This is a genomic window from Streptomyces sp. DSM 15324, from assembly GCF_001514285.1.
Taxonomy (GTDB): Bacteria; Actinomycetota; Actinomycetes; order Streptomycetales; family Streptomycetaceae; genus Streptomyces.
On the sequence record NZ_KQ949034.1, the window covers coordinates 1 to 107,844 of the forward strand.

The window sequence follows — 107,844 nt, forward strand, 5'->3', positions numbered from 1 at the left end:
ACGGTTCCGACTCTATCAGATCCTTTCGGCGTCTGATTCCCAGTCAGAGGGGCTTGTCCTCCCGGCCCTTCGGCCGTTCCGACGAGTGAGACTTTAGCGGATTCCCGGCTCCCGAAGCCAATCGGGGGCCGTGTCCTTTCGAACGCGGATTCCTCATTTCGCGAATACACATGCCAATGACACGACGGCAGACAGAACGACTGCTCGTCGAGGAGTGGTTGGTACTTGCGGAATGGCTGTCCGGGGACCGACCGGAGTCGGCGCTCACGTCGGACAACTCGGAGAACACTACGTACCGGGCCGGGGCGTGTCAACCCACGTCCCCGGGCACCCTCGGGGCGTAGTGTGGACGACATGACCACGCGTACGTACACCCAGCTCTGGTGGGCCGCCTGACGGCGGCCGCGCTCACGTACGTGTTCAACGGCCGCCGCCTCGGCGGCCGTTTCTCGTATCCCCCTCCGGGACCAGCGAGGGTCGGGCCGACCGGGACGGCGGCCTCGACCGGAGAAGTCCAGCAGGAGGAGTGGAGATGACGAGGGTCTTCAGCGGGATCAAGCCGACCGGGCATCTGACCCTGGGGAACTACCTGGGCGCCATGCGGCAATGGGTCCGGGCCGACCAGCACCGCTCGGACGCGTTGTTCTGTGTGGTCGATCTGCACGCGCTGACCGTGGACCACGATCCGGCACGGGTGCGACGGCTGAGCCGGCAGGCCGCGACGCTGTTGCTGGCGGCGGGGCTGGATCCCGCGCTGTGCACCCTCTTCGTACAGAGCCATGTCGACGAGCACGCGCGGTTGTCGTATCTGCTGGAGTGCGTGGCCACCGACGGCGAGATGCGGCGGATGATCCAGTACAAGGTGAAGGCCGCGCAGGAGCGGGAGCGCGGGGGGAGCGTGCGGCTGTCGCTGCTGACGTACCCGGTGCTGATGGCGGCGGACATCCTGGCGTACGGGACCGACGAGGTGCCGGTGGGGGACGACCAGGCGCAGCACGTGGAGCTGGCGCGGGATCTGGCGGTGCGGTTCAACCAGCGGTACGGGCACTCGTTCGTGGTGCCGCGGGCGACGCTGCCGGCGGTGGCGGCCCGGGTGATGAACCTCCAGGACCCGGGGTCGAAGATGGGGAAGAGCGATGACTCCGGGCCGGGGATCGTCTATCTGCTCGACGAGCCGGATGTAGTGCGGAAGAAGATCATGCGGGCGGTCACGGACAGCGGGCGTGAGGTCGTGTACGACCGGGAGGGGCGGCCGGGGGTCGCCAATCTGTTGGAGATTCTGGCCGCCTGCACGGACGGGAACCCGGCGGAGCTGGCGTCCGTTCATCGGTCGTACGGCGCTGTGAAGGCGGCCGTGGCGGAGGCCGTGGTCGAGGTGCTGAGACCGGTGCGGGCCCGGCACCAGGAGTTGTGTGCGGATCCCGGTTATGTGGAGGGGGTGCTCCGGGATGGGGCGGACAAGGCGCGGGAGATGGCGCGTCCGGTAGTGGACGGCGCTTATCGCGCGATCGGGTTGCTGCCGCCGGTGGCTGCGGCGGAGCCCGTGTCGGGCGGGGTGCTGAACGCGGCTCGGTAGGCGCGCGGGCTGGTGGCGAGGCGCGAGGCGAAGTGCTGGCGCATCGTGACCTCGCTGCCGAAGCCGGCGCGGCGGGCGACCTCGGGCATGGGGAGGTCGGTGCGTTCGAGGAGTTTCTGGGCTGCCGCGATGCGCTGGTCGAGGAGCCAGCTGAGGGGGGTGGTGCCGGTGGCGGCGGTGAAGTGGCGGGCGAAGCTGCGCGGTGACATACCCGCGTGAGCCGCCAGATCGGCGACGGTGAGGGGTTCGTGCAGTTGGCGCAGGGCGTGTTCGCGTACGGCGGCGAGCGTGTCGGCGTCGCGGTCGGCGGGCGTGGTGGGGTGCTCGATGAACTGTGCCTGGGAGCCGGTGCGGAAGGGGGCGGTGACCATGGAGCGGGCGATGGTGGCGGCCGCTTCCGCGCCGTGTGAGCGGCGGACCAGATGGAGGCAGAGGTCGATGCCGGCTGCCGTGCCCGCGGCGGTCCAGATGTTGTCGTCCTCGATGAAGAGGGCGTCGGGGACGACGCTGACCTGCGGGTGATGGGTGCGGAGGAGGTCGATGAGGTTCCAGTGGGTGATCGCGCGGCGGCCGTCGAGGAGGCCGGCCTGGGCGAGGGTGAAGGCTCCGCCGCAGAGTGCGGCGAGGGTGGTGCCGCGGGCATGGGCGCGGCGGAGTGCGTCGAGGACGGGGGTGGGTGCGGGGGTGAGGTGGTCGTCGAGGCCGGGGACGAGGATCAGGTCCGCGCGGGTGAGCCAGGTGAGGGTGCGGTCGGGGTGCAGGGCGAGTCCGCCGCGCATCGGGACGGGGGTGGTGTCGGTGGCGACGCGGCGCAGGTCGAAGGCGGGGGCGCCGCGGTCGGTGCCCCAGACCTCGGTGATGACGGAGACGTCGAAGGCGCGGATGCCGGGGAAGGCGACGAGGGCGACGCGGTGGGTGGGGGTGGGGGCGGCCATGGCTGGCAGTAAACCATCGATCGCTGGCTTTTGTACCTCTGGGGTGGGTCGGGTGCCGGCGGCAGGATCGTGGGCATGGACATCGCGGAGAACGCAGCACTGGTGGTCGTGGACGTGCAGAAGGGCTTCGAGGAGGCCGGCTTCTGGGGGCCGCGGAACAATCCGGCGGCCGATGAGAACATCGCCGCGCTGATCGACGTATGGCAGGCGTCGGGCAGGCCGGTGGTGTTCGTGCGGCACGACTCGGTGAAGCCGGGGTCGCCGCTGCGGCTCGGGTACGAGGGGAACGAGCTGAAGTCGTATGTGGAGGAGAGGAGGGGCAAGGGTGCCGGTGCCGAGCTGTTCGTCACGAAGACCGTGAACTCGGCTTTCCTCGGGACGCCGGATCTGGGGGCCTGGCTGGGGGCCTCGGGGATCTCGCAGATCGTGCTGGCCGGGATCCAGACCAACATGTGTGTGGAGACGACGGCCCGGATGGGCGGGAATCTCGGGTACGACGTGGTGGTGGCGTTCGACGCGACGTACACGTTCGACCTGGAGGGGCCGTTCGGCTGGCGGCGCAGTGCGCAGGAGTTGGCGCAGGCGTCGGCGGTGTCGCTGCACGGGGGCGGGTTCGCGCGGGTGGTGACCACCCGGGAGGTGGTGGACGCGGCGCGGTGACCGCCCCCGGCACGCAAGGGGCAGTCGGGAGGGTCAGTCCTTCTTGCCGGAGGCCAGTTGGCGGCTGCGGTCGCGGGCGGCCTCCAGGGCGGCGATGAGGGCGGCCCGAACGCCGTGGTTCTCCAGTTCGCGGATGGCGTTGATGGTGGTGCCGGCCGGGGAGGTGACGTTCTCGCGGAGCTTGACGGGGTGTTCGCCGCTGTCGCGGAGCATGGTCGCGGCGCCGATCGCGGACTGGACGATGAGGTCGTGGGCCTTGTCGCGGGGCAGGCCGAGGAGGATGCCGGCGTCGGTCATGGCTTCGACCAGGTAGAAGAAGTAGGCGGGGCCCGAGCCGGAGAGGGCGGTGCAGGCGTCCTGCTGGTTCTCGGGGACGCGGAGCGTCTTGCCGACGGAGCCGAAGATCTCCTCGGCGTGGGCAAGGTGGTCGGCGGTGGCGTGGCTGCCGCCGGAGATGACGGACATGGCCTCGTCGACGAGGGCGGGGGTGTTCGTCATGACGCGGACGACGGGGGTGCCGGGGGCGAGGCGCTCCTCGAAGAAGGAGGTGGGGATGCCGGCGGCGCCGCTGATGACCAGGCGGTCGGCGGGGACCTGACCGGCGAGTTCGTCGAGGAGGGCGCCCATGTCCTGCGGCTTGACCGTGAGGATGAGGGTGTCGGCGGTCTTGGCGGCTTCCGCGTTGGTGACCGGGGTGACGCCGTAGCGGCTGCGGAGTTCCTCGGCGCGTTCGGGGCGGCGGGCGGTGACGAGGAGGTCGGCCGGGGGCCAGCCGCCTCGGATCATTCCGCTGAGCAGGGCTTCGCCGATTTTTCCGGTGCCGAGGACTGCGACTTTCTGCGTCATGGTGCGGGTGCCCTCCGGGGGTGCGTCGTCCGGGGTCCATCCTCGCACCGGTGGGGGGTGGCGTGGGTCGGTGTCCGGGTGGCGGGACGTCGGCCCGCGGGGGTCATGCGGTGCGCCGTCGTAGGGTCGCCGCGCCCAGGACCAGGACGAGGAGGGCGCAGCCGCCGACGATCAGGGCGTCGCGGACGAAGGTCGCCGTCATGTCGGTGTGGGTGAGGACCTCGTTCATGCCGTCGACCGCGTAGGACATGGGGAGGACGTCGGAGAGGGCTTCCAGGGCGGGGTGCATGGTGTCGCGGGGTGCGAAGAGGCCGCAGAGGAGGAGCTGGGGGAAGATCACCGCCGGCATGAACTGGACGGCCTGGAATTCGGAGGCGGCGAAGGCGGAGACGAAGAGGCCGAGGGCGGTGCCGAGGAGGGCGTCCAGGAGGGCCACGAGGAGCAGGAGCCAGGGGGAGCCGGTGACGTCGAGGTCGAGGAACCAGACGGCGAGGGCGGTGGCGAGGGCGGACTGGATGATCGCGAGGATGCCGAAGGCGAGGGCGTAGCCGGCGATGAGGTCGCCTTTGCCGAGGGGCATGGCGAGGAGGCGTTCGAGGGTGCCCGAGGTGCGTTCCCGCAGGGTGGCGATGGAGGTGACCAGGAACATCGTGATGAGCGGGAAGATGCCGAGGAGGGAGGCGCCGATGCTGTCGAAGGTGCGTGGGCTGCCGTCGAAGACGTAGCGCAGCAGGAGCAGCATCAGGCAGGGGATGAGGAGCAAGAGCGCGATCGTGCGGGGGTCGTGGCGCAGCTGGCGCAGGACGCGGGCGGCGGTGGCGGTGGCGCGTGAGGCGTTGATGCCCCGGGTGGGGGCGGGTGCGGTGGTCATCGGGTGGTCTCCTTCGCGCGGGCGGCGTCGGCCGCCTGGTCGACCAGGTGCAGGAAGGCGGCTTCGACGGTGTCGGCGCCGGTGCGGGTGCGCAGGGAGTCGGGGGTGCCGTCGGCGAGGATCTCGCCGGCGCGCATGAGCAGCAGGCGGTGGCAGCGCTCGGCCTCGTCCATGACGTGGGAGGAGATGAGGAGGGTGGTGCCGCGGGTGTCGGCGAGGTGGTGGAAGAGGGTCCACAGGTCGCGGCGGAGGACGGGGTCGAGTCCGACGGTGGGTTCGTCGAGGACGAGGAGTTCGGGGGTGCCGAGGAGGGCGACGGCGAGGGAGACCCGGCCGCGCTGGCCGCCGGAGAGGTTGCCGGCGAGGGCGTCGGCGTGGGTGGTGAGGTCGACGTCGGCGATGGCCCGGGTGACGTGCTCGTGGCGGCGGTCGGCGGCGGCCCGGCCGGGGTCGAGGATCGCGGCGAAGTAGTCGAGGTTCTGGCGGACGGTGAGGTCGTCGTAGACGGAGGGCGCCTGGGTGACGTAGCCGATGCGGGTGCGCAGGGCGGGGTGGCCGGCGGGGCGGCCGAGGACGTCGAGGGTGCCGGTGACCTTGGCCTGGGTGCCGACGACGGCGCGCATCAGGGTGGACTTGCCGCAGCCGGAGGGGCCGAGGAGGCCGGTGATCCGCCCGCGCGGGACGGTGAAGTCGAGGGAGCGCAGGACGGTGCGGGGGCCGCGGGCGACGGTGAGGTCGTGGGCGGTGACGGCGGTTGCGGCGGGGACGTCGGATACGGCAGATGCGGCGGTTGCGGCGGTGCCGGTGTCCGGGGGGCCGGGTGGCTCGGGTACGGAATTCATCATGTGATGAATAATGCGCGCGGGGCCGAGGGCCGTCAAGCGGCCGGGGCGAGCGGGTGCATACGGCGGCGCAGGCGCGTGGGGGTGGCATTGGAAGAGGACGGTCCGCTTCCTGTGCCTCCGTCCGCACGCGTCCCGGGCGCGAACCCCTGTCCCAGACGATCTCGTCAACCGACAATGGAATTCATGACGCCGTGCCCTCCCCCGGTGCGGCGCGCCCACGCATCTCCCGTTCCCTGCCGGAGGTGCCGCCCGTGCTGTCCCGTCGTCTGTCCCGTCGTCTGTCCGGTCGTTCGTCCAGTCGTCTGCGCGAGGTCGGTCAGGCCGATCTGTGCGCTTCTCTTGTCGTCTTCCTCGTCGCCCTGCCGCTGTGCGTCGGGGTGGCCATGGCCTCGGGTGTGCCCCCGGAGCTGGGGCTGGTCACCGGAATCGTGGGCGGGCTGGTCGCGGGGGTGCTGCCCGGCAGCAGCCTCCAGGTGAGCGGGCCGGCGGCCGGGCTCACCGTGCTGGTCTTCGAGGCCGTCCGCGCGTACGGGCTGGAGGCCCTCGGAGCGATCGTGCTCGCCTCGGGTCTGGTGCAGCTCGCGCTCGGGGCGCTGCGCCTCGGGCGGTGGTTCCGGGCCGTGTCGGTGGCCGTCGTGCAGGGGATGCTCGCCGGGATCGGTCTGGTGCTGGTCGCCGGGCAGGTGTACGCCCTCGGCGACGCGGCCGCTCCGCCGGGCGGCCCCGGCAAGCTCGCCGGGCTGGTGGCACTGCCGGGGCGGGCTGATCCGGTGGCGTTGTCAGTGGGGGCTGTCACCCTGGTCGTAGTGCTGCTGTGGGGGCGGTGGCGGCGTGGGGCGCGGCTGGTTCCGGCGCCGTTGGTGGCGGTCGCGGTGGCGTCGGCGGTGACCTGGGGATGCGGCCTGGAGGTGCGCCGCGTCCGGGTGCAGGGACTGTGGGAGGTCGTACGGGTGCCGCAGGCGGCGGATCTCGGGCGGCTGACGGAGCCGGGGGTGATCGGGACCGTCGTGGCGTTCGCGCTGATCGCGTCGGCGGAGTCGCTGTTCGGCGCGGCCGCGGTGGACCGGCTGCACGACGGGAGGCGGACGGAGTACGACCGGGAGCTGATGGCTCAGGGTGCGGGCAACGCGGTGTGCGGGGTGCTGGGGGCGCTGCCGATGACCGCGGTGATCGTGCGCAGCGCGGCGAACGTCCAGGCCGGGGCGCGGACCAAGGCGTCGCGGGTGCTGCACGGGGTGTGGCTGCTGCTGTTCACCGCCGTGGTGCCCGGGGTACTGGGGGTGATCCCGGTGGCGGCGCTGGCCGCGCTGCTGGTGTACGCCGGGTGCAAGCTCGTGCCGGTGCGCGAGGTGCGCGCGCTGTGGGGCGGGCATCGGGGGGAGCTGCTCGTGCTCGGGGTGACGGCGGTGGCGATCGTCGTGGGGAACCTCTTCGAGGGGGTGCTGGTCGGGCTGGCGCTCGCCGTCGCGAAGACGGCGTGGGAGATCAGCCATGTGCAGGTGGAGACCGAGGACCGAGGGGCGGCCGGGATCGTGGTGCGGGTGCTGGGGCACGCGACGTTCCTGCGGCTGCCCAAGCTGCTGGACGCGCTGGACGCGCTGCCGGCCGACCGGGAGGTGCGGCTGGACCTGGGCGGGCTGCGGCATGTGGACCACGCCTGCGCGGCGGCCCTGGAGAGCTGGGCCGCCGCGCGGGAACGGCGGGCGACGGCGCGCCGGGACGAGGTGGCGGCGGGGAGCCCCGCGTCCTGAGCGGGTTCAGGCCTCGCCGGGTGTGGTGGCGAGGAGGAGCTCGACGTCGTACGTCTCCTCGATCGTCCCGTCGGGGAACGCGGCGAGGAGGTGGCGCCGTTCCTCGGCGAAGAAGGCGGCGGTGCTCTCCTCGGCGTGGACCAGGAACGCCGAATGGCTGCCGATGTTGGCCAGGTGGAGCGCGAGGGGGACGCGACGGCTCCAGCGGACCGTGCGGTGCGTGAAGTCGAGGCCGCCGGTGGGGTCGGCGAGGGCGGCGCGGCTGCCGTCGCCGTTCCTCTGGACGACGTGGTCGACGCCGAGAAAACGCTCCATGCGGAGGGCCTGGGCCTCGATCCACGGCACGTCCACGGCGCTGGTGTTCCACCACAGGGCCAGCGCGCCGCCCGGCCGCAGCACGCGCAGCGCCTCCGGCACCGCGAGGGCCGGGTCGGTCCAGTGCCAGGACTGGGCGTAGGTGAGCAGGTCCAGGGAGGCCGTGGCGAGGGGGAGGTGGTTGCCGTCGCCGCGGACGAGCGGGACGTCGGGGAGGCCGCGGCGGAACTCCGCCGCCATGCCCTCCCCCGGTTCGACGGCGACGACCCGTGCGCCCCGGGCGTGCAGCAGGGCGGTGGCTATGCCGGTGCCCGCGCCGACGTCCGCGGCCCGGGCGTCGGCGAGGGGGCGGCCGGTGAGCGTCTCGATCGTGTCGAGGAGGGCGGACGGGTAGGAGGGGCGGTTGGCGGCGTACTGCGCCGCGGCGGCGTTGAAGGAGTGGGCGCGAACGTGGGTCCGGCGTGCGGGTGAGGCCGTCATCCGTCCAGGGTGCAGCCCTTCAGCGGCGGCGGCGCTTCTTCGAGGGGTTGCCGGTGCGGCGCTCGGAGCGCTTCGCGTGCTGCTTGAGCGCGCTCTCGTACTCCTCGCGGTGGAGCTTCTCTCCCGGGGCCTCGATGAGGGCGCGGAAGAACCAGGCGGCGAGGGAGCCGACGAAGCCGATGGCCAGCAGGCCCCGCAGGGAGGCCTGGCGGTCGGGGTCGGGGCGCTTGGCGAAGCCGTCCCAGGTGGTACGGAAGGCGAGCGCACTGCAGACCGTGAACATGACCACGACGAGCAGGGTGACGAAGCTGCCGGTCTCGGCGATCGCCAGGCCCTCGTAGGCGAAGCGCAGGACGAGGCAGGAGGCGGCGGTGGCGGCGAGGGCGCCCGCGGCCACGGCGAGACGGCGGGCGGTGTAGCCGCGGTCGTGCTCCACCCAGGTCGTGCCGAAGAAGCGCAGGGCTTCGGGGCGGGGGCCGCCGGGGTCGGCCGACGCGGTGGCCGGCCGGCCGGCGGGCGGGGTGGCCGGCCGGTCGGCTGGCGTGGGCTGTGTGCCGTGGGCGTCCCGGGTGTCCCGGGAGCCCGCCGGGGTGTCCGGGGTGCCGTTCTCGTCGCTCACGGGACGATTATGGCTCCGCTCGGCGGCGGGGCTCCCGGGTGGGTCGCCCCCGGATCAGGAGCAGCGCGAGGCGACGTAGCCGTCGCTGCCGGTGTGGACGTAGGAGTCGGAGACGTACTCGCCGCCGCCGATGTTGTCCCAGATGTTCGAGGTGCCGTACGGGCCGGTGACCGTCGTGCCGGGCGTCTGGCAGTAGATCGGCACCTTGGCCCCCTCGGCCAGGACCCGCACGACGCTGTAGCCCGTGCCGGGGCCGCTGCGGACGTTCAGCCGGACGCCCGGCGCGACCGGGTAGTAGGTGACGGCCACCGTGGCCGCCGTCACGACGGCCTCCGACGCACCGACGTTCTCGGCCTCTTCCACATGGTCGACAGACATGCGAAACCTCCCCCGTTGTACCCCCATGACTGCCATGGGGTGACCTTCATTCCCCTGGAATCCGACATGAAACACATGTGCACGATTCGTACGCGGAGGCTAGCAAGCCGCCTCTGTCCCGTTGAAGTCATCGACTAGGCTCCGTGGGTCGCGCGCAGAGAACAGCACGGGGGTGGTCCATGTCGCCACAGCGCAACACCGGGCAGGGCGCGGAAGCGGAACTTCCGGAGTACGCCGGTCACTACCGGCTGGAGTCACGGCTGGGTTCCGGCGGCATGGGCGTGGTCCATCTGGCCCGGAGCACCTCCGGGATGAAGGTCGCGGTGAAGGTCGTACACGCCGACTACGCGCGCGATCCCGAGTTCAGGGGGCGTTTCCGGCAGGAGGTCGCGGCCGCGCGGCGGGTCAGCGGCGCCTTCACCGCCCCGGTGGTGGACGCCGACCCGGACGCCGAACGGCCGTGGATGGCGACCCTGTTCATCCCCGGCTCGACCCTCGCCGAACAGGTGAAGCGGAACGGGCCCATGACCGCCGGTGAGTTGCGGCGGCTGATGGCCGGGCTCGCGGAGGCGCTGCGCGACATCCACCGTGTGGGGGTCGTGCACCGCGACCTCAAGCCGAGCAACGTCCTGCTCGCCGAGGACGGTCCCAAGGTCATCGACTTCGGGATCTCCCGGCCGAAGGACAGCGAACTGCGGACCGAGACCGGCAAGTTGATCGGTACTCCGCCCTTCATGGCACCGGAGCAGTTCCGGCGGCCGCGTGAGGTCGGTCCGGCGGCGGACATCTTCGCGCTGGGGTCGGTGATGGTGCACGCGGCGACCGGGCGCGGACCGTTCGACTCCGACAGCCCCTATGTCGTGGCCTACCAGGTCGTGCACGACGAGCCGGACCTGACGGGCGTACCGGAGAACCTCGCGCCGCTGGTGGTGCGTTGCCTCGCCAAGGAGCCCGGGGACCGGCCGACGCCGGACGAGCTGATGCGGGAACTGCGGTCGGTGGCGGCGTCGTACGACACGCAGGCGTTCATACCGGAGCAGCGGGCGGAGGGGGCCGAGAAGCCCGAACGGGCTGAGCGGGCTGAGCGGGCTGAACCGGCTGAACCGGCTGAACGGGTTTATCCAGCTGATCCAGCGGATCCGGCAGATCCAGCGGATCCGGTTGTTACGGCTGCTCCCGCTGATCCGGTTGCGCCGGTTGAACCGGCCGAGCCGGTCGCGCGGGCCGGGCGGCCGTCCGACGCCCCCCGTCGGAGGGTGCGGCGGGCGGCAGTCTTGGCCGGTGTTCTCGGTCTGCTCCTCGGTGGCGGGTTCGCCTCGGTGCGGCTGCTCGGCGACACACCGGCGCCCGGCGAGTCGAACCCCCGGACCACGACGGCCGCGTTCGACGCGTGGGACGCCGGGTCGGTGTCGAAGACGCAGAGCACGCCCCAGTGTTCGTACGGGGCCGGCGAACTGCTGTGCGGGCAGACCGGTGTGGTGTACGCCCTCGACCCGGCCGACGGCTCCCTGCTGTGGAAGCACTCCGTCGCCGGTGCCCTGCGCAGTGGCCCGCCGCTGCTGGCCGGGGAGTTGGTCCTGCCGCTGACGGACCCGGACCCGCGGCTGGAGGCGCTCGCTCCGACGACGGGGAAGGTGAGCTGGCGGCGGCACATGCCCGAGCACACCGGGTTGCGGGCGGTGGGCGGCACGCTCCTGTTCAGCGGGGCCGACGGGACGGTCACCGCGGTGGACGCGGCCACGGGCCGGACGAAGTGGCGGCACGCGGTCACCGAGCGGGGGGTGCCGTACTTCTCCTCCTTCCCCGGCGACCCGCTGGCCTACGCGGTGAACGTCACCGACACGGGGACGACCGAGGTCACCGCGGTGGACCCGGACTCGGGACGGGTGCGGTGGAGCGCGCGGCTGGAGGGCTCGCTGACGGGGGTCGGCAGCCACGACGGGAAGGTCTTCTTCCTCTCCGACGACCGGACGGGCGAGGCCACCGGGGCCCTGGTGCGCTACGACCCGGAGACCCGCAGGACGCGCCGGGTGGCGCTGCCGGTGCCGCGGCAGGACCCGCGGGCCACCGTGCACGGCGACATCGTCTATCTGATGTCCACCGCCGGGGCGCTGGAGGCCGTCGACACGGCGGCGGGCAAGCGGCTGTGGAGCCTGGAGACGGGCCTGTTCCGCGGGTCGCGGCCGGCCGTGGGGGACGGGCATGTGTACGTCACCGGCGCGGACGGACGGCTCCTCGGCGTGGACGCCCGCAGCGGAAAGCTGCTCGGGCAGACGCGGGCGCGCCTCGGCAGGCACTCCGACCGGGTGGCCGCCTCGCTGCCGGCGCCGCTGCCGGTCGACGGCCGGGTCTACGCCGGGGCGCCCGACGGGAGTGTGTTCGCGGTGGACGGACGGGATCCGGCGAGCTGGTAGGACGCGGACCCGTCGGCGGGACGTGACGGGACGGCTCCGAGGCGGCGGGACCTGAGAAGGCGTCCGGAGAAGGCGGGGCGGGAAGAGACGCCCCCCGCGAAGGCAGGGCCTGAAGAGGCGCCTCCGCGAAGGCAGGACGTGAAGGGGCCGCCCCCGAGGAGGCGGCCCCTTCGTCGGTCTCGTGCGTCCACAGGCTGTGGGCCGGCGGTCAGCCCAGCTTGGACACGTCCCGCACGGCGCCCTTGTCGGCGCTGGTGGCCATCGCGGCGTAGGCGCGCAGCGCGGCGGAGACCTTGCGGTCCCGGCCCGACGGGGCGTACACCCCGTTCAACGCCTGCTCACGGCGGGCGAGTTCCGCGTCGTCGACGAGCAACTCGATCGAGCGACCCGGGATGTCGATGCGGATGCGGTCGCCGTCCTGGACCAGGGCGATGGTGCCGCCGGAGGCCGCCTCGGGGGACGCGTGGCCGATGGACAGTCCGGAGGTGCCGCCGGAGAAGCGGCCGTCGGTGATCAGTGCGCAGGTCTTGCCGAGGCCGCGGCCCTTGAGGAAGGACGTCGGGTAGAGCATCTCCTGCATGCCGGGGCCGCCCTTGGGGCCCTCGTAGCGGATGACGACGACGTCGCCGTCGGTGACCTGCTTGTTGAGGATCTTCTCGACGGCCTCCTCCTGCGACTCGCAGACGACCGCCGGACCCTCGAAGGTCCAGATCGACTCGTCGACGCCGGCCGTCTTGACGACGCAGCCGTCGGCGGCGAGGTTGCCGCGCAGGACCGCGAGGCCGCCGTCCTTGGAGTAGGCGTGCTCGGCGGAGCGGATGCAGCCGCCCTCGGCGTCGTCGTCGAGGGCTTCCCAGCGCTCGGACTGGGAGAAGGCCTCGGCGGAGCGGACGCAGCCGGGGGCCGCGTGCCACAGCTCGACGGCCTCGGCGGACGGGGAGCCGCCGCGCACGTCCCAGGTCTTCAGCCAGTCGGCGAGGGAGGGGCTGTGGACGGCGTGCACGTCCTCGTTGAGCAGGCCCGCGCGGTGCAGTTCGCCGAGGAGGGCGGGGATGCCGCCGGCGCGGTGCACGTCCTCCATGTAGTACGTGCGGTTCTTGGCGACGTTGGGCGCGACCTTCGCCAGGCACGGCACCCGGCGCGAGACGGCGTCGATCTCCTCCAGGCCGAAGGGGACGCCCGCCTCCTGGGCGGCGGCCAGCAGGTGCAGGATCGTGTTGGTGGAGCCGCCCATCGCGATGTCCAGCGCCATGGCGTTCTCGAATGCGGCGAAGGTCGCGACGTTGCGGGGCAGGACCGTCTCGTCGTCCTGCTCGTAGTAGCGGCGGGTGATGTCGATGGCCGTGCGCGCGGCGTCGACGTAGAGCTGCTTGCGCGCGGTGTGGGTGGCGAGGACCGAGCCGTTGCCGGGGAGGGAGAGGCCGATGGCCTCGGTCAGGCAGTTCATCGAGTTGGCGGTGAACATGCCGGAACAGGAGCCGCAGGTCGGGCACGCGTTCTCCTCGATACGGCGGATGTCCTCGTCCGAGATCTTGTCGTTCACGGCGTCGGAGATCGCGTCGACCAGGTCGAGGGTGCGGACCGTGCCGTCGACGAGCGTGGCGCGGCCGGACTCCATGGGACCGCCGGAGACGAAGACCGTCGGGATGTTCAGCCGCAGGGCGGCCATGAGCATGCCGGGCGTGATCTTGTCGCAGTTGGAGATGCAGACCAGGGCGTCGGCGCAGTGGGCCTCGACCATGTACTCGACCGAGTCGGCGATCAGGTCGCGGGAGGGCAGGCTGTAGAGCATGCCGCCGTGGCCCATGGCGATGCCGTCGTCGACGGCGATGGTGTTGAACTCGCGCGGGATGCCGCCGGCCTCGGTGATGGCCTCGCTGACGATCCGGCCGACCGGCTGGAGGTGGGTGTGGCCGGGCACGAACTCGGTGAAGCTGTTGGCCACCGCGATGATCGGCTTCCGCCCGATGTCCGCACCGGGTACACCGGAGGCGCGCATAAGGGCGCGGGCGCCCGCCATGTTGCGGCCGTGGGTGACTGTGCGGGACCTCAGCTCGGGCATCGTCGCTCGCTCCTTGAGACTGCTAGGGCTGCCATCAGACGGATGGGGCTGCTCCTGAGCGTACGCCGGTCATCCAGCGTGCGGGACGAGGTGTCCGAAATGCGGGATGCGCGTCTCGGCTTCAGGGCTGCGGAGCCGGGGTCAGAGCGGTGGCGCCGACGTCAGGGCGGTGGCCCCAGCGTCAAGGCCGCGGCGCCGGCGTCAAGGCGGTGGCGCCGACCTCAGGGTGCGGTGAGGTGGCCCTGGACGACGGGCGCGACCCGCTCGATGATCAGTTCGACGTCCGCCGAGGCGAGCGGTTCCACCTTGATCACGTACCGCAGGATCGCGCATCCGACCAGCTGGGCGGCCGCCAGTTCGGCGCGCAGTTCGGCGTCCGGCAGGTCGACCTGGGCGGCGACCCGGCGCAGCACCTGGGAGGCGACCAGTCGGCGGAAGACGGCCGCCGCGGTGTCGTTGGTGACGGCCGAGCGCACGATGGCGAGGAGGGGCGCGCGCGTGGCGGGATTTTCCCAGACGCCGAACACGAACCGGGCCATCCGCTCCCCCACGCCGTCCAGGGGCCCTTCGGTGAGCGCCGCGGGAGCCTCGAACGCGGGGGCGAAGGCGACCTCGATCGCCGCCTCGAAGATCTGCTCCTTGGTGCCGAAGTAGTGGTGCACGAGCGCCGAGTCCACGCCGGCCGCCTTGGCGATCCCGCGCACGGAGGTCTTCTCGTACCCCCGCTCGGAGAACTCCTCCCGCGCGGCGGCCAGGATACGGTCGCGCGTGTCGGCCGCTTCGGTACGAGGGGGCCGACCGCGTCTGCGGGTCGTCCCGCCACTGCCGGACGCCGCCGTACGAGGGGGCCGGCCCGGCCGCCGGGAGGTGCCGTCCGGCTCGCTCACGGGCGGGGCACCTTCGCCGCCGACGCCAGGTGGAGCCGGGCGAAGGCCAGGGCCTCCGCGAGGTCGGCCTCACGTTCGGCGCCCGACATGGCACGCCGGGTGTTGACCTCGATGACCACATGGCCGTCGAAGCCGCTCAGCGCGAGCCGCTCCAGCAGCTCGGCGCAGGGCTGTCCGCCGCGGCCGGGGACCAGGTGCTCGTCCTTGGCCGAGCCGTTCCCGTCGGCGAGGTGGACGTGGCCGAGGCGGTCGCCCATGCGGTCGACCATCTGGAGGGCGTCCACGCGGGCGGTGGCGGCGTGGCTGAGGTCGATCGTGAAGTGCCGGTAGTCGTCCTTGGTGACGTCCCAGTCGGGGGCGTACGCGAGCATCTCGCGGTCGCGGTAGCGCCAGGGGTACATGTTCTCGACGGCGAAGCGCACATCCGTCTCGTGTGCCATGCGCCAGACGCCCTGGACGAAGTCCCGCGCATACTGGCGCTGCCAGCGGAAGGGCGGGTGCACGACGACGGTGGTCGCGCCGAGCTTCTCGGCTGCGGCGCGGGCCCGCTGGAGCTTCACCCAGGGGTCGGTGGACCAGACCCGCTGGGTGATGAGCAGGCAGGGGGCGTGCACGGCGAGGACGGGCACGCCGTGGTAGTCGCTGAGTCGGCGCAGCGCCTCGATGTCCTGGCTGACGGGGTCGTTCCACACCATGACCTCGACGCCGTCGTATCCGAGGCGCGCGGCGATCTCGAAGGCCGTCGCCGTCGACTCCGGGTACACGGACGCCGTCGACAGGGCGACCTTCGCGTCCGGGATCCGTGCGACTGGCTCTGCCATGGGGGACAGATTACGGGGTGCGGCCTTGTGGGAGCCGGGCGCCTGTTCGCCGTTGTGGCGTATGCCACGGGCGGGTCGGGGCGGGAGGTGGCCGCTCGCGCCGTTCCCCGCCCCCCTTACGTCGCTATGCCGAGCCCATGTGATCCAGGCGCCGCAGGATCACGCCCTCCCTGAGGGCCCAGGGGCAGATTTCCACCGTTTCCACGCCGAACAGGTCCATCGTGCCCTCGGCCACCAGGGCGCCGGCGAGGAGCTGGTTGGCCCGGCCCTCGGAGACACCGGGGAGATCCGCGCGCTGGGCGTAGGTCATGCCGGCCAGGCGCGGGACCCAGGCCTCCAGGGACTCGCGCTTGAGTTCGCGCTGGACGTAGAGGCCCTCGGTGGAGCGGGCGGCTCCGGCGATGCGGGCGAGCTGCCGGAACGTCTTGGAGGTGGCGACGACGTGGTCGGGGGCACCGAAGCGGGCGAACTCGCCGACCGTCCGGGCGATCTGCGCCCGGACGTGCTTGCGCAGGGACCTTATGTCCTCGGGGTCGGGCGGGTCGCCGGGCAGCCAGCCCGCGGTGAGGCGGCCGGCGCCGAGCGGCAGGGAGGCGGCGGCGTCGGGCTCCTCGTCGATGCCGTAGGCGATCTCCAGGGAGCCGCCGCCGATGTCCAGGACGAGCAGCTTGCCCGCCGACCAGCCGAACCAGCGGCGGGCGGCGAGGAAGGTCAGCCGGGCCTCCTCGGAGCCGGTGAGGACCTGGAGCTCGACGCCGGTCTCGGCCTGCACGCGCGCGAGGACGTCGTCGGCGTTGGTGGCCTCGCGCACGGCGGAGGTCGCGAACGGCAGGAGGTCCTCGACGCCCTTGTCCTCGGCGGCCTGCAGCGCCTCGTGGACGACCGTGATCAGTTTGTCGACGCCGTCGGGGCCGATGGCGCCGTCGCCGTCGAGCAGTTGCGCGAGGCGCAGTTCGGCCTTGTGCGAGTGCGCGGGCAGGGGGCGCGCGCCGGGGTGTGCGTCCACCACCAGCAGATGCACCGTGTTCGATCCCACGTCGAGGACACCGAGTCTCATGGAGGGAACGCTACTGCCAGTGAGGCCGTGGGCCGTCCCCGAAGCGGCCTTCGGCGACTTACCCTGGACGGGTGCCAAAGACGAAAAAGGCGAAGACCGACAAAACAACCGGCGGTTCTTCGCGGGCGAACGCGAAGCCTGCTGCGTCGGACGAGAAGGGGCTCGACTTCGCGCGCGCGTGGGTGGAGTTTCCCGATCCGGCGGACGACGAGCAGGTCTTCCGGTGTGACCTGACCTGGCTGACCTCCCGCTGGAACTGCGTCTTCGGCAGTGGCTGCCAGGGCATCCAGGCCGGCCGCGCGGACGACGGGTGCTGCACGCTGGGCGCCCACTTCTCCGACGAGGACGACGAGCAGCGGGTCGCCGGGCATGTGGCGCGGCTCACCCCGGACATCTGGCAGCACCACGCCGAGGGGGTGCTGAACGGCTGGGTGGCCGAGGACGAGGACGGGGACCGGCAGACGCGCCCCTACCAGGGCTCCTGCATCTTCCAGAACCGTCCGGGCTTCGCCGGTGGCGCGGGCTGCTCGCTGCACATCCTGGCGCTCAAGGAGGGCCGCGAGCCCCTGGAGACCAAGCCGGACGTCTGCTGGCAGCTTCCGGTGCGGCGGACGTACGACTGGATCGACCGGCCGGACGACACGCGCGTGCTCCAGGTGTCGATCGGCGAGTACGACCGCCGCGGCTGGGGTCCGGGCGGTCACGATCTGCACTGGTGGTGCACGTCGGCGACCTCGGCGCACGGCGCGGGCGAGCCGGTGTACGTGTCGTACAAGGCGGAGCTGACGGAGCTGATGGGCAAGGCCGGCTACGACCGTCTGGTCGAGCTGTGCGAGGAGCGTCTGGCCTCGCGGCTTCCGTTGCTGGCACCGCATCCGGCGGATCCCGTCGAGGGTCGCCCCTAGGTGGGGGTGTTCGCTTACGTGGTGGGGCTCGCCCAGGTGGCGGGCCTCGCCTACGTGGTGGGGCTCGTCGTGCCGTCGTCGGGCGGGGGCGGGGTCGAGGTCTCCGGGGCGGTCGGGGAGTCGCTCGCGGAAGGCTGAGGATCGGAGCTGGGCGGGGGCGTGCTCGGGGTGGGGTCCGGAGCGGGCGGAACGGAAGGATCCGGGTCCGGCCGGGAGGTCGGCGGGGCCGGGGTGCCCGGGCGGGTGCCCTCGCCGGGGCCGGGGGCCGGGCCGGACGGGGGGCCGTAGCCCTCGATGGTGACCACGGCGCCCGCCGGGGCGATCGCCACGCGCGCGTGCCAGTGTCCGGACGGTTCGCGCAGGGGGTCGACGTACGCCTTGATCGTCACCGACTCGCTGGGGTGCAGGGTGCCGGCGGCACGGCTGAGATAGATCCAGGAGGCCCCGGTGGAGGCGGACCAGCGGACGGGGCCGGCGGCGTCCCGGGCGGCGGTGAGGGTGATCAGTGTGGTGTCGGCGCTGGTGACGGCGCTCACGGTCAGCCGCTTCGCGTCACTCGCGCCGATCCCGGCGACGCTGACGACCTCCACGGAGACATCCGGCTCGGGGTCCTTGCCGAAGCCGGTGGCGGGTCTGGTCCTGGCGTTCCCCGCGTTCTCGTAGCCGCTCGTCCCCTCGCCGTCCGGGCTGCCGGGGCCGTGCGCCTCGCCGGCACTGGCCGAGCGGCCGTCGGCGTCCTCGGCGGGGGCGCTCCGGTAGGCCGCCCACAGGGCGAGCACGGGGGCCGCGACGACGGTGGCGACGACGGTGGTCGTGACGGCACGGGCGCGCAGCCGGTCGCGCCGGGCGGCGCGGTCCTTGGGGTCCATCGGGAAGCCCCGCCGGTCGAACCGGGGCGCGGCGGCTCCCCGCGCGCGGGTGAAGTGCGTCATGGCGACCCGCAGGGCGGGACGGGGCGCCTCCAGGACGGGCAGCTCGGCGGGGGTGACCCCGACGCCGGGCCAGCGGCCGGGGGCGGCGCGCTCGGCGGCCCGCCGGCAGCGGGGGCAGTCGTCGACGTGCCGGACGAGTTCGCGGCGCAGGGTGGCGCTGAGGACGAGCTGGTGCTCGCCGGTGAGGCGGGCCACTCCCGGGCAGCCGCCGGTCTCCACCACGGCGAGGGCCGCGCGGGTGCGCTCGACCTCGCAGGCGGCCGAGGCGAGCAGCTCACGGGCGGCGGCGTGGTCCATGCCGAGGACGGCGGCGACCTCGTCGGCGGCGAGGTGGTGGCGGACGGCGAGTTCGAGGGCCTCGCGCTGCTCGGGGGTGGTGCCGGCCGCCTCCGGCCAGGCGAGCAGGGCGAGTTCGCGGCGCCGCTCCTCCTGGAGGCCGTCGGGTGCGGCGGGGCTGTGCGGGTCGGGGGTGCCGGGGTGTGCGCCGGACGCGCGCTCGGCCGCGGTGCGCCCGGCCGTATGGGCGCTCTGGCGCTTCTGTCTGGCCTCGGCCAGCTTGCGCAGGCAGGCCCAGCGGGCCAGTGCGTACAGCCAGGCCCTGCGCTCCGCGGCCTCCGGGATGCGCTGCCCGCGCCGCTCGGCGAGGGCGAGGACGTCCCCGAGGGCGGCGGTGGCCGCGTCGTGGTCGCACAGCGCGGACAGACAGTAGGTGAACAGTCCGTCCAGGTAGGGCTCGTAGCGCGCGGGCGGGCGCTGCGCGAGCGTGCGCCCCGCGGCGCGGTCGCGCGCCTCCCGGTGCGCCCGGTGCGCGCCGGTCGTGCGGGTCGAGATCTCGGGGCTGCTGCTCATCACCCGTGGACCGTAGGCGGCGCGGAACGGGCTCTTCTCGCCCCTTGAGTCCTTTTAATCCGTACGGGTGAAACGATCCCTCATAAGGGGACAGGAACGGGGCATTCCGTGGCTCGTTCGTGAGGGGGCGTGGCCGGATCACAGGGGGTGTCCGGATTCTCCGCAGGTGTCCGGGCGCAGGGGCGGGCCGGTTGTCCACAGGCCGGCCCGGCTGTCGGTGGCGGCGGTTACGGTTTCCCCATGGCTGCCCGTACGAAGACCACCAAGGACCGCCCGTCCTACCGCTGCACCGAATGCGGCTGGCAGACGGCCAAGTGGCTCGGCCGCTGCCCCGAGTGCCAGGCCTGGGGCACGATCGAGGAGTACGGCACGCCCGCGGTCCGGACGACGGCACCGGGGCGGGTCACCACCTCCGCCGTGCCGATCGGCCAGGTGGACGGACGGCAGGCGACCGCCCGCCCGACCGGTGTGCCGGAGCTGGACCGCGTGCTCGGCGGCGGTCTGGTGCCCGGCGCGGTGGTGCTGCTCGCCGGCGAGCCGGGCGTCGGCAAGTCGACCCTGCTGCTGGACGTGGCGGCGAAGTCGGCGAGTGACGAACACCGCACCCTGTACGTGACGGGCGAGGAGTCCGCGAGCCAGGTGCGGCTGCGCGCCGACCGGATCAACGCCATCGACGACCATCTGTACCTGGCGGCCGAGACCGATCTGGCCGCCGTCCTCGGCCACTTGGACGCGGTCAAGCCGTCGCTGCTGATCCTCGACTCGGTGCAGACGGTCGCCTCCCCCGAGATCGACGGGGCGCCGGGCGGCATGGCCCAGGTGCGCGAGGTCGCCGGCGCCCTGATCCGCGCCTCGAAGGAACGCGGCATGTCCACGCTGCTGGTGGGCCATGTCACGAAGGACGGCGCGATCGCGGGGCCCCGCCTGCTGGAGCACCTGGTGGACGTCGTCCTGCACTTCGAGGGCGACCGGCACGCGCGCCTGCGTCTGGTACGCGGCGTGAAGAACCGGTACGGCGCGACGGACGAGGTCGGCTGCTTCGAGCTGCACGACGAGGGCATCACCGGCCTCGCCGACCCCAGTGGACTTTTCCTGACCAGACGTGATGAACCGGTCCCCGGTACCTGTCTGACCGTCACCCTGGAGGGCCGCCGCCCACTGGTCGCCGAGGTCCAGGCGCTGACCGTCGACTCCCAGATCCCCTCGCCCCGGCGCACCACCTCCGGTCTGGAGACGTCCCGGGTCTCGATGATGCTGGCCGTGCTGGAGCAGCGGGGGCGGATCAGCGCGCTCGGCAAGCGGGACATCTACTCGGCGACGGTCGGCGGGGTGAAGCTCTCCGAGCCCGCTGCGGACCTGGCGATCGCGCTGGCCCTGGCCTCCGCGGCGAGCGACACCCCCCTGCCGAAGAACCTGGTGGCGATCGGCGAGGTCGGTCTCGCGGGCGAGGTCAGACGGGTCACGGGCGTCCAGCGCAGACTGGCCGAGGCGCACCGGCTGGGCTTCACGCACGCGCTCGTACCGGGCGATCCCGGCAGGACCCCGCCCGGCATGAAGGTCCTCGAAGTCGCCGACATGGGGGACGCGCTGCGAGTGCTGCCGAGGTCGCGTCGCCGAGAGGCCCCACGGGAGACGGAGGACCGCCGGTAGACTTTGCCCTGGTCCCGCCCGTCCGTACGAACCGAGTACGCGCACGGGAGCGCCCGAAGAACCTGCGACCGGAGGAGTGCAGTGGCAGCCAACGACCGGGCGGCAGCTCCCGGAAAGTCCGGTGGGAGTTCCCGTACCGAGAGCCTCATGCGTGCCGCCCTGAGCGCGGTGGCTCCGGGCACGGCCCTGCGCGACGGGCTCGAGCGGGTGCTCCGCGGCAACACCGGCGGGCTCATCGTGCTCGGCTCCGACAAGACCGTCGAGACGATGTCCACCGGCGGGTTCGTCCTGGACGTGGAGTTCACCGCCACCCGGCTGCGGGAGCTGTGCAAGCTCGACGGCGGCATCGTGGTCTCCTCCGACCTGTCGAAGATCCTGCGGGCCGGCGTCCAGCTGGTCCCGGACCCCACGATCCCCACGGAGGAGACGGGCACCCGGCACCGCACCGCGGACCGCGTCTCCAAGCAGGTCGGCTTCCCGGTCGTCTCGGTCTCCCAGTCGATGCGGCTGATCGCCCTGTACGTGGACGGCCAGCGCCGCGTGCTGGAGGACTCGGCCGCGATCCTGTCCCGCGCCAACCAGGCCCTCGCCACCCTGGAGCGCTACAAGCTCCGGCTGGACGAGGTCGCGGGCACGCTGTCGGCGCTGGAGATCGAGGACCTGGTGACGGTCCGGGACGTCTCCGCGGTGGCCCAGCGCCTGGAGATGGTGCGCCGTATCGCCACCGAGATCGCCGAGTACGTGGTCGAACTGGGCACCGACGGCCGTCTGCTGGCGCTCCAGCTGGACGAGCTGATCGCGGGGGTGGAGCCGGAGCGCGAGCTGGTGGTCCGGGACTACGTCCCGGAGCCCACCGCCAAGCGCTCCCGCACGGTCGACGAGGCGCTGTCCGAGCTGGACGCCCTCACCCATGCCGAGCTGCTCGAACTGTCCACGGTGGCACGCGCGTTGGGCTACACCGGCTCGCCCGAGGCGCTGGACTCGGCGGTCTCCCCGCGCGGTTTCCGCCTCCTCGCCAAGGTGCCCCGGCTGCCCGGCGCCATCATCGACCGGCTGGTGGAGCACTTCGGCAGCCTGCAGAAGCTGCTCGCCGCCAGCGTCGACGACCTCCAGACGGTCGACGGCGTGGGCGAGGCCCGGGCCCGCAGCGTCCGCGAGGGCCTGTCGAGGCTGGCGGAGTCGTCGATCCTGGAGCGCTACGTCTGACGGCGTCCGCCGACCGTCGCCGGGGCCGGTTGCGCACGTGGCGCCGCCTGCCGGGCGACGCCCGGAACACACTCCGGACGCCCGCGGCCGCTCTCGCACGAGGGCCGGCGACTCCTCGAACGCGGACTAGTCGGCCGCGAGCACGAACGACGTCTGTGCCGTGGCGAACCCCGGAGCCTTCGCCTCCACCAGGTACGTCCCCGCGCCGGCCACGCCCGCCGGAGGCGTCGCGCACTCGGCGGCACTCGGCTTGCGGTCCCACTTCAGCGTGTAGGTGAAGTCCCCACCGGCCGGCACCCGGTACAGCAGGCTCCCCGGCGCCTTCGGGCAGTCGGCCGAGGACCAGTAGTCGTCCTCGCTCCCCGCCTTCGTGATCGTCAGCACCGCCGTCTTCGGTCCGAGGTCGACCTTGCAGTCGCTGGCGGAGGAGTTCTTCGCGACGAGCTGGAAGGTGGGCGTCTCATCGGGCGAGTAGGAGTTCCGGACGCTGCGCAGGGTCAACCTCACCACGCTGGCGGTGCAGTTGGGCAGGGTCGTACCGGCCGGGAGGGTCGCGCTCGAACCGCCGCCGTTGGCCCCGTCGTCCGTGCCGCCGCCGCCCGTGCCCGAGCCGTCGGACCCCGAACCGCCGGCCCCGGAGCCTCCGGCCCCGGAGCCTCCGCCGCCCGAACCGGTGTCCGAGCCCGACCCGGATCCCGGGTCCGAGCCCTCGGTGGCGCCCCCGCTCGACTCGTCGCGCCCGCCCGGCGCCTGGCTGATGGCGGGACCCGAACCGGACGGCCCCGGCGTGATCGAGGACGCGGGATTCTTTCCGCCGGATCCCTTCGCGTCGTGAGAGCCGCCACCGTCGTCGGAGGTGACGAACCAGGTGACGACCAGCGCCAACAGGGCCATCACGGACAGCAGTACGACCCTCCGGCGCCAGTAGATGGAGGAGGGAAGCGGCCCGATCGGATTGCGCAGAGATCCCACGGCGCAAACTGTACGAGAGATCGCCGCCTCAACCGGCCCCACCCGCCGCCCGGAGTACAACTTTTCCGGATCATCATCCCGGACTCCGCATCCCTGCCCCCGACTTCACCCTGGGTACCGGTGCCCGGCGCCCCGCGGAGGCGCCGCCTGTGCCGGTGGCCACGACCGGGGCGCGCGGTACAGGGCCACGCTCCCGGCCGGCCACCCGGACGAGTGGCGATACGCACGCCTGCCCCATCACCCATGGCAGGATCGGAAGGGCCATGACTGCGCCCACGAAGCCCCCGCACCGCAGCCCCGCCGACGACACCGCCGGCGCGGACCTGCACTCCCCCGTCATCGACTGGTTCCAGGACAACGCCCGCGACCTGCCCTGGCGGCACCCCGAGGCCGGCGCATGGGGCGTGATGGTCAGCGAGTTCATGCTCCAGCAGACGCCGGTCAGCCGCGTCCTGCCGGTCTACGAGCAGTGGCTCGCCCGCTGGCCGCGCCCCGCCGACCTGGCCGCGGAGGCCCCCGGCGAGGCCGTACGCGCGTGGGGGCGGCTCGGCTACCCGCGCCGCGCCCTGCGGCTGCACGGCGCGGCGGTGGCCATAACGGAACGGCACGGGGGCGACGTACCGGCGGACCACGCGCAGCTGCTCGCGCTGCCCGGTATCGGCGAGTACACGGCCGCCGCGGTCGCCTCCTTCGCGTACGGGCAGCGGCACGCCGTGCTGGACACCAACGTCCGCCGGGTCCTCGCCCGGGCCGTCACGGGCGTGCGCTACCCGCCGAACGCCACCACGGCCGCCGAGCGCAAGCTGGCCCGTGCCCTGCTGCCCGAGGACGAGCGGACCGCCGCCCGCTGGGCCGCCGCCTCGATGGAGCTGGGCGCGCTGGTGTGCACGGCGAAGAACGAGACCTGTGTGCGCTGCCCGATCGCCGCACAGTGCGCGTGGCGGCTCGCGGGCAAGCCGGAGCACGAGGGTCCGCCGCGCCGCGGCCAGACGTACGCCGGTACGGACCGGCAGGTACGCGGCAAGCTGCTCGCCGTACTGCGGGAGGCGCACGCGCCCGTGCCGCAGGCGGCGCTGGACCGGGTGTGGCGCGAGCCGGTGCAGCGCGCGCGGGCCCTGGACGGGCTCGTGGCGGACGGACTCGTGGAGCCGCTGCCGGACGGTCTGTACCGTCTGCCGCTCACCTGACACACAGTCATGTCACAGACGGCGGGCTTCGTTGCCGGCTTCGTTACGGCCCCGGCCCGTCGTCTGTCACATTCGACGGCCGTACAAATCGGCATATACACCTACTCTCCGGCCCGCTCCTCTACCCAGAACCCGGTTCCGTTACACAACCGACGGACAGCCGCGCGCTAGCCGCAGGCTGCTCCGCACAGCCCCGTGACAACAGCTCCGTAGCTTCGTTTGCGTGCCCACCGAGGGCACGACGGCGACAGACCACGCGGGTCCGGCGGACGACCGCGCGCCGCAAACGGGGTAGACGGAGGGGTTGACCATGGCGCAGGGCGAGGTGCTCGAGTTCGAGGAGTACGTCCGCACCCGGCAGGACGCGCTGCTGCGCAGCGCCCGCCGACTGGTCCCGGACCCGGTTGACGCGCAGGACCTGCTGCAGACGGCGCTGGCACGGACGTACGGCCGCTGGGAGGGCATCGCGGACAAGCGGCTCGCGGACGCCTATCTGCGCCGGGTCATGATCAACACCCGGACCGAGTGGTGGCGGGCCCGCAAGCTGGAGGAAGTCCCCACCGAGCAGCTCCCTGACGCCTGCATCGACGACTCCACCGAACAGCACGCGGACCGCGCCCTGCTGATGGACGCGATGAAGGTGCTCGCTCCGAAGCAGCGAAGCGTCGTCGTGCTGCGACACTGGGAGCAGATGTCCACGGAGGAGACGGCCGCCGCCCTCGGCATGTCCGCGGGAACGGTCAAGAGCACGCTGCACCGGGCGCTCGCCCGGCTCCGCGAGGAGCTGGAGGCCCGCGATCTGGACGCACGCGCGCTGGAGCGTGAGGAGCGGGAGCGTTGCGTGGCGGCCTGACCGGGGCCGGGCCGACACCGGCCCAGGCGGGGCTCACAGCGGCCCGAGGGACCTTCCAGGCGGCGATCACGGTGGTGACCGTGCTCGCCGCCCTCGCCCTTTTCGTCTCCGCGTGCGCCACCGGCGGCACCGGCACCCGTGACGAGGGCCCCGCGCACGCCGACGCGATGGCCGGCGCCGCGACGACGACGCCCTGGGAGGCCGCGCCCACCCACACCCCCTCCCGGGTGGACGCGGTCCAGCTCGTCAGGGCCGACCCCGAGGTCTCGGTGGAGGTCAAGGGCGCGCTGAAGCCGTGCGTCGGCGACGAGTACCCGGTCGACGTCTCCTACGGCGATCTGACCGGCGGTCCCGTCAAGGACATCGTGGTGAACGTGCTGACCTGCGGCGACGCGGTCGGGGTCGGCTCGTACGTGTACCGGGAGGAGGACGGCCGGTACGAGAACGTCTTCAAGACCGAGGAGCCCCCGGTCTACGCGGAGATAGACCGCGGCGACCTCGTGGTGACCAAGCAGGTGTACGCGAAGGGCGACTCCTTCTCCAGCCCGTCCGGCGAGAACGTGATCACCTACCGCTGGACCAGCGCGGATCACTTCGTCAAGGAGTTCACCATCCACAACGAGTACAGCAGCATGGTGGACGGGGACCCGACACCGGTGCCCGGGACCGGCTGACCTCGGGTTCCGGGCGGACCGGAAAATTCTCCGGAACCCGTGAACCGATCGGGCCGCCCGAACCGATCAATGAGTGGGCGCGCCGGGAGTGAACGCGGCGGAGGCCTCCGGCGTCCCCACAAGGGGGCACCCGGACAGCAGTGCGACGCCCGAGGACACGCATCACCGACGCATCACCGACGACGCACCACCGACGCACCACCGAACACGAGGACTGAGAGCACCGGGATGGCAGACCAGACCCACGTCCTGTTCGTCGAGGACGACGACGTCATCCGCGAGGCCACCCAGCTCGCCCTGGAGCGGGACGGCTTCGCGGTCACCGCGATGCCGGACGGCCTGTCCGGCCTGGACGCGTTCCGCGCCGACCGCCCCGACATCGCCCTGCTGGATGTCATGGTGCCCGGCCTGGACGGCGTCAGCCTGTGCCGGCGCATCCGGGACGAGTCCACCGTGCCCGTGATCATGCTGTCGGCGCGCGCCGACTCCATCGACGTCGTCCTGGGCCTGGAGGCCGGCGCCGACGACTACGTGACCAAGCCGTTCGACGGCGCCGTCCTGGTCGCCCGGATCCGCGCGGTGCTGCGCCGCTTCGGGCACGCGGGCGGCGGGGACCGGACCGAGGAGACCGCGCCTGCGGGCGGGGTGCTGACCTTCGGCGACCTGGAGGTCGACACCGAGGGCATGGAGGTGCGCAGGGCGGGCCGGCCGGTGGCCCTGACGCCGACCGAGATGCGGCTGCTGCTGGAGTTCTCCTCCGCCCCCGGCACGGTCCTGTCGCGGGACAAGCTCCTGGAGCGCGTCTGGGACTACGGCTGGGGCGGGGACACCCGCGTCGTGGACGTCCATGTGCAGCGGCTGCGGACCAAGATCGGCCAGGACCGCATCGAGACGGTCCGTGGCTTCGGCTACAAGTTGAAGGCCTGAGCGGGTGGGGGTGTGAGGGGGATGATCCGGCACCTGGTTCCGGACCGCGCACAGGGCGCGGGCATCCATACCGGTCTGCGGTGGAAGCTGAGCGCGGCGATCGCGCTGGTCGGCGCGCTGGTGGCGATCGCACTCAGCCTCGTCGTGCACAACGCGGCCCGGGTCTCGATGCTGGACAACGCGCGCGACCTCGCGGACGAGCGCATCCGGATCGCCCAGCACAACTTCGAGATGACCGGGCGGCCCAACTTCCCCCAGATCAAGATCGACGACTCCCGGCTGCCGTGGGAGGTGCGGGAGAAGGCCGCGCAGGGCCGCCGGGTGACGTACGTGTCCGACCGCCCGGGGGGCACGCCGGACATCTGGGCGGCGGTGCCGCTGAAGGACGGGCGGGTGATGTCCCTGCACACCGGTTTCACCGACCGGAGCACCGACATCCTCAAGGACCTCGACCAGGCGCTGGTGATCGGTTCGATCGCGGTCGTGTTCGGCGGCAGCGCGCTCGGGGTGCTCATCGGCGGACAGCTCTCGCGCCGGCTGCGCAAGGCGGCGGCAGCGGCCCACCAGGTCGCCAAGGGCGAGTCCGACGTCCGGGTGCGGGACGCGATCGGCGGGGTCGTCCGGGACGAGACCGACGATCTGGCGAACGCGGTGGACGCCATGGCCGACGCGCTCCAGCAGCGGCTGGAGGCCGAGCGGCGGGTCACCGCCGACATCGCGCACGAACTGCGCACCCCGGTCACCGGTCTGCTGACCGCGGCCGAGCTGCTGCCGCCGGGCCGGCCGACCGAGCTGGTCCTGGACCGGGCGAAGGCCATGCGCACGCTCGTGGAGGACGTCCTGGAGGTGGCCCGGCTGGACAGCGCCTCGGAGCGGGCGGAGTTGCAGGACCTCCTGCTGGGCGAGTTCGTCGAGCGGCGGGTGGCGGCCAAGGACCCGGAGGTCGAGGTGCGGGTCGTGCATGAGTCGATGGTCACGACCGACCCCCGCCGTCTGGAGCGGGTCCTGTTCAACCTCCTCGCCAATGCCGCCCGGCACGGCAAGCCGCCGATCCAGGTCACCGTCGAGGGCCGGGTGATCCGCGTCCGCGACCACGGCCCCGGGTTCCCCGAGGACCTGCTGGCCGAGGGCCCGAGCCGGTTCCGCACCGGCAGCGCCGACCGGGCGGGGCAGGGCCACGGCCTCGGCCTGACCATCGCGGCGGGCCAGGCCCGGGTCCTCGGCGCCCGTCTCACCTTCCGCAACGTCCGCCCGGCCGGGGCGCCGAAGCACATAGCGGCCGAGGGCGCGGTGGCGGTCCTGTGGCTCCCCGAGCACGCACCGACGAGCACGGGAAGCTACCCGATGATGCCTTAGCGGGCCACGACGGTGCCCGGTACCGGACACGAGCAGGCGGGGTCAGGTTCTGGCCGGGAGACCGGCAAGGATCCAGCCAGCAGGCCGCAGGCCGCAGGCCGCAGGCCGCAGGCCGCAGGGATCCGGCCGCAGGCCGCAGGCCGCAGGGATCCGGCCGCAGGGATCCGGCCCGGAGACCGGCAAGGATCCAAGTGGGGAGACCGGCGAGGATCCGGCCCGGAGGCCGGCAGGCCGCGGCGGTGGGGGGTATGTGGTGAAGGCCCCCGGGGCGGACACCCGGGGGCCTTCGTGGGAATGCTCTGTCAGACGGCCTCGACGACCGGCGGAGTCACGGTCGTCGGCTCCTCGTCCGCCTTCTGCGGCCCGGCCCCCTTGAGCGGGACCTCCTTGACGAACACGGCGGCGATCAGCGCGGCCACCGCGACGACCGAGCCCAGCAGGAAGGCCGAGTGGGTACCGGCGGACACCGCGTGCTGGTAGGCCTCGCGGGCCACGGCCGGCAGCTTGGCCAGGCTGGCGGCGTCCAGCTGCGCCGACTGCTCGGTGATCTTCGAGCCGAGGGCGCCGGCCCGCTCGGCCATGACGTCCTGGACGCGGTGGTTGAACAGCGCGCCCATGATCGCGACACCGAAGGAGGAGCCGAGCGTACGGAACAGGGTGGTGGAGGACGAGGCGACGCCCATGTCCTTCATCTCCACGCTGTTCTGCGCGACCAGCATGGTGATCTGCATCAGACAGCCCATGCCCAGACCGACGACGGCCATGAAGACGCCGGAGGTGAAGCGGGAGGTGCCGGTGTCCATCGTGGACAGCAGGTAGAGGCCGATGACCATCAGGACGCTGCCGACGACGGGGAAGACCTTGTACTTGCCGGTGTTGGTGGTGATGCGGCCCGCGACCATGGAGGTGACGAGCATCGCGCCGAGCATCGGCAGGAGCAGCAGCCCGGAGTTGGTGGCGGAGGCGCCCTGTACGGACTGCTGGTAGAGCGGCAGGAACAGGGTGGCGCCGAACATCACGAAGCCGGTGATGAAGCCGATGACGGACATCAGGGTGAAGTTGCGGCTGCGGAAGATGTGCAGCGGCACGATCGGCTCGGCGGCCCTGGTCTGCCAGAACACGAACCCGATGAGGGAGGCGACGCCGATCCCGATCAGTTCCATGATCCGCGCGGAGGTCCAGGCGTACTCCGTGCCGCCCCAGGTGGTGACGAGGACGATCGAGGTGATGCCCACGGTGAGCAGCACGACACCGAGATAGTCGATGCCGGCCTTGGCCCGCTTCTTCGGCAGGTGCAGGACGGCGCTGATCGCGGAGAGGGCGATCACACCGAGCGGCAGGTTGATGTAGAAGGACCAGCGCCAGCCCCAGTTGTCGGTGATGGTGCCGCCGACGAGCGGGCCGCCGATCATCGCGAGCGCCATGACGCCGGCCATCATGCCCTGGTACTTGCCGCGCTCACGGGGCGGGATCAGGTCGCCGATGATCGCCATGACGCCGACCATCAGACCGCCGGCGCCGAGGCCCTGCACGGCGCGGAAGCCGATGAGCTGGCCCATGTTCTGGGCCATGCCGCTGAGCGCGGAGCCGATCAGGAAGATCACGATCGAGGTCATGAAGGCGCCCTTGCGCCCGTACATGTCGCCGAGCTTGCCCCAGATCGGGGTGGCCGCGGCGGTCGCGAGGGTGTAGGCGGTCACGACCCAGGAGAGGTGCTCCAGGCCTCCGAGTTCGCCGACGATCGTCGGCATCGCGGTGCCGACGATCATGTTGTCCAGCATCGCCAGCATCATCGTGATCATCAGGGCGAGCAGGACGACCCGCACGCTCTTGGGTTGTTTCTCCGGTTCGGTCTCGATCGTCTGGGTGTCCGCCATTGATTCCACTCCCCTGGGCACTGCTTCGGGCCGCCCACTTACTTGCCGCCCGGCTAGTTCACTACACTGAGGAAAGTAGACCTGTCACTAGCCGGTCGTCAAGTAAGTTTCCGTGGGAGCGCGAGGAGTACGAGGATGGACGGCACCATGGACGGGACCAAGCAGCAGCGCCGCGGCAACACGCGCCAGCGCATCCAGGATGTCGCGCTCGAGCTCTTCGCCGAACAGGGGTACGAGAAGACCTCCCTCCGCGAGATCGCGGAGCGGCTGGAGGTCACGAAGGCGGCCCTGTACTACCACTTCAAGACCAAGGAAGAGATCATCGTCAGCATCTTCACGGATCTGACGAAACCGATCGAAGACCTGATCGAGTGGGGCGCGAGCCAGCCGCCCACGCTGGAGACCAAGCAGGAACTCGTCCGGCGCTACAGCCGCGCCCTCGCCGAGGCGACCCCGCTCTTCCGCTTCATGCAGGAGAACCAGGCGACGGTACGGGAGCTGCAGATCGGCGACTCGTTCAAGGACCGGATGCGCGCGCTGCGGGACATCATCATCGACCCGGACGCCCCGCTCACCGACCAGGTCCGCTGCGTGAGTGCGATCTTCACGCTGCACGCCGGGATGTTCTTCCTCCAGGACCTCGAAGGCGACCCGGAGGACAAGCGCGCAGCCGTCCTGGAGGTCGCCGTCGATCTCGTGACCCAGGCGCATCAGGGCGCCTGATCACCTGTCACCGTCAGACGGTCAGCCCGTGGGCGCGCAGGAAGGTGACCGGGTCGATCGCGGAGCCGTAGTTGGCGGTCTTGCGGATCTCGAAGTGCAGGTGGGGACCGCTGGAGTTGCCGGTGTTGCCGGACAGGGCGATGCGCTGACCGGTCTTCACTATCTGGCCGGCCTTCACGTCGATGTGCGACAGGTGCGCGTACTGCGAGTAGGTGCCGTTGCCGTGCTTGATGACGATGGCGTTGCCGTAGGCCGGGCCGTCACCGGCGCCGTTGCCGCCGGCCTTGACCACGGTGCCGCCGTGGGCGGCGACGACCTTGGTGCCGCTCGGGACGGCGAAGTCCTGGCCGCTGTGGGTGGACTGCCACATGGCGCCGGCCTGGTGGAAGGTCGCGGACTTGGTGTAGTGCGCCACCGGCTTGACCCAGGTGGTGGCGGAGACGGCCGTCTTCGCGGCGGGCACGGCGGCGGACGCCACCCCGCTCCCCAGCACGACCGTGGCACCCAGGGCGGCGGCCCCGACGGCCACGCGGGTGCGGAGCAGGGACGTACGGGAAGAACGGGACGTGACGCGCTGGAACATGAGGACCTCGTGGGTTCGGGGACAGGAAGACCACCCGGCGCGAGAACGCCTGCCGGGTGGGCCATCCCTTGGTAACCCCGAGGGCGATGCACCCCCAAATGTGTGACGTACGACGGAAGCTAGTACTTCACCCCGGAAATCCCGTCTTCTTGACAGTTGGGCCGAGACGCCCCATTTGGCGCCGATCCATGCCGGAGGCCGGGCCACCCTCAGGCGTTCTGAGCGCTATGTCCTTTTTGCCAGATTTTGCATTGCCACTATCCGCGCTAGTAGGCCGCCGATGACCTGTGCCGCTTGTCACCGACCGCCCGCCGCAAGGGACTTCGGGATGTGACCGACGCTACTCGCCTGCCCCTTGGGGGACTTGTGACCCCGGTCACGAATGATGCACGGGTCTGTGAGCGGGGTCTCACCGAGCCTTACCGTCCAGTAACCCGCAGGTTTCCCCCGGTAACCCGTTGGTTCCCCGCAGGCCATCCCCACAGCACAGCATGCCCACGACAGGCAGGCCAGGACGCGAGAGGACCCCACACATGACCACCACCACCTGGAAGCGCCGCATAGCCATGACGGTCGCGGCGACGGCAGCCGTCACCGCCATGGCCGTCCCGGCGGGCGCCCAGGCGGCTACGGCCACCAGCACCTCCACCGTCGCCTCCGCGGCCGCGGAGAACGTCGACTACGCCACCTGGCAGGCCGACTGCCAGTCGGTGATGAACGAGGCCCTGCCCTATCTGAAGCAGCGCATCGCCGCCGCCCAGACCGGCGAGAAGCAGGCGATCGTCTTCGACATCGACAACACGACGCTGGAGAGCGACTTCGGCTTCAGCTACCCGGCGCCGGCCAACAAGCCGGTCCTCGCCGTCGCCAAGTACGCCCAGGAGCACGGCGTGGCGCTGTTCTTCGTCACCGCCCGGCCGGACATCATCGGCGCGTTCACCGACTACAACCTCAAGTACGTCGGCTACAAGGTCTCCGGGCTCTACGTCCGCAATCTGATCGACCTCTTCAAGGACGTCGCCGCCTACAAGACCGCCCAGCGCGTCGACATCGAGAAGAAGGGCTACACGATCATCGCGAACATCGGCAACAGCGCCACCGACCTCTCGGGCGGCCACGCCGAGAAGACGTACAAGCTGCCGGACTACAACGGACAGCTCTCCTGACGCACGGCACGCACCACACGTGACAGTGACACACGCGACAAAGGGGCTGCCCCGGGACGCGAGTCCCGGGGCAGCCCCTTTGTGTGCGAGCCGAGCGCGGACGCCTACGCGTCCTTGCTCAGGTTCGGGCCGGCGCCGCCGGCGGCCTGCTCGATCGGCGGGACGTCGGGCAGGGCCGACTTCTCCTCGCCGCGGAAGGTGAAGGTCTTGGTGTCACCCTCGCCCTCGGTGTCCACGACCACGATGTGACCGGGACGCAGCTCGCCGAAGAGGATCTTCTCGGAGAGCGTGTCCTCGATCTCGCGCTGGATCGTGCGACGCAGCGGACGCGCGCCCAGCACCGGGTCGTAGCCCTTCTTGGACAGCAGTTCCTTGGCGGACTGGGAGAGCTCGATGCCCATGTCCCGGTCCTTCAGGCGCTCGTCCACCTTGCTGATCATCAGGTCGACGATCCGCAGGATGTCCTCCTGCGTCAGCTGCGGGAAGACGACCACGTCGTCGACGCGGTTGAGGAACTCGGGGCGGAAGTGCTGCTTGAGCTCGTCCGAGACCTTGTTCTTCATGCGCTCGTAGTTGGACTTCGTGTCACCCGAGGCCGCGAAGCCCAGGTTGAAGCCCTTGGAGATGTCCCGGGTGCCGAGGTTGGTCGTCATGATGATGACCGTGTTCTTGAAGTCCACGACCCGGCCCTGGGAGTCGGTCAGGCGACCGTCCTCCAGGATCTGCAGCAGCGAGTTGAAGATGTCCGGGTGGGCCTTCTCGACCTCGTCGAAGAGGACGACGGAGAACGGCTTGCGGCGGACCTTCTCGGTCAGCTGGCCGCCCTCTTCGTAGCCCACGTATCCGGGCGGGGAGCCGAAGAGACGCGAGACCGTGTGCTTCTCGCTGAACTCCGACATGTCGAGGGAGATCAGCGCGTCCTCGTCGCCGAAGAGGAACTCGGCGAGCGCCTTGGACAGCTCGGTCTTACCGACACCGGACGGGCCGGCGAAGATGAACGAACCACCCGGACGCTTCGGGTCCTTGAGGCCGGCGCGGGTACGGCGGATCGCCTTGGACAGCGCCTTGACGGCGTCGACCTGGCCGATGACCCGCTTGTGGAGCTCGTCCTCCATGCGCAGCAGGCGGGACGACTCCTCCTCCGTGAGCTTGAAGACCGGGATGCCGGTGGCCGTGGCGAGGACCTCGGCGATCAGCTCGCCGTCGACCTCGGCGACGACGTCCATGTCGCCGGCCTTCCACTCCTTCTCACGCTTCGCCTTGGCGGCGAGGAGCTGCTTCTCCTTGTCGCGCAGGGAGGCGGCCTTCTCGAAGTCCTGCGAGTCGATCGCGGACTCCTTGTCGCGGCGCACGCCGGCGATCTTCTCGTCGAACTCGCGCAGGTCCGGCGGAGCGGTCATCCGGCGGATACGCATCCGGGAACCGGCCTCGTCGATCAGGTCGATCGCCTTGTCCGGCAGGAAGCGGTCCGAGATGTACCGGTCGGCCAGGGTGGCGGCCTGGACCAGTGCCTCGTCGGTGATGGAGACGCGGTGGTGGGCCTCGTACCGGTCACGGAGACCCTTGAGGATCTCGATGGTGTGCGGCAGCGACGGCTCGGCGACCTGGATGGGCTGGAAGCGGCGCTCGAGGGCGGCGTCCTTCTCCAGGTGCTTGCGGTACTCGTCGAGCGTGGTGGCACCGATGGTCTGGAGCTCACCGCGGGCCAGCATCGGCTTCAGGATCGAAGCGGCGTCGATGGCGCCCTCGGCGGCACCCGCACCGACCAGCGTGTGCAGCTCGTCGATGAACAGGATGATGTCGCCGCGGGTGCGGATCTCCTTGAGCACCTTCTTCAGGCGCTCCTCGAAGTCACCGCGGTAGCGGGAGCCGGCGACCAGCGCGCCGAGGTCGAGGGTGTAGAGGTGCTTGTCCTTGAGGGTCTCGGGCACCTCGCCCTTGACGATGGCCTGGGCGAGGCCCTCGACGACGGCGGTCTTGCCGACGCCGGGCTCACCGATCAGGACCGGGTTGTTCTTGGTACGGCGGGACAGCACCTGCATGACCCGCTCGATCTCCTTCTCGCGCCCGATGACCGGGTCGAGCTTGGACTCACGAGCGGCCTGGGTGAGGTTCCGGCCGAACTGGTCGAGGACCAGGGACGTCGAGGGGGTGCCCTCGGCAGGCCCGCCGGCGGTGGCGGTCTCCTTGCCCTGGTAGCCGGAGAGCAGCTGGATGACCTGCTGCCGCACCCGGTTGAGATCAGCGCCCAGCTTGACGAGGACCTGGGCGGCGACGCCCTCGCCCTCGCGGATCAGGCCGAGCAGGATGTGCTCCGTGCCGATGTAGTTGTGGCCCAGCTGAAGGGCCTCGCGGAGCGACAGCTCCAGGACCTTCTTGGCACGGGGGGTGAAGGGGATGTGCCCGGACGGGGCCTGCTGGCCCTGGCCGATGATCTCCTCCACCTGCTGGCGGACCGCCTCGAGCGAAATCCCGAGGCTCTCAAGGGCCTTGGCGGCGACACCCTCACCCTCGTGGATCAGGCCCAGGAGGATGTGCTCGGTGCCGATGTAGTTGTGGTTGAGCATCCGGGCTTCTTCCTGAGCCAGGACGACAACCCGCCGCGCGCGGTCGGTGAACCTCTCGAACATCGTTAATCGCTCCTCAGAGCGGTCAGGCAGTGGGGGGAACTTCCCCTCCCTGTCCTACCGCAGCTTAGTCCCGCAAGCAGGGACCGCTCATTCCAACTGCCGACACCGTCGATGGCCTCCTGACCCCGAACGCCGACATCTGCTCCAACCCGATGGTGCGAGACGATGTTCCCGCAGGCCAGGCAGTTACCCTCACCATCAGTACGCCGATGGCGAACGTGAGACGCCCTTTCCTGCGTGTCGCCCCCTCCCACTAGGGAAGTCTTACCCGCAGCGACGGACAGTCCATGCCGGGCGCACCCTTTCCCTCCGCTACGGGCGAACAACCTTGCGCCTCCCGAGCCCCGTGCGCGCACCGCCGTTCGCCACTGTGCGCGACCATGAAGGCACCCAGCGTAACTCCGGGGCTCTTGGGACGGTTCTACTCGGCATGGTCCGCTCCGTCCCCCTTCCCCGCCGCCCCGACGGGCCGGTCCGCGGCTGGTACGAGAACGAACTGGGGTGGGCGACGGTGCCCGGGGAGCCGGTACGACTTTCCGTGGGCGACCGCTTCGACGTCCTGGAGGTCCCCGCGGAGGCGGGCCTCGCGGCGCTCGGGCGCCGGCCACCGGGCTTCCCGGTGGCCCTGCACCACGAGACCGGCACAACCGGGACAGGTACAAGCGGGACAGGCACAGGCGGGACAGGCACACGCGGGAGGCCGGGCGGCAGGGACCACGGACTCGGCAGAGACGACGGACTCGGCAGGGACGACGGGCCCGGCCGGGACGGCAAGCCCGGCCGGGGCTGCCGGATGCGGCTCCTGGTGGCCGCCGGGAGCGCCGAGGAGCTGCCGGGGATCCTCCAGTGGCTGGAGTGGGGCGCGTTGCCGCTGGATCTGTCGGCGCTCGGCGAGGGCTCGGTCATGCGGGCGCCGGTGCCGCCGGGGCTCGTCGCCCCGGGCCGCACCCGCCCGGCGCCGGTGCAGGGGGCCGCCGTGTGGCTGCGGCCCCCCGTGGCGGGGTGCGAGGTCGAGGCCTCGCTGCCGACGGTGTCGGCGTCGGGGGGCGCGAAGGACGCCCCCGATCTCGTGCGGTTGGTGGACACGTTGGCAGCGCACTGTCACCGTGTCCGGCTGCGACGGCTCGCCGCTCAGCCGTTGGCCTTCTCGTAAGCCTCGCGAATGGTCGCGGGAACACGGCCACGGTCGTTGACCTCGAAACCGTTCTCCTTCGCCCACGCGCGGATCTGAGCGGTGTCCTGGCTGCTGCCGGAAGCGGCACGCGCCTTTCCACGCCCGCCCGAGGCACGGCCTCCGGTACGACGGCCACCCTTCACATAGGCCTCGAGAAGCCCGCGCAGCTTGTCCGCATTGGCGGTCGTGAGGTCGATCTCGTAGGTCTTGCCGTCCAGCGCGAACGTCACGGTCTCGTCAGCCTCGCCGCCGTCGAGGTCGTCGACAAGAAGGACCTGAACCTTCTGTGCCACCGGATTTCCTTTCATCGATAACGTGAGGGACGGGGGTCCGCGGCGTCCGCCGTTTAGCCGCGCCCTGTTATATGCAGTACTGCAGTACGTCGGAAAGCAAACCGCTTTTGCCGGAAAAACACAAACCCCTGGGAGAGGCCGACAGCCCGCCCCTCGCCCGGAAACGTGCGCGTTTCGGACATAGGGCACCGGTCAAGGCCGGTCCGCCGGAATGGGGGCCACGATCACAGATGCAGAAGCATCCGGCTGTTGCCCAAGGTGTTCGGTTTCACTCGTTCGAGTCCGAGGAACTCCGCTACGCCCTCGTCATAGGAACGCATCAGCTCCGCGTAGACATCGGTGTCCACCGGCGTCTCGCCGATCTCCACGAAGCCGTGCTTGCCGAAGAAGTCCACTTCGAAGGTCAGGCAGAAAACGCGACGAACGCCGAGCCAGCGCGCGGTGTGCAGCAACTTCTCCAACAACCGGTGGCCCACACCGGAGCCCTTCAGGCCGGGCTTCACGGCGAGAGTGCGCACTTCAGCGAGGTCTTCCCACATCACGTGCAGCGCGCCGCAGCCGACGACCTCGGCGTTGTCGTCGCGTTCGGCGACCCAGAACTCCTGGATGTCCTCGTAAAGGGTCACGGTCGCTTTGTCGAGGAGGATGCCGCCGCGGACGTACGCGTCGAGGAGTCGGCGCACGGCGGGGACATCGGCGGTACGGGCCCGCCGGACGGTGATGGCTTTAGCGCTGACTTCGAGGTTCTCGGGGTTCTCGGGGTTCTCGCCGACGGGGCTCTCTGCGGACATGTGCGGACGCTATCGCCCGCCGCCCCCGGATGCCGAGGCGGGGTTCTCCCCGGCGGTGCCGGCGGATGCGGCTTCGGATGTTTCGGGACCTTGGACGATGCGTACGGCGTCGCGCAGCGCCTGTCGCTGTTCGTCGCTCATCATCCCGAAGAAGGCGACGAGGGCGGCGGCGGGGTTGTCGCTCTGCGCCCAGGCGTCGTTCATGAGGGCGGCGGCGTAGGCGGCGCGGGTGGAGACCGCCTCATATCGATAGGCCCGGCCTTCGGCCTCGCGGCGCACCCAGCCCTTCTGATGGAGATTGTCCAAAACGGTCATCACCGTGGTGTAGGCGATGGACCGTTCACGCTGAAGGTCTTCCAGGACTTCCCGAACGGTCACCGGGCGGTTCCACTTCCACACCCGCGTCATGACCGCGTCTTCGAGTTCTCCCAAGGGGCGAGGCACCCTCAGCACAATAGTGGGAGATCTCGGCAATCGCGTGCCGAACGTGCGCTTACGCTGTCGAACAGGAGCAAAAAGGGCGTACGGCTCCGGGAGGAGCCGTACGCCCAGGGGGGCCGGGGGTCAGGCGTCGGTGGCCGCGGGGGCCTGGCCGGCGCCCTGCGTGCGCGCGAGGGCGGCGTCGACGGCCGCGTCCTCCTTGGCCTTGTTGGCGCCTCCCTGGCTCTTCACGATCACCCTGATCACACCGATGAAGAACACGGCCATGACGACGGGGGGCACCAGCGCGGAGACATAGTCCATGGCTCCAGGGTAGCCACGGGCGGACGGGACGCCGGGCCGGGGTCGGACCGGCGCGTCTCAGCCGACGGCCAGGGTCCGCTGCTCCGGTTCGGCGGGCGGCGGCGCGGGGGTGGGTCTGCGGCGCGGGAAGACCTCGCCCGGGGTGGGGACGGGGCGGCGGCCCGGTTCGGGGGCGGGCCGCTTCACGGGGCCGGGAGCCGGGCCGGGAGCCGGTGCGGCGGGCCGCTCGGCGGGCTTCTTGCGGGGCTCCTCGCGCGGTGCGTCGTCGGAGCCGGTCGCCGGGGCGCCGTCGGCCTCGGCGGAGCGGCCTCCCGGAAGGGCGAGGAGGCGCGTACGGGACGCCGGGACCAGGGGGGCGGCCACAGAGGCCTGGCGGGGCGTGCGGCGCGCCAGGCGGGCCCGTACGTCCTGCTCGGCGAGCACCTGGCAGCGGGCCAGGAGGGCGGCGGCGGCCGGATCGTGCCGCAGGGTGCGCAGCGCGGCGAGGTCCTCGGGGCCGGGCCGGTGCCCGGTGGCCAGGACCTCCTCCAGGAGCGGGAGGTAGCCGGCGGCGGCGCCGGGCAGGGCGGCGCGGTACCGGCCGAGGTCGGCCACCAGGAAGGCCCGCAACCGGGCGGCCTCGCACAGGGCCTCGTCGAGGGACTCGGCTAGGCGATGGCAGTCCTGGACGTCCTCGTCGCTGGCGGGGCCGGGGTGGAGGGCGAGGGCGAGGGCGCGGCGGAGCACGCGCAGCTCCTCCGCGCCGAACGCCATGCCGCCGCGGGATCCGTATGGCGTGGGCATGTGCCGACGATACGCGCTAATCGGACAAATTCGACATAGGGGGCAGGTGTGGCGCGCGCGAATCCGCCCCCCGGCCCCTCACATGCGGGAGACGTTCCGCTCGTACACCAGCCGCAGCCCGATCAGCGTCAGCCACGGCTCGTGCTCGTCGATCACCGACGACTCGCCGAGGACCATGGGCGCGAGGCCGCCCGTCGCGATCACGGTGACGTCGTCGGGGTCCTCCGCCAGCTCCCGGGCCATCCGGGTGACCACACCGTCGACCTGGCCCGCGAAGCCGTAGACGATGCCGGACTGCATCGCCTCGACCGTGTTCTTGCCGATCACGCTGCGCGGCCGGGCCACCTCGATCTTGCGGAGCTGGGCCGCCTTGACGCCGAGGGCCTCCACGGAGATCTCGATGCCCGGGGCGATCACCCCGCCCACATACTCGCCGCGCGCGCTGACCGCGTCGAACGTCGTCGCCGTGCCGAAGTCGACGACGATCGCCGGGCCGCCGTAGAGCTCGTTCGCGGCGACCGCGTTGATGATGCGGTCGGCGCCGACCTCCTTGGGGTTGTCGAAGAGGATCGGCACCCCGGTCTTGACTCCCGGTTCGACGAGGATCGCGGGGACGTCGCCGTAGTACCGGCGGGTCACCTCGCGCAGTTCGTGCAGCACCGAGGGGACGGTCGCGCAGATCGCGATGCCGTCGATGCCGTCGCCCAGCTCCACGCCCAGCAGCGGGTGCATGCCCATCAGGCCCTGTAGGAGGACCGCGAGCTCGTCGGCCGTACGGCGGGGGTCGGTCGAGATCCGCCAGTGCTCGACGATCTCCTCACCGTCGAACAGGCCGAGCACCGTCTGGGTGTTCCCCACGTCGATCGTCAGCAGCATGACCGGTACCCGCTCCCTACTCCGCGTCCCGCAGATCCAGGCCGATGTCCAGGATCGGCGAGGAGTGGGTGAGGGCGCCGACGGCCAGGAAGTCGACGCCGGTGTCGGCGTAGGCCTTGGCGTTCTCCAGGGTCAGCCGGCCCGAGGCCTCCAGCAGGGCCCGTCCGCCGACGATGCCCACCGCCTCGGCGCACTCGCCGGGGGTGAAGTTGTCCAGCAGGATCAGGTCGGCGCCCGCGTCCACGACCTCGCGGAGCTGGTGCAGGGTGTCGACCTCCACCTCGATCGGCACGTCGGGGAAGGCCTCCCGCACGGCCGTGAAGGCCTGGGCGACGCCGCCCGCCGCGACGACGTGGTTGTCCTTGACGAGGGCCGCGTCCGACAGCGACATGCGGTGGTTGACGCCACCGCCCGCGCGGACCGCGAACTTCTCCAGGGAGCGCAGGCCCGGCGTGGTCTTGCGGGTGTCCCGCACGCGTGCCTTCGTGCCCTGAAGGGTGTCCGCCCACGCGCGCGTGGCCGTCGCGATCCCCGACAGCCGGCACAGCAGGTTCAGGGCGCTGCGCTCGGCGGTCAGCAGGTCGCGTGTGCGGGTCGTCACCGACAGCAGCTTCTGGCCCGCCTCCACCCGGTCGCCGTCCTCCACGTGCCGCTCGACCTCGAACTCGTCGGTGCACACCACCGAGACGACCGCCTCGGCGACCCGCAGGCCGGCGACCACGCCCGCCTCACGCGCGGTGAAGTCGGCGGTGGCCACCGCCTCCTCGGCGATGGTCGCGACCGTCGTCACGTCCACGCCGTGCGCCAGGTCCTCCTGGATGGCGACGTTGGCGATGTCCTCGACCTCGACCGGGTCGAGCCCGGCCTCGGCCAGGAGCTGGGCGAGCGCGGGGTCGAGACCGCACTCGAGGTATTCCTCGTCGCCGAGGTCGCCCTCTGCGCCGCAGGCGCAGCCGTCGCCGCAGCCGCCGGTCGGGGCGAGGGGGAGGTCGTCGGTGCTCACGTGTGTCACTGCTCCTGCTGGTGCTGCCGGGTCGGGGGGAAGTCTGCGGTATCGGTGGTGTGTACGGCGAGGGACCGGTCCGGATTCAGCCGTACGACGATGTGCCGGCACCATGCCGCGTCGTCGCGGTCGGCGTGGTCCTCGCGCCAGTGGCAGCCGCGCGTCTCCTCGCGCAGCGCGGCGGCGGCGACCAGGACGCGGGCCACGCACAGGAGGTTGGTGGCCTCCCAGGTGTCCACGCCGGGCTCGGCGGTCTTGCCGTTCTCGTCCAGCGCGTCCCGGGCCTCGGCGTGCAGGCGCTGGAGCTGGTCGGCGGCCTTGGCCAGGGACTCGGCGGAGCGCAGCACCCCGGCGCCCTCGGTCATGATCCGCTGGATCGCGAACCGGGCCTCGGCGCCGAGCAGCGGGTGCGCGGGCCGGAGCGGGTGCTCCACGGGGGCGGGCACGCGCGCGGGCAGCGCGTGGCCGGCGTGGGTGTCGGCGATGTCGGCGGCGATCCGCTCGGCGTAGACCAGGCCCTCCAGGAGGGAGTTGGAGGCGAGCCGGTTCGCGCCGTGCACCCCGGTGCAGGCGACCTCGCCGCACGCGTACAGGCCCGGGACGGTCGTGCGGCCGCGCGAGTCGGTGCGTACCCCGCCGGAGGCGTAGTGGGCCGCCGGGGCGATCGGGATGGGGTCGTGGACGGGGTCGATGCCGTGGGCGCGGCAGGCGGCGAGGATCGTGGGGAAGCGGTGCTCCCACATCTCGGCGCCGAAGTGGCGGGCGTCGAGGAACATCTGCTCGGCGTCCTGCTCCTGCATCCGGCGCATGATGCCCTTGGCGACGATGTCCCGGGGCGCCAGCTCGGCGAGTTCGTGCTGCCCGAGCATGAAGCGCACGCCGTCCGCGTCCACCAGGTGGGCGCCCTCGCCGCGCACGGCCTCGGAGACCAGCGGCTGCTGGCCCTCCGCGTCCGGGCCGAGGAACAGCACGGTCGGGTGGAACTGCACGAACTCCAGGTCGCTGACCTCCGCACCGGCCCGCAGCGCGAGCGCCACGCCGTCGCCCGTCGACACGGACGGGTTGGTGGTCGCGGAGAAGACCTGGCCCATGCCGCCCGTGGCGAGCACGACCGCCGGGGCGTGCACGGCGCCCACGCCGTCGTGCTGGCCCTCGCCCATCACGTGCAGGCTGACGCCCGCCGTGCGGCCGTCGGCGTCCGTGAGCAGGTCCAGGACGAGGGCGTTCTCGATGGTCCGTACGCCCCGCGCGCGGGCGGCCTCGACGAGCGCGCGGGAGATCTCGGCGCCGGTGGCGTCGCCGCCCGCGTGGGCGATCCGGCGCCGGTGGTGGCCGCCCTCGCGGGTGAGTTCCAGGTCGCCCTCGGCGGACTCGTCGAAGTGCGCGCCGGTCTCGATCAGCCGCCGTACGGCGTCCGGGCCCTCGGTGACGAGGATGCGGACGGCTTCCTCGTCGCACAGGCCCGCGCCCGCCACCAGGGTGTCGTCCAGGTGCTGCTCGGGGGTGTCGCCCTCGCCGAGGGCCGCGGCGATGCCGCCCTGCGCCCAGCGGGTGGAGCCGTCGTCGAGCCGGGCCTTGGTGACGACGACGGTGTTCAGGCCGGCGGCCTCGCAGCGCAGGGCCGCGGTGAGCCCCGCCACGCCGGAGCCGACGACCACCACGTCGGCGGAGATCGACCAGCCCGGGGCGGGCGCGTGCAGTCGTATGCCTGTGCTGGTCACGAGGCGGCTCCGAAGGATCCGAAGGTGAGGGGGAGGTTGTCGATCAGCCGGGTCGTCCCGACCCGGGCGGCGACGGCGAGCACGGCCTCGCCGGTGAAACCGTCCTCGCCGTCGCCGATCTCCGTGAAGTCGGACGGGTCGACGAGGGCGAGGTAGTCGAGTTCCAGCGGCGGGTCCAGGTGTGCGGCCTCGTCGAGGACCAGCCGGGCGGCCGCGCGGACGGCGGCCGGACCGCCCGGGGCGGCCTGGGCGACGGCGTGGGCGTCGGCCGCCGCGCGGGACTCCCCGAGGGCGCTGAGCGCCTCGGCACGCGCGTGCGTGGCGGGCACCTCACGCGCGCGTGCCCGCAGCGCCTCCTGGGCGGCGTGCCGGTCGCGGCCGGCGAACAGGGCCGCCGACAGCGCGAGGGCGGTGCGCCGCTGCGGCGCGGAGAGGTAGCGGTTGCGGCTGGACAGGGCGAGCCCGTCGTCCTCGCGGACGGTGGGGACGCCGACGATCTCGACGCCGAAGTTCAGGTCCCGGACCATCCGGCGGATCAGGGCGAGCTGCTGGGCGTCCTTCTGGCCGTACAGCGCCACGTCGGGCCGGGTGAGGTGGAGCAGCTTGGCGACGACGGTGAGCACGCCGTCGAAGTGGCCGGGGCGCGAGGCGCCCTCCAGCCGCTCCCCCATCGGGCCCGCGCTGATCCGGACCTGGGGTTCGCCGCCGGGGTAGACCTCGTCCACGGCCGGGGCGAACACGGCGTCCGCGCCCGCCTCGCCGGCGATCTTGAGGTCGGCGTCGAGGGTGCGCGGATAGCGGTCGAGGTCCTCGCCCCGGCCGAACTGGAGCGGGTTGACGAAGACGGTGACGACGACCTCGCCGTCCGGCCCGGCGAGGTCGCGGGCGGTGCGGATCAGCGTGGCGTGGCCCTCGTGCAGGGCGCCCATCGTCATCACGACGGCCCGGCGGCCGCCCCGCGCGCGTGCGTGCAGTTCGGCGGCGGTGCGCAGGAGGGTGGGGGTGGTCATCCGGCGTCTCCTTCGGGGCCGGCGGTGCCCGGGGCGCCGTCGGCCCGGCCCGCGAGGACGCCGAGGAGGTCCTCGGCCAGTTCCGGCTTGAGCAGTCCGTGGGCGAGCGCGCGGTCGGCGGTCGCCCGGGCCATCGCCAGGTACCCGGCGACGGTCTGCGGGGCGTGCCGGCGCAGCTCGGCGACGTGCGCGGCGACCGTGCCGGCGTCACCGCGGGCGACGGGGCCGGTCAGCGCGGCGTCGCCGGAGCGCAGCGCGTTGTCGAGGGCGGCGCCGAGGAGGGGGCCCAGCATCCGGTCGGGGGCCGCGACGCCCGCCGCCCGCAGCAGCTCCATGGACTGGGCGACGAGGGTGACCAGATGGTTGGCGCCGAGGGCGAGGGCCGCGTGGTAGAGCGGGCGGTTCTCCTCGGCGATCCACTCGGGTTCGCCGCCCATCTCGATGACGAGGGCCTCGGCGGCCAGCCGCAGCTCGTCGGGGGCGGTCACGCCGAAGGAGCAGCCGGCGAGGCGCTGGACGTCGACGGGCGTGCCGGTGAACGTCATCGCGGGGTGCAGGGCCAGGGGCAGCGCGCCCGCGCGCAGGGCGGGTTCGAGGACCTGCGCGCCGTAGCGGCCGGAGGTGTGCACCAGGAGCTGTCCGGGCCGTACGGCGCCGGTCTCGGCGAGGCCCTGCACCAGGCCGGGCAGGGTGTCGTCGGGGACGGTGAGCAGCACCAGGTCGGCGTGGCGGAGGACCTCGGCGGGCGGCAGCAGCGGCACGTCGGGCAGCAGCAGCGCGGCCCGCCGCCGGGAGGCGTCGGAGACTCCGGAGACGGCCACCGGGCGGTGTCCGGCGAGCTGGAGGGACGCGGCCAGGGCAGGCCCCACGCGGCCGGCGCCGACGACACCGACGGTGAGCCGCGCGGGGCGGTCCCTGGGGTCTGGTTGTTGAAATGCACTCACGCGAGGGCGGCCTTCCCGTTCCAGTCCGCGCGGGGTACCGGACGATTTCTCGTCATGTTAACGCGATTGGGGTTCGGGGCGGCCCGCTCGTCGCGCGGCGGGGCCGGGGCGTCAGCCGGTGAGGGCCCGGATGGTGGGCGTGCGGTAGAGGTCGCGCAGCGGTACGGCGGTGAGTCCGCGGGCGCGCAGGGCGGCGCTGACACGGACGGCGAACAGGGAGTTTCCGCCGAGTTCGAAGAAATCGTCGTCGAGACCGACGGGGGTGCCGAGGACGGATGCCCAGATCTCCTGCAGGGCCTCGGCGAGACCAGTGTCACGTACCGGGTCGGAGGTCCGCGGGGCGGTCGCCGCGGTGGCCGGGGAGCGCAGCGGGGCCGGGAGCCGGTCCGCGTCCAGCTTGCCGTTGGCGGTGAGGGGCAGGGCGTCGAGGGGGGTGACGGTCGCCGGGACCATGTGCTCGGGAAGGATTCCGGCGGCCCGCCTGCGGATGCCCTGCGGGTCGGCGGCCGGGGGACCCTCGGCGGGTACGACGTAGGCGTCCAGACGGGCCGTGGCCGGGTCGGCGGGGTCCTCGCGGCGCACCACGACGGCCGCGGCGGTGACGGCGGGGTCCTCCAGGAGCACCGAGCGGATCTCGTCGAGCTCGATGCGGAAGCCCCGGATCTTGACCTGGCTGTCGATCCGGCCGAGGTGTTCGAGCCGCCCGTCGGGGCGGAGCCGGCCGAGGTCGCCGCTGCGGTACAGCCGGGCGGAGGGCTCTTCGGCGTACGGGTCCGGCAGGAAGCGTTCGTCGGTCAGCGCGGGCCGGTCGAGGTAGCCGGTGGCGACGCCCGCGCCGCCGACCAGGATCTCGCCGGTGACGCCCGGCGGCACGAGCCGGCCGCGCCCGTCGGTGACGTACAGGTGCCAGCCGGGCAGGGCGGGGCCGACGCAGCGGGAGCCGGCGAGGGCGAGCGCGCGGGTGACGGTCTGGGCCGTGACGTGCACGGTGGTCTCGGTGATGCCGAACATGTTGACCGTGCGGCAGGCGGTTTCGGGGTGCCGGTCGAACCAGGGCAGCAGCATGCGGCTGTCCAGGGGTTCGCCGCCGAACACCACCAGCCGGACCGGCAGCGCGGCGTGGTCGGTCCGCAGCAGCTGGGAGAAGGCGGACGGGGTCTGGCTGAGCACCGTGACCCCTCGCTCCAGGAGGAGGTCGCGGAAGTCCTCGGGCTCGCGGCTGACGAAGTACGGCACCACGACCAGCCGCCCGCCGGTCAGCAGGCAGCCCCAGATCTCCCACACCGAGAAGTCGAAGGCGGCGGAGTGGAAGAGGGTCCAGGTGTCGTCGGGGCCGAGCCGGTAGGTGTCCCGGGTGGCGTCGATCAGGGCGGTCACGTTGCGGTGCGGCACCAGCACGCCCTTGGGGCGGCCCGTGGAGCCGGAGGTGTAGATGACGTACGCGGGGTCGTCCGGGGCGGTTTCGGGGAGGGGGGCCGGGGTGGCCTCGGCCAGGTCCGCGGGCGTCACGAGGACGACCCCGTCCGCGCGCGGGAACGCGGCGAGGCGGGTCACCACGAGGTGCAGCCCGGCGTCCCCGACGGTGTGGGCGAGCCGCTCGGCCGGGTAGGCGGGGTCGGTCGGCACGTACGCCGCACCCGCCCGGACCACGCCGAGCAGGGTGACCACGAGTTCCGCGGTGCGCTCCAGGCAGACCCCGACCCGGTCGCCGGGGCGGACGCCGTGGGCCAGCAGCCCGGCGGCGACGCGGGCGGACCGTTCGTCCAGTTCACGGTAGGTGAGGTCGGTGGTGCCGTCGCAGAGGGCGACGGCGTCGGGGGAGGCGGCGGCGATCCGCGCGAACGCCGCGGGCAGCGTGTCCGGCGCGGAGCGCGGCGTCGCGGCGGGCCGGCCGAGCCGGGCCACCCGGGAGCGCTCCTCGGCGTCCAGCAGCTCCACGTCCCCGACCGTCGTCTCCGGGGCGAGGGCTGCCTGCCGGCAGACCGTGGCGTAGTGCCGGGTGAAGCCCTCGGCGACCGCCGTCGAGACATGGCTGTGCCGGTAGTGGCAGGTGAGACGGGTGCCGCCGGAGGGGAGGGGCGAGAAGGCGAAGGTGAGGGGGAAGGGCGGGGCGAGGCAGGGGAGATGGCCGGCGGGGACCGCGTCGCCGTCGTCGAGGAGCCCCGCGAGCACCGCCCCGGTCACCCGCCGCGGTTCCGTCCGGGCCAGCTCGCCCAGGGTGGCCGAGTCGGGCAGCTCGTACCGCAGGGGCCCGGTCCGGTCGGTGGCGACCGTCGCCGAGCCGGTCCCGCCGTGGCCGTCGTAGCGGGCGAGGGTCAGCGCCAGGGCGGGCAGAGCCGGTGCGGTGTGCGGGAAGGGCAGGTCCAGGGCGTAGGTGCCGCAGGTCGTGGCGGACGGGTCGCCCCCACCCCAGTCGGGGGCGCCGGCCGCGGCCGGGAACGGGGCGCGCCCGGCGTCGGGTCCGGGGCACGGGGTGGGCGGGCGCTCCCCCGTCAGCACCTCCGTCAGCCGGCGCAGCCCGGCCCCGTCCAGGCGGTCGCGGTGGGCGACGAGGACCAGGTCCGCCGTGCCGTCGCCGTACCGCAGCAGGACGCAGCGCACGTCCCGCTCGACCGGGCGGCGCAGTTCGGCCTCACGGCGGCGGACGGCGAGCGGCTCGCCCGGGGCGGCCGGGACGTCGTCCGTCCACAGCCGCCAGGGGCCCGCCGCGGCCAGCCGGTCCCGCAGTCGTCGTACGTCCGTCCCGGTCACCGGGACACGGACGGCATGGCACTGTGCACCCGGCACGGGTGACCTCCCCTGATCCTGATCCTGATCCTGTTGCTGCCCGTGGCGTTCAGCGCGCGGAGAACCCGCCGTCGACCGTCAGGGTCGTCCCGGTGACCTGCCGTGCGTCGTCGGAGAGGAGGTGGACGACGGCCGCCGCCACGTCCTCCGGTTCGATGAGCGCGTTCATCGGCTGGGCGGCGACGAACTCCTCCTCGTGCTCGCCCACCGGTACGTCGAGGGCGCGGGCGATCTCGGCGAGCATCCGCCCCTCGGCGGCCGGGTCGTCGCGGACCGAGCCGGGGCAGACGGCGTTGACCCGGACCTTGCGGGGGGCGTAGTCGAGGGCCGCCGCCCTGGTGAGCCCGATCAGTCCGTGCTTGGCGGCGACGTACCCGGCGAAGTGCCGGTAGCCGACCAGGCCCGCCGTGGAGGCGACGTTGACGATGCTGCCCGAGCGGCGGGCGCACATGGCCTTGCCGACGGTACGGATCATCCGCCAGGCACCGGAGAGGTCGACGTCGATCATCAGCGCCCACTCCTCCTCGCCGATCTCGTGCGCGGGGCGGCCGGAGGGCGCCGCGATGCCCGCGTTGTTGACGACCCCGTCGAGGGCGCCGAACCGGTCCCCGGCGAGCGCCACCGCCTCCTCGACGGACCGGAGGTCGCGGACGTCGCAGCGGGCGGTCAGCACGGCCGAGCCGGCCTCCCGGCACAGGGCCGCGGTGTGCTCCAGCTGCCCCTCGGTGCCCAGCGGATACGGCACCCCGGGCAGGTCGCCGCAGATGTCGAGGAGCGCCAGGTCGGCGCCCTCGGCCGCGCACGCCACCGCGGTGGCCCGCCCGAGCCCGCGGGCCGCCCCGGTGACGACGACGGTCTTCCCTGTCAGACGCATGGCCCGCTCCCTCGGCTCAGTGCAGGTCGGCGGCGACGACGGCCAGCAGCTCCGGCGCCGACGCGGTCAGGTACATGTGGCCGCCGGACAGCTCCACGGACCGGAAGCCGGCGCCCGCGACCTTCTCCCAGGCCGCCGCCTCCTCACCGCTGACGAGTTCGTCGTGGCTGCCGCGGAGCACGGTGAGCGGGGCGGCCAGCGGCAGGTCGGTGGACGGCGCGTAGTTCTCGTGCATCTGCACGTCGGCGCGGAGCGTCGGCAGGATCAGCTCGCGCATCTCCGGGTCGTCGAGGGCCTCGTGGCTGTACCCGGCGAACTCGTGGACCCGGGCGAGGAAGGCGTCGTCGGGCAGGCCGGTGGCGCGGCGGGTGCGCTGTTCGGCGGGGTGCGGGGAGCCGCTGGCGAAGAGGCGGACGAGGGTGGCGTCCCCGGGGTCGGCGGCGAGACGGTGGGCCAGTTCGTAGGCGAGGACGGCGCCCAGGCTGTGCCCGAACAGGGCGATGCGGCGGGGCAGCGCGGGGTCGGCGTCGAGGGCGGCGCGCAGGTCGCCGTACAGGCCCTCGACCGCCGTGCGGGCCTCGGTGTGCGGTTCCTCGTCGATACGGCGTTCCCGGCCGGGCAGTTGGAGCGGCAGGATCGTCAGGCTGTCGCCCGCGACCCGCTGCCAGGGGCGGAAGAAGGAGGCCCCGGCCCCCGCGAAGGGCAGGCAGACCAGGGTCGTGCGCGCGGTCATCGGCCCGCTCCTTCCGGGGCGGCGGCCCGTCGGGCCGTGTAGCGCACCGGCAGTCTTTTCAGGCCCCGGCTGGTGGAGTTGTCGAAGACCCACTCCAGCTCGTGGTGCGGGACGGCGAGTTCGAGGCCGGACAGGCGGCGCAGCAGGGTCGGGAAGGCGACGGAGCCCTCGACGCGGGAGAGGGGGGCGCCGACGCAGAAGTGGGCGCCGTGTCCGAAGGCGAAGTGCCGGTTGTTGGCGCGGGTGATGTCGAGGCGGTCGGGGTTCTCGAAGGCCTCGGGGTCGCGGTTGGCGGAGTCCATGAGGATGTGGACGAAGCCCTCGCGGGGGATCGGGCAGCCGTCGAGTTCCATGTCCTCGGTGGCCACGCGCAGGGTGCCGCGGTAGACGGGCGGTTCGAAGCGCAGGAACTCCTCGACCGCCGACTCCACCAGCTCGGGCCGGTCGCGCAGGAGCGCGAGCTGGTCGGGGAAGCGGAACAGGGCCTGGAAGCCGTTGCCGATGAGGTTGGCGGTGGTCTTGTGGCCGGCGATGATCAGCAGGACGAGGGTGGAGACGAGTTCGTCGTTGGTGAAGACGTCCTCCTCGTCGGCGGCCCGCAGCAGGATGGAGACCAGGTCCTCGCCGAGTCCCTCGGCGCGACGCCGGTCGAGCAGCCCGATCAGGTACTGCTCGATGCTGTCGCTGGCGATCTTCAGCTGCCGGTTCGACTCCTCGTCCGCGAAGGGGGCGCCGCTCAGCCAGTGGCCCCAGGCGTGCAGGTCGGGCCGGTCCTCGATGGGGACGCCGAGGAATTCGCAGATGACCCGCATGGGCAGGGTGAACGCGAACTCCATCAGGTCGATCTCGCCCGACGGGGGCAGCGCGTCGATGAGTTCGTCGGTGATCTCCTGGATGCGGGGCCGCAGCAGGGCCATCCGGCGCGGCACGAAGGCACGGCTGACCAGCCGGCGCAGCCGGGTGTGCTCGGGCGCGTCCGCGGTGATCATGTTGCGGATGAGGACCGGGCTGCTGTCCTTGAGGAGGTCGCGGAACCAGCCGGGCGCGTTGTCCACGGACTTGGACAGTCTCGGGTCGCCGAAGGCCCGGAGCGCGGTGTCGTACGCGGAGACCACGTAGGCGTCGCCGCCGGGCGGGTAGTCGATGGCGTGGACCGGGCAACCGGTGGCGCGCAGGCGGGTGTTGGCGGCGTGGGTGGCACCGGGCGCCGGGTCGGGGCGGGTGAAGAACTCCGGTGGGAGGCGCTCACCGCCGGCCGCGACACCCACGAGCGCGGCGAGGGCGGGGGCCGGGACGGGGGGCGTGGGAGCCGAGGCGGCGCCCGGCTCCTGCGGACCGTTCACCGGGACTTCGGCGGGTACGCCGGATACGGCGGGCTGCCGGGCGGCTTCGGCGGGTATGCCGGGCTCGGCGTCGGCGGGTACGGCGGGTTGCCGAGCGGCATCCGCGGATACGCCAGGCTGCCGGACGGCGTCGGCGGGCACGGCGGGCTGCCGGACGGCCTCCGCGGGCACGGCGGGCTGCCGGACGGCTTCCACGGGCACGGCGGGCTGCCGGACGGCTTCTGCGGGTACGCCGGACACGGCGGGCTGCCGAGCGGCCTCCGCGGATACGGCGGGCTGCCGGACGGCGTCGGCAGGTACGGCGGGCTGCCGGGCGGCTTCGGCGGGCATCACGTCTCCTTGCTGGTCGGGGCGCCGGACGTCTGCGCCGTGTCGGTGACGGCGTACTCCTCCGGCGGGGCGAGCTTGCGGATGCGGGGGCTGAGCGTGGGCAGGGCGGCCAGGCCCGAGACGACGCCCATGGCCGTGAAGACCGCGGTGGGTCCGGCCAGGTCGAAGAGGGCGCCGACGCCGAACACACCGAGCGGCGCGGCCACCATCGACATGAACATCACGGCGCCGAGCACCCGGCCCTGGGTCCGGTCGGGAGCCATCGCCGCGAGGTAGGCGAGGAACAGGGCGCTGGTGATGGGCCCGCGCAGGAAGACGCAGGCGACGATGACGCCGAGCGGGACGAGCCCGGAGACGTTGGCGAGCAGGACGGCGGCGACCGGGCCGATCCAGGCGGCGGTCAGGAACAGCACCGGCGGCGGCACCCGTCTGATGATCGGGCTCGCCAGGAGCGAGCCGACCACCCCGCCGATGCCGGCGATGGACAGCAGCAGACCGGTGAAGGTGGCGGAGGCGCCGCGGCTCTCGGCGGTGGCGATCAGCGCGAGGAAGACCCCGGTGTGGGTGAACGCCATGTTCGAGCCCATGATCCAGACGATCAGCAGCCGCAGGACGGGCTGCCGGGCCAGGAAGCGGAAACCCTCGGCGGCGTGGCGCTTCTCGCCGGGCCCGGGGTTCTCCACCTTCAGGGGCTTGCGGATGAACAGCAGCAGCGCGGACGACACCAGGAACGACAGCGCGGCCGTGAGGAACGGGAAGGCGCGCGCGAGGGCGAACAGCGACCCGCCGGCCGGGGGCCCGCCCATGGTGGCAGCGAAGTACCGGACCTGGTTCTGCGCGGTGGCCTGGGTCAGCTGCGAGGGCGGCACCAGCTGCTTGATGACGGCGAGTCCGGTCGGGTTGGAGACGCCGAGACAGGCCGCCGAGCCGACGGCCACGGCGAGGATGACGAGGGGGTGGGTGTGCCCGGTGGAGACGAGGAGCGCCAGCAGTCCGAGCAGGACGACGCGCACCATGTTGCACACGATCAGCAGCAGCCGGCGGTCGACCCGGTCGGCGAGGGTGCCGCCGGGGATCGACATCAGGCTGGCGGTGACGAGCTGGGCGGAGCCGACGGCGCCGGCGTAGAACGCGGAGCCGCCCGTGGCGAGGATCAGCAGCGGGTAGGCGACCTCGGCGGTCTCCTTGGCCAGCGCGGCGAACGCCTCACTGGTCCACAGCGCCTGGAAGTCGGCGTTGCGCAGCAGCGGTTTCGGCTCCTCCGGGCGGGCCTGCGCCGCGTCCTCGGTGATCGCGTCAGCCATGGTCACTCCGTTTCTCGTCGAGCACGGCGAGGAGCCCGGCCGCGAGGGCGCCCGTGTGGGGCGGGGCGAGCATCGACCAGTGGTCACCGGGGACCCGCTCCACCCGCAGCCCCCCGCCGTACAGCCCGGCCAGCCGGGACCGCAGCCGGTCCGGACCGTCCGGGGCGAGCCCCTCGGCCGCCGCGAACAGGACCGCGCGGCAGGGCAGCGGGCGTGGCCGGTGGCGCAGCAGGGCGGTCTGCCGGGCCGCGAACCGCCGCCGCAGCTCCGGCTCCCCGCGCAGCCGCCGGCCGAGCGGGCCGACGCCGAGGGCGGCCTCGGCCCGGTGCCGCAGACCGGCGCGCAGGAAGTCGGGGGCGAGGCCGACGGGCAGTCCGGCGGTGTCGGGCACGAAACCGTCCAGGCACAGCAGGACGTCGACGCGCTCGCCGCGCCGGATGAGCTGCCGGGCCAGTTCATGGGCGACGACGGCGCCGTAGGACCAGCCGCCGAGCGTGTACGGCCCTTCGGGGCGGGCCCGCAGCAGCGCGGTGAGGTGGGCCGCGGCGAGGGCGGCGACCGTGCGCGGGGTGCCCCGGGGGTCGTCGGCGTCCTCCAGCCCGAGCACCGGCCGGCCGCAGCCGGCGGCGGCGAGGGCGGCGGCGAGGTCCCGGTACGGGAGCGCGGTGCCGACGGCGTCACTGACCAGGAACAGCGGGCGCTCACCGGGCCGCCCCTCCGCGAGGGTGGCGACTCCGGGCACGGGGGGCGCCTCGGCGGCGGTGCCCGCGGTGACGGCCGCCACGAGGTCTCCGAAGGTGGACCGGCGGGAGAAGTCGGTGACGGACAGGGCATGACCGGTGCGCTCCCGGACGGCGGACATCAGGCCCACGGCCATCAGCGACTCGCCACCCAGCACGAAGAAGTCGTCCTCGTCACGGGCCTCGGGGGCACCGAGGGTGCGGCACCAGAGGTCGGCGAGCAGGGGACGGAGACCTTGGCCGACGCCCGGCGGGGAGCCGGGGGCGTGCGGGGCCGAAGCGGGCGCCGGGGTGGGCGCGGGGGCGGATACCGGTGCCGGGGCGGCTACCGCTGCCGCGGGGCGCGCGGACGCCCCCGCCTCCGCCCCCGCCGACAGCCGCTGCCCCTGTCCCTGCCCCCGCGGGTCCTCCCCCTGGAACCGGTACCCGGGCAGCGAGATCCGCTCCGCCCCCGGTCCGGCCGGCTCCAGCACGTCGTCGAGCGCGCGGTCGGCGCCCAGTTCCCACAGGGTGGCGAGCGCCGCCAGCAGGGCGTCCTCGGCGGGTTCGCCGGGCCGTCCGGTCAGGCGTACGGCGGTGAAGGCGGCGGCGTCCCAGCCGGCGCTGCGGCGCAGTCCGCCGAGCATGGAGCTGCCGGGCCCGAGTTCGACGTACGTCGTGCAGCCGGCGGCGAGGAGGCTGTCCATGGCGCGGGCGAGCAGGACGGGGCTGCGGAGCTGGGTGGCCCAGTAGTCGGGCCGGGTCACCAGGTCCGGGTCGGCGCGGTCGCCGGTGGTGTTGGAGATCAAGGGCAGCCGGGGCGGGCGGGCGGGCACCGACGACAGGTGGGTCCGCACCGCCTCGGCTGCCGGTTCCATGGCCTTCGAGTGGAAGGCGCGCCGGGTGTGCACCGGCGTGATCGGCAGGCCCGCCAGTGCGGGGCCCGCCAGCAGGTCCGTCAGGGAGTCCCCGGGTCCGGACAGCACGACGGTCCCCGGGCCCTCCACGGCGACGGTGACCTCGCCGCCGGCGGGGAGCCGGGCGGCGATCTCCCGGGCGTCGCCGGTGACGCCGACCATGCGGCCGGGCTCGGTGTCCGCCATGGCGCGGGCCCGCAGGTGCACCACGTCGGCGGCGTCCTGCGGGGACCAGACCCCGGCGAGGGCGGCGGCCGTGTACTCGCCGACGCTGTGCCCGAGCAGCGCGGCGGGCCGCACGCCCCACTCCTTGAGCTGGCTGCCGAAGGCGTGCCCGAGGGCCAGCAGGGCGAGCTGCTGGTGCACGGTGTCCGCGAACCAGTCCTCGCCGGCGCCCGCCCCGGGGTCGACGGCGGGGGTCAGATCGATCCCGTGGGCGTCCCGCACGTGCGCGGCGATGGTGTCGAAGGCGGTCCGGAAGCCGGGGAGCGCGCGGTGCGCGGCGGCGCCGGCGGCGTGCCGCAGGGTGCCCTGGCCGGGGAGGAGGAAGGCGACCTTGCCGAGCCTGCGCGGCCGGGCGCCCGCGTCCCGGCCCGCCTCGCGCCCGGCGACCGAGCGCAGCAGCCGCACCGCCTGCTCGGTGTCCCCCGCCACGACGGCCGCCCGGTGCTTGTACCTCCGCCGCGCGGCGAGCGTCCGGGAGGCCTGGGCGACGGTCGGAGCGGCCACGGCCGGCCCACCGGCCGGCTGGGCTCCGGACGGGCCGAGGGTGTCGGCGAGGAGGCCGGCCAGTTCGCCCAGTGCCCGCGGTGCCGCCGCCGAGAGCAACAGCGGGCGTGGTCCGGGGCGGACGGGCCGGGGGGTGGTGCGGGGGGTGGTGCGGGGGGCGGCGGTGAGGACGACGTGGGCGTTGGTGCCGCCGACGCCGAAGGAGCTGACGGCGGCGGCGCGGGGCGCCTGCCAGGGCTCGGCCCGGTCCACGATCCGGAACGGCGAACCGTCCAGTTCCAGCAGCGGGTTGGGCCGGGTGTAGTGGGCCGTGGGCACCAGCCGGCCGCGTTCCAGCATCAGCGCGGTCTTGATCAGCCCGGCGACCCCGGAGGCCGCGCCGGTGTGCCCGATGTTGCCCTTGACGGCACCGAGGGCGCACCGCGTACGGCCCGGCGCCGGGCGGCCGAAGACCTCGGTGAGCGCCTGGACCTCCACCGGGTCGCCGAGCCGGGTCGCGGTGCCGTGGGCCTCGATGTAGTCGAGGTCGGCGGGGTCGATGCCCGCCACGGTCTGCGCGGCGCGGATCACCTCGCTCTGCCCGGCCGGGGAGGGCGCGGTGAAGGCCATCTTGTCGGAGCCGTCGTTGTTGACGGCGCTGCCGGTGATCACGGCGGCGATCCGGTCGCCGTCGCGCAGCGCGTCCGCGAGCCGTTTGAGGACGACCACGGCGACCCCTTCGCTCGGGACCGTGCCCGCCGCGTGCTCGTCGAAGGGCCGGCAGCGGCCGTCGGGCGAGAGGATGCCGCCGGGCTCGAAGAGGTAGCCCCACTCGCCGTCGGGCATCACGGTGACACCGCCCGCGAGCGCCGCGTCGCACTCGCCGCCGAGGAGGGCGCGTACGGCGAGGTGGGTGGCGGTGAGCGAGGTGGAGCAGGCGGTCTGCACGGTGAGCGCGGGGCCGCGCAGCCCGAGTTTGTAGGCGGCGCGGGTGGCGAGGAAGTCCTTCTCCCGGCCGATGTAGCGGGCGAGTTCGCCCAGGTCGGGGCCGAGGTGCTCGCCCACCCGGTCGGCACCGGCGTACACCCCGACGCGCCCGGGGAAACGGGTCGGGTCGAGTCCGGCGTCGTCGAAGGCGGTGACCGCGGCCTCCAGGAACACCCGCTGCTGCGGGTCGGTGGCGGCGGCCTCGGCGCGGCTGTAGGAGAAGTAGGCGTGGTCGAAGCGGCGGGAACCGGCGATCACGCCCATCGCGGGCACGAAGTTCTCCCGGCGGACGTACGCCGGGTCGGCGCCGCGCGCGATCAGCTCGTCCGGTGCGGGGCGGCTGATGCCGTCGGCTCCGGCACCGAGCAGCGCCCAGTACCGTTCCACGTCCTCGGCCCCGGGCAGCCGGCAGGCCATGCCGACGACGGCCACCGCGCCCTGTGCTGCGCTCGGCACGCTCAGACCCCCAGCTCGACGTAGAGGTGGTCGAGGCCCACGTACGACAGGTTGGGGCCCCACTCGGGGGTCTCGGCGGCGAGCCGGGCGTCCGGGAAGCGGGCGGCGAAGCGGCGCAGCAGGACGGCGGCCTCCAGGCGGGCCAGGGGCGCGCCCACGCAGTAGTGCGGGCCGAAGCCGAAGACGAGGTGCTGGTCGCCGGTGACGGGGCAGGCGCCGCCGCCCGGCTCGTCCAGCAGCGCCTCGCCGGTGAGGCTCACCAGCACCAGGTCGCCGGCGCGCATCGACTCCCCGGCGAGCTCCTGGTCGTACGCCACGACCCGGCCCAGGTGCCTGAGCGGCGGCCGGCGTCGCAGCACCCGTTCGACGAACTCCTCGGCCGCGCCGGGCCGTTGCGCCCGTACGGCGTCCCAGACGGCCGGCTCGGCCAGGGCGTCCATGACGGTCGACGCGAGGAGCGAGGAGGTGGTCTCCAGACCGCCGAAGAGGTTCATCGCCCAGGTCGCGGTGGTGCGGGCGCGGTCCTCGGGGGTCTCCTGCGGGAAGGACTTGGGGGCGTCGGCGCGCGCGAGCGCCTCGGTCATCTCCTCCATCGTGCGGTGGGCCTCGGCCGCGTGGTCGCGGCGGTACATGGCGCCGATGAACAGCGACAGGGTGCGCGCCCAGCGGTGCAGGGTCTGAGGAGATTCGGCGATCCCGACGACGTGCGCCATCACACGGCCGGAGATCCCGTCGGCGACGGCCGGGACGACGTCGTACGGCGGGCCCGCGGCCAGCGCGTCCAGGCACGCGTCGGTGATCTCCTCGACGCGGGGCGCGAGGGAGCGGACGTAGGAGGCGGACAGCAGGCGCTGCACGGGGCGGCGCAGCGCGGTGTGCTCGGGCGCGTCGGTCTGCACGAACCAGAGCCGCAGGAACTCGGTGAGCTCGCGGTACTCCTCGCGGGCCGCCTCGGTCATGTAGAGCTGGAAGGAGCGCTCGAACGTCCCGGATGTGAAGCCGGGGTGGTGGAGGACCTGCCGGGCGAGCCGCGGGTCGGCGACCACCCAGCAGTCGAGGTCCTCGTCCCACGCGAGCGGGGGTGTGGCGTTCACGCGCCGCCGGCCTCCTTCTCGACGAGCGCCCTGAGGCCCGCCGGGGTCGGCGAGAGCAGGAAGTCGCGGAGCCGGACGGTCGTGCCGAGGTGCTCCTTGACCTTGCGCATGAGGCGTACGGCGCCCAGGGAGTTGCCGCCCACCATGAAGAAGTCGGTGTCGGCGTCGATGTCCCCGGCCTCGGCGTCCTCGGCGAGTTCGGCGAACAGCTCGGCGATCCGCGCGGTCAGGGCCGCCCCGGGGTCGGCGGCGGTCCGCTCGGCCTGTCCGGCGGGGACGGCACGGGCGGCGAGTGCGCGCCGGTCGACCTTGCCGTTGGCGGTGACGGGGATGCCGTCCACGATCGTCCACAGGGTGGGGACCATGTACGCGGGCAGCTTCCGCTGGAGCAGGGAGCGCAGGTCGGTGGCGGCGAGGGCGGCGCCCGGCGCCGGGACCACCGCGGCGAGCAGCCGCTTGTCGGCGCTGTCCCCCTCGGTGACCAGCACGACGGCGTCCTGCACGGCCGGGTGGCCGCACAGCACGTCGGCGATGGCGCTGAGCTCGACCCGGTAGCCGCGCAGTTTGACCTGGTCGTCGGCGCGGCCGAGGAAGGTCAGCCGGCCGCGGGAGTCGAGGCGTACGAGGTCGCCGGTGCGGTAGAGCCGCTCGGGGACGTCGGGTGAGAACGTCCCGAAGGAGCGGGCCGTCTCGTCGGGGTCGCCGAGGTAGCCGTCGGCGAGGCCCTCGCCCGCCGCGTACAGCTCGCCGACCGCGCCGGGCGGCAGCAGCCTGCGGCGGGCGTCCAGGACGTACACGCGCGTGCCGGGCACGGGTCGGCCGATGGGCAGCGGGCCGTCGACCTCGTCGGGCGAGGAGACGGAGTGGGTGGTGGTGAAGGTGGTGTTCTCGGTGGGGCCGTAGCCGTTGGTGACGACGAGGCCGGGATGGCGGGCGAGGGCGCGGGCGGTGTGCTCGTGCGGGACGACGTCCCCGCCGGTCAGCAGCTGCCCGAGGCCGCCGAGCGCGTCGGGGGCGAACTCCTCCACGAGCCGGAACAGCCCGGCCGTCAGCCAGGCGACGGTGATCTCGCGCTCGCGCAGGAACGCCCCGAGTTCGGTGGGCGAGGCGAGGCCCGCCGGGTGCACCTCCAGGGCGGTGCCGGTGAGCAGGGCGCCCCACACCTCCAGGGTGGAGGCGTCGAAGGCGAGCGGCGACAGCCGCAGCATCCGCTCCCCGGGGCCGAGCCGGACGAAGTCGGCCTCGTGCACCAGCCGGATCACGGCCCGGTGCGGCACGGCGACGCCCTTGGGCTCCCCGGTGGAACCGGAGGTGAAGGCGACGTAGGCCACGCGGGAGGGGTCCTCGGGGGCCGGTTCGGGGGCGTCGGGCGCGGGCTTCCACGCGGGTTCCCAGACCGCCACCGGTTCGGCGCCGAGGCCGCGGAAGCGGGCGGCCGCCTCGCCGTCCGGCGGGCCGACCAGCGCGGCGGAGGGTGCGGCGCGGGTCACGATCCTCGCCAGATGGGCGTCGGTGGCGCTCTGTTCGACCCCGACGTAGGCGGCGCCCGCCCAGAGCACGCCGAGGACGGCGACGGCCTCGGCGACCGAGCGGTCCACGCCGACCAGCACCCGGTCCCCGGCGCGGACCCCGGCGGCGCGCAGCAGCCGCGCCTGTTCGCCGGCCGCGGCGGCGAGTTGGGCGTAGGTGAGGGCGGCCGTGGCGTCCCGTACGGCGACGGCGTCGGGGGTGCGGGCGGCGGCCGCGCGGAACAGGGCGTCGAGGGAGGTGCCGGGGAAGTCGGCACGGGTGGCGTTGAGGGCGGTGAGCCGGGCGCGGCCGTCGGCGGAGAGGCAGCGCACGTCCTCCAGCCGGGCCGCGTGCCCGGTGGCGAGTTCCTCGGCGCCGGCCAGGAAGTCGGCGACGAAGGCACGGGTCTCGGTCTCGGTCCACACGGCGGTGGCGTACTCGACGTGGCCCGCGTAGGCGGGGTCGGAGTGCCCGATGAGCAGGGTCAGGTCGAACTGGGCGCCGCCGCCGTGCCCCTCCTCGACGCGCAGCCGCGCGGTGCCGGCGTCGAGGGTCCGGGGCACGAGCTGGTCGTGCATGCCGAAGCAGACCTGGACGAGCGGGTGGCAGCCGAGGCTGCGTTCGACGCCGAGCCGGGTGACCAGTTCCTCGAAGGGGAGGTCGCCCGCGTCGATGGCGCGGCCGAGCGAGGTGTGCACGGAGCGCAGGTAGTCGGCGGGGCTCGCGTCGTCGTCGAGGTCGACGCGGACCGGTACGAGGTTGCCCGCGACGGCGATCAGCCGGTCCAGCCCGGCGCTCTGCCGGCCGAGCAGCGGCACGCCGACGAGCAGGCTGCGCGTCCCGGTGCGGCGGCCGAGGGCGAGGGCGAACGCGCCGAGCAGGAAGGCGTACGGGGTGACGCCGAGCGCGCGGGCCCGCTCGGTGACGGCGGCGGACAGGGCCGGTCCGAGGTCGAGGCCGGTGCGTTCGCCGGTGGCGTCCTGGAGGGCGGGGCGCGGCCGGTCGGCGGGGAGTTCCAGGGTGGTGGGCGCCCCGTCGAGGTACTCCTTCCAGAACTCGGCCTGGGTGTCCCACACGCCCCGGGCGCGCAGGCTCTCCTGGCGGTCCGTCAGCAGCCGTACCGGCGGGGCCTCGCCGTCGTCGGGTTCCGGCCCGGTGCCGGTGAGCGCGGCGTGCCGGGCGGACAGCTCGCGCAGCAGCAGACCGACCGCACGGCCGTCGAGCACCATGTGGTGCGCGGCGAGCACGATCGCGTCCCGGCCCGCGGGGTGCGTGAAGTGCAGCAGCCGCCAGGCGGGCGCGGCGGACAGGTCGAACGGTCGGCGGCCCTGCGCGGCGCCCTCGCGGCGCACGAACGCCTCGAACTCCTCGGCCGGTCCCTCGTGCGCGATCTCCGTCGGCTGGGGGGCGTGCTCCGCCAGCAGTTCCCGTACGACGGCGTCCTCGCCGTCGCCCGCGCTCTCCCGGAAGACCGTGCGCAGGCCCTCGTGGCGGGCGGCGGTCTCGGCGAGCGCCTTGGCGAGGGCGCCGCGGTCGATCCGGCCGCCGTCCTCGGTGAACGCGGTGAAGACGAGGTTGTACGGCGAGCCGCCGGCCACCCGCTCGATGAGCCACATCCCGCGCTGGGCGGGTGAGAGGGCTCCGTCGTCGTCCCGTCGGGGGGTGTCGTGGGCGGCCTCGGCGGGCTGTCCGGCCCGCGCCTCGGCGAGCACCTCGGCGAGCGGGCGCCCGCCGAGGAGGTCGAGCACGGGGATGCGCAGGCCGAGCCGTTCCTGGGCGAGGGCGGCCAGGCGCATGGCCCGCAACGAGTCACCGCCGAGGGAGAGGAACGTCTCGGTGGCGAAGCTCGCCGGGTCCGCCCCGTCGCCGAGGACGGAGACGGCCAGCGCTTCGCGGGCCGACGCCATCAGAGGGCCTCGGCGGGCTTGGCGAGCAGGTCGGCCTGGCCGCCGACCGTGGCGGAGCGGAACAGGTCGATGGTGCGCAGGGTCCGTCCGGAGGCCTGGCTGAGGCGCTCCACCAGGACCACGAGGAGCAGGGAGTCGCCGCCGGACTCGAAGAAGCTGATGTCGTCGTCGGGGTCGTCGGCGGTGTCCTCGATGCCGAGGACCTCACGCCACACGGACCGCACGAGGGCGAGCCGCTCCTCCGGGTCGTCCAGGTCGATGGTCCGGGCGGGCTGTTCCAGCACGGGTTCCTCCGGTGAGGTGGCAAGGTCCGCGGCACTGCGCCGCAGATCCGTCAGGAAGGCGGACACGGCCAGGGGGTCGGTGACGTCCGTCGGGTGGTCGAGGGAGAGCTCCAGCCGCCGTCCCTCGGCGCCGTCCGTGACCCGGACGAACGCGGCGAGGTCGTACTTGACGTAGAGGGGGTCGAGCGGACGCAGCCGGCCGGTGACACCGGGGGCGAGCACAGGGGTGTGGGGGGCGTCGTCCAGGTTGAGCAGGACCGGGGTGAGGGGCGGCCAGAGCCGGGTGCGGTCCGGGTTGAGGCGGGCGGCGAGCGCGTCCAGGGGCACGTCGGCGTCCATGAACGCCTCCATGGCGGCGATCCGGGCGGCGCCGAGCAGTTCCCGCCAGGTGGTGCCGGGCTCCAGGGTGATCCGCAGCACCACGGTGGTGATGAACATGCCGATCACGTCGCCGGCGTCGGGGTGGTCGCGGCCGGGCCAGGCGAAGGCGATCAGGAAGTCGCGCTGTCCGCTGTTCCTGGCCAGGGTCGCGGAGAGCAGGGCGACACCGAGCATGAACGTCGTGCAGCCCTCCTCGGCGGCGACCGCCAGGGCCTTCGCCGTGCGGTCGGCGTCCAGCCGGGTGGTGACGGTGGCGCCGAGCCTTGCGGCCTCCAGGTCGCCGCCGGCGCCGCGCTCGAAGGGCAGGGTCACGTCGACGGGGGCGCCCTTGAGCCGTTCGACGACCTCGTCGACCTGGGCGGCTATCTCCTCGGGCGGGCGCTCGGCGACGACGGAGGCGGGGTGCGGCGGGTCGCTCAGCCGCGGCACGGTGCCGGCGAGCCGGGCCCGGTAGACGGTGAAGATCTCTTCGAGGAGCATCGTGCGGGACAGTCCGTCGACGACGATGTGGTGGGAGACGAGGACCAGCAGGGTGCGCCGGGCGTCGAGCCGTACGACGACGGCCCGGGCGGGTGCGTCGGCGGCCAGGTCGAACGGGGTGCCGCACAGCGTCCGTACGTACGCGTCGACCTCGGCCTCGGTGAGCCCCTCGGCCTCGGCGTCCCGCAGCAGGGCCGTGCCGGGCTCGCCGTCGGTGCGGTACTCGACCCGGCGCCCGCGGAGGTCGAAGCGGAAGCGGGCCCGCAGGGACGGGTGGCGGGCGAGGGTGAGCCGGGCGGCCTCGACGAGGTGCCCGTGGTCCACCTCGCCGGTGAACTCCACGACGGACGGCACGAGCTGGGTGGGGCGTTGCAACTCGTCGCGGTCGAGGACCCACAGGCCCTGCTGCATGCGGGTGGCCGGGTACCAAACGGACAACACGCGAGATTCCCCCGAAACTCATGCGAACTGAAAACGCTTACCAGGGCCGCGAACAGCATGCGGTAAAACGGTGCGCAAAATAAAGGAAAGCAAAATGCGTTTCCGACACGGCCAGAACGGCGGGCGCCGCTCAATGGCTGAATTACCGTAGGCAGCCCACGATGAACATGTCAAGGCCCTCCTGCCAGGCATGTCGATCACCGATGACACCCCCTCGGACCTGCCGATCGGCCCTTCCTCGCTACTTTTTGGCCAGATGGCGGAAAATTAATTTAACGCTGAACATGTCTCATTCATTGCGCTCACACGACCACCGTAAACAGTTCATCAAATAATTAAGCTTCATCGGACACCCGTCGTGTACGTTGACTCGCGGCATCCTCACCGGACGAAAGGACGACCCCTTGAAAGTCCATGACGCCGCCCGACCCGACGCAGCGATTTCCGGGTGCCCCGTGCACCAGGGGACGACGGCCGATCTCGTCGACCCCTGGCTGTACAGCGGAGGCGACGCGCACGCCGTCTGGCGGTGGATGCGGAACCAGGAGACCCTGACCCGCCAGGAGGTCGACGACCGGCGCGGGTTCTGGAACATCGTCGGGTTCCACGACGCCGAACGCGTCCTGCGGGACACCGAGACCTTCACCTCCGAGCGCGGCACCATGCTCGACCTGCTCGGCACCGACGACCCGGCCGGCGGGAAACAGCTCGCCGTCACCGATCCGCCGCGCCACACCGAGATGCAGACCCGGCTGAAGAAGGCCCTCGCCGTCAAGGCCGTGGAGCGGCAGAAGGACATGATCAGACCCCTGGTCGTGGACCTGATATCCCCGCTCGGCGACGGCGGCACCTTCGACTTCGCCGAGGCCATGCTGGCCATGCCGATGTCGGTGACCGGCACGATGATGGGCCTGCCCCCGGCCGACTGGGCCTGGCTCAGCCGGCTGACGACGATCTGCATCGCCGCCGACGACCCCGAGTACCAGGACCCGGGCGGCAAGGCCGCCACCCTGGAGCGCGCGCACCGCGACCTGTTCGCCTACTTCCAGGACCTGATGCGCTTCCGCCGGCAGAACCTCGGCGACGACCTGCTCAGTGTGCTGATCTCCACCGAGTTCGAGGGCCGCCACATGGACCCCGGCGAGATCGTCGCGAACTGCTACAGCCTGCTGCTCGGCGCGAACGTCACCACCCCGCACTCCCCCAACTACGTGATGGCGGAGTTCATCGACCGGGGCGTCCTGGAGGACTGGGCCGCGCACCCCGAGCTCACCCCCTCCGCCACCGAGGAGGCGCTGCGCTGGGCCTCGCCCGTCAACCACTTCCTGCGGTACGCCACCCGGGACGTCGAGGTCCGGAACACCAAGGTCAGCGCCGGTGACGCGGTGGTCGTCTGGCTCGGCTCCGCCAACCGCGACGACGCCGTCTTCCCCGACGCGGGCACCTTCGACATCCGCCGCAGGCCCAACAAGCACATCGCCTTCGGCATCGGCCCGCACTACTGCATCGGGCACAGCGTGGCCCGCGTCACCCTGCGCATCCTCTTCGAGGAACTCCTCACCCGCTTCGACACCTTCCGCCCGGCCGGCACCCCGGAACGCCTGGCCTCCAACTTCGTCTCGGGCTGGAAACACGTCCCGATCACGGCTCGCCCCCGGGCCCGCTCCGCCCGGCCGGGAGCGGGGGCAGCGGGGTGAACGGGGCGACGCGGGTACGTGGGCCCCGTACTCCGTGGTTGCGGTGTTTCCATGCCGCCGCGCCCCACGCCGTACGGCTGTTCGTGTTTCCGCACGCCGGGGGCAACGCCGCCTTCTTCCACCCGTTCTCCGCACGGCTCGCGCCCGGGGTCGAGGTGCTGGTCGTGCAGTACCCGGGCCGCCAGGAGCGGTTCCACGAACCCTGCGTGGAGGATCTGCACGAGCTGGCCGACACCGTCGCCGCCGAACTCGCCGAGTGGGCCGAGGAGCCGTACGCCCTGTTCGGGCACAGCATGGGCGCCACGCTCGCCTTCGAGGTGGGCGCCCGGCTGCACGCCGCCGGGGCCCGACCGCGCGCCCTGTTCGTGTCGGGGCGGCGCGCGCCGTCGGTGCCCGCGCCCGGCTCGGTGCACCGGTCGAGCGACGAGAAGCTGATCGCCGACATGAGACTCCTCGGCGGCACCGACACCCGGATGCTGGACAACCCCGAGCTGCTCGCGGCGATCCTCCCCGCGGTGCGCAGCGACTACGTCGCCACCGAGACGTACCGCTACCGGGGCGCGCCCCCGCTCGACTGCCCCGTCACCGCGTTCATCGGGGACGTCGACCCGCGCGTGGACGCCCCCATGGCGCGGGCCTGGGCGACCCACACGACCGACGAGTTCGCCCTCCACACCTACGAGGGCGGCCACTTCTTCCTGGTGCCGCACCTCGACGCCCTCGCGCGGACCATCGCCGACTCTCTCGCCCCCAAGCCGGAATCACCGATTCCGGAATCGTCAATTCCTGAACCGATTACCCGGAATCCCCGAAGAGGACTCTCATGAAATACCGCGTCATCGGCAGCGACCCGGCCACCCGCCGTGAGGTGAGTGTGCTGAGCCTCGGCTCCATGCTCTTCGGGACGGTGACCGACGAAGCGACCTCCTTCGCCCTCCTCGACCGTTTCGTCGAGGCCGGCGGCACCTTCATCGACACCTCCAACAACTACGCCTTCTGGGTGGGCGGCACCCAGGGCGGCGAGAGCGAGGAACTCCTCGGCCGCTGGATCCGCAGCCGGGGAATCGGCGACGAGATCACCTTCGCCACGAAACTCGGCGCCCGCCCGAACGCCCCGTCGAGCGGTTTCAGCCTGGATGTCGAGGGACTTTCGGCCAAGACCATCCGGGAATCCGCCGAGCGCAGCAGGGAGCGGCTCGGTATCGAGCGCATCCACCTGCTGTACGCGCACATCATGGACGAGAAGACCCCCCTGGAGGAGACCGTCCAGGGCTTCGGCGAGGTCGTCGCCGACGGCGTCGCCGGCCTCCTCGGCGCGAGCAACCACTGGGCCTGGCGGATCGAGGCCGCCCGCAATCTGGCCAGGGCGGCCGGCCTGCCCGGCTACGAGGTCCTCCAGCACCACCACAGCTACCTCCGCCAGCGCGCCGACATCCCGAGCCTGCGCTCGCCCGACGGCAACCAGGGCCTGGTCAGCGCCGACCTGCTCAGCTACGTCCGCGCCCACCCCTCCCTCACCCAGGTCGCCTACTCCCCGCTGCTGTCGGGGGCCTACGTCCGCGACGACAAGCCGCTCGGCCCGGGGTTCGAGCACGCGGGCACGCAGCCCCGCCTCCAGGCGGCGCGCGAGGTGGCCGAGGAGACCGGCGCGAGCGTCAACCAGGTCGTCCTGGCCTGGCTGCTCGGCGGCGACGTCCCGATCCTGCCGCTGGTCGGCGCCTCCTCGATCGAACAGCTGAACGACAGCCTGGCGGCGGTCGACCTGGAGCTGACGGCGGAGCATCGGGCGAAGCTCGACGCCGCGCACTGACCTCACCGCGCCCTGCCGCGCTCCCGATTGACGGCTGCCGTCAATCGGGAGCCGGGTTGTCGGTGGCGGGGTGCACCATGAGGGCATGAGCGTCCGCATCGACATCACCGGGCTGCGGCCGGAGCGGATCACTGTCGTGCCCTCGCCCCTGGCCGAGCTCGGCATGGCCCTGCACGCGCTCGCCGAGCCCGGACACCACCCCGGTCTCCAGGGCTGGGTCACGGGGGTCGCCGCCCGTCTGGACCCGTATCTCGCCGACCGGATGTGCGAGGCGGACTTCCTGTGGCGGACGACGTTCTCCGACCTCTTCCTGCCCTACGCGGGCCTCCCGGGGCGCGACGTGCTGCCCGGCGCCACCCTCACCGAGGAACTGGACCTCCTCGACAAACTCACGGACGAGGAGTTCGTCAACGCCGCGACGGAATTCATGTGCACCCCCGGGTACGACGCGCCGGGCCTCGACGTCCTCGCCGACCCCGCCCAGCACCGCCGCGCCCTGGACCTGGCGGCCTCGCGCGGACCCCGCCAGGTGCACTTCACCCGGCGGCTGCTCGACGACCCGCCCGGGGTGCGCGCCTGGCTGCGGCAGTTCCTCCGGGACTGCGACGAGGCGTTCTTCGCCGACGTCTGGGCCCGGGTGAGCGTCCCGCTCGCCGCCGACGCCCGCCACAAGACGGACCTGCTGCGCCGCAAGGGCCTGGCGGAGGCCCTCACCTCGGTCTCCTCCGCCGTGTCGCTGGACGAGGGCGGGACGCTGATCTCGGTGGACAAGATGGCCCACGGCCGCACGGCCACGGGGGACGGCGGACTGCTGCTCGTCCCGACCAGCCTGGGCTGGCCGCATCTGATGGTCCTGCACCGGTACGGCTGGCAGCCGGTCCTGCACTACCCGGTCGGGTCCCCCGAGCCGGCCTCGCCGCCCTCGGTCGAGCAGCTGACGCTGCGCATCACCGCGCTCTCCCACCCCGTCCGGATGCGGATCTGCCGGCTGCTCGCCCGCAGCGCCTACACCACGAGCGAGGTGGCCCAGTCCCTGGGCATGACGGCCCCCGAGATATCCCGCCACCTCGGCGTCCTCAAGAAGGCCTCCCTCATCACGACCCGCCGCCGCGGCCGGTACGTCCTGCACCAGCTGGACGTGACGGTGGTGGCCCGGCTGGGCAGCGACTTCCTGGAGGGTCTCCTGCGCTGACCGACGCCCCCGACGGCCCCCGGGTCAGCCGTGTCCGCCGGCCCGCACCAGCCCCGTCTCGTAGGCCAGCACCACCACCTGGACGCGGTCGCGCAGCCCCAGCTTGGTCAGGATGCGGCCGACATGGGTCTTCACGGTCGCCTCGGACAGCACCAGCCGGGCGGCGATCTCCCCGTTGGACAGCCCCTGCGCGACCAGCACCATCACCTCGCGCTCACGGTCGGTGAGCCGCTCCAGCCCCTGGTGCCGGGGCTCCTTGCCGGTGCTGGGCAGCATCGGCGCGAACCGGTCGAGGAGCCGGCGCGTGGTGGAGGGCGCGACCACGGCGTCACCGCTGTGCACCGAGCGGATCGCGGCGAGCAGCTCCCCGGGCGGCACGTCCTTCAGCATGAAGCCGGAGGCGCCCGCCTTCAGCCCGGAGAACGCGTACTCGTCCAGGTCGAAGGTGGTCAGGATCAGCACCTTCGGCGGTTCGGGCTCCGCGCAGATCCGCCGGGTGGCCTCCACCCCGTCCAGCTTCGGCATGCGCACATCCATCAGGACCACGTCCACGTCCGTGGAGCGCACCACCTGAAGGGCCTCGACGCCGTCGCCCGCCTCCGCCACGACCTCCATGTCCGGCTGGGCGGCGAGCACCATCCGGAACCCGGTGCGCAGCAGCACCTGGTCGTCGACGAGCATCACGCGGATCGTCATGAGGTCCTCTTCCATGTCTTCCAGGTTGTCCGGGTCTTCCGGGTCTTCCGGGGCTTCCGGGGGTCCGGGTCTTCCCGTCTTCCCGTCTTCCCGGGTCTTCCGGGGCTTCCGGGCTTCTGAAGGTCGGGGCGTCGGGGGCGTCGGGGCGTGACAGGTGTCAACGAAGAGCGTCGTGCGTCGGCGTCAATGCGCCGGTTTGAGCGGGAGCAGGACGCTGATGCGGAATCCTCCGCCCGGGCGCGGGCCCGCGTCCAGCGTGCCGCCGACCATGCCGACCCGCTCCCGCATGCCGATCAGACCGTGGCCCTGGCCGTCGGCGCCGCCCTCCTCGTACAGCTCGTGCGGCGCGCCCTTGCCGTCGTCCTCGACGAGCAGCCCCAGACCGTCGTCGAAGTAGACCAGCCGTACGTTCGCCCCCGCGTCGGGCCCGCCGTGCTTGCGCGTGTTCGTCAGCGCCTCCTGCACGATCCGGTACGCGGTGAGCTCGACGCCGCTGGGCAGCGGCCGCGGGGTGCCCTCGATCTTGAAGTCGACGGGCAGGCCCGAGCCGCGGCACTGCTGGACGAGGTCCTCGATCTGCTCCACGTCCGGCTGCGGAACGTACTCCCCGACCTCCTGGTGCTCCCCGGTGCGCAGCACGCCCAGCAGCCGGCGCATCTCCGCGAGGGCCTGCCGGCCGGTGGAGGAGATCGTCTCCAGGGCCTTCTTCGCCTGGTCGGGCGCGGCGTCGAGGACGTACGCGGCACCGTCGGCCTGCACCACCATCACCGAGACGTTGTGCGCGACGACGTCGTGCAGCTCCCGCGCGATGCGGGCGCGCTCGGCGGCGACCGCGAACTTGGCCTGCGCCTCGCGCTCCTTCTCCAGCCGCGCGTTGCGCTCCTCCAGCTGCGCGAAGTACGCCCGCCGGGTGCGGATCGAGTCGCCGAGCACCCAGGCCAGCGCGAACGGCACGGTCTGGAAGACGATGACCGCGAACTGGCCCGGCACGCTCGCGTGCTCGTGCGGCCACCGCACCTGCGCCAGCGTGGCGGCGCTCAGGGACATGACCAGGGCCAGCCGGGAAGCCCAGCGGGCACCCATGACGGCGACCGTGTAGACGATCACCAGCAGGGCGAAGTCGGCGGCCGTGACCCCGACGTTCAGCACGAGCTGGGCCACGCCGAGCACGGCGGCCAGCACCAGCATCTTCTCCGGCATCAGCCGGCGCAGCGCGATGACCAGGCACAGGAGGGCGACGACCGGCACGAGCAGCGCCATGGAGTCGGTGCCGCCCCGGTCCTGACCCGCGGTTCCGGCAGCCGCGGTGATCCCGAACAGGACGACGGCCCAGAAGCAGTCCACCTGGGTCGGGTGTCTGCGGAGGAAGTCATAGAGGCGCTGCACGTAACCCAGCGTAGGGAAGCGCCGCGTGTGCGGGGGTCAGCCGAAGGGCCGATCCGGTCCCGGCGCGCGTACTCCGCAAGGTGGAGGCCGTGATCACCGGTACGCCTAGTCTGACCGGATGACGCACGAAGTGAGCGCCCCCGGCGACCCCGGCGACCCCGGCGACCCCGGCGACGACGCCGGCACCCCCGGCGGCTGGCGCGGGTGGCGGGCGGCGGCCGAGGACGCGCTGTACGGCCCGCACGGCTTCTACCGGCGGCCCGAGGGCCCGGCCGGCCACTTCTGTACGTCGGTGCACGCCTCGCCCCTCTTCGCCGGCGCCGTCGCCCGGCTGCTGTGCCGGGTCGACGAGGCGCTGGGGCGGCCCGTGCGGCTGGACTTCGTCGACATGGCCGCCGGCCGGGGCGAACTCGTCACCGGCGTCCTCGCCGCGCTCCCCGCCGAGGTGGCGGCCCGCACGCGCGCGTACGCCGTCGAGCTCGCCGCCCGCCCGCCCGGACTGGACCCCCGGATCGACTGGCTCCCCACGCCCCCGCCCGGCATCACCGGGCTGCTGTTCGCCAACGAGTGGCTCGACAACGTGCCGCTGGAGGTGGCCGAGGTCGACCCCGCGGGGGTGCCCCGGCTGGTCCTCGTACGACCGGACGGCACCGAACGCCTCGGGGAGCCGGTGTCCGGGCCCGAGGCGCGGTGGCTGGCGCGCTGGTGGCCGCTGCCGGACGAGCCGGGGCTGCGGGCCGAGATCGGGCTGCCCCGGGACAGGGCCTGGGCGTCCGCCGTCGCATCCGTCGCCCGCGGGCTCGCGGTGGCGGTGGACTACGCCCACACGGCGGACGCCCGCCCCCCGTTCGGCACGCTCGACGGTTTCCGGGAGGGACGCGGGACGGCCCCCGTGCCGGACGGCTCGTGCGACATCACGGCCCATGTGGCCCTGGACGCCTGCGCCCTGCCGGGCGCCCGGCTGCTCACCCAGCGCGCCGCCCTGCACGCGCTGGGCGTCGCGGGCGCGCGCCCCCCGCTCGCGCTGGCCTCCACCGACCCCGCCGCCTACGTCCGCGCCCTCGCGGGCGCCGGGGAGGCCGCCGAGCTCACCGCGCCGGGCGGACTCGGCGACTTCGGCTGGCTGCTCCAGCCGGTGGGACTGCCCGGCGTCCCCCTCTAGGGCCGCCTGGGTCCGCTGGGTCCGCCTACTTGTCGATGTCCCCGACCACGAAGAACATCGACCCCAGGATGGCCACCATGTCGGCGACCAGGGTTCCCGGCAGCAGCTCGGTGAGGGCCTGGATGTTGTTGTAGGAGGCCGAGCGCAGCTTCAGGCGGTACGGCGTCTTCTCGCCCTTGCTGACGAGGTAGTAGCCGTTGATGCCGAGGGGGTTCTCGGTCCACGCGTACGTGTGCCCCTCGGGCGCCTTGAGGACCTTGGGGAGCCGCTGGTTGATCGGGCCGGGCGGCAGCTGCGCCAGCCGGTCCAGGCAGGCGTCCGCGAGGTCGAGCGCGTTGTGGGTCTGGGCGAGCAGGCACTCGAACCGGGCGAGACAGTCGCCCTCCTCACGGGTCACCACCTCCAGGACGTCCCGCAGCTCCCCGTACGCGAGATAGGGCTCGTCGCGCCGCAGGTCGAAGTCGACGCCCGAGGCGCGCGCGATCGGCCCGCTCACGCCGTACGCGTGCACGGCGTCGGCCGGGAGCACGCCCACCGCGCGGGTGCGCCCCCGGAAGATCTCGTTGCCGAGGACGAGGTCGTCGAAGACGTCCATGCGCGAGCGGACGGCGGCGACGGCGCCACGCGCGCGGGACGCCCAGCCGGCCGGCAGGTCCTCCTTCAGGCCGCCGACCCGGTTGAACATGTAGTGCATCCGCCCGCCGGAGACCTCCTCCATCACGTTCTGGAGGACCTCGCGCTCGCGGAACGCGTAGAAGACCGGTGTGATGCCGCCCAGCTCCAGCGGGTACGAGCCCAGGAACATCAGGTGGTTGAGCACCCGGTTCAGCTCCGCGAGCAGCGTGCGCGTCCAGACCGCCCGCTCGGGGACCTCCATGCCGAGCATCCGCTCCACCGCGAGGACCACGCCCAGCTCGTTCGAGAACGCCGACAGCCAGTCGTGGCGGTTGGCCAGCATGACGATCTGCCGGTAGTCGCGCGCCTCGAACAGCTTCTCCGCGCCCCGGTGCATATAGCCGATCACCGGCTCGGCGTGCCGGATGCGCTCGCCGTCCAGCACCAGCTTCAGCCGCAGCACACCGTGCGTGGAGGGATGCTGCGGGCCGATGTTCAGCACCATGTCGGTGCTCTCCGCCGCGCCGCCGATCCCGACCGTGGTCTCCGTCGTGGGAGTCATGGCACCAGTCTCCCCTACGTACTCTGTCGCTATGGAAACGGGGAGCCCGGGGGGCACCAGGACGACCGAGGCCGGAGCGGGGGCCGACGGGGCCGCTGCGGTGTGGACCGGGCTGCCGCCGGGACTGCTGCGGATGCGACGGCTGCTGCTGGTGGTGTGGCTGGGACTCGCCGCCGTCGCCGTCGGGCTGGGGCTCGGCCTGGGCGTCGGCCCCGCGTGGGCCGCCCTCGCGCTGCTGCCGCTGGCCGGGATCGGCTGGGGCTGGGTGCTCCTCGGCCGCAACTGGCGCTCCTGGCGGTACGCCGAGCGCGCCGACGACCTGCTGATCAGCCGGGGCGTGCTGTGGCGCGAGGAGACCGTCGTGCCGTACGGCCGCATGCAGCTGGTCGAGGTGACCTCCGGGCCCGTCGAACGGTACTTCGGGCTCGCCAGCGTCCAGCTGCACACCGCGGCCGCCGCCACCGACGCGACGATCCCGGGGCTCGACCCGGCCGAGGCGGAGCGGCTGCGCGACCGGCTCAGCGAGCTCGGCGAGGCCCGATCGGCGGGCCTGTGACCGCCCAGGGCGTCGAGGGCGACGTCCCCGCGGCCGCGGAGCGGCCGGCCGTCGCCGAGCGCCGGCTGCACCCCGTCACCCCCTTCCGGCGCGCCTGGGCCCCGGTCGCGGTGCTCGTCGGCTGGGCGGTGCACGACCCCCACCAGGCGCAGGAGCAGCTCACCCGGCTGACCTCGACGACCCTGCTGATCGCGCTCGCCGTCCTGGTCCCGGCGTCGGCCGCGTACGGCTTCCTGAGCTGGTGGTTCACCCACTTCTCGGTGACCGACGGCGAACTGCGCATCCGCACCGGCCTGGTGTTCCGGCGCACCGCGCACATCCGTCTGGAGCGCATCCAGGCGATCGACGTGACCCAGCCGCTGCTCGCCCGGCTGGCCGGCGTGGCGAAGCTGCGGCTCGATGTCGTCGGCGCCGAGAAGAAGGACGAACTCGCCTTCCTCGGCGACGACGAGGCCCGCGCGCTCAGGGCCGAACTGCTCGCGCGGGCTGCGGGTTTCGCCCCCGAGACGGCGCACGAGGTCGGCGAGGCGCCGGCGCGCGAGCTGCTGCGCGTCCCCGCGCGCGAGCTGCTGGTCGCGCTGGTGCTGACCGGTTCGGCCTGGGGTGCCGTCGCCGTCGCCCTGGTCGTCCCGCCCGTCCTGTGGCTGCTCACCCACAGCGTGGTGACGGTCCTCGCGACCGGCCTGCCGCTGCTCGGCGCGGCGGGCGCGCGCAGCGCCGGGCGGTTCGTGGGCGAGTACGACTGGACGGTCGCCGAGTCCCCGGACGGCCTGCGCATCGACCGGGGGCTGCTGGACCGCACGCACGAGACGGTGCCGCCGGGGCGGGTGCAGACCGTGCGGATCGTGCAGCCGCTGCTGTGGCGGCGCCGCGGCTGGGTGCGCGTGGAGCTGGACGTGGCGGGCTCGGCCAACTCCGTGCTCGTGCCGGTCGCCCCGCGCGCGGTCGCGGAGGCGGTCGTCGCGCGCGTGCTCCCCGGGGTGACCGTGCCGGCGGCGGACTCGCTGGCGCGGCCGCCGCGCCGGGCCGGACGCTGCGTGCCGCTGTGGTGGCGGGGGTACGGCATCGCCGTCACGGACGCCGTGTTCGCCACCCGGCACGGACTGCTGCACCGCAGCCTCGCCCTCGTGCCCCACGCCAAGGTCCAGAGCGTACGGCTGACCCAGGGCCCCTGGCAGCGGCTGTGGCGGCTCGCCGCCGTCCGGGTGGACACGGGGGCCGGCAAGACCGTCACCGCCCGTCTGAGGGACGCTCAGGAGGCCGCGGAGCTGCTCCGCGGCCAGGCCGAGCGGTCCCGCACCGGCCGCCGGGACGCCCGGCCCGACCGCTGGATGGCTTGAAAGGACAAACCGAAGGGCCGTGCGGTGTCCGCACGGCCCTCAGGAGCGCCGGGGGTGACGGCGCGACGGGTGACGACGGGTCAGGACACCGCGCTGCGCAGGCCCTGGAGGTCGATCACCTCGGTCTCGTCGTGCGCGGTCAGGTCGATCACCTGGCCGACCCCGCGCGCCTCCTCGCCGGCCGGCTTGAAATCAGCCTCGGCCTCGGCCTTGTGCAGGGCGAGCGCCTCCTGGCCGACGACGTCGGCGAGGTCCTCGTTCTGCACCGAGTCCAGCGCGTCCGGCGTCGCGCTCTTCGTGCCGAAGAAGTCGAACCCGCCCTCGGCCCCGGGACGCCGCACCGGCTGCGCGGCGGGTACGACGGCCACGGCGGTCGGCACGGTGAAGTGCCCGGCCGGCCGCACCACCGGCGCGGCGGGCCGCGGGACGAGCGCGGCGGACACGGCGGAGACACCCTCGACCGCCTCGGTCCCGGCGGCCCCGGTGTCGGCAGCGACGGCCGTTCCGGAGCCCGCGGCCGTCGAGCCGACCGGCTCGGAAGCGGCGCGGCCGGAGCCGGTCGGGGCCGCAGCGGCGCGCCCGGCGGCGGACTCGGCCGCGACAGGCCCGGCACTGACGGAATCGGCAGCGGCGGCGGTTCCCAAGCCAGGAGCCTTGGATCCGATGGCCGTCGAGCCGGCGCGCTCGGAAACGGCGCGCTCGGAGTCGGCGGTCGCAGCCACGGGCTCGTTCCCGGAGACGGCACGGCCGGCGGCGGTCGCAGCGGGGCGCTCGGCGGTGGCCGGCTCGGCCGCGGTACGCCCGGCCGCGTCCTCGTCCGGGGCGGCCTCGTCGGTCCCGTCGGCCGGGTGGGGGGCGACCGCGCGCGTGTGCTCGTCGGCCGCCTCGGGCTGCCCCTCGGCCTCGTCCTCCTGGGCGGAGTCCTCGCCACCGGCCTTGCCGGACGCGACCTTCACGGGCTCTCCGGCGCCGGAGTCGTCGGCGGAGGCGGAGGCTGCCGCGGCCGTCTCCGGGTCGAGCTTCGCCAGCGCCGACCGCGCCCGCGCGTACAGCTGCGCCCCCTCCGGGGAGAAGGCCACCGGGGCCTTGGTCTCGTCGGCCTCGGTGGTCTCGGTGGTCTCGGTGGTCTCGGGCGTCACGGAGACCACGGTCTCCGTCCTGCTCTCCTCGGCCGCGCCCGCGGCGGGCAGCGCGTACGGCTCGGGATCGGCCGTGTTCTCCTTCTCCAGCAGCCGGCGGCCCTCCAGGGCGCTGGCCCGCTCGGTCTCCGCCGTGGCGTAACGGCGCAGCAGCGCGGCGTGCTCGTTGCGCAGGCCGGCCAGTTCGGCGCGCTTGGCCCGCAGCCGCTTCTCCAGCTTGCCGCGCAGCTCACGCGATTCGTCGAGGTCGGTCTCCAGCTCGGCGACTCGTTCCTCGAAGCGCCACTCGTCGCTCGCCCGCGCGCGCGTGAGGTCGGCGACCTGTTTCCCGGCGTACGTGTCCCAGCGACGCAGGACGGCGGCCCCCACGACCGCGGTGGCCGCGGCGACGGCGGCGACGACGCGGAGCACGGCGGGATCCGAGAACACCCAGGGACCGAAGGCACAGATGAGCGAGACGCCTGCGATCGCCGAGGGAGGCAACAGCCTGTGCAGTGGCGGGGAATGGCGGTGACGTCCACGTGGCATGGCCAGAAACTTACCGCGCGTAGGCGAATGTTGGCGCCCCGCCCTGTAAAAACACAGCCATACCGAAGCCTTCACACTCCCCGCGGGCCACACGAGTCAAGATCAATTACTCAGCCGTCCGCTGATCCACTCCAGCGCGGGCGGGATCTCGCGGCGCCAGGTGTTGAAGTTGTGCCCGCCGCTTTCGAGAATGATCGACGAGATCCGGGTCCGGCCCGCGACCTTCGCCAGGTCTATGAAGTTCAGCGTGGCCTTGTAGTTGGACTCGCCGATCTTGCTGCTGGTCACGAGCAGCGAGGTGTCCGGAGCGGAACGATTCTTCAGGAACCAGCGCAAATCAGCCTCCTTGCGCAGCGTCTCGTCGCCGTGGAACAGGTCACCGGTGGTCGGATCGCTCGGCGCCTTGTAGTACGGCGACAGCCCCACGCCCGCCGCGTACGCCTCCGGGTGGTGCATCGCGAGCTTCAGGGCGCAGTAACCGCCGGTGGAGTCCCCGATGATCCCCCAGCTCGACGGCTTCTTGCCCACCCGGTAGTGGGCCCCGACCGCGTCCGGCAGGTCCTTGGCGAAGAACGTCTCGGTCTGCGGCCCGCCCGGGATGTCCACGCACTCCGTGTCGCGCGGCGGCGCCACCGTCGGCCGCAGCATCACCAGGATCATCGGCTGCATCCGCCCGTCCCCGGCGAGCTGCCGCGCGGTGCGCGGGTAGTGCAGCTTGTCGACGAGCGCCTCGGCCGTACCCGGATAGCCCGTGAGGACCACGGCCACGGGGAACGTGCGCGTGCGGTTCTTCGCGGCGAAGTACTCGGGCGGCAGATACACGTAGGCGGGCGTGCTGATGTGTGTCGTACGCCCGGCCAGCACCACCTTCTGGATCCGACCGCCGAACTCCGGCCGCCCGCCGCCGCCGTCCACGCGCCGGCTGTCCACGACGCGCACCGGCCCGGCCGGGGCGCCGTTCGTGTGGTCGACGACCACGCCCGGCTCCGTCTCACGGCCGAACAGGTCCGCCCAGCTGGCGTAGAAACCGAAGGCCTGATTGACGGACAGGCCCACCGACAGGAAGAGGGCCGACTGGATGCAGAGCAGCAGACCGACCCGCCCGCCGACGGCCCGCCAGGAACGCCGTGCCAGCCGCGGCCACAGCCACACCGTGCCGGCGAACAGCGTTAAGGCGAACACGACGGACAACAGCAGCACTGTGTTGCTCGTGAGACCCATACAAAGGTTTCCTGCCTGATCCTGGCCGGGCACAGATCCGTTCCCCCCGACTCCTTCGCGAGGGCTTGTCCCGGACTTTCCTTGGCCTTTTCAGCGGCTTTGAAGAGCGGAGTGAACCTCTCTTCCCAAGACACCGTCCTAGAGGGCGCAATGTCGCCGGGTGCCCGAAGCGGGTCCGGATCCAAGGTCTCTCGCGGAACTACGGGATGCGATGTCTGTCAGGGAAGATGGGGAAATGTCGGACGGGGTTCCGAACCGATCAAGCCGGGTGCGGCCGCTGATGCGTGGCCCGCGCCCCGAGTCCGTGCCCGCCCTCGTCGGCAGAGCCTGTGCTCTCGTGGGGCTGGTGGACGTCGCGGCGGGGATCTTCCCGCGGTTCCGGCAGAGCCGTATGCACTCGCTCGCCGAGGTGCTGCCCGGCTCGTTCGGCCCGTTCGCGGCGGCGCTCTCGCTCAGCGTCGGCGTCCTGCTGCTCCTGCTCGCCCACGGCCTCAAGCGCGGCAAGCGGCGCGCCTGGCGGGCGGCGGTGGCGCTGCTCCCGGCCGGCGCGGTCGCCCAGTTCGTGTACCGGCACTCGATCGTCGGCGCGCTCATCTCGCTCGCGCTGCTGATCCCGCTGATCGTCCACCGAGACCAGTTCAGGGCCCTGCCGGACCCGCGCAGCCGGTGGCGCGCGCTCGCCAACTTCGTCCTCATGGGCGCCGGTTCCCTCGTCCTCGGACTGGTCATCGTCAGCGTCCACCCGCGGCGCATGATCGGCGACCCGAGCCTGGCCGATCGCATTACCCACGTCCTGTACGGCCTCCTCGGCTTCGAGGGTCCGGTCGACTACCAGGGCAGCACCTCCTGGACCGTCGCCTTCTCGCTCGGCGCCCTCGGCTGGATCACCGCGGTCACCACGATCTACCTCGCCTTCCGGCCCGAGCACCCGGCCGCCCGCCTCACCGAGGAGGACGAGAGCCGGCTGCGCGTCCTGCTGGACAAGCACGGCCGGCGCGACTCCCTCGGCCACTTCGCGCTGCGCCGCGACAAGGCCGTCGTCTTCTCCCCCAGCGGCAAGGCCGCCGTCACCTACCGCGTCGTCTCCGGCGTGATGCTCGCCAGCGGCGACCCCATCGGCGACGTCGAGGCCTGGCCGGGCGCCATCGAACGCTTCATGGACGAGGCCAAGGCCCACTCCTGGACGCCCGCCGTCATGGGCTGCTCGGAGACCGGCGGCGAGGTGTGGACCCGCGAGACCGGCCTCGACGCCCTCGAACTCGGCGACGAGGCGGTGGTGGACGTCGCGGATTTCTCCCTCGCCGGCCGCGCGATGCGCAACGTCCGGCAGATGGTCAAGCGCATCGAGCGCGCCGGTTACGAAACCCGCGTACGTCGTGTCCGTGACCTCGGCGAGGCCGAGCTGGAGCGGATCCGGCTGGCCGCGGAGGACTGGCGCGGCACCGACACCGAGCGCGGCTTCTCCATGGCGCTGGGCCGCGTCGGCGACCCCGCCGACGGCGACTGCCTCATCGCCACCGCCCACAAGGCCGACGAGACACCCGGCCCGTACGGCGACCTCAAGGCCATCCTGCACTTCGTCCCCTGGGGCACCGACGGCGCCTCCCTGGACCTGATGCGCCGCGACCGCTCGGCCGACCCCGGCATGAACGAACTCCTCATCGTCGCGGCCCTCCAGGCCGCCCCGAAATTCGGCATCACGCGCGTGTCGCTGAACTTCGCCATGTTCCGCTCCGCCCTGGCCCGCGGCGAGAAGATCGGCGCCGGACCCGTCCTGCGCGCCTGGCGCGGTCTGCTCGTCTTCCTCTCCCGCTGGTTCCAGATCGAGTCCCTGTACAAGTTCAACGCCAAGTTCCAGCCCCGCTGGGAACCCCGCTTCGTCGTCTACCGCGCCTCCGGCGACCTCCCCCGCATCGGCTTCGCCGCCATGCAGGCCGAGGGCTTCGTCAACCTCGCCCTCCCCCTGCCCCGCTTCCTGCGCCGCCGCAGCAGGCCCGCCCGCGCGTGCGCCCACGGACTCGCCGAGCGGCAGGACGTACGGGCCGCCTGAACCGGCGACCGCCCCCGGCCCCCGTGTCCCCACCCGGACCGGCCCGGGCACAGGCCCCGCCCCCTCTCCCGGCCCTGGGGCCCGCGCCCGGGCCTCCCGGCGTCCGGGCGCCCGGCGGGGCCTACGCTGAACGTATGAGCAAGCAGAGCGGGCGCCTGCGGGTCGCCGGCCTTCCGGACTGGGACCGCTGCGCGGTCATGGGCGTCGTCAACGTGACGCCCGACTCCTTCTCCGACGGCGGCCGCTGGTTCGACACGACGGCCGCCGTCAAGCACGGCCTCCAGCTCGTCGCCGAGGGCGCCGACCTCGTCGACGTCGGCGGCGAGTCCACCCGCCCCGGCGCCACCCGGGTCGACGAGGCCGAGGAACTGCGCCGTGTCATCCCCGTCGTGCGGGGCCTCGCCGCCGAGGGCGCCGTCGTCTCGGTCGACACCATGCGCGCCTCCGTCGCCGCCGAGGCCCTCGCCGCCGGCGCCGTCCTCGTCAACGACGTCAGCGGCGGCCTCGCCGACCCCGGGATGATCCCGGCCGTCGCGGAGGCGGGAGCCCCCTTCGTCGTCATGCACTGGCGCGGCTTCCTGGAGGGCGGAAACGTCAAGGGCTCGTACGACGACGTCGTCACCGAAGTCGTCGACGAGCTGCACGCGCGCGTGGAGGCCGTCCTCGCCGGCGGCGTCTCCCCGGACCGCGTCGTCGTCGACCCCGGCCTCGGCTTCTCCAAGGAGGCCGACCACGACCTCGCCCTGCTGGCCCACCTCGACCGGCTGCACACACTGGGCCACCCGCTGCTCGTCGCCGCCTCCCGCAAGCGCTTCCTCGGCCGTGTCCTGGCCGGCCCCGAGAGCGCGCCCCCGCCGGCGCGCGAGCGCGACGCGGCGACCGCCGCCGTGTCCGCGATAGCCGCCCACACCGGCGCGTGGGCCGTGCGGGTCCACCAGGTGCGCGCGACCGCCGACGCGGTCCGGGTCGCACGCGCCGTGGAAGGAGCGCGGTGACCGCCCCCCACACCGACGTCGAACAGGTCGAGGCCGCCAACACCGCCTTCTACGAGGCGCTCGAACAGGGCGACTTCGAAGCCGTGTCCTCGCTCTGGCTCACCCCCGCCGACCTCGGCGTCGACGAGGAGTACCACGACCCCGCGGACACCGGGGTGATCTCCTGCGTGCACCCCGGCTGGCCGGTGCTGACCGGGCGCGGCGAGGTCCTGCGCTCGTACGCCCTGATCATGGCGAACACCGACTACATCCAGTTCTTCCTCACCGATGTGCATGTCTCGGTCACCGGCGACACCGCCCTCGTGACCTGCACGGAGAACATCCTCAGCGGCGGCCCCGCGCCCCGCGCGGGCGAGGAGCTCGGGCCGCTCGTGGGCCAGCTGGTGGTCGCCACCAACGTGTTCCGCCGCACCCCCGACGGCTGGAAGCTCTGGTCGCACCACGCCTCCCCGGTCCTCGCCGAGAAGGACGACGAGCCGGACACCGACGAGGACGACGACGGCCCGTCCTGACCGCCCCCGAGGGAAGTGAAGACCGCGCCGCCGGCCGGCTCTCCCGCGCGCCCGCCGCCCGGACCCGCCGGTGCGCGCAGGTAGATTCGTCCGAGGCAACCGACGAGTGCAGGGACGAGTGCAGGAGGGATTCACGTGGATCGTGTCGCGCTGCGCGGCCTGAGGGCCCGCGGGTACCACGGTGTGTTCCCCGAGGAACGCAGGGAGGGCCAGACCTTCGTCGTGGACCTCGTCCTGGGCCTGGACACCCGGCCGGCCGCCGCCGACGACGACCTGGCGAAGACCGTGCACTACGGCATCGTGGCCGAGGAGGTCGTGGCCGTCGTCGAGGGCGAACCGGTCAACCTCATCGAGACGCTCGCCGAGCGCATCTCCGAGGCCTGTCTGCGGCACGAGGGGGTACAAGAGGTCGAGGTCGTGGTCCACAAGCCGAACGCCCCGATCACGGTCCCCTTCGACGACGTGACCGTCACCATCACCCGGAGCCGAGTATGACCGCGTCCTTCACCGAGGGTCACAGCGACCCGACCGTTCAGCCGGTGCCCGCCTCCGTCGTACGGCAGGTGGACGCCGCCGACACCACCCTGCACAACCCCCGACGCGCGGTGCTCTCCCTCGGCGCCAACCTCGGCAACCGCCTGGAGACCCTCCAGGGGGCCGTGGACGCCCTGGCGGACACCCCGGGCGTCCGCGTCAAGGCCGTCTCCCCGGTGTACGAGACGGAACCGTGGGGCGTCGAGCCCGGCAGCCAGCCCGCGTACTTCAACGCGGTCGTCCTGCTGAAGACCACCCTGCCCCCGTCCTCGCTCCTGGAGCGGGCCCACGCGGTCGAGGAGGCCTTCCACCGCGTCCGGGACGAGCGCTGGGGCGCGCGCACCCTCGACGTCGACATCGTGGCGTACGCCGATGTCGTGGACGACGACCCGCAGCTCACCCTGCCGCACCCGCGCGCCCACGCACGCGCCTTCGTCCTCGCCCCCTGGCACGACGTGGACCCCGAGGCCAGACTGCCCGGCCACGGCGCCGTCGCGGATCTTCTCGACGCGCTCACCCGCGAGGGCGTCACCGTTCGCAAGGACCTGGAACTCCAGCTGCCCGAGTAGTCGTTAAGGTCAGGACGACCACCACCACGACACTCGTCCGCGGAAGGACCCGCGGAACCCGGGGGAGCTGAAGGGACACCGTGAGAGAGCTGCACATCAGGGTGCTGGCCGGCGTGTTCGTCGTGGCCGGCGTGCTGTCCTGGGCGGGTGCCCGCCTCTGGAACTCGATCGGGACCCTGCCCAGCGTCCCCCTGGCCGCCCCCATCGTCCTCGCCCTGATCGCCGTGGTCCTGCTGTCCACGGCGCTCTCGCTGCGCGCCCGGCTCAAGGCCCAGCGCGAGCGGCGCCCCGAGGCCAAGGGCGTCGACCCCCTGATGGCGGCCCGCGCGGTCGTCTTCGGCCAGGCCAGCGCCCTGGTCGCCGCCCTCGTCGCCGGCATGTACGGCGGCACCGGCGTCTTCCTCCTGGAGTCCCTCGACATCCCCGCCCGCCGCGACCAGGCCATCTACGCCGGCTTCTCGGTCCTGGCCGGCATCGCCGTCATAGCGTCCGCCCTCTTCCTGGAACACGTCTGCAAGCTCCCGGAGGACGACGACCACGACAAGGGAGCCGCCTCCCCGGCCTGACGACCGGGGCGGGCGCGCCTCAGTGCGCCATGATCAGGCTCATCGCCTCGTTGCGCGTCGCCATGTCCCGCAGCTGGCCGCGCACCGCCGAGGTGATGGTCTTGGCCCCGGGCTTGCGGATGCCCCGCATGGACATGCACATGTGCTCGCACTCGACGACCACGATGACCCCGCGCGGCTCCAGAATGTCCATCAGCGAGTCCGCGATCTGCGTGGTGAGACGTTCCTGCACCTGGGGACGGCGGGCGTAGACATCCACCAGCCGGGCCAGCTTCGACAGCCCGGTGATCTTCCCCGAGGTGGACGGGATGTAGCCGACATGGGCGACACCCCGGAACGGCACCAGATGATGCTCACAGGTCGAGAACACCTCGATGTCCTTGACCAGCACCATCTCGTCGTGCCCCAGGTCGAACGTCGTCGTCAGCACGTCCTCGGGCTTCTGCCACAACCCCGCGAATATCTCCCGGTACGCCCGCGCCACCCGCGCCGGTGTCTCCTTCAGACCCTCGCGGTCGGGATCCTCACCGACCGCGATCAGGAGTTCGCGTACGGCGTTCTCGGCGCGCTTCTCGTCGAACTCGCCGATGGAGCCCTCGCCGTCCAGCGTCACGGGGTCGGTCATCTGCTGCCTCGTTCCTAGATGTCCTGCAACGTCCTACCAGGCCGTCCTGAATCGGCCATATGGCAATGCCGCGCCCCCCAGGCTAGAACCTGGGGGGCGCGGCATTCCATTCCGGGCCTGGTGGCGGCTCCGGGAGCTCGGGGTCAGCTCTCGGGGCGGTCCTCCGGGGCGGGCTCGGTCACCGGGGCGGACTCCGCCGCCGTCGACTTCGCGGTGGAGATCGCGGGCGTCGCGCCGTTGGCGCCGTTCGTCAGGGCGAGCTCCTTGGGGGAGAGCACCGGCGGACGGGTGGACGGAGTGCGCCGCGAGGAACCGGTCCAGGCGGGGCGCGCCGGGCGCTTGACGATGGCGGAGAAGATCTCGGCGATCTCCTCCTTGCCCAGCGTCTCCTTCTCCAGCAGCTGGAGGACCAGGTTGTCGAGGACGTCGCGGTTCTCGACCAGGATCTCCCAGGCCTCGTTGTGCGCGTTCTCGATGAGCTTCTTGACTTCCTCGTCCACCAGGGCGGCGACCTCTTCCGAGTAGTCGCGCTGGTGAGCCATCTCACGGCCGAGGAACGGCTCGGTGTTGTCGCCGCCGAACTTGATGGCACCCAGGCGCTCGGTCATGCCGTACTGGGTGACCATCGCGCGGGCCGTGGCGGTGGCCTTCTCGATGTCGTTCGCCGCGCCCGTGGTCGGGTCGTGGAAGACGAGCTCCTCCGCCGCGCGGCCGCCGAGCATGTAGGCCAGCTGGTCCAGCATCTCGTTGCGCGTGGTGGAGTACTTGTCCTCGTCCGGGAGCACCATCGTGTAGCCCAGCGCACGGCCGCGGCTCAGGATCGTGATCTTGTGGACTGGGTCGGAGTTCGGGGAGGCCGCCGCGACCAGGGCGTGACCGCCCTCGTGGTACGCGGTGATCTTCTTCTCCTTGTCCGACATGATCCGGGTCCGCTTCTGCGGGCCCGCGACCACACGGTCGATCGCCTCGTCCAGCATCTGGTTGTCGATCAGCTTCTTGTCGCTGCGCGCGGTGAGGAGCGCTGCTTCGTTCAGCACGTTCGACAGGTCGGCGCCCGTGAAGCCGGGGGTCCGGCGGGCGACGGCGGCCAGATCGACGTCGGGCGCGACCGGCTTGCCCTTCTGGTGGACCTTGAGGATCTCCAGCCGGCCCTGCATGTCCGGACGGTCGACCGCGATCTGGCGGTCGAAGCGGCCGGGGCGCAGCAGCGCCGGGTCGAGGATGTCGGGCCGGTTCGTCGCGGCGATGAGGATCACGCCGCCCTTGACGTCGAAGCCGTCCATCTCGACGAGGAGCTGGTTCAGGGTCTGCTCGCGCTCGTCGTGACCACCGCCGAGGCCGGCGCCGCGGTGGCGGCCGACGGCGTCGATCTCGTCGACGAAGACGATCGCCGGGGCGTTCGCCTTGGCCTGCTCGAAGAGGTCACGCACACGGGAGGCACCGACACCGACGAACATCTCGACGAAGTCGGAACCGGAGATCGAGTAGAAGGGGACGCCCGCCTCGCCGGCGACGGCGCGCGCGAGCAGGGTCTTGCCGGTGCCGGGCGGGCCGTACAGCAGCACACCCTTGGGGATCTTGGCGCCGACGGCCTGGAACTTGGCGGGCTCCTGGAGGAACTCCTTGATCTCGTGGAGTTCCTCGACGGCCTCGTCGGAGCCGGCCACGTCGGCGAACGTCGTCTTCGGCGTGTCCTTGGTGATGAGCTTCGCCTTGGACTTGCCGAAGTTCATGACGCGGGAGCCGCCGCCCTGCATCTGGTTCATCAGGAACAGGAAGACGACCACGATGAGGACGAAGGGGAGCAGGGACAGCAGGATCCCGACGAAGGCGTTCTGCTTCGTCGGAGAGACCGTGTAGCCCTTGGGGATCTGCTTGTCCTGGAACTTGGTCTGCAGCGTGTTGGCGATGGTCACGCCCTGGTCGCCGATGTAGCTCGCCTGGATCTTCGAGCTGTCCTTGACCTTCACGCCGTCTTTGAGCGTGACCTTGATGGTCTGCTCGTCACCGGTGGTGAGCTTGGCCGACTCGACCTTGTTCTCGTTGATCGCCGCCACGACTTGGCCGGTGTCCACCGTCTTGTAGCCGCCGGACGAGCCGACGACCTGCATCAACACGACCACGGCAAGGACGGCCAGCACGATCCACATGACCGGCCCACGGAAGTATCGCTTCACGTCCATCCATACGGAGCGGTGCCGCCCCGTCCCTCCTGCCATAGTGAGTTTGATAAGACAGTTCTTCTGACGGTACCCCAGCTTTGTCGCGAGAAGCCGCACGGTCCGGCTGGCGAACCCGTCTGCATGCTCCAACGGCGCGAGTGCCGCCGGGGTTCCCGTACGTCCTACGGGTCTGTGACCGGGTGGGTTCAGCCGCCGTAGACGTGGGGCGCGAGCGTACCGACGAACGGGAGGTTGCGGTACTTCTCGGCGTAGTCGAGGCCGTAGCCGACGACGAACTCGTTGGGGATGTCGAAGCCGACCCACTCGACGTCGATGGCGACCTTGGCCGCGTCCGGCTTGCGCAGGAGGGTGCAGATCTTCAGGGTCTCGGGCTCGCGCGAGCCGAGGTTGTTGATCAGCCAGGACAGGGTCAGCCCGGAGTCGATGATGTCCTCGACGATCAGGACGTGCTTGCCCTTGATGTCGGTGTCGAGGTCCTTGAGGATCCGCACGACACCGGAGGACTGGGTGCCCGCGCCGTACGACGACACGGCCATCCAGTCCATGGTGACGGGGGTGGACAGCGCCCGGGCGAGGTCGGCCATGACCATCACCGCGCCCTTGAGCACGCCGACGATCAGCAGGTCCTTGCCCTCGTACTCCGCGTCGATCTTCGCGGCCAGCTCGGCCAGCTTCGCGTCGATCTCTTCCTTGGTGATGAGCACCTGCTGGAGGTCGGCACCCATGTCTTTCGCGTCCACCCGCATCACTTTCGGTCGTCCCACCGGCCGGCCCGGACCCTCCGTGCGGAGGGTGGGGAATCAGCCTTGCCGAATCACCAGTCTGCCACCCTGCCGCTGGGCCACGACCTTGCCCGGGAGATTGATGGCTCCCTGGCCGCGCCAGCCGGTGATCAGCCGGTCGACCTCCTCGATGTGCCGCGCGAAGAGGGAGCCGGCCGGCGCGCCCGCCTCGATGGCGGCGCGGCGCAGGATGCGGCGGCGGACGGCGGGCGGCAGGGCGTAGAGCTTGGCGCACTCCAGGAGGCCGGTGGCGTCCCGTACGGAGTCCTCGGCGCGGCGGGCCCAGGCGTCGAGGGCGTCGGCGTCGTCGCGGGAGAGCTGGGCCGTCCGGGCGAGTGCCTCGACGACGCCCTTGCCGAGGGCCTTCTCCAGCGCGGGCAGGCCTTCGTGGCGCAGCCGGGAGCGGGTGTAGGCCGGGTCGGCGTTGTGGGGGTCGTCCCAGACGGGCAGGGACTGGACCATGCACGCCTTGCGGGCGGTCTGCCGGTCGAGTTCGAGGAAGGGGCGCCGGTAGCGGCCGCCGGCCCCCGAGACCGCGGCCATGCCGGACAGGGAGCGGATGCCGGAGCCGCGGGCGAGTCCGAGGAGGACCGTCTCGGCCTGGTCGTCGCGGGTGTGTCCGAGGAGGACCGCGGCGGCGCCGTGGCGTTCGCTGGCGGCGTCGAGGGCGGCGTAGCGGGCGTCGCGGGCGGCGGCCTCGGGTCCGCCGTCGCGGCCGACGGTCACAGCGGTGGACTCGACGGGGTCGAGGCCGAGTTCGCGCAGGCGCAGGACGACTTCCGCGGCGCGCAGGTCGGAGCCGTGCTGGAGGCCGTGGTCGACGGTGACGCCGCCGGCGCGGACGCCGAGCCGGGGGGCCTCGAAGGCGAGTGCGGAGGCGAGCGCCATGGAGTCGGCGCCGCCGGAGCACGCCACGAGGACGAGGGGTGCGGTCGGGTGGGTGTACGGCGCCGGTACGAGGGCGCCCGTGGCGGGGCCCGCGGGCCGGTGGTCGTTGAGGATGTCGTGGAGGACGCGGCGGACCGCCAGGCGTATCGCCGCGACCGCTGGATGGGGACCCATGTCCGGTTCCCTTCAAGAAGAGTTCGGGGGGTGAGCCCGAGGTCGGTCACTCAGAGTGTGTAGATGGTGACAGAACCGGGCCGCTCCCCGAGCATCGCACGCCTGTCGAGGGCTCACGGTCCCTCGGACGGGTGATTGAAGGGGCGTTTGCCTGCCGTGGGCCGCGTCCGGCCCCCGGTGTCGTGCCGGGGCGTGCGGTACGGGGTCATGAATCGGCCTTGCGGTGCACCCGTGCGACCCAGTCGGCGGGTTTGGCGATCTCGGCCTTGGTGGGGAGGGTGTTGGGCGAGGTCCACACGCGGTTGAAGCCGTCCATGCCGACCTGGTCGACGACGGACCGCACGAAGCGCTCGCCGTCCTTGTACTGGCGGAGCTTGGCGTCCAGGCCGAGCAGTTTGCGCAGGGCGATGTCGAGGCGGGAGGCGCCCTTGGCGCGGCGCTGCTGGAACTTCTCGCGGATCTCGGAGACGGTCGGTACGACGTCGGGGCCGACGCCGTCCATGACGAAGTCGGCGTGGCCCTCCAGGAGGGACATCACGGCGGTGAGGCGGGCGAGGATCTCCCGCTGGGCCGGGGTCTGCACGAGTTCGACGAGGGAGCGGCCGCCGTCGTCCTCCTCGCCCTCGGGACGGCCGCCGGCGAGGGACTGGGCGGCCTCGCGGATGCGCTCCAGGAAGGTCGTGGGGTCGACGTCGGTCTCCCCGAGGAACGACTGGATCTCCCCCTCCAGGTGGTCGCGCAGCCAGGGCACGGCGGAGAACTGGGTGCGGTGCGTCTCCTCGTGCAGACAGACCCAGAGGCGGAAGTCGTGGGGGTCGACGTCGAGTTCGCGCTCGACGTGGACGATGTTGGGGGCGACGAGCAGGAGCCGGCCGCCGTTCTTGGCGCCGGCGGGGAGTTCGCGGGTGGCGGGGGCGAAGGTCTCGTACTGGCCGAGGACGCGGGAGGCGAGGAACGACAGCAGCATGCCGAGTTCGACGCCGGTGACCTTGCCGCCGACGACGCCGAGGACCGCGCCGCCCGTGCTGCTGCCGCGGCGCTCCTGCATCTTGTCCAGGAGGGGCTTGAGGATCTCCCGGAACCCGGCGACGTTGGCCCGGACCCAGCCGGGGCGGTCGACGACCAGGACCGGCGTGTCGTGGGTGTCCTCGGTACCCATGCGGGTGAAGCCGCGGACGTGGTGCTCCGAGGCCTTGGCGTGCCGGCGCAGTTCCGCGACGACGGTCCGGGCCTCGTCCCGGCTGACCTCGGGGCCCGGTCGTACGAGCCGGGTCGCGGTCGCGACCGCGAGATTCCAGTCGACCATCCCAGCAGAAGCAGCACCACCGATGCTCGTCATGTGTCAACCGTACGTGCTCGGTCCCGGTTGGGGCAGGCCGCGAGGGGTGGATCAGGGATACGTCAGGGTCGCCCGTCCCTCACCGGCAGCCGCAGCCCGCCAGGGCCGTCGCGGCCTTGTCGAGGGCGGTCTGGGCCGCCGTCGGGTCGGTGGTGCCGGAGGCGAGCAGGGCGAAGGCGAGGAGGCGGCCGTCCTGGTCGACGACCGTGCCGGCGAGGGTGTTCACGCCGCTCAGGGTGCCGGTCTTGGCCCGTACGACACCGGCGGCGCCGTCGGCGTAGCGGGTGGCGAGGGTGCCGGTGAAGCCGGCGACGGGCAGTCCGGTGAGGACGGGGCGCAGGCCGGGCAGGCCGGGGTCGCCGGCTTTGGCGAGCAGGGCGGTGAGCAGGTCGGCGGTGAGGCGGTCCGCCCGGTCGAGCCCGCTGCCGTCCTTGAAGACGGCGCCGGTCACGGGCAGGCCGAGCTTGTCGAGCCGGTCCCGGACGGCGCGGCCGCCGCCGGCGAAGTCGGCGCGGACGCCGGTGGCGACGGCGGTCTGGCGGGCGAGGGCCTCGGCGATGTCGTTGTCGCTGTTGGTGAGCATGCGTTCGATCACCGTGGACAGCGGGGGCGAGGAGACGGTGGCGAGCGTCTGCGCGCGCGTGGTGGCCTTGGAGGGGCCGGGGGACGAGGACGTGATCCCGGCGGCCGCCAGGTACGCGGCGAACTTGCCGGCGGCGTCGGCCGCCGGGTCGCTCACCCGCTTCACGGGTCCGCTGGTGGAGTCGTCGATGCGGCCCTCGTCGGCGCTCAGCGCGGTGACGGGCGCGAGGTTGGGGTTGACCCCGATGGGGTGAATCCGCGCGCCGGCGAAGAGGGTCGTGTCGTACGAGAGGGTCACCTGGGTGATGCCGCGTGCCTTGAGGGCCTTGGCGGTGGCCGTGGCGAGGGTGCGCAGGCCGGCCCAGCCCTGGGCGTCCGGGCGGGCGGTGAGGGTGGGGTCGCCGCCGCCGACCAGGACGAGTTCCCTGGTGTCGGGTTCGAGGGCGGTGCGGGTGGTGAGGCGGTGGTCGGGGCCCATCGCGGAGAGCGCGGCGACGGCGGTGGCGATCTTGGTGGTGGAGGCGGGGGTGAGCGCCGTGCCCGCCCCGGAGCCGTACAGGCGCCTGCCGGTGGCCACGTCGACGACGGCGGCGGTGTGCCGGGCGCCGAGGGCCGGGTCGGCGAGCAGGCGATCCAGGACGGCCTTGAGGCCGGTGGTGGTGGGCAGGGTGTCCGGGGCGGACTTCACACGGCCGGCGGCGCCGCCGAGGCCGGTGAGCACGGTGGCGGCGCTGGGGGCGGGCCGGGGCGCCCCGGCCACGGAGGACGTACCGGACGAATCGGCCTGACGGCCGTGATCTGCGCCACCCGTGTGCCCCAGGGCGACGGCCCGGTCCCGCTCGGCCGTACGCTGACCGGTGCCGTCCCAGGGGCCGGCGGCGGTCACCACGCCCGCGGCCAGCGCCAGACCGGCGGTCGCCGCACCCGCGGTGAACCGCCAGGAACCGGCGTGCGGACCGGCCTTCGTGATCCGCGCGAAGGGGGGACCGGCCAGCCGCGTCAGCCGGGCGACCTGCGGTGCGGCGGCCCCCGCGACGCGCGCGAGGGAGGGCCGTACGATCCCTGCGGCACGTGCCAGACGCGGTCGTACGGCGTCCGCGATCCGCACCACATGCGGTCTCGCGGCTCGCCAAGGCCTCAGCTCTGGCACGACCACCAGCCCCTTTCGCGATCACCCACCTGCGTGAGGGACACTTAACCACCAGAACTATGTGCTGATCATGGAGGAGCCACCGGTGGAGTTCGACGTCACGATCGAGATCCCGAAGGGTTCGCGCAACAAGTACGAGGTGGACCACGAGACGGGTCGGATCCGCCTGGACCGTCGACTCTTCACCTCGACCGCCTACCCGACCGACTACGGCTTCGTCGAGAACACCCTCGGCGAGGACGGCGACCCGCTGGACGCGCTCGTCATCCTGGACGAGCCCACCTTCCCGGGCTGTCTGATCCGCTGCCGCGCGATCGGCATGTTCCGGATGACGGACGAGGCCGGCGGCGACGACAAGCTGCTGTGCGTCCCGGCGACGGACCCGCGCGTGGAGCACCTGCGCGACATCCACCACGTGTCGGAGTTCGACCGCCTGGAGATCCAGCACTTCTTCGAGGTCTACAAGGACCTGGAGCCCGGCAAGTCCGTCGAGGGCGCCGACTGGGTCGGCCGTACCGACGCGGAGGCCGAGATCGAGCGGTCGTACAAGCGCTTCAAGGACCAGGGCGGTCACTGACCCGGCTTGATCCACCCAGCGTCGAGGGGCCGTACGCGTACGCGTGCGGCCCCATTCGTGTGCCGTACGCCTGCTGGTGACCATACTGAGGCAGACGGAAGGCGTTGTTCAGGGAGCGTTTCTCAGTGACGGATGCGGAGGACCGCAAGCCGCAGTCGGACGAGGCGAGAGGGTCCTACGACCCCGAGGTGACCTCGGAGTTCGCCCTGCCGCAGGGGGTGGAGGTGCCGCCCGCCCCGGAGGCGGAGGGCTCGGCGTTCAGCCGGCCGAGCACGTACCGGGCGCGCGGTGCGCCGCCCGCGTTCACGCCCCCCGGCGGGATGCCGGTGGTGAGTCTCACCAAGGACGTGCCCTGGCAGGACCGGATGCGCACGATGCTGCGGATGCCGGTGGCGGAGCGGCCCGCGCCGGAGCCGGTCGGCAGGACGGAGGAGGGCGGTCCGGCCGTCCCGCGCGTGCTCGACCTGACGTTGCGCATCGGGGAGCTGCTGCTCGCGGGCGGGGAGGGCGCGGAGGACGTGGAGGCCGCGATGTTCGCGGTGTGCCGCTCCTACGGCCTGGACCGCTGCGAGCCGACCGTCACCTTCACGCTGCTGTCGATCTCGTACCAGCCCTCGCTGGTGGAGGATCCGGTCACGGCGTCCCGGACGGTGCGCCGCCGGGGCACCGACTACACCCGGCTGGCGGCCGTGTTCCGGCTCGTGGACGATCTGAGCGACCCGGAGACCCATGTCACCCTGGAGGAGGCCTACCGGCGGCTCGCGGCGATACGGCGCAACCGGCACCCGTATCCGACCTGGGTGCTGACCGGGGCGAGCGGGCTGCTCGCGGGGGCGGCGTCGGTGCTGGTCGGCGGTGACGCCGTGGTGTTCGTGGCGGCCCTGGTGGGCGCGATGCTGGGCGACCGGCTGGCGTGGCTGAGCGCGGGGCGCGGGCTGCCGGAGTTCTACCAGTTCCTGGTCGCCGCGATGCCGTCGGTCGCGATGGGCATCGTACTGACGCTGACGCACGTCGACGTGAAGGCGTCCGCGGTCATCACGGGCGGCCTGTTCGCGCTGCTGCCGGGGCGGGCCCTGGTGGCGGGCGTCCAGGACGGGCTGACCGGCTTCTACATCACCGCGGCGGCCCGCCTGCTGGAGGTCATGTACCTGTTCGTGGGGATCGTGGTCGGGGTGCTGGTGATGCTCTACGTGGGCGTCCAGCTCGGCGCCCGGCTCAACCCGGACGCCGTCCTGGGCGGCAGCGACCGGCCGCTGTGGCAGATCGGCTCCTCGATGCTGCTGTCGCTCACCTTCGCCGTCCTGCTCCAGCAGGAACGATCCACCGTGCCGGCCGTCACCCTGAACGGGGGTGTGGCCTGGTCCGTGTACGGCGCCCTGCACACCGGCGGGATCTCGCCCGTGGCCGCGACGGCCGTCGCGGCGGGCGTGGTCGGCCTGTTCGGGCAGCTCCTCGCGCGGTACCGGTTCGCCTCGGCGCTGCCGTACACCACCGCGGCGATCGGGCCCTTGCTGCCGGGGTCGGCCGTCTACTTCGGGCTGCTGGCCATCGCGCAGAACGAGGTGAACACGGGGCTCGCCTCCCTGACCAAGGCGGCGGCGCTGGCCATGGCGATCGCCATCGGGGTGAACCTGGGGGCGGAGGTGTCGCGGCTGTTCCTGCGGATCGGCTCCGCGGAGAAACGCCGGGCCGCCAAGCGGACGCGGGGGTTCTAGTAGCCCTGGTTCTGGTTGTGCGGGTACTGCTGCTGGTACGGCTGCTGCCCGCCGCCGTAGTAGTCGCCGCCGTACGGCTGCTGCTGCTGGGCGTAGTAGTCGTTCTGCTGGGGCGGCTGGGGCTCGATGCGACGGAGCTGGGTCGTCGCGTCGTCCATGACCGGGTACGGGGGCTGCTGGGGCTGCTGCTGGGGCTGAGTCTGCTGCTGGGGCGGGTTCTTCTTGGCCTGGGAGCGGGCCCTCAGGAACTCGATGACGATCGGGACCACCGAGAGGAGGACGATCAGGATGAGCATCGCCTCGACGTTCCTCTTGACGAACTCGATGTTGCCGAGCCAGGAGCCGAGGAGGGTCACGCCCGCGCCCCACAGGACGCCGCCGATGATGTTGAAGATCAGGAACGAGCGGTACTTCATACCGCTGACACCGGCGATGATCGGCGTGAACGTCCGCACGATGGGCACGAAGCGGGCCAGGATCAGGGACTTCGGGCCGTGCTTCTCGAAGAACTCGTGCGCCTTGGTGACGTTCTCCTGCTTGAACAGGCGGGAGTCGGGGCGCCTGAAGAGGGACGGGCCCACCTTCTTGCCGAACATGTAGCCCGCCTGGTCGCCCAGGATCGCGGCGGCGCAGATCAGCGCGATGGCGCCCCACAGGGGGAAGTCGAGCTGGTCGGAGGTGATCAGCAGGCCGGCCGTGAACAGCAGCGAGTCACCCGGCAGGAAGAACCCGATGAGCAGGCCGGACTCCGCGAAGACGATGAGCAGCAGACCCCAGATGCCGAACGTGTCGAGCAGGTAGTCGGGGTCCAGCCAGCTCGGTCCGAGGGCAAGGGTCGTCACGGTTCCGGGCTCCTGAGGGGTGAGGGCGGTCGGTGCGGCGGCGGGACCGCCCCAAACTATCAACGCGGCGCCACAGGACCAGGTTCCCAGGGCTTGCCCCAGGATGCACTGTGCCCCTCCTCGGTCGAAGCTGTGCACATGGGCATCGATGATTTCGGCGGCGGCCAGGGGCCGGAGCCGGACGTACTGGTCGTCACCACCAACGATGTGCCCGGTTTCCGGGTGCAGGAGGTCCTCGGCGAGGTCTTCGGGCTGACCGTGCGCTCCCGGCACATCGGCAGCCAGATCGGCGCAGGCCTGAAGTCCATGATCGGCGGTGAGCTCAAGGGGCTGACCAAGACGCTGGTGCAGACCCGCAACCAGGCGATGGACCGGCTCGTCGAGCAGGCACGCGCGCGGGGAGCCAACGCCGTGCTGATGTTCCGCTTCGACGTGACCGAGGCGGCGGACGTGGGCACCGAGGTGTGCGCGTACGGGACCGCGGTGGTCCTGGCCCGGGACTGAGGCCCCGGGCCGGGCGGGCGTCAGCCCCGGCGGTCCGCGTTCGCCCGGATGGCCGCCTCCAGATGCTCGGCGAGGCCGGGCCGCACGGAGTCGTAGAACGCCTTGAAGCGCTCGTCGGAGACGTACATCTCCCCCAGGCCGCGGTGCATCTCGTACGGGCAGTCGAAGTACCAGGTGCCGATGTGGCGCCGGTGCTCCTCGGCCAGGTCCATGGCCGCCTCCCCGGTGGGCGGTTCCCCGGCGGCCATCAGGGCGGCGTACCGCTCGTTCCAGGCGTCGACCTCGGCCTGGATGCGTTTCCAGTCCTCCTTGGTGTAGCGGGCGGCGCGGCGCTGCGACTCGGCGTAGGTCTCGGTGCCGCCCCAGCGCGCCTCCGCCTCCTCGGCGTACTGCTCGGGGTCCTTGTCGCCGAAGACCTCGAACTTCTCCTCGGGTGTGAGGTCGATGCCCATCGTGCGTGCCTCCATGGCGTGTTCGACGGCCGCCGCCATCTTCTGGAGCTTCTCGATCCGGGCGGTCAGCAGGGCGTGCTGCCGGCGCAGATGCGCCCGCGGGTCCGCGGCCGGGTCGTCGAGCAGGGCGGCGACCTCTTCGAGCGGGAAGCCGAGCTCTCGGTAGAACAGGATCTGCTGGAGCCGGTCGAGGTCGGTGTCGTCGTAGCGCCGGTGGCCCGCGTGGCTGCGGCCGCCGGGCACGAGCAGGCCGATCTCGTCGTAGTGGTGCAGGGTGCGCACCGTGATGCCGGCGAATCCGGCCACCTGTCCCACGGAGTAGCTCACGTCCTCCGCTCCTTCCGTGTGCGTCCGTTCGGGTTCCACGGTGGGCCCTCACGTCGGGTGAGGTGCAAGCCCGGGGCGCGGGGCCGGGCCGGCGTCCCGTCACAGGCTGTCACCCGCCCGGATGTCGTGCCCGTTTCGTCCGCTTATGGTGGGCCCGTGGGCCCGGGCCGCCGAGTGCCCGTCCGGGCGCCGCCCTCCGGTGCGGACGGAACTCCGGTCCGCCGCCACCCGTTCGCCCTTTCAGGAGGCCCCCATGGCGTTGCACAAAGGTCCCGAGAAGCCCGACGAGCGCCCGCTGTCCCTGAACCCGTTCTACGGCGAGGCCAACCCGGTCAGCGGCATGACCGAGGCACCGCCCAAGCACCGGCTGCCCGACAACCCGCTGGCGCCGATGGCCGCCTACGAGCTGGTGCACGACGAGCTGATGCTGGACGGCAACTCCCGGCTCAACCTGGCGACCTTCGTCACCACCTGGATGGAGCCGCAGGCCGGGGTGCTGATGGCGGAGTGCCGCGACAAGAACATGATCGACAAGGACGAGTACCCGCGCACCGCCGAGCTGGAGCGGCGCTGTGTGGCGATGCTCGCCGACCTGTGGAACGCGCCGGACCCGTCCACGGCCGTGGGCTGTTCGACAACCGGGTCCAGCGAGGCGTGCATGCTGGCCGGGATGGCGCTCAAGCGCCGCTGGAGCAAGCGCCATCCCGATTCCCGGGCCCGGCCCAACCTGGTGATGGGCGTCAACGTCCAGGTCTGCTGGGAGAAGTTCTGCAACTACTGGGAGGTCGAGCCCCGGCTGATCCCCATGGAGGGCGAGCGCTACCACCTGGACCCGCAGGCCGCAGCCGACCGGTGCGACGAGAACACCATCGGGGTCGTCGGCATCCTGGGCTCCACCTTCGACGGGTCGTACGAGCCGATCGCCGAGCTGTGCGCGGCCCTGGACGCCCTCCAGGAGCGCACCGGCCTCGACGTCCCGGTCCATGTGGACGGCGCGTCCGGCGCGATGATCGCCCCCTTCCTCGACGAGGACCTGGTCTGGGACTTCCGCCTCCCGCGGGTGGCGTCGATCAACACCTCCGGACACAAGTACGGGCTGGTCTACCCCGGCGTCGGCTGGGCGCTGTGGCGCGACAAGGAGGCGCTGCCCGAGGAACTGGTGTTCCGGGTCAACTACCTGGGCGGCGACATGCCGACGTTCGCGCTGAACTTCTCCCGGCCCGGCGCCCAGGTGGTCGCCCAGTACTACACGCTGGTCCGGCTGGGCCGGGCGGGCTTCAGGACGGTGCAGCAGACCACCCGGGACGTGGCCCGCGGCATCGCCGACAGGGTGGAGGCCCTCGGTGACTTCCGGCTGCTCACCCGGGGCGACGAGCTGCCCGTCTTCGCCTTCACGACGGCGCCGGACGTCACCTCGTTCGACGTGTTCGACGTGTCGAGGCGGATGCGGGAGAGCGGCTGGCTGCTCCCGGCGTACACCTTCCCGCCCCACCGGGAGGACCTGTCCGTGCTGCGGGTGGTGTGCCGCAACGGCTTCTCCGAGGACCTCGCGGACCTGTTCGTGGACGACCTCACCCGGCTCCTGCCGGAACTGCGCCGCCAGTCGGGCCCGCTGGAACGGGACAAGAACGCGGCAGCCGGCTTCCACCATTAGAGCAGGGTCACGGCCTCGGCGCGGGGCGGGCCGCCGGCCGGGGAGGGGGCCGGCTCGTGCTCGCACGGCGCCGCATGAGAAGACGGATCGCCGACATGGGGCCCGGGCTATCGGCCCGGGGCCCGTGGGCCGGCACTCGGCTCAGAAGGGGAAGCGGCTGCGGCCGTGCTGCACCGAGATCCACTTGGTGGTGGTGAAGGACTCCAGGGTCGTCTCGCCGTTCAGGCGTCCGACGCCGGAGTGCTTCTCGCCGCCGAAGGGCACGATCGGCTCGTCGTGGATGGTGCCGTCGTTCACGTGGAACATGCCGCTGTCGACCTGCTTGGCGAAGGCGACGCCCCGCTCCGTGCTGCCGGTGTGAACCGCGCCGCTGAGGCCGTACGGGGTGTCGTTGACCAGGCGCAGCGCCTCCTCCTCGCCGTCGAAGGGGACGAGGAAGGCGACGGGGCCGAAGACCTCCTGCCGGAGCAGGGCGGAGTCGGCGGGCAGCCCGGTCAGGACGGACGGCCGGACGAGGTTGCCCTCGGCCGTGCCGTGCAGCAGGGCCGTCGCGCCCTCGGCGAGCGCCTGCTGGACGACCGAGGTGAGCGACTCCGCCTGCTGGGAGTTGATCACCGGGCCGATGACGGTCTCCGGGTCGCGGGGGTCGCCGACCTTGAGACCGCGCACCTTGGCGACGAACTTCTCGGTGAACTCGTCGGCGAGCGAACGGTCGACCAGGACGCGGTTGGCGGCCATGCAGACCTGGCCCTGGTGGACGTAACGGCTGAAGACGGCCGCGTCGACGGCGTAGTCGACGTCCGCGTCGTCGAGGACCACGATCGCGCTGTTGCCGCCCAGTTCGAGGACGGAGCGCTTGAAGTGCGAGGCGCAGACGGTGGCCACGTGGCGGCCGACCTTGTCGGAGCCGGTGAAGGAGATCACCCGCGGGACCGGGTGCTCCAGGAACGCGTCGCCGATCTCCGCGACGTCGGTGACGACGACGTTCAGCAGACCGGCGGGGAGCCCGGCGTCCTCGAACAGCTTGGCGACCAGGGTGCCGCCGGCGATCGGGGTGTTCTGGTGCGGCTTGAGCACCACGGCGTTGCCGACCGCCAGGGCCGGGGCGACCGACTTCACGGACAGCAGGAACGGGAAGTTGAAGGGGCTGATCACGCCCACGACGCCGACCGGCACCCGGTAGAGGCGGTTCTCCTTGCCGTCGACCGGCGACGGGATGATCCTGCCCTCGGGGCGCAGCACCAGAGTGACCGATTCCCGCAGGAACTCCTTGACGAGGTGGAGTTCGAAGGCGGCCTTCAGCCGGGTGCCGCCCAGCTCGGCGATGATGACGTCGGCGATCTCCTGCTCGCGCTCCTCGACCAGGCGCAGCGCCTTCTCGAATATCGCGCGGCGGGCGTAGGCGTTGGTCTCGGCCCACTCCTTCTGGGCGCGGGCGGCGGCGCGGTAGGCCTCGTCGATCTCGTCGACGGTGGCGATGGTGATCGAGGCGAGCTTCTCGCCGTCGTAGGGGTTGAAGTCGATGATGTCCCAGGACCCCGTCCCCGGACGCCACTTACCGTCGATGTACTGCTGCGCCAGGTCCGTGAAGTAGGACGACATGTGATCCCTCAATCCCCTGCTGTGATCGACGTCACGATCTGATCACGCGTCATCGTACGTGTGTTTCAAGGGGGTTGGGTCCTTCCCCGAATTCCCGGGGGGAAACCCTCGGGAACCGGCCAGGCGAGCCGCCTACGACAGCTGGATCAGGCCACGCAGCAGGTCCCGGCTCTCGTCGGGTCCGGGGCTGTCCTGCTGGAGCTCCTTCAGCGCGTGCTCGTACTGGGCGACGTCCTCGTGCTTGTCGAGGTAGAGGGCGCTGGTGAGCTGCTCCAGGTAGACGACCTCCTTCAGGTCGGACTCCGGGAAGCCGAGGATGGTGAAGGAGCCGGACTCGCCGGAGTGCCCGCCGAAGCTGAACGGCATGATCTGGAGCCGTACGTTGGGCCGCTCGGAGATCTCGATCAGGTGCTGGAGCTGGCCACGCATCACCTCGCGGTCGCCGTAGGGCCGGCGCAGGGCGGCCTCGTCGAGGACGATGTGCAGGTCGGGCGCGTTCTCGGCGACGAGGTACTTCTGCCGTTCCAGGCGCAGCGCCACGCGCCGGTCGATGTCGGCGGCGCTCGCGCCCCTCATTCCCCGGGACACGACGGCGTGGGCGTAGGCCTCGGTCTGGAGCAGACCGTGCACGAACTGCACCTCGTAGACGCGGATCAGCGAGGCCGCGCCCTCCAGGCCGACGTAGGTGGGGAACCAGTTGGGCAGGACGTCCGAGTAACTGTGCCACCAGCCGGCCACATTGGCCTCGCGGGCGAGTCCGACGAGAGCCTGGCGCTCCATGTCGTCCGTGATGCCGTACAGCGTCAACAGGTCCTCGACGTCGCGGGTCTTGAAGCTCACCCGGCCCAGTTCCATCCGGCTGATCTTCGATTCCGACGCCCGGATGTGGTAACCCGCCGCTTCCCGCGTGATGCCGCGCGCCTCACGCAGTCGCCGTAGTTGCGAGCCGAGCAGCATCCGCCGCACCACCGATCCGGGCTCTCCCGCGCTCACGTTCGCCAGCCTCCCCTACGGTCCTCTGCGCCCGCAGTCTGCCACTAAAACACTTCGAGCAGTACTCGTCCGATTACAGAGATGGAAAGAAGCCAAAGGATACGCACAGAGCTACGCAAGGGAGGGGTGAGGAAAAAGCACGGGAACGGGCCCCGGACGACGAGAAGATGGCGGAAAAAATGGCCAAGAAGCGGTACGGGCGGGTCCATTTCGGTCACGTGCACGTGCATCTGCCCTTGCATCCGCCGTGCGCATCCGAAAACATGGTCCCGCGCCACCGCTGCATCGCAACGACCGCGAATCCGGGGAGTGCCTCGCATGGGGACGAATGGATCGACCATGCTCGAGCCGTTACGGCAGGGCCTTCCGCCGCTTGATCCCGCGGCCGTGTCCAACGCCGCGTCCTGCGCACTGCCCGCCCGCTTCGAAGCGGTGCGCGAGGCCCGCCAGTTCACCAGGAGGACCCTGGGCCAGTGGGACGTGGGCGACCGCTTCGACGACGTCTGTCTGGTCGTCTCCGAGCTGGTGACCAACGCGCTGCGGCACGGGCTGCCCGAGGCCGCCCCGCTGCCGGCCGATCGGGGCCCGTCGGTGCGGCTGCATCTGCTGCGGTGGACCGAGCGGCTGGTGTGCGCGGTGCGCGATCCCAGTCACGACAGCCCGCTGCCCCAGGAGGGCGAGGACTTCTCGGCGGAGTCGGGCCGGGGGCTGTTCCTCGTCGACTCCTTCGCCGACGGCTGGGGCTGGCACCCGTTGTCGGGCGGCCTCGGCGGCAAGGTGGTCTGGGCGCTGTTCCGGCTGCACACGCCCACTCGGTGACGGACCCGCGGCGCTCTTCGGCGCCGCGGTTCTACGCGCGTTGCTCCCGCTGGACGCGGTCCGGCCCCGCGGCGTGAGCGGCGGGGCGTCAGCTCGCGACGAGGTGGTCGAACTCGCCGTCCTTGATGCCCAGCAGCATCGCCTCGATCTCGGCGCGCGTGTAGACGAGCGCGGGGCCGTCCGGGAAGCGCGAGTTGCGCACGGCCACGTCCCCGCCGGGCAGTCGCGCGAACTCCACGCAGGACCCCTGCGAGTTGCTGTGCCGGCTCTTCTGCCAGGCAACCCCGTACAGCTGTGTGGCCGTCATGCCGTTGTACACGTCGTGCCCCCCGTCAACGTGGTGGTCCACAGGTCGCTCCCTGGTGGTGCACTGGCTCGTGTGGCCATTGGTGCGGTGGTCAACTGTCCCGGATCATAACCCCGTTCATGTGCAGTTGCATGAGCAGATGCACGTGCACGAGGGGTGGTGGCACGGTTACAGCTTTGACGCCTGCTTTACCCGGGCCGGAAAGTAGTCCGGATCGAACCACTCGTGCACTAGGGACAGACGCTCGCCGCGCCCGTCCTGTTCCCTCGACCCCCCTGACCAGCACCGTTTTCCCCGTTTCGGGCGGTCCCGGAAGGCGGACGCGAGCACTCCGGTCCATCCGGTGGACGCACCTCCGGACGTGGGGGTTCCGCGGGTCCCGCCCGGAGGATCCGGAAATGGCCCCTGCCCCGTGCACAGGGGCGGGGAAAGCACTCGCCCCTGTGCACGACCCTCACGGTCGTGCACAGGGGCGAATCCGGTCGGACGGGAGAACCCCCGCGCCTCGGCCGGACGTCCGAGGCGCGGGAGGGGCGATGTCCGGCCGGTCTGGACGGGTCGACCGGTTTCCCTCGGACGATGACGAGCGTCTCGGGCTCAGCGGCTGCCGTACGGCAACAGGGCCATCTCGCGGGCGTTCTTGATCGCGCGGGCCAGCAGTCGCTGCTGCTGGGCGGAGACCCGGGTGACCCGCCGGCCGCGGATCTTGCCGCGGTCGGACAGGAACGCCCGCAGCAGGTCGGTGTCCTTGTAGTCGATGGAGACGACACCCGCCCGGTCCAGGGGGTTGGGGCGGGGCTTCGCGGGCTTGCGGTCGGCCTTGCGGGGCACGGGGTCAGACCTCCAGGAGGGTGTCGAAGGCGGGCGGCAGCCGCTTCCAGGCGTCGCGGCCGCCGGCGTACTCGGCGTCGGTGAGCAGACAGGTCTCCAGCAGCCGTTCGAGCCCGTCTCGGTCGAGGCCGGGGGACGTGAAGACCAGGTGCTGACAGCAGTCGCCGTGCTCGGGGTGCCAGTCCAGCGCGGCGGCGGCCCGGCGCACCGGCGGCACCAGGTCCCAGGCCGCGTCCGGGAGCGCGGCGAGCCACGGGCCCGCCGGCTCCACACACAGGGCGCCGCCCGCCGCGTCCCAGTGCAGCAGCACGTCGGGCCTGTCGGCGAGCCAGAACCGGCCCCGGCTGCGGGCGGCGGCGCACGTCAGGTCCTCCAGCGCCGCGTACAGCCGCTCCGGGTGGAACGGGCGGTCGCGGTGCCACACGAGGGTGGCGACCCCGTGCGCGTCGGCCTCGGCGGGGAGCAGCGCGCAGGCGGGGTGCTGTGCGGCGGCGGCCGCCTCGACGTCGAAACCGGCGAGGGCGGCCGCCGCCAGGGCGGACGGGAGGGAAGAAGTGCCGGATGCATATGCACGTGCGGATGCATCCGCCGCCCGGTCGGACTCCCGCGGAACGGGGATCCGGCGGGCGGTCGGGTGCAGCTGGGCGAGCAGCTCCCGGTCCTCGTCGTCGGCCTCCGGGGAGTCGACGACGGCCAGCACGGGGGCGTACTCCAGCTGCCGGGCGAAGGTGTCGGCGACGGTCCGCCGGTCGGTGGCGGCCGCGGCGAGGCCCACGTCGGCGAGGTCGTCGCCGTTGCCGAGGTACGGCAGCAGCAGCGCCGGGTCGACGGCGGTGATCACCTGGGTGACGGTGAGGCCGCCGGCCGCCACCACCTCGGTCATGGCCTTGGGCTCGACGGAGTCCCACAGCTCGACGATCGCGAGCCGGGTGCCGCCGTCGTCCTCCAGCCGGCGCAGTTCGGGGACCAGGTCCTCGCGCAGCGCGCAGCAGGCGCAGTCGTCGATCAGGGGCGTCTCGCCGGCGGAGCGGACTCCGCGGGCGTCGCGGACGGTCCGTACGACCGTGCCGGCGGCGGCCGTCGCCAGGTCGTGGTGGAGGACGACGCCGTCCGGCACCTCGGCGAGCAGGCGGGCCACCGTCGCCCGGCGGGCGTCGGCGTGCAGCCCGCCGACGACCACGACGGACAGGCTCACGAACCGCCCCGCTTCCCGTACCGGCGCTCGAAGCGCTCGACGCGGCCGGCGGTGTCCAGGACGCGGGCGGTGCCGGTGTAGAAGGGGTGGCTGACGTCCGAGATCTCGACGTCGACGACCGGGTAGGTGCGGCCGTCCTCCCACTCGATCGTCCGCTCGCCGGCGGTGGCCGCCAGGGTGGACCGGGTGAGGAAGGCGTAGTCCGCGGCACGGTCCCGGAAGACGACCGGGCCGTAGGGCGGGTGGATCGACGCGCGCATGGTCAGCGCTCCTCTCGGAAGTCGACGTGGCGGCCGGCGACCGGGTCGTACTTCCTGAGGGTCATACGGTCCGGGTCGTTGCGGCGGTTCTTGCGGGTGACGTACGTGAAGCCGGTCCCCGCCGTGGACCGGAGCTTGACGACCGGGCGGAGTTCGTTGCGTGCCATGCTGGTATCTTACTGAAAATGACATCCATTAGCGATAGCTGGCAGAGAGAGGTGCGTCACCCATGTCCGCGCACTGCATGCTGACCGGGGCGCAGCCCGGGTTCGGCAACCGGATCTCGCACTCCCACCGGCGGACGTCCCGCCGTTTCGACCCCAACGTCCAGTCCAAGCGGTACTGGCTGCCCAGCGAGGGGCGCCGGGTACGGCTGCGGCTGAGCGCGCGCGGCATCAAGACGGTCGACGCGATCGGCGTCGAGGCGGCGGTGGCGCGGATCCGCGCCCGTGGCATCCGGGTCTGAAGGAGCTGAGGGTCCGATGGCGAAGAAGAGCAAGATCGCGAAGAACGAGCAGCGGCGGGAGACCGTGGCCCGGTACGCCGCACGGCGGGCCGAGCTGAAGGAGATCCTGCGGCGGCCCTCCGCGACGGAGGCCGAACGGCTGGCCGCCCGGCGGGAACTCGGCCGCCAGCCGAGGGACGCGAGCGCCACGCGCGTACGCAACCGGGACCAGGTGGACGGGCGTCCGCGCGGTTACTTCCGGGCGTTCGGACTGTCCCGGCTGGGCCTGCGGGAGCAGGCGCACGCCGGGTGTCTGCCGGGGGTGCGCAAGGCTTCCTGGTAGGGCCGGCGCGGCGGCGCCACAGGCGGGTGCCGGGCGGTCACCGGCCGTCCCCGGGGTTTCGGGCGGGGCTGCTGGTAGCTTGCTGCGGTCCTTCCCCTCCGGCCCGGCCGGCGACAGCTTGGGAGCTTGCAGTGACTTCGGCGATCTACGCGCGCGGCGCGTCCCGTCGGCCGGTTCGGGCCGTGGCGGCCGTGGCGGCACTGGCGGGCGCGCTCGCGCTCACCGGGTGCGGCGGCGGGTCCGACGACGACGGCTCCTCGGCGATCCCGTCGGCGGCCCCCGCCACGGCGACCGCCGACACCGGCGGGGCCACCGGCACCTCGGGCGGCGCCACGGCCTCCGCGTCGAACGGCCTGGAGGGCAACTGGCTGGCCACGGCGGACGGCGAGTCCGTCGCGCTGATCGTCACCGGGAAGCAGGCCGCCCTGTTCGCCACCGGCGGGACCGTGTGCAGCGGGACCGCCGTCGCGTCGGCCGGGATGCAGATGATCTACCTCAAGTGCCCCACCGGCTCCAAGGACCGGACGACCGGCATGGTCGACTCGGTCGACGGCGACACCCTGAAGGTGACCTGGTCGGGCGCGGCGGGCAAGGAGACGTTCACCAAGGCCGAGGACGGCAAACTGCCCCCGGGGCTGCCGACGGCCGGGGCCGGTTCCTGAGCGAGCGGTCGGCGCGCACGGCACCCGGGGAGTGCGGGCCCGGGTGGGGGCGCGCGGCGAGGTGCCGCGCGCGTACGTGATGATCCTTCCAGCACCGCCACACACCTCAGGGGACCTCTCATGCGCGCCGTTCCGATCACCCTCACCGCCCTCACCGCGGCCCTGCTGCTCACCGCCTGTTCCGGCGGCGACGACAGCGGCTCGGACGACAGCGGGAGCAAGGCCTCCGCGTCCGCCGGCGCGGCCGCCGGTTCCGCCTGCACCTTCGACGGCCTGGGCCGGGAGGTCGGCCCGGTCGACGCCGCCCCGGCCGCCGGGGACACCGGCAACGTCACCGTCACCCTCACCAACAAGGGCGCCGAGTGCACCCTGGACGGCTTCCCCGCCGTCGGTCTCTCCGCCGGCGGCGACCCGACGAGCGTGCCGCAGGACCCGGCCGCCCAGAAGCAGAAGGTGACCGTCCCGGAACAGGGCACGGTCACCTTCACGATCACCTACGTCCGCGGCGAGAGCGGCGACAAGAGCCTCGCCGTGAAGACGGCGAAGTTCAGCCTGCCGGGCTCCGACAGGACCGAGAGCTTCCCGTGGTCCTACGGCGACGTCTCGCTGAAGACCGCGGGCGCGCCGGACGCCTCGGTGGGCGCCTTCACGCAGGCCGGCGACTGACCCGCCTCACGGCAGCCGCGGCCGGGCGGCGACCTGCGCCCGGTCGGCGGCCTCGGCCCCCTCGGTCCAGCCCGCCTCGTCGGTGACGCCGCGCAGCCTCGTGGTGACCGTCTCGGGGAACATGCGGTCGGTGGCGGCCGTGACGGCGACCTCCCGGGTGGCGAGGACCGGGAGCAGGTCCTCGCCCGCGGCGTTCTCGGTGGCGGCCGCGACCTCGGCGAGCCGCGTCCCGACCCGATGGGCGTACGCGGCGAGGAAGGACTGCCGGAAGGTCTTGGTCCGCCTGCGTCCGCCGGCCCGCTGCGCGGCCTCCGCCTTCACCATCGCCGACTGCGCCTGCACCAGCAGCGAGCTGTGGAGCAGCTCCACCGCCACCAGATCGGCCTCGAAGCCGACGACCGTGGAGAAGCAGAAAGGTTCGTTCCAGACGGCCCGGCAGTGGTTGGCGGACGCGACCGCGTCCAGCAGCATCGCCTTGGCCTGCTCGTACGGCGGCTCGACCCCGATCCGGCAGGCGGCGGGCGCGTCCGGGTCGGGGGCCGCCGCGTCGAGCAGCGCCTCGTCGACACTGTGCCGGGCCATCAGCTCCTGCGCCTTCGCGGTGAGCGCCTCCGCCTCCTCCGGATAGCCGGTGGCCTCCGCCTTGGCGAGCAGCGCGCGGATCCGGGTGAGCATGCGGGAGTCGGAGCGCCGGCCGGGTGCCGGCCGGGGCTCCTGGAGGGGTTCCAGGGACGGCAGGCGCAGCAGGAGCCGGTAGAGCTCCAGGACCGTGGTGGCGTACGAGAAGCGGTCGGCGCGGGCCGGGGCCTCGGCGGGCAGCTCGGTGAGCTGGGCGGTCCAGCGGGGGCCGCGCGCCTTGTCGTCCGGTGCCTGCGCGCGGATCAGCGCGGCCAGCACGCGCACGTGGACGTCCTCCAGCTCCCGCCGCACGAACCGTACGAGATCGGCGGGCTGCCAGCCGCGCTGCCAGGCGCCCGCCACGAACTCCCGGCCGCGCCGGTCGAGTTCGGCGTCGGCGGAGGGGTCGGCGGCGAGGAGGGAGGCGCCGGTGTCGAGGGCGGTGTCCACGGCGTCGTAGAGGGCGGTCCGGAAGGCGGTGTCGACGGTGCTGCTCACCGGTCGATCGTGTCACGCGCGCGGGGAGGGTGGATACGGAGGACGGATGCGGGGGCGGATACGGAGGGCGGGCGCGGAGGACGGACTCGGAGAGGCGGGCGCGGAGGGGCGGGCTCGCAGGGGCGGGCGCGGAGGGGCGGGCTCGCAGGGGCGGGCTCGCAGGGGCGGGCTCGCAGGGGGGCTCAGAGGGGCAGACACGGAGGGGCGGGCGCGGAGGAGGGACGCCGGGGCGGGTGCGGAGAACGGGCGCGGAGGGGCGGACACGGGGGGCGGGTGCGGACGACGGGCGCGGACGACGAGGGCGGAGGACGGGGGCCGTTGCTGACAACCCGCGGTTGACACCTCGGGGGTGTCAACTTACGGTTGACGCATGACGACGAACCCCACCATCACGTCATCCGTACGGCTCGACGACCTCATCGCGGCCATCAAGAAGGTTCATCCCGAACCGCTCGACCAGCTCCAGGACGCGGTGATCGCCGCCGATCACCTCGGCGAGGTGGCCGACCATCTGATCGGGCACTTCGTCGACCAGGCGCGGCGCTCGGGCGCCTCCTGGACGGACATCGGCCGGAGCATGGGGGTCACCCGGCAGGCCGCGCAGAAACGCTTCGTGCCCAAGGAGTCGGCCGACCTCGACCCCAACCAGGGTTTCAGCCGCTTCACCCCCCGGGCCCGCAACGTCGTGGTGGCCGCCCACAACGAGGCCGTCGCCGCCCGCACCACCGAGGGCCGCCCGGAGCACCTGGTGCTCGGCCTGCTGGCCGAACCGGAGGGACTGGCCGCCAAGGCGATCACCGCGCAGGGGGTCCTCCTGGACACCGTGCGCCAGACCGCCGGCGCCGCGCTGCCGCCGGCCGCCGAGGAGGTCCCGGAGCTCATCCCCTACGGCTCCGACGCCAAGAAGGTCCTGGAGCTCACCTTCCGCGAGGCACTCCGCCTCGGCCACAACTACGTCGGCACCGAGCACATCCTGCTGGCCCTGCTGGAGTTCGAGAACGGCACGGGCGTCCTGTCCGACCTGGGCATCGGCAAGCCCGCCGTCGAAGGATGGATCACCCAGGCCCTGGCCCAGCTCACGGTGGGCCTGCCCGAGCAGGACTGAGGACCGGCCGGCGGGCGGCACGGGCGGCACGGGGCCGATTGTCAGAGCCTGCTGCGACACTCGCCGTATGACCGAGCGGTGGGCCCTCGCCCCGGCCGAGGACGGTGGCGCGGAGCTCGCCCCCCTCGGCCCGGACGGGCTGCCCGCCGGGCCGGTGCTGCGGGAGGCGGATCTCGCCCGGGCCGTCCGCGAGCGGCCCGGCGTCACCCGCTGGGTCTGGCGTTCCACGGCCGAGGTCTACCCGCGCCTGCTCGCCACAGGGGTGCGAGTCGAGCGGTGCTACGACGTGGAGGACGCCGAGACCCTCCTCCTCGGCCACGAGGGACGGTACGGCGAACCCCGCTCGGCCGCCGCCGCCCTCGCACGGCTGCGCGGCGGCCCCGTACCGCCGGACCCGCCGCAGCGCTCCGCCGCACCCGGCGCCCAGGCCCAGCCCTCGCTGTTCGAGCCCCGGTCGGTCCAGGCCGCCGCCCTGCCGCTGACCGACCTCGCCGAGGTCTACGCCGAACAGCAGCGGCGGCACGCGCGCGCGGAGCACCCCGACCGGATGCGGCTGCTGACGGCGGCCGAGTCGGCGGGGATGCTGGTGGCCGCCGAGATGAACCGCGCGGGTCTGCCGTGGAGCGCCGAGGTGCACCGCGCGGTGCTCCACGACCTGCTCGGCGAGCGCTACGCGGGCGGCGGCGAGCCCCGTCGGCTGGCCGAGCTGGCCGACGAGGTGTCCACCGCGTTCGGCCGACGGGTCCGCCCCGATCTGCCCGCCGATGTGATCAAGGCGTTCGGGCAGGCCGGGATCCGGGTGAGGTCGACCCGCCGCTGGGAGTTGCAGTCCCTCGACCATCCGGCGGTGAAACCGCTCATCGAGTACAAGAAGCTGTACCGCATCTGGGTCGCCCACGGCTGGTCCTGGCTGCACGACTGGGTCCGCGAGGGCCGCTTCCGCCCCGAGTTCCTGGCGCACGGCACGGTCACCGGCCGCTGGGTCACCAACGGCGGGGGCGCTCTCCAGATCCCCAAGGTCATCCGGCGTGCCGTGGTCGCCGACCCCGGCTGGCGGCTGGTCGTCGCCGACGCCGACCAGATGGAACCCAGGGTCCTCGCGGCGATCTCCCGCGACCCCGGCCTGATGGAGGTCGCCGGCCAGGAGAGCGACCTCTACCAGTCCGTCTCCGACCGCGCCTTCTCCGGCGACCGCGACCAGGCGAAACTCGCCGTGCTCGGCGCGGTCTACGGCCAGACCTCCGGCGACGGCCTGAAACACCTCGCCGCGCTCCGCCGCCGCTTCCCGCGCGCGGTGGCCTACGTCGACGAGGCGGCCAAGGCCGGCGAGGAGGGCCGGCTCGTGCGGACCTGGCTGGGCCGGACCTGCCCACCGGCGGCCGGCGCGGGCGACACGGGCGACACGGGCACGGACGAGGCCGGCATCCCGGTCGAGCCCGTCCCCCCGGCCGAGGGCGCGGAACCGCAGGAGGGCCGGCCCTGGGTGCCGGGGTACGCCTCCTCCGACGCACGCGCGCGTGGCCGCTTCGCCCGCAACTTCGTCGTCCAGGGCAGTGCCGCCGACTGGGCGCTGCTGATGCTCGCCGCGCTGCGCCGGACCTGCGCGGACATGGCGGCCGAGCTGGTCTTCTTCCAGCACGACGAGGTGATCGTGCACTGTCCCGAGGAGGAGGCGGCGGCGGTCGTCGCCGCGATCCGGGAGGCGGCCGGCCTCGCGGGGCGGCTGACGTTCGGCGAGACGCCGGTGCGGTTCCCGTTCACCACGGCGGTGGTGGAGTGCTATGCCGACGCGAAGTGATCACCCCGGCCGGCCGAGCAGCCCCTCGATCTCGGCCACGACGGCGGTCTCGTCCGTTGCGTCCAGCGCCTCCAGGGCCGCCCGCCACAGGGCGCGCGCCTCGTCGGTGCGGCCCTGCTCGTACAGCAGCAGACCCTGCTGGTGCCGGGCGAGGCCGCCGGTGTAGCGGTCGGCGCGGGCGTCGGCGCGGCGCAGGAGTTCGGCGCACTCCCCCGCGGCGGGTCCGGGCCGGCCCAGCAGGCGCAGCGTGCGGACCAGCCCCAGCCGGGTCTGTGACTCGCCGTGCCAGTCGCTGTGGCCGCCGAGGATGCGCAGGCTCTCCTCGAAGTGCGGCAGGGCGGCGGCCGGTTCACCGAGGGAGAGATGCGCGTAGCCGATGTTGCAGTGCGCCGAGTGCCGCACGATCACGGCGCCGATCCGGTGCCCGAGGGCCAGTGAGAGGCGGTGCTGCTCGATGGCGGCGCGCGGGTCGGTGTGCTCGTACAGGTTGCCGAGGTGGCTGAGGGTGACGGCCTCGCCGTGCGGGTCGTTCAGCCGGCGCGAGTACCCGAGGCTCTCGCGCAGGGCGTCGCCGGACTCCTCGTAACGGCCGAGGCTCTCCAGCAGCAGCCCCCGGTTGTTGAGGCACCGTCGGATCCAGGAGAGCCGGCCGAGCCGCCGCCAGATGGTCAGGGCACGGCCGTTGAGGGCGAGCGCGTCCTGGAGCCGGCCGGTCAGGAAGTGCAGACCGGCGAGGTCACCGAGGGCGTACGCCTCCGCCGTCGCGTCCCCGAGCCGCCGGGCCGTGCCCAGCGCGACCCGCCCGAGCACCTCCATCTCGGCGACCCGCCCCCGGCGCTGGAGGCAGGGGAGGAGGAGCCGCAGGAGGGTGGAGACGAGCGCGGCGTCGTCCTCTGCGGCACCGCCCTCGGCCGAGGCAGGCCCGACCAGGGCGACGATGTTCGCCAGCTCCGCGTCGACCCACACGAAGGCCTCCCGGGGCCCCGGAAAGGCCGGTACGCCCCGCACGTACGCCGCGTGGGCCACCGCCGGCTGGGCGGAGGTGGGACGCCGCCGGTCGTCCTGGTCGATCCCGGATTCCATCACGGCGACGAGCGCCCGCTCGGCTACGGCGGCGTACCAGTGGAGGGCGGTGGTGCGGGGGGTGGGCGTGGGGGGAGGGGTCGGTGCGGGGGTGA

The 107,844-nt window shown here is 72.7% G+C and carries 96 protein-coding genes; 39 read left to right on the top strand and 57 right to left on the bottom strand.

Annotated features, from left to right (window positions below; all coding sequences use genetic code 11):
• Positions 1-532: 532 nt before the first annotated feature.
• Entirely contained in the window at positions 533-1,576 is a 1,044-nt protein-coding gene (trpS, locus tag AQJ58_RS31430) for a tryptophan--tRNA ligase (RefSeq protein ID WP_067256311.1), read from the top strand.
• On the opposite strand, the gene AQJ58_RS31435 is transcribed toward trpS, so the two are convergent.
• On the bottom strand, positions 1,498-2,511 hold the full coding sequence (locus AQJ58_RS31435; protein WP_067256312.1) for a GlxA family transcriptional regulator: 1,014 nt from the start codon (positions 2,509-2,511) through the stop codon (positions 1,498-1,500). The genes trpS and AQJ58_RS31435 overlap by 79 nt on opposite strands.
• Positions 2,512-2,586: 75 nt before the next feature.
• On the opposite strand from AQJ58_RS31435, the gene AQJ58_RS31440 reads away from it, so the two are divergent.
• A complete protein-coding gene (locus tag AQJ58_RS31440) occupies positions 2,587-3,171 on the top strand; it encodes a cysteine hydrolase family protein (protein ID WP_067256314.1) in 585 nt (194 codons plus the stop codon).
• 33 nt (positions 3,172-3,204) lie between these two features.
• Here AQJ58_RS31440 and proC read toward each other — a convergent pair whose 3' ends face one another.
• The 3 genes from proC to AQJ58_RS31455 form a co-directional block, all read right to left on the bottom strand.
• Entirely contained in the window at positions 3,205-4,017 is an 813-nt protein-coding gene (gene proC, locus AQJ58_RS31445; RefSeq protein ID WP_067256316.1) for a pyrroline-5-carboxylate reductase, read from the bottom strand.
• A gap of 103 nt (positions 4,018-4,120) precedes the next feature.
• The gene (locus AQJ58_RS31450; RefSeq protein WP_067256318.1) at positions 4,121-4,888 is read right to left on the bottom strand and encodes an ABC transporter permease; all 768 of its coding nucleotides are present in this window, start codon (positions 4,886-4,888) and stop codon (positions 4,121-4,123) included.
• Entirely contained in the window at positions 4,885-5,733 is an 849-nt protein-coding gene (locus AQJ58_RS31455; RefSeq protein WP_067256319.1) for an ABC transporter ATP-binding protein, read from the bottom strand. The genes AQJ58_RS31450 and AQJ58_RS31455 overlap by 4 nt, the downstream gene beginning before the upstream one ends.
• A gap of 254 nt (positions 5,734-5,987) precedes the next feature.
• On the opposite strand from AQJ58_RS31455, the gene AQJ58_RS31460 reads away from it, so the two are divergent.
• The gene (locus tag AQJ58_RS31460; protein WP_420712197.1) at positions 5,988-7,484 is read left to right on the top strand and encodes a SulP family inorganic anion transporter; all 1,497 of its coding nucleotides are present in this window, start codon (positions 5,988-5,990) and stop codon (positions 7,482-7,484) included.
• 6 nt (positions 7,485-7,490) lie between these two features.
• On the opposite strand, the gene AQJ58_RS31465 is transcribed toward AQJ58_RS31460, so the two are convergent.
• The 3 genes from AQJ58_RS31465 to AQJ58_RS31475 are packed head-to-tail and all read right to left on the bottom strand — an operon-like array spanning position 7,491 to position 9,276.
• Positions 7,491-8,279, bottom strand: a complete 789-nt coding sequence (locus AQJ58_RS31465) for a class I SAM-dependent methyltransferase (protein WP_067256321.1) — start codon at positions 8,277-8,279, stop codon at positions 7,491-7,493.
• A gap of 19 nt (positions 8,280-8,298) precedes the next feature.
• Entirely contained in the window at positions 8,299-8,898 is a 600-nt protein-coding gene (locus AQJ58_RS31470; RefSeq protein ID WP_067256323.1) for a hypothetical protein, read from the bottom strand.
• 54 nt (positions 8,899-8,952) lie between these two features.
• Positions 8,953-9,276, bottom strand: a complete 324-nt coding sequence (locus AQJ58_RS31475; protein ID WP_067256325.1) for an SH3 domain-containing protein — start codon at positions 9,274-9,276, stop codon at positions 8,953-8,955.
• A 179-nt stretch (positions 9,277-9,455) separates the two neighbouring features.
• Between AQJ58_RS31475 and AQJ58_RS31480 the strand changes: the two genes are divergently transcribed.
• Positions 9,456-11,690, top strand: coding sequence for a serine/threonine-protein kinase (locus tag AQJ58_RS31480; RefSeq protein ID WP_067256327.1), 2,235 nt, complete (start codon positions 9,456-9,458; stop codon positions 11,688-11,690).
• Between the two features lie 208 nt (positions 11,691-11,898).
• On the opposite strand, the gene ilvD is transcribed toward AQJ58_RS31480, so the two are convergent.
• The 4 genes from ilvD to AQJ58_RS31500 form a co-directional block, all read right to left on the bottom strand.
• The gene (gene ilvD, locus AQJ58_RS31485) at positions 11,899-13,752 is read right to left on the bottom strand and encodes a dihydroxy-acid dehydratase (protein WP_067256328.1); all 1,854 of its coding nucleotides are present in this window, start codon (positions 13,750-13,752) and stop codon (positions 11,899-11,901) included.
• Positions 13,753-13,973: 221 nt separating this feature from the next.
• On the bottom strand, positions 13,974-14,639 hold the full coding sequence (locus tag AQJ58_RS31490; RefSeq protein ID WP_067256330.1) for a TetR/AcrR family transcriptional regulator: 666 nt from the start codon (positions 14,637-14,639) through the stop codon (positions 13,974-13,976).
• The gene (locus tag AQJ58_RS31495; protein ID WP_067256331.1) at positions 14,636-15,460 is read right to left on the bottom strand and encodes a sugar phosphate isomerase/epimerase family protein; all 825 of its coding nucleotides are present in this window, start codon (positions 15,458-15,460) and stop codon (positions 14,636-14,638) included. Before AQJ58_RS31495 ends, AQJ58_RS31490 begins: the two co-directional genes overlap by 4 nt.
• Positions 15,461-15,584: 124 nt before the next feature.
• Positions 15,585-16,517, bottom strand: coding sequence for a Ppx/GppA family phosphatase (locus AQJ58_RS31500; RefSeq protein ID WP_067256333.1), 933 nt, complete (start codon positions 16,515-16,517; stop codon positions 15,585-15,587).
• 71 nt (positions 16,518-16,588) lie between these two features.
• On the opposite strand from AQJ58_RS31500, the gene AQJ58_RS31505 reads away from it, so the two are divergent.
• Entirely contained in the window at positions 16,589-17,422 is an 834-nt protein-coding gene (locus AQJ58_RS31505; RefSeq protein WP_067256335.1) for a DUF3109 family protein, read from the top strand.
• A gap of 50 nt (positions 17,423-17,472) precedes the next feature.
• Here the strand turns inward: AQJ58_RS31505 and AQJ58_RS31510 are convergent, their stop codons facing one another.
• The gene (locus AQJ58_RS31510) at positions 17,473-19,206 is read right to left on the bottom strand and encodes a BACON domain-containing protein (protein ID WP_067256336.1); all 1,734 of its coding nucleotides are present in this window, start codon (positions 19,204-19,206) and stop codon (positions 17,473-17,475) included.
• A gap of 237 nt (positions 19,207-19,443) precedes the next feature.
• Between AQJ58_RS31510 and radA the strand changes: the two genes are divergently transcribed.
• The gene (radA, locus tag AQJ58_RS31515; protein WP_067256338.1) at positions 19,444-20,853 is read left to right on the top strand and encodes a DNA repair protein RadA; all 1,410 of its coding nucleotides are present in this window, start codon (positions 19,444-19,446) and stop codon (positions 20,851-20,853) included.
• A gap of 81 nt (positions 20,854-20,934) precedes the next feature.
• A complete protein-coding gene (gene disA / locus AQJ58_RS31520) occupies positions 20,935-22,059 on the top strand; it encodes a DNA integrity scanning diadenylate cyclase DisA (protein ID WP_067256340.1) in 1,125 nt (374 codons plus the stop codon).
• Between the two features lie 126 nt (positions 22,060-22,185).
• On the opposite strand, the gene AQJ58_RS31525 is transcribed toward disA, so the two are convergent.
• Entirely contained in the window at positions 22,186-23,031 is an 846-nt protein-coding gene (locus AQJ58_RS31525; RefSeq protein ID WP_067256341.1) for a hypothetical protein, read from the bottom strand.
• A gap of 263 nt (positions 23,032-23,294) precedes the next feature.
• On the opposite strand from AQJ58_RS31525, the gene AQJ58_RS31530 reads away from it, so the two are divergent.
• From AQJ58_RS31530 to cseC, 5 genes are all read left to right on the top strand, one after another.
• A complete protein-coding gene (locus AQJ58_RS31530; protein WP_067256343.1) occupies positions 23,295-24,218 on the top strand; it encodes an HhH-GPD family protein in 924 nt (307 codons plus the stop codon).
• A gap of 310 nt (positions 24,219-24,528) precedes the next feature.
• Complete coding sequence (locus tag AQJ58_RS31535; RefSeq protein ID WP_067256344.1) at positions 24,529-25,071, top strand: SigE family RNA polymerase sigma factor; 543 nt, start codon at positions 24,529-24,531, stop codon at positions 25,069-25,071.
• Positions 25,056-25,745 carry a hypothetical protein gene (locus AQJ58_RS31540; protein WP_067256346.1) on the top strand — a complete coding sequence of 230 codons (690 nt, stop codon included), beginning with the start codon at positions 25,056-25,058 and terminating at the stop codon, positions 25,743-25,745. The genes AQJ58_RS31535 and AQJ58_RS31540 overlap by 16 nt, the downstream gene beginning before the upstream one ends.
• Positions 25,746-25,973: 228 nt before the next feature.
• On the top strand, positions 25,974-26,672 hold the full coding sequence (cseB, locus tag AQJ58_RS31545) for a two-component system response regulator CseB (RefSeq protein ID WP_067256348.1): 699 nt from the start codon (positions 25,974-25,976) through the stop codon (positions 26,670-26,672).
• A 21-nt stretch (positions 26,673-26,693) separates the two neighbouring features.
• Positions 26,694-28,028, top strand: coding sequence for a two-component system sensor histidine kinase CseC (gene cseC, locus AQJ58_RS31550; protein ID WP_199844735.1), 1,335 nt, complete (start codon positions 26,694-26,696; stop codon positions 28,026-28,028).
• Between the two features lie 302 nt (positions 28,029-28,330).
• Here the strand turns inward: cseC and AQJ58_RS31555 are convergent, their stop codons facing one another.
• Positions 28,331-29,905 carry an MDR family MFS transporter gene (locus tag AQJ58_RS31555; protein WP_067256351.1) on the bottom strand — a complete coding sequence of 525 codons (1,575 nt, stop codon included), beginning with the start codon at positions 29,903-29,905 and terminating at the stop codon, positions 28,331-28,333.
• Positions 29,906-30,040: 135 nt separating this feature from the next.
• On the opposite strand from AQJ58_RS31555, the gene AQJ58_RS31560 reads away from it, so the two are divergent.
• Positions 30,041-30,628, top strand: coding sequence for a TetR/AcrR family transcriptional regulator (locus AQJ58_RS31560; protein WP_067256353.1), 588 nt, complete (start codon positions 30,041-30,043; stop codon positions 30,626-30,628).
• 13 nt (positions 30,629-30,641) lie between these two features.
• Here the strand turns inward: AQJ58_RS31560 and AQJ58_RS31565 are convergent, their stop codons facing one another.
• On the bottom strand, positions 30,642-31,211 hold the full coding sequence (locus AQJ58_RS31565; RefSeq protein WP_067256356.1) for a M23 family metallopeptidase: 570 nt from the start codon (positions 31,209-31,211) through the stop codon (positions 30,642-30,644).
• Positions 31,212-31,744: 533 nt separating this feature from the next.
• Between AQJ58_RS31565 and AQJ58_RS31570 the strand changes: the two genes are divergently transcribed.
• Complete coding sequence (locus AQJ58_RS31570) at positions 31,745-32,377, top strand: HAD family acid phosphatase (protein ID WP_067256357.1); 633 nt, start codon at positions 31,745-31,747, stop codon at positions 32,375-32,377.
• Positions 32,378-32,481: 104 nt separating this feature from the next.
• On the opposite strand, the gene AQJ58_RS31575 is transcribed toward AQJ58_RS31570, so the two are convergent.
• Positions 32,482-35,007: an ATP-dependent Clp protease ATP-binding subunit gene (locus AQJ58_RS31575; RefSeq protein WP_067256359.1), complete on the bottom strand. Its 2,526-nt coding sequence runs from the start codon at positions 35,005-35,007 to the stop codon at positions 32,482-32,484.
• Positions 35,008-35,437: 430 nt separating this feature from the next.
• Between AQJ58_RS31575 and AQJ58_RS31580 the strand changes: the two genes are divergently transcribed.
• A complete protein-coding gene (locus AQJ58_RS31580) occupies positions 35,438-36,160 on the top strand; it encodes an SCO3374 family protein (protein ID WP_067256361.1) in 723 nt (240 codons plus the stop codon).
• Here the strand turns inward: AQJ58_RS31580 and AQJ58_RS31585 are convergent.
• The 19 genes from AQJ58_RS31585 to AQJ58_RS31675 form a co-directional block, all read right to left on the bottom strand.
• A complete protein-coding gene (locus AQJ58_RS31585) occupies positions 36,139-36,474 on the bottom strand; it encodes a histone-like nucleoid-structuring protein Lsr2 (protein ID WP_055631914.1) in 336 nt (111 codons plus the stop codon). The genes AQJ58_RS31580 and AQJ58_RS31585 overlap by 22 nt on opposite strands.
• Positions 36,475-36,698: 224 nt before the next feature.
• Complete coding sequence (locus AQJ58_RS31590; RefSeq protein ID WP_067256363.1) at positions 36,699-37,265, bottom strand: amino-acid N-acetyltransferase; 567 nt, start codon at positions 37,263-37,265, stop codon at positions 36,699-36,701.
• 9 nt (positions 37,266-37,274) lie between these two features.
• Positions 37,275-37,673: a BlaI/MecI/CopY family transcriptional regulator gene (locus tag AQJ58_RS31595; protein WP_067256365.1), complete on the bottom strand. Its 399-nt coding sequence runs from the start codon at positions 37,671-37,673 to the stop codon at positions 37,275-37,277.
• Positions 37,674-37,829: 156 nt separating this feature from the next.
• Positions 37,830-38,009 (bottom strand): hypothetical protein, encoded by a 180-nt coding sequence (locus tag AQJ58_RS31600; protein ID WP_067256367.1) that lies wholly within the window; start codon positions 38,007-38,009, stop codon positions 37,830-37,832.
• A 57-nt stretch (positions 38,010-38,066) separates the two neighbouring features.
• Positions 38,067-38,762: a hypothetical protein gene (locus AQJ58_RS31605; protein ID WP_067256369.1), complete on the bottom strand. Its 696-nt coding sequence runs from the start codon at positions 38,760-38,762 to the stop codon at positions 38,067-38,069.
• A gap of 108 nt (positions 38,763-38,870) precedes the next feature.
• Positions 38,871-39,668 carry a type III pantothenate kinase gene (locus AQJ58_RS31610; protein WP_067256370.1) on the bottom strand — a complete coding sequence of 266 codons (798 nt, stop codon included), beginning with the start codon at positions 39,666-39,668 and terminating at the stop codon, positions 38,871-38,873.
• Between the two features lie 16 nt (positions 39,669-39,684).
• On the bottom strand, positions 39,685-40,671 hold the full coding sequence (nadC, locus tag AQJ58_RS31615) for a carboxylating nicotinate-nucleotide diphosphorylase (protein WP_067256372.1): 987 nt from the start codon (positions 40,669-40,671) through the stop codon (positions 39,685-39,687).
• Between the two features lie 5 nt (positions 40,672-40,676).
• The gene (locus AQJ58_RS31620; RefSeq protein ID WP_067256374.1) at positions 40,677-42,392 is read right to left on the bottom strand and encodes an L-aspartate oxidase; all 1,716 of its coding nucleotides are present in this window, start codon (positions 42,390-42,392) and stop codon (positions 40,677-40,679) included.
• Positions 42,389-43,402 (bottom strand): pantoate--beta-alanine ligase, encoded by a 1,014-nt coding sequence (gene panC, locus AQJ58_RS31625; RefSeq protein ID WP_067256375.1) that lies wholly within the window; start codon positions 43,400-43,402, stop codon positions 42,389-42,391. The genes AQJ58_RS31620 and panC overlap by 4 nt, the downstream gene beginning before the upstream one ends.
• Positions 43,399-44,346 carry a Rossmann-like and DUF2520 domain-containing protein gene (locus AQJ58_RS31630; protein ID WP_067256377.1) on the bottom strand — a complete coding sequence of 316 codons (948 nt, stop codon included), beginning with the start codon at positions 44,344-44,346 and terminating at the stop codon, positions 43,399-43,401. The genes panC and AQJ58_RS31630 overlap by 4 nt, the downstream gene beginning before the upstream one ends.
• Before the next feature lie 111 nt (positions 44,347-44,457).
• Positions 44,458-47,133: an amino acid adenylation domain-containing protein gene (locus tag AQJ58_RS31635; protein WP_067256379.1), complete on the bottom strand. Its 2,676-nt coding sequence runs from the start codon at positions 47,131-47,133 to the stop codon at positions 44,458-44,460.
• Positions 47,134-47,182: 49 nt separating this feature from the next.
• Entirely contained in the window at positions 47,183-48,007 is an 825-nt protein-coding gene (locus AQJ58_RS31640) for an SDR family oxidoreductase (protein ID WP_067256380.1), read from the bottom strand.
• 16 nt (positions 48,008-48,023) lie between these two features.
• Positions 48,024-48,740 carry a thioesterase II family protein gene (locus AQJ58_RS31645; protein ID WP_067256382.1) on the bottom strand — a complete coding sequence of 239 codons (717 nt, stop codon included), beginning with the start codon at positions 48,738-48,740 and terminating at the stop codon, positions 48,024-48,026.
• Complete coding sequence (locus AQJ58_RS31650; protein ID WP_234360355.1) at positions 48,737-50,413, bottom strand: cytochrome P450 family protein; 1,677 nt, start codon at positions 50,411-50,413, stop codon at positions 48,737-48,739. The genes AQJ58_RS31645 and AQJ58_RS31650 overlap by 4 nt, the downstream gene beginning before the upstream one ends.
• On the bottom strand, positions 50,413-51,717 hold the full coding sequence (locus AQJ58_RS31655) for an MFS transporter (RefSeq protein ID WP_067256725.1): 1,305 nt from the start codon (positions 51,715-51,717) through the stop codon (positions 50,413-50,415). The genes AQJ58_RS31650 and AQJ58_RS31655 overlap by 1 nt, the downstream gene beginning before the upstream one ends.
• Positions 51,710-55,504 carry a type I polyketide synthase gene (locus AQJ58_RS31660; protein ID WP_234360356.1) on the bottom strand — a complete coding sequence of 1,265 codons (3,795 nt, stop codon included), beginning with the start codon at positions 55,502-55,504 and terminating at the stop codon, positions 51,710-51,712. Before AQJ58_RS31660 ends, AQJ58_RS31655 begins: the two co-directional genes overlap by 8 nt.
• A 2-nt stretch (positions 55,505-55,506) precedes the next feature.
• Complete coding sequence (locus AQJ58_RS31665; protein ID WP_067256385.1) at positions 55,507-56,598, bottom strand: cytochrome P450 family protein; 1,092 nt, start codon at positions 56,596-56,598, stop codon at positions 55,507-55,509.
• Positions 56,595-60,014, bottom strand: a complete 3,420-nt coding sequence (locus AQJ58_RS31670) for a non-ribosomal peptide synthetase (protein WP_067256387.1) — start codon at positions 60,012-60,014, stop codon at positions 56,595-56,597. The genes AQJ58_RS31665 and AQJ58_RS31670 overlap by 4 nt, the downstream gene beginning before the upstream one ends.
• Positions 60,014-61,600, bottom strand: coding sequence for a condensation domain-containing protein (locus AQJ58_RS31675; protein ID WP_234360357.1), 1,587 nt, complete (start codon positions 61,598-61,600; stop codon positions 60,014-60,016). Before AQJ58_RS31675 ends, AQJ58_RS31670 begins: the two co-directional genes overlap by 1 nt.
• Before the next feature lie 455 nt (positions 61,601-62,055).
• Between AQJ58_RS31675 and AQJ58_RS31680 the strand changes: the two genes are divergently transcribed.
• The 4 genes from AQJ58_RS31680 (at position 62,056) to AQJ58_RS31695 (ending at position 66,299) form a co-directional block, all read left to right on the top strand.
• The gene (locus tag AQJ58_RS31680) at positions 62,056-63,297 is read left to right on the top strand and encodes a cytochrome P450 (RefSeq protein ID WP_234360358.1); all 1,242 of its coding nucleotides are present in this window, start codon (positions 62,056-62,058) and stop codon (positions 63,295-63,297) included.
• A 38-nt stretch (positions 63,298-63,335) separates the two neighbouring features.
• Entirely contained in the window at positions 63,336-64,124 is a 789-nt protein-coding gene (locus tag AQJ58_RS31685) for a thioesterase II family protein (protein WP_234360359.1), read from the top strand.
• Entirely contained in the window at positions 64,121-65,107 is a 987-nt protein-coding gene (locus AQJ58_RS31690; RefSeq protein WP_067256391.1) for an aldo/keto reductase, read from the top strand. Before AQJ58_RS31685 ends, AQJ58_RS31690 begins: the two co-directional genes overlap by 4 nt.
• Positions 65,108-65,192: 85 nt before the next feature.
• The gene (locus tag AQJ58_RS31695) at positions 65,193-66,299 is read left to right on the top strand and encodes a DUF5937 family protein (protein WP_067256393.1); all 1,107 of its coding nucleotides are present in this window, start codon (positions 65,193-65,195) and stop codon (positions 66,297-66,299) included.
• A 24-nt stretch (positions 66,300-66,323) separates the two neighbouring features.
• Here AQJ58_RS31695 and AQJ58_RS31700 read toward each other — a convergent pair whose 3' ends face one another.
• Both AQJ58_RS31700 and AQJ58_RS31705 read right to left on the bottom strand, forming a co-directional pair.
• Positions 66,324-66,995: a response regulator gene (locus AQJ58_RS31700; protein ID WP_067256728.1), complete on the bottom strand. Its 672-nt coding sequence runs from the start codon at positions 66,993-66,995 to the stop codon at positions 66,324-66,326.
• A 183-nt stretch (positions 66,996-67,178) separates the two neighbouring features.
• On the bottom strand, positions 67,179-68,381 hold the full coding sequence (locus AQJ58_RS31705; protein WP_067256395.1) for a sensor histidine kinase: 1,203 nt from the start codon (positions 68,379-68,381) through the stop codon (positions 67,179-67,181).
• A 118-nt stretch (positions 68,382-68,499) separates the two neighbouring features.
• Here AQJ58_RS31705 and AQJ58_RS31710 point away from each other — a divergent pair, with 118 nt between their 5' ends.
• Positions 68,500-69,543, top strand: a complete 1,044-nt coding sequence (locus AQJ58_RS31710; protein ID WP_079079359.1) for an SAM-dependent methyltransferase — start codon at positions 68,500-68,502, stop codon at positions 69,541-69,543.
• 25 nt (positions 69,544-69,568) lie between these two features.
• Here AQJ58_RS31710 and AQJ58_RS31715 read toward each other — a convergent pair whose 3' ends face one another.
• Complete coding sequence (locus AQJ58_RS31715) at positions 69,569-70,720, bottom strand: NADH-quinone oxidoreductase subunit D (RefSeq protein WP_067256396.1); 1,152 nt, start codon at positions 70,718-70,720, stop codon at positions 69,569-69,571.
• A 31-nt stretch (positions 70,721-70,751) separates the two neighbouring features.
• On the opposite strand from AQJ58_RS31715, the gene AQJ58_RS31720 reads away from it, so the two are divergent.
• Together AQJ58_RS31720 and AQJ58_RS31725 are read left to right on the top strand one after the other, a co-directional pair.
• Complete coding sequence (locus AQJ58_RS31720) at positions 70,752-71,276, top strand: PH domain-containing protein (RefSeq protein WP_067256397.1); 525 nt, start codon at positions 70,752-70,754, stop codon at positions 71,274-71,276.
• The gene (locus AQJ58_RS31725; protein WP_067256399.1) at positions 71,273-72,616 is read left to right on the top strand and encodes a PH domain-containing protein; all 1,344 of its coding nucleotides are present in this window, start codon (positions 71,273-71,275) and stop codon (positions 72,614-72,616) included. Before AQJ58_RS31720 ends, AQJ58_RS31725 begins: the two co-directional genes overlap by 4 nt.
• An 80-nt stretch (positions 72,617-72,696) precedes the next feature.
• Here AQJ58_RS31725 and AQJ58_RS31730 read toward each other — a convergent pair whose 3' ends face one another.
• Positions 72,697-74,283 carry a hypothetical protein gene (locus AQJ58_RS31730; RefSeq protein ID WP_067256401.1) on the bottom strand — a complete coding sequence of 529 codons (1,587 nt, stop codon included), beginning with the start codon at positions 74,281-74,283 and terminating at the stop codon, positions 72,697-72,699.
• A gap of 102 nt (positions 74,284-74,385) precedes the next feature.
• Positions 74,386-75,504 (bottom strand): alpha/beta hydrolase, encoded by a 1,119-nt coding sequence (locus AQJ58_RS31735; protein WP_067256404.1) that lies wholly within the window; start codon positions 75,502-75,504, stop codon positions 74,386-74,388.
• A 235-nt stretch (positions 75,505-75,739) separates the two neighbouring features.
• Between AQJ58_RS31735 and AQJ58_RS31740 the strand changes: the two genes are divergently transcribed.
• The 6 genes from AQJ58_RS31740 (at position 75,740) to AQJ58_RS31765 (ending at position 80,730) form a co-directional block, all read left to right on the top strand.
• Positions 75,740-77,554, top strand: a complete 1,815-nt coding sequence (locus tag AQJ58_RS31740; RefSeq protein WP_067256406.1) for a phosphatidylglycerol lysyltransferase domain-containing protein — start codon at positions 75,740-75,742, stop codon at positions 77,552-77,554.
• A 134-nt stretch (positions 77,555-77,688) separates the two neighbouring features.
• Positions 77,689-78,549, top strand: coding sequence for a dihydropteroate synthase (folP, locus tag AQJ58_RS31745; RefSeq protein WP_067256408.1), 861 nt, complete (start codon positions 77,689-77,691; stop codon positions 78,547-78,549).
• Positions 78,546-79,061, top strand: a complete 516-nt coding sequence (locus AQJ58_RS31750) for a nuclear transport factor 2 family protein (protein WP_067256409.1) — start codon at positions 78,546-78,548, stop codon at positions 79,059-79,061. The genes folP and AQJ58_RS31750 overlap by 4 nt, the downstream gene beginning before the upstream one ends.
• Positions 79,062-79,196: 135 nt before the next feature.
• Positions 79,197-79,556, top strand: coding sequence for a dihydroneopterin aldolase (folB, locus tag AQJ58_RS31755; RefSeq protein WP_067256411.1), 360 nt, complete (start codon positions 79,197-79,199; stop codon positions 79,554-79,556).
• A complete protein-coding gene (gene folK, locus AQJ58_RS31760) occupies positions 79,553-80,164 on the top strand; it encodes a 2-amino-4-hydroxy-6-hydroxymethyldihydropteridine diphosphokinase (protein ID WP_067256413.1) in 612 nt (203 codons plus the stop codon). Before folB ends, folK begins: the two co-directional genes overlap by 4 nt.
• Positions 80,165-80,244: 80 nt before the next feature.
• Positions 80,245-80,730 (top strand): DUF3180 domain-containing protein, encoded by a 486-nt coding sequence (locus tag AQJ58_RS31765; RefSeq protein ID WP_067256415.1) that lies wholly within the window; start codon positions 80,245-80,247, stop codon positions 80,728-80,730.
• 19 nt (positions 80,731-80,749) lie between these two features.
• On the opposite strand, the gene folE is transcribed toward AQJ58_RS31765, so the two are convergent.
• The 6 genes from folE to dacB all read right to left on the bottom strand — a co-directional run bounded on the left by folE (position 80,750) and on the right by dacB (position 88,459).
• Positions 80,750-81,355, bottom strand: a complete 606-nt coding sequence (gene folE / locus AQJ58_RS31770; RefSeq protein WP_067256417.1) for a GTP cyclohydrolase I FolE — start codon at positions 81,353-81,355, stop codon at positions 80,750-80,752.
• 143 nt (positions 81,356-81,498) lie between these two features.
• Positions 81,499-83,538 carry an ATP-dependent zinc metalloprotease FtsH gene (gene ftsH, locus AQJ58_RS31775; RefSeq protein ID WP_067256419.1) on the bottom strand — a complete coding sequence of 680 codons (2,040 nt, stop codon included), beginning with the start codon at positions 83,536-83,538 and terminating at the stop codon, positions 81,499-81,501.
• Between the two features lie 185 nt (positions 83,539-83,723).
• A complete protein-coding gene (hpt, locus tag AQJ58_RS31780) occupies positions 83,724-84,284 on the bottom strand; it encodes a hypoxanthine phosphoribosyltransferase (protein ID WP_067256421.1) in 561 nt (186 codons plus the stop codon).
• 54 nt (positions 84,285-84,338) lie between these two features.
• Positions 84,339-85,382, bottom strand: coding sequence for a tRNA lysidine(34) synthetase TilS (tilS, locus tag AQJ58_RS31785; RefSeq protein ID WP_067256423.1), 1,044 nt, complete (start codon positions 85,380-85,382; stop codon positions 84,339-84,341).
• Positions 85,383-85,587: 205 nt separating this feature from the next.
• Positions 85,588-86,721 carry a zinc-dependent metalloprotease gene (locus AQJ58_RS31790; protein WP_079079360.1) on the bottom strand — a complete coding sequence of 378 codons (1,134 nt, stop codon included), beginning with the start codon at positions 86,719-86,721 and terminating at the stop codon, positions 85,588-85,590.
• Between the two features lie 79 nt (positions 86,722-86,800).
• Complete coding sequence (dacB, locus tag AQJ58_RS31795) at positions 86,801-88,459, bottom strand: D-alanyl-D-alanine carboxypeptidase/D-alanyl-D-alanine endopeptidase (RefSeq protein ID WP_067256428.1); 1,659 nt, start codon at positions 88,457-88,459, stop codon at positions 86,801-86,803.
• Positions 88,460-88,538: 79 nt separating this feature from the next.
• On the opposite strand from dacB, the gene AQJ58_RS31800 reads away from it, so the two are divergent.
• Entirely contained in the window at positions 88,539-89,030 is a 492-nt protein-coding gene (locus AQJ58_RS31800) for an inorganic diphosphatase (protein WP_055637912.1), read from the top strand.
• Between the two features lie 125 nt (positions 89,031-89,155).
• Positions 89,156-90,745, top strand: a complete 1,590-nt coding sequence (locus AQJ58_RS31805) for a threonine/serine exporter family protein (protein ID WP_067256429.1) — start codon at positions 89,156-89,158, stop codon at positions 90,743-90,745.
• Here AQJ58_RS31805 and AQJ58_RS31810 read toward each other — a convergent pair.
• Entirely contained in the window at positions 90,742-91,587 is an 846-nt protein-coding gene (locus tag AQJ58_RS31810; RefSeq protein WP_067256431.1) for a DedA family protein, read from the bottom strand. The genes AQJ58_RS31805 and AQJ58_RS31810 overlap by 4 nt on opposite strands.
• A gap of 138 nt (positions 91,588-91,725) precedes the next feature.
• Between AQJ58_RS31810 and AQJ58_RS31815 the strand changes: the two genes are divergently transcribed.
• A complete protein-coding gene (locus tag AQJ58_RS31815; protein ID WP_067256433.1) occupies positions 91,726-92,091 on the top strand; it encodes a YbjQ family protein in 366 nt (121 codons plus the stop codon).
• Between the two features lie 20 nt (positions 92,092-92,111).
• Here the strand turns inward: AQJ58_RS31815 and AQJ58_RS31820 are convergent, their stop codons facing one another.
• On the bottom strand, positions 92,112-92,870 hold the full coding sequence (locus AQJ58_RS31820) for a MerR family transcriptional regulator (protein WP_067256732.1): 759 nt from the start codon (positions 92,868-92,870) through the stop codon (positions 92,112-92,114).
• 253 nt (positions 92,871-93,123) lie between these two features.
• Here AQJ58_RS31820 and AQJ58_RS31825 point away from each other — a divergent pair, with 253 nt between their 5' ends.
• Complete coding sequence (locus tag AQJ58_RS31825) at positions 93,124-94,524, top strand: glutamate decarboxylase (RefSeq protein ID WP_067256435.1); 1,401 nt, start codon at positions 93,124-93,126, stop codon at positions 94,522-94,524.
• Between the two features lie 141 nt (positions 94,525-94,665).
• Here the strand turns inward: AQJ58_RS31825 and AQJ58_RS31830 are convergent, their stop codons facing one another.
• Positions 94,666-96,126 carry an aldehyde dehydrogenase family protein gene (locus AQJ58_RS31830; RefSeq protein ID WP_067256437.1) on the bottom strand — a complete coding sequence of 487 codons (1,461 nt, stop codon included), beginning with the start codon at positions 96,124-96,126 and terminating at the stop codon, positions 94,666-94,668.
• Positions 96,127-96,258: 132 nt separating this feature from the next.
• Positions 96,259-97,083 (bottom strand): helix-turn-helix domain-containing protein, encoded by an 825-nt coding sequence (locus AQJ58_RS31835; RefSeq protein ID WP_067256734.1) that lies wholly within the window; start codon positions 97,081-97,083, stop codon positions 96,259-96,261.
• A 375-nt stretch (positions 97,084-97,458) separates the two neighbouring features.
• Here AQJ58_RS31835 and AQJ58_RS31840 point away from each other — a divergent pair, with 375 nt between their 5' ends.
• The gene (locus AQJ58_RS31840) at positions 97,459-97,938 is read left to right on the top strand and encodes an ATP-binding protein (protein WP_067256439.1); all 480 of its coding nucleotides are present in this window, start codon (positions 97,459-97,461) and stop codon (positions 97,936-97,938) included.
• Positions 97,939-98,026: 88 nt separating this feature from the next.
• Here AQJ58_RS31840 and AQJ58_RS31845 read toward each other — a convergent pair whose 3' ends face one another.
• The 5 genes from AQJ58_RS31845 to rpmG form a co-directional block, all read right to left on the bottom strand.
• Positions 98,027-98,245 (bottom strand): DUF397 domain-containing protein, encoded by a 219-nt coding sequence (locus AQJ58_RS31845; protein WP_067256736.1) that lies wholly within the window; start codon positions 98,243-98,245, stop codon positions 98,027-98,029.
• Between the two features lie 597 nt (positions 98,246-98,842).
• Positions 98,843-99,076 (bottom strand): 30S ribosomal protein S18, encoded by a 234-nt coding sequence (gene rpsR, locus AQJ58_RS31850; protein ID WP_067256441.1) that lies wholly within the window; start codon positions 99,074-99,076, stop codon positions 98,843-98,845.
• 4 nt (positions 99,077-99,080) lie between these two features.
• Positions 99,081-100,271: a GTP-binding protein gene (locus AQJ58_RS31855; RefSeq protein ID WP_067256444.1), complete on the bottom strand. Its 1,191-nt coding sequence runs from the start codon at positions 100,269-100,271 to the stop codon at positions 99,081-99,083.
• Positions 100,268-100,531 (bottom strand): type B 50S ribosomal protein L31, encoded by a 264-nt coding sequence (locus tag AQJ58_RS31860; RefSeq protein ID WP_067256446.1) that lies wholly within the window; start codon positions 100,529-100,531, stop codon positions 100,268-100,270. Before AQJ58_RS31860 ends, AQJ58_RS31855 begins: the two co-directional genes overlap by 4 nt.
• 2 nt (positions 100,532-100,533) lie before the next feature.
• Entirely contained in the window at positions 100,534-100,698 is a 165-nt protein-coding gene (rpmG, locus tag AQJ58_RS31865; RefSeq protein WP_037717627.1) for a 50S ribosomal protein L33, read from the bottom strand.
• 62 nt (positions 100,699-100,760) lie between these two features.
• Here rpmG and rpmB point away from each other — a divergent pair, with 62 nt between their 5' ends.
• From rpmB to AQJ58_RS31885, 4 genes are all read left to right on the top strand, one after another.
• The gene (gene rpmB, locus AQJ58_RS31870) at positions 100,761-100,997 is read left to right on the top strand and encodes a 50S ribosomal protein L28 (RefSeq protein WP_067256448.1); all 237 of its coding nucleotides are present in this window, start codon (positions 100,761-100,763) and stop codon (positions 100,995-100,997) included.
• A 16-nt stretch (positions 100,998-101,013) separates the two neighbouring features.
• The gene (gene rpsN, locus AQJ58_RS31875; RefSeq protein WP_067256450.1) at positions 101,014-101,319 is read left to right on the top strand and encodes a 30S ribosomal protein S14; all 306 of its coding nucleotides are present in this window, start codon (positions 101,014-101,016) and stop codon (positions 101,317-101,319) included.
• Between the two features lie 131 nt (positions 101,320-101,450).
• Positions 101,451-101,981, top strand: a complete 531-nt coding sequence (locus AQJ58_RS31880) for a hypothetical protein (protein ID WP_067256451.1) — start codon at positions 101,451-101,453, stop codon at positions 101,979-101,981.
• A gap of 120 nt (positions 101,982-102,101) precedes the next feature.
• A complete protein-coding gene (locus AQJ58_RS31885; RefSeq protein WP_067256453.1) occupies positions 102,102-102,647 on the top strand; it encodes a DUF4232 domain-containing protein in 546 nt (181 codons plus the stop codon).
• A 6-nt stretch (positions 102,648-102,653) separates the two neighbouring features.
• Here AQJ58_RS31885 and AQJ58_RS31890 read toward each other — a convergent pair whose 3' ends face one another.
• A complete protein-coding gene (locus AQJ58_RS31890; protein WP_067256455.1) occupies positions 102,654-103,763 on the bottom strand; it encodes a DUF2786 domain-containing protein in 1,110 nt (369 codons plus the stop codon).
• 370 nt (positions 103,764-104,133) lie between these two features.
• Between AQJ58_RS31890 and AQJ58_RS31895 the strand changes: the two genes are divergently transcribed.
• Together AQJ58_RS31895 and AQJ58_RS31900 are read left to right on the top strand one after the other, a co-directional pair.
• Entirely contained in the window at positions 104,134-104,868 is a 735-nt protein-coding gene (locus AQJ58_RS31895) for a Clp protease N-terminal domain-containing protein (RefSeq protein WP_067256457.1), read from the top strand.
• A 67-nt stretch (positions 104,869-104,935) separates the two neighbouring features.
• Positions 104,936-106,666 (top strand): bifunctional 3'-5' exonuclease/DNA polymerase, encoded by a 1,731-nt coding sequence (locus tag AQJ58_RS31900; RefSeq protein ID WP_067256459.1) that lies wholly within the window; start codon positions 104,936-104,938, stop codon positions 106,664-106,666.
• On the opposite strand, the gene AQJ58_RS31905 is transcribed toward AQJ58_RS31900, so the two are convergent.
• Positions 106,667-107,844 (bottom strand): tetratricopeptide repeat protein (locus AQJ58_RS31905; protein WP_159056354.1); only part of this gene is annotated, 1,178 nt, incomplete at its 5' end. It lies immediately after the preceding gene.

Bases quoted from the DNA above. Each gene is read 5' to 3' on its own strand.
- trpS (WP_067256311.1), top strand. From the start codon at position 533: ATGACGAGGGTCTTCAGCGGGATCAAGCCGACCGGGCATCTGACCCTG.
- AQJ58_RS31435 (WP_067256312.1), bottom strand. From the start codon at position 2,511: ATGGCCGCCCCCACCCCCACCCACCGCGTCGCCCTCGTCGCCTTCCCC.
- AQJ58_RS31440 (WP_067256314.1), top strand. From the start codon at position 2,587: ATGGACATCGCGGAGAACGCAGCACTGGTGGTCGTGGACGTGCAGAAG.
- proC (WP_067256316.1), bottom strand. From the start codon at position 4,017: ATGACGCAGAAAGTCGCAGTCCTCGGCACCGGAAAAATCGGCGAAGCC.
- AQJ58_RS31450 (WP_067256318.1), bottom strand. From the start codon at position 4,888: ATGACCACCGCACCCGCCCCCACCCGGGGCATCAACGCCTCACGCGCC.
- AQJ58_RS31455 (WP_067256319.1), bottom strand. From the start codon at position 5,733: ATGATGAATTCCGTACCCGAGCCACCCGGCCCCCCGGACACCGGCACC.
- AQJ58_RS31465 (WP_067256321.1), bottom strand. From the start codon at position 8,279: ATGACGGCCTCACCCGCACGCCGGACCCACGTTCGCGCCCACTCCTTC.
- AQJ58_RS31475 (WP_067256325.1), bottom strand. From the start codon at position 9,276: ATGTCTGTCGACCATGTGGAAGAGGCCGAGAACGTCGGTGCGTCGGAG.
- AQJ58_RS31480 (WP_067256327.1), top strand. From the start codon at position 9,456: ATGTCGCCACAGCGCAACACCGGGCAGGGCGCGGAAGCGGAACTTCCG.
- ilvD (WP_067256328.1), bottom strand. From the start codon at position 13,752: ATGCCCGAGCTGAGGTCCCGCACAGTCACCCACGGCCGCAACATGGCG.
- AQJ58_RS31495 (WP_067256331.1), bottom strand. From the start codon at position 15,460: ATGGCAGAGCCAGTCGCACGGATCCCGGACGCGAAGGTCGCCCTGTCG.
- AQJ58_RS31500 (WP_067256333.1), bottom strand. From the start codon at position 16,517: ATGAGACTCGGTGTCCTCGACGTGGGATCGAACACGGTGCATCTGCTG.
- radA (WP_067256338.1), top strand. From the start codon at position 19,444: ATGGCTGCCCGTACGAAGACCACCAAGGACCGCCCGTCCTACCGCTGC.
- AQJ58_RS31530 (WP_067256343.1), top strand. From the start codon at position 23,295: ATGACTGCGCCCACGAAGCCCCCGCACCGCAGCCCCGCCGACGACACC.
- AQJ58_RS31535 (WP_067256344.1), top strand. From the start codon at position 24,529: ATGGCGCAGGGCGAGGTGCTCGAGTTCGAGGAGTACGTCCGCACCCGG.
- cseB (WP_067256348.1), top strand. From the start codon at position 25,974: ATGGCAGACCAGACCCACGTCCTGTTCGTCGAGGACGACGACGTCATC.
- cseC (WP_199844735.1), top strand. From the start codon at position 26,694: ATGATCCGGCACCTGGTTCCGGACCGCGCACAGGGCGCGGGCATCCAT.
- AQJ58_RS31555 (WP_067256351.1), bottom strand. From the start codon at position 29,905: ATGGCGGACACCCAGACGATCGAGACCGAACCGGAGAAACAACCCAAG.
- AQJ58_RS31560 (WP_067256353.1), top strand. From the start codon at position 30,041: ATGGACGGCACCATGGACGGGACCAAGCAGCAGCGCCGCGGCAACACG.
- AQJ58_RS31565 (WP_067256356.1), bottom strand. From the start codon at position 31,211: ATGTTCCAGCGCGTCACGTCCCGTTCTTCCCGTACGTCCCTGCTCCGC.
- AQJ58_RS31570 (WP_067256357.1), top strand. From the start codon at position 31,745: ATGACCACCACCACCTGGAAGCGCCGCATAGCCATGACGGTCGCGGCG.
- AQJ58_RS31575 (WP_067256359.1), bottom strand. From the start codon at position 35,007: ATGTTCGAGAGGTTCACCGACCGCGCGCGGCGGGTTGTCGTCCTGGCT.
- AQJ58_RS31580 (WP_067256361.1), top strand. From the start codon at position 35,438: ATGGTCCGCTCCGTCCCCCTTCCCCGCCGCCCCGACGGGCCGGTCCGC.
- AQJ58_RS31590 (WP_067256363.1), bottom strand. From the start codon at position 37,265: ATGTCCGCAGAGAGCCCCGTCGGCGAGAACCCCGAGAACCCCGAGAAC.
- AQJ58_RS31595 (WP_067256365.1), bottom strand. From the start codon at position 37,673: ATGACGCGGGTGTGGAAGTGGAACCGCCCGGTGACCGTTCGGGAAGTC.
- AQJ58_RS31600 (WP_067256367.1), bottom strand. From the start codon at position 38,009: ATGGACTATGTCTCCGCGCTGGTGCCCCCCGTCGTCATGGCCGTGTTC.
- AQJ58_RS31605 (WP_067256369.1), bottom strand. From the start codon at position 38,762: ATGGCGTTCGGCGCGGAGGAGCTGCGCGTGCTCCGCCGCGCCCTCGCC.
- AQJ58_RS31610 (WP_067256370.1), bottom strand. From the start codon at position 39,668: ATGCTGCTGACGATCGACGTGGGGAACACCCAGACGGTGCTCGGCCTG.
- panC (WP_067256375.1), bottom strand. From the start codon at position 43,402: ATGACCACCCCCACCCTCCTGCGCACCGCCGCCGAACTGCACGCACGC.
- AQJ58_RS31640 (WP_067256380.1), bottom strand. From the start codon at position 48,007: ATGCGTCTGACAGGGAAGACCGTCGTCGTCACCGGGGCGGCCCGCGGG.
- AQJ58_RS31645 (WP_067256382.1), bottom strand. From the start codon at position 48,740: ATGACCGCGCGCACGACCCTGGTCTGCCTGCCCTTCGCGGGGGCCGGG.
- AQJ58_RS31650 (WP_234360355.1), bottom strand. From the start codon at position 50,413: ATGCCCGCCGAAGCCGCCCGGCAGCCCGCCGTACCTGCCGACGCCGTC.
- AQJ58_RS31655 (WP_067256725.1), bottom strand. From the start codon at position 51,717: ATGGCTGACGCGATCACCGAGGACGCGGCGCAGGCCCGCCCGGAGGAG.
- AQJ58_RS31670 (WP_067256387.1), bottom strand. From the start codon at position 60,014: ATGGCGTCGGCCCGCGAAGCGCTGGCCGTCTCCGTCCTCGGCGACGGG.
- AQJ58_RS31690 (WP_067256391.1), top strand. From the start codon at position 64,121: ATGAAATACCGCGTCATCGGCAGCGACCCGGCCACCCGCCGTGAGGTG.
- AQJ58_RS31695 (WP_067256393.1), top strand. From the start codon at position 65,193: ATGAGCGTCCGCATCGACATCACCGGGCTGCGGCCGGAGCGGATCACT.
- AQJ58_RS31700 (WP_067256728.1), bottom strand. From the start codon at position 66,995: ATGACGATCCGCGTGATGCTCGTCGACGACCAGGTGCTGCTGCGCACC.
- AQJ58_RS31710 (WP_079079359.1), top strand. From the start codon at position 68,500: ATGACGCACGAAGTGAGCGCCCCCGGCGACCCCGGCGACCCCGGCGAC.
- AQJ58_RS31715 (WP_067256396.1), bottom strand. From the start codon at position 70,720: ATGACTCCCACGACGGAGACCACGGTCGGGATCGGCGGCGCGGCGGAG.
- AQJ58_RS31720 (WP_067256397.1), top strand. From the start codon at position 70,752: ATGGAAACGGGGAGCCCGGGGGGCACCAGGACGACCGAGGCCGGAGCG.
- AQJ58_RS31730 (WP_067256401.1), bottom strand. From the start codon at position 74,283: ATGCCACGTGGACGTCACCGCCATTCCCCGCCACTGCACAGGCTGTTG.
- AQJ58_RS31735 (WP_067256404.1), bottom strand. From the start codon at position 75,504: ATGGGTCTCACGAGCAACACAGTGCTGCTGTTGTCCGTCGTGTTCGCC.
- AQJ58_RS31740 (WP_067256406.1), top strand. From the start codon at position 75,740: ATGTCGGACGGGGTTCCGAACCGATCAAGCCGGGTGCGGCCGCTGATG.
- folP (WP_067256408.1), top strand. From the start codon at position 77,689: ATGAGCAAGCAGAGCGGGCGCCTGCGGGTCGCCGGCCTTCCGGACTGG.
- folK (WP_067256413.1), top strand. From the start codon at position 79,553: ATGACCGCGTCCTTCACCGAGGGTCACAGCGACCCGACCGTTCAGCCG.
- folE (WP_067256417.1), bottom strand. From the start codon at position 81,355: ATGACCGACCCCGTGACGCTGGACGGCGAGGGCTCCATCGGCGAGTTC.
- ftsH (WP_067256419.1), bottom strand. From the start codon at position 83,538: ATGGACGTGAAGCGATACTTCCGTGGGCCGGTCATGTGGATCGTGCTG.
- hpt (WP_067256421.1), bottom strand. From the start codon at position 84,284: ATGCGGGTGGACGCGAAAGACATGGGTGCCGACCTCCAGCAGGTGCTC.
- tilS (WP_067256423.1), bottom strand. From the start codon at position 85,382: ATGGGTCCCCATCCAGCGGTCGCGGCGATACGCCTGGCGGTCCGCCGC.
- AQJ58_RS31790 (WP_079079360.1), bottom strand. From the start codon at position 86,721: ATGACGAGCATCGGTGGTGCTGCTTCTGCTGGGATGGTCGACTGGAAT.
- AQJ58_RS31815 (WP_067256433.1), top strand. From the start codon at position 91,726: ATGGGCATCGATGATTTCGGCGGCGGCCAGGGGCCGGAGCCGGACGTA.
- AQJ58_RS31825 (WP_067256435.1), top strand. From the start codon at position 93,124: ATGGCGTTGCACAAAGGTCCCGAGAAGCCCGACGAGCGCCCGCTGTCC.
- AQJ58_RS31830 (WP_067256437.1), bottom strand. From the start codon at position 96,126: ATGTCGTCCTACTTCACGGACCTGGCGCAGCAGTACATCGACGGTAAG.
- AQJ58_RS31835 (WP_067256734.1), bottom strand. From the start codon at position 97,083: ATGCTGCTCGGCTCGCAACTACGGCGACTGCGTGAGGCGCGCGGCATC.
- AQJ58_RS31840 (WP_067256439.1), top strand. From the start codon at position 97,459: ATGCTCGAGCCGTTACGGCAGGGCCTTCCGCCGCTTGATCCCGCGGCC.
- AQJ58_RS31845 (WP_067256736.1), bottom strand. From the start codon at position 98,245: ATGACGGCCACACAGCTGTACGGGGTTGCCTGGCAGAAGAGCCGGCAC.
- AQJ58_RS31860 (WP_067256446.1), bottom strand. From the start codon at position 100,531: ATGCGCGCGTCGATCCACCCGCCCTACGGCCCGGTCGTCTTCCGGGAC.
- rpmG (WP_037717627.1), bottom strand. From the start codon at position 100,698: ATGGCACGCAACGAACTCCGCCCGGTCGTCAAGCTCCGGTCCACGGCG.
- rpmB (WP_067256448.1), top strand. From the start codon at position 100,761: ATGTCCGCGCACTGCATGCTGACCGGGGCGCAGCCCGGGTTCGGCAAC.
- rpsN (WP_067256450.1), top strand. From the start codon at position 101,014: ATGGCGAAGAAGAGCAAGATCGCGAAGAACGAGCAGCGGCGGGAGACC.
- AQJ58_RS31885 (WP_067256453.1), top strand. From the start codon at position 102,102: ATGCGCGCCGTTCCGATCACCCTCACCGCCCTCACCGCGGCCCTGCTG.
- AQJ58_RS31895 (WP_067256457.1), top strand. From the start codon at position 104,134: ATGACGACGAACCCCACCATCACGTCATCCGTACGGCTCGACGACCTC.
- AQJ58_RS31900 (WP_067256459.1), top strand. From the start codon at position 104,936: ATGACCGAGCGGTGGGCCCTCGCCCCGGCCGAGGACGGTGGCGCGGAG.